The organism is Sporosarcina sp. CAU 1771, assembly GCF_054482775.1.
The window spans coordinates 1-84,492 of sequence record NZ_JBTLRN010000009.1; the positions used below are offsets into that span (position 1 = coordinate 1).

82 protein-coding genes, 1 tRNA gene, 1 other RNA gene and 1 riboswitch are annotated in these 84,492 nt (G+C 37.4%); of the genes, 78 read left to right on the top strand and 6 right to left on the bottom strand.

Translation table 11 applies throughout. The features are described from left to right. Positions 1–638: 638 nt before the first annotated feature. Together ACXYMX_RS08420 and ACXYMX_RS08425 are read right to left on the bottom strand one after the other, a co-directional pair. Positions 639–710, bottom strand: a tRNA-Arg gene (locus tag ACXYMX_RS08420). 130 nt (positions 711–840) lie between these two features. Continuing rightward, positions 841–2,049 carry a chromate transporter gene (locus ACXYMX_RS08425; RefSeq protein WP_459043808.1) on the bottom strand — a complete coding sequence of 403 codons (1,209 nt, stop codon included), beginning with the start codon at positions 2,047–2,049 and terminating at the stop codon, positions 841–843. Between the two features lie 229 nt (positions 2,050–2,278). Here ACXYMX_RS08425 and ACXYMX_RS08430 point away from each other — a divergent pair, with 229 nt between their 5' ends. The 50 genes from ACXYMX_RS08430 to ACXYMX_RS08675 all read left to right on the top strand — a co-directional run bounded on the left by ACXYMX_RS08430 (position 2,279) and on the right by ACXYMX_RS08675 (position 51,177). Further along, positions 2,279–2,542: a metal-sensitive transcriptional regulator gene (locus tag ACXYMX_RS08430; RefSeq protein ID WP_459043809.1), complete on the top strand. Its 264-nt coding sequence runs from the start codon at positions 2,279–2,281 to the stop codon at positions 2,540–2,542. 68 nt (positions 2,543–2,610) lie between these two features. Then, a complete protein-coding gene (locus ACXYMX_RS08435) occupies positions 2,611–3,090 on the top strand; it encodes a DsrE/DsrF/DrsH-like family protein (RefSeq protein WP_459043810.1) in 480 nt (159 codons plus the stop codon). Between the two features lie 15 nt (positions 3,091–3,105). Beyond that, positions 3,106–3,402 (top strand): rhodanese-like domain-containing protein, encoded by a 297-nt coding sequence (locus tag ACXYMX_RS08440; RefSeq protein WP_459043811.1) that lies wholly within the window; start codon positions 3,106–3,108, stop codon positions 3,400–3,402. Between the two features lie 55 nt (positions 3,403–3,457). Further along, entirely contained in the window at positions 3,458–4,033 is a 576-nt protein-coding gene (locus ACXYMX_RS08445) for a sulfurtransferase TusA family protein (RefSeq protein WP_459043812.1), read from the top strand. A gap of 2 nt (positions 4,034–4,035) precedes the next feature. Continuing rightward, positions 4,036–5,163 carry an MBL fold metallo-hydrolase gene (locus tag ACXYMX_RS08450; RefSeq protein WP_459043813.1) on the top strand — a complete coding sequence of 376 codons (1,128 nt, stop codon included), beginning with the start codon at positions 4,036–4,038 and terminating at the stop codon, positions 5,161–5,163. Between the two features lie 25 nt (positions 5,164–5,188). After that, complete coding sequence (locus ACXYMX_RS08455) at positions 5,189–5,416, top strand: sulfurtransferase TusA family protein (RefSeq protein ID WP_459043814.1); 228 nt, start codon at positions 5,189–5,191, stop codon at positions 5,414–5,416. Between the two features lie 47 nt (positions 5,417–5,463). After that, entirely contained in the window at positions 5,464–6,237 is a 774-nt protein-coding gene (locus ACXYMX_RS08460) for a sulfite exporter TauE/SafE family protein (RefSeq protein ID WP_459043815.1), read from the top strand. Between the two features lie 157 nt (positions 6,238–6,394). Further along, on the top strand, positions 6,395–6,973 hold the full coding sequence (locus ACXYMX_RS08465) for a LemA family protein (protein ID WP_459043816.1): 579 nt from the start codon (positions 6,395–6,397) through the stop codon (positions 6,971–6,973). Next, positions 6,970–7,782, top strand: coding sequence for a TPM domain-containing protein (locus ACXYMX_RS08470; protein WP_459043817.1), 813 nt, complete (start codon positions 6,970–6,972; stop codon positions 7,780–7,782). Before ACXYMX_RS08465 ends, ACXYMX_RS08470 begins: the two co-directional genes overlap by 4 nt. Positions 7,783–7,877: 95 nt before the next feature. Further along, positions 7,878–8,108 carry a glutaredoxin family protein gene (locus ACXYMX_RS08475; protein WP_459043818.1) on the top strand — a complete coding sequence of 77 codons (231 nt, stop codon included), beginning with the start codon at positions 7,878–7,880 and terminating at the stop codon, positions 8,106–8,108. Positions 8,109–8,244: 136 nt separating this feature from the next. After that, positions 8,245–9,276, top strand: coding sequence for a sugar-binding transcriptional regulator (locus tag ACXYMX_RS08480; protein WP_459043819.1), 1,032 nt, complete (start codon positions 8,245–8,247; stop codon positions 9,274–9,276). A 35-nt stretch (positions 9,277–9,311) separates the two neighbouring features. Continuing rightward, the gene (gene gap / locus ACXYMX_RS08485) at positions 9,312–10,319 is read left to right on the top strand and encodes a type I glyceraldehyde-3-phosphate dehydrogenase (protein ID WP_459043820.1); all 1,008 of its coding nucleotides are present in this window, start codon (positions 9,312–9,314) and stop codon (positions 10,317–10,319) included. 118 nt (positions 10,320–10,437) lie between these two features. Continuing rightward, a complete protein-coding gene (locus ACXYMX_RS08490; protein WP_459043821.1) occupies positions 10,438–11,622 on the top strand; it encodes a phosphoglycerate kinase in 1,185 nt (394 codons plus the stop codon). A 15-nt stretch (positions 11,623–11,637) separates the two neighbouring features. Beyond that, the gene (gene tpiA, locus ACXYMX_RS08495; RefSeq protein ID WP_459043822.1) at positions 11,638–12,399 is read left to right on the top strand and encodes a triose-phosphate isomerase; all 762 of its coding nucleotides are present in this window, start codon (positions 11,638–11,640) and stop codon (positions 12,397–12,399) included. After that, a complete protein-coding gene (gene gpmI, locus ACXYMX_RS08500) occupies positions 12,392–13,918 on the top strand; it encodes a 2,3-bisphosphoglycerate-independent phosphoglycerate mutase (protein WP_459043823.1) in 1,527 nt (508 codons plus the stop codon). Before tpiA ends, gpmI begins: the two co-directional genes overlap by 8 nt. 200 nt (positions 13,919–14,118) lie before the next feature. Beyond that, on the top strand, positions 14,119–15,417 hold the full coding sequence (gene eno, locus ACXYMX_RS08505; protein ID WP_459043824.1) for a phosphopyruvate hydratase: 1,299 nt from the start codon (positions 14,119–14,121) through the stop codon (positions 15,415–15,417). Positions 15,418–15,716: 299 nt separating this feature from the next. After that, complete coding sequence (locus ACXYMX_RS08510; RefSeq protein WP_459043825.1) at positions 15,717–16,496, top strand: YveK family protein; 780 nt, start codon at positions 15,717–15,719, stop codon at positions 16,494–16,496. Further along, complete coding sequence (locus ACXYMX_RS08515; RefSeq protein WP_459043826.1) at positions 16,445–17,146, top strand: CpsD/CapB family tyrosine-protein kinase; 702 nt, start codon at positions 16,445–16,447, stop codon at positions 17,144–17,146. The genes ACXYMX_RS08510 and ACXYMX_RS08515 overlap by 52 nt, the downstream gene beginning before the upstream one ends. 14 nt (positions 17,147–17,160) lie before the next feature. Next, complete coding sequence (locus ACXYMX_RS08520; protein ID WP_459043827.1) at positions 17,161–17,928, top strand: tyrosine-protein phosphatase; 768 nt, start codon at positions 17,161–17,163, stop codon at positions 17,926–17,928. 111 nt (positions 17,929–18,039) lie between these two features. After that, positions 18,040–19,869 (top strand): polysaccharide biosynthesis protein, encoded by a 1,830-nt coding sequence (locus tag ACXYMX_RS08525; RefSeq protein ID WP_459043828.1) that lies wholly within the window; start codon positions 18,040–18,042, stop codon positions 19,867–19,869. A 67-nt stretch (positions 19,870–19,936) separates the two neighbouring features. After that, complete coding sequence (locus ACXYMX_RS08530; protein ID WP_459043829.1) at positions 19,937–20,962, top strand: polysaccharide biosynthesis protein; 1,026 nt, start codon at positions 19,937–19,939, stop codon at positions 20,960–20,962. 16 nt (positions 20,963–20,978) lie between these two features. Beyond that, positions 20,979–22,091, top strand: a complete 1,113-nt coding sequence (locus tag ACXYMX_RS08535) for a polysaccharide biosynthesis C-terminal domain-containing protein (RefSeq protein WP_459043830.1) — start codon at positions 20,979–20,981, stop codon at positions 22,089–22,091. After that, complete coding sequence (gene wecB / locus ACXYMX_RS08540) at positions 22,092–23,222, top strand: non-hydrolyzing UDP-N-acetylglucosamine 2-epimerase (protein WP_459043885.1); 1,131 nt, start codon at positions 22,092–22,094, stop codon at positions 23,220–23,222. Further along, complete coding sequence (locus ACXYMX_RS08545; RefSeq protein ID WP_459043831.1) at positions 23,219–24,280, top strand: glycosyltransferase family 4 protein; 1,062 nt, start codon at positions 23,219–23,221, stop codon at positions 24,278–24,280. The genes wecB and ACXYMX_RS08545 overlap by 4 nt, the downstream gene beginning before the upstream one ends. A 157-nt stretch (positions 24,281–24,437) precedes the next feature. Then, positions 24,438–25,598: a glycosyltransferase gene (locus ACXYMX_RS08550; RefSeq protein WP_459043832.1), complete on the top strand. Its 1,161-nt coding sequence runs from the start codon at positions 24,438–24,440 to the stop codon at positions 25,596–25,598. Positions 25,599–25,738: 140 nt separating this feature from the next. Next, complete coding sequence (locus ACXYMX_RS08555; RefSeq protein WP_459043833.1) at positions 25,739–27,049, top strand: hypothetical protein; 1,311 nt, start codon at positions 25,739–25,741, stop codon at positions 27,047–27,049. A 48-nt stretch (positions 27,050–27,097) separates the two neighbouring features. Beyond that, positions 27,098–28,360 (top strand): glycosyltransferase family 4 protein, encoded by a 1,263-nt coding sequence (locus ACXYMX_RS08560; RefSeq protein ID WP_459043834.1) that lies wholly within the window; start codon positions 27,098–27,100, stop codon positions 28,358–28,360. 228 nt (positions 28,361–28,588) lie between these two features. Beyond that, the gene (locus tag ACXYMX_RS08565) at positions 28,589–29,545 is read left to right on the top strand and encodes a glycosyltransferase (protein ID WP_459043835.1); all 957 of its coding nucleotides are present in this window, start codon (positions 28,589–28,591) and stop codon (positions 29,543–29,545) included. Continuing rightward, positions 29,546–30,850 carry a lipopolysaccharide biosynthesis protein gene (locus ACXYMX_RS08570; RefSeq protein WP_459043836.1) on the top strand — a complete coding sequence of 435 codons (1,305 nt, stop codon included), beginning with the start codon at positions 29,546–29,548 and terminating at the stop codon, positions 30,848–30,850. It abuts the gene before it with no gap. 117 nt (positions 30,851–30,967) lie between these two features. Continuing rightward, on the top strand, positions 30,968–32,173 hold the full coding sequence (locus ACXYMX_RS08575) for a glycosyltransferase family 4 protein (protein ID WP_459043837.1): 1,206 nt from the start codon (positions 30,968–30,970) through the stop codon (positions 32,171–32,173). Positions 32,174–32,205: 32 nt separating this feature from the next. After that, positions 32,206–32,814 (top strand): sugar transferase, encoded by a 609-nt coding sequence (locus ACXYMX_RS08580; RefSeq protein WP_459043838.1) that lies wholly within the window; start codon positions 32,206–32,208, stop codon positions 32,812–32,814. A 29-nt stretch (positions 32,815–32,843) separates the two neighbouring features. Then, positions 32,844–33,806 carry an ATP-grasp domain-containing protein gene (locus ACXYMX_RS08585; protein ID WP_459043839.1) on the top strand — a complete coding sequence of 321 codons (963 nt, stop codon included), beginning with the start codon at positions 32,844–32,846 and terminating at the stop codon, positions 33,804–33,806. A 60-nt stretch (positions 33,807–33,866) separates the two neighbouring features. Next, positions 33,867–34,994, top strand: coding sequence for a DegT/DnrJ/EryC1/StrS family aminotransferase (locus ACXYMX_RS08590; RefSeq protein ID WP_459043886.1), 1,128 nt, complete (start codon positions 33,867–33,869; stop codon positions 34,992–34,994). 150 nt (positions 34,995–35,144) lie between these two features. Next, positions 35,145–35,372 carry a preprotein translocase subunit SecG gene (secG, locus tag ACXYMX_RS08595; RefSeq protein ID WP_459043840.1) on the top strand — a complete coding sequence of 76 codons (228 nt, stop codon included), beginning with the start codon at positions 35,145–35,147 and terminating at the stop codon, positions 35,370–35,372. A gap of 141 nt (positions 35,373–35,513) precedes the next feature. Then, complete coding sequence (locus ACXYMX_RS08600; RefSeq protein WP_459043841.1) at positions 35,514–36,260, top strand: alpha/beta hydrolase; 747 nt, start codon at positions 35,514–35,516, stop codon at positions 36,258–36,260. 41 nt (positions 36,261–36,301) lie between these two features. Next, entirely contained in the window at positions 36,302–38,632 is a 2,331-nt protein-coding gene (gene rnr / locus ACXYMX_RS08605; protein WP_459043842.1) for a ribonuclease R, read from the top strand. 47 nt (positions 38,633–38,679) lie between these two features. Further along, positions 38,680–39,147: an SsrA-binding protein SmpB gene (gene smpB, locus ACXYMX_RS08610; RefSeq protein WP_459043843.1), complete on the top strand. Its 468-nt coding sequence runs from the start codon at positions 38,680–38,682 to the stop codon at positions 39,145–39,147. A gap of 81 nt (positions 39,148–39,228) precedes the next feature. Then, positions 39,229–39,590: a transfer-messenger RNA gene (gene ssrA, locus ACXYMX_RS08615) on the top strand. Positions 39,591–39,781: 191 nt separating this feature from the next. Next, positions 39,782–39,931 (top strand): hypothetical protein, encoded by a 150-nt coding sequence (locus ACXYMX_RS08620; protein ID WP_459043844.1) that lies wholly within the window; start codon positions 39,782–39,784, stop codon positions 39,929–39,931. A gap of 324 nt (positions 39,932–40,255) precedes the next feature. Next, positions 40,256–40,825, top strand: coding sequence for a hypothetical protein (locus ACXYMX_RS08625; protein WP_459043845.1), 570 nt, complete (start codon positions 40,256–40,258; stop codon positions 40,823–40,825). Between the two features lie 500 nt (positions 40,826–41,325). Beyond that, positions 41,326–41,910 carry an RNA polymerase sigma factor gene (locus tag ACXYMX_RS08630; RefSeq protein WP_459043846.1) on the top strand — a complete coding sequence of 195 codons (585 nt, stop codon included), beginning with the start codon at positions 41,326–41,328 and terminating at the stop codon, positions 41,908–41,910. Beyond that, complete coding sequence (locus ACXYMX_RS08635; protein WP_459043847.1) at positions 41,897–42,058, top strand: hypothetical protein; 162 nt, start codon at positions 41,897–41,899, stop codon at positions 42,056–42,058. The genes ACXYMX_RS08630 and ACXYMX_RS08635 overlap by 14 nt, the downstream gene beginning before the upstream one ends. Positions 42,059–42,367: 309 nt before the next feature. After that, positions 42,368–43,303 carry an NAD-dependent epimerase/dehydratase family protein gene (locus tag ACXYMX_RS08640; protein ID WP_459043848.1) on the top strand — a complete coding sequence of 312 codons (936 nt, stop codon included), beginning with the start codon at positions 42,368–42,370 and terminating at the stop codon, positions 43,301–43,303. Positions 43,304–43,329: 26 nt separating this feature from the next. Further along, positions 43,330–44,682, top strand: coding sequence for a glucose-6-phosphate isomerase (locus tag ACXYMX_RS08645; protein WP_459043849.1), 1,353 nt, complete (start codon positions 43,330–43,332; stop codon positions 44,680–44,682). 93 nt (positions 44,683–44,775) lie between these two features. Continuing rightward, on the top strand, positions 44,776–45,978 hold the full coding sequence (locus ACXYMX_RS08650; protein ID WP_459043850.1) for a DegT/DnrJ/EryC1/StrS family aminotransferase: 1,203 nt from the start codon (positions 44,776–44,778) through the stop codon (positions 45,976–45,978). Positions 45,979–45,986: 8 nt separating this feature from the next. Continuing rightward, positions 45,987–46,883 carry a glucose-1-phosphate thymidylyltransferase RfbA gene (rfbA, locus tag ACXYMX_RS08655; RefSeq protein WP_459043851.1) on the top strand — a complete coding sequence of 299 codons (897 nt, stop codon included), beginning with the start codon at positions 45,987–45,989 and terminating at the stop codon, positions 46,881–46,883. A gap of 38 nt (positions 46,884–46,921) precedes the next feature. Next, entirely contained in the window at positions 46,922–47,944 is a 1,023-nt protein-coding gene (rfbB, locus tag ACXYMX_RS08660; protein WP_459043852.1) for a dTDP-glucose 4,6-dehydratase, read from the top strand. A 28-nt stretch (positions 47,945–47,972) separates the two neighbouring features. Then, the gene (locus ACXYMX_RS08665; protein ID WP_459043853.1) at positions 47,973–49,223 is read left to right on the top strand and encodes a type III PLP-dependent enzyme domain-containing protein; all 1,251 of its coding nucleotides are present in this window, start codon (positions 47,973–47,975) and stop codon (positions 49,221–49,223) included. Between the two features lie 141 nt (positions 49,224–49,364). Next, on the top strand, positions 49,365–50,078 hold the full coding sequence (locus ACXYMX_RS08670) for an acetyltransferase (protein WP_459043854.1): 714 nt from the start codon (positions 49,365–49,367) through the stop codon (positions 50,076–50,078). A 55-nt stretch (positions 50,079–50,133) separates the two neighbouring features. Further along, a complete protein-coding gene (locus tag ACXYMX_RS08675; RefSeq protein ID WP_459043887.1) occupies positions 50,134–51,177 on the top strand; it encodes a lipid II:glycine glycyltransferase FemX in 1,044 nt (347 codons plus the stop codon). A 77-nt stretch (positions 51,178–51,254) separates the two neighbouring features. On the opposite strand, the gene ACXYMX_RS08680 is transcribed toward ACXYMX_RS08675, so the two are convergent. Next, positions 51,255–52,988: a phospho-sugar mutase gene (locus tag ACXYMX_RS08680; RefSeq protein ID WP_459043888.1), complete on the bottom strand. Its 1,734-nt coding sequence runs from the start codon at positions 52,986–52,988 to the stop codon at positions 51,255–51,257. Between the two features lie 145 nt (positions 52,989–53,133). After that, the gene (locus ACXYMX_RS08685; RefSeq protein WP_459043855.1) at positions 53,134–53,808 is read right to left on the bottom strand and encodes a hypothetical protein; all 675 of its coding nucleotides are present in this window, start codon (positions 53,806–53,808) and stop codon (positions 53,134–53,136) included. A gap of 246 nt (positions 53,809–54,054) precedes the next feature. On the opposite strand from ACXYMX_RS08685, the gene hutH reads away from it, so the two are divergent. The 4 genes from hutH to ACXYMX_RS08705 all read left to right on the top strand — a co-directional run bounded on the left by hutH (position 54,055) and on the right by ACXYMX_RS08705 (position 57,930). Further along, on the top strand, positions 54,055–55,545 hold the full coding sequence (gene hutH / locus ACXYMX_RS08690) for a histidine ammonia-lyase (protein ID WP_459043856.1): 1,491 nt from the start codon (positions 54,055–54,057) through the stop codon (positions 55,543–55,545). A gap of 91 nt (positions 55,546–55,636) precedes the next feature. Beyond that, positions 55,637–56,149 carry a hypothetical protein gene (locus tag ACXYMX_RS08695; protein ID WP_459043857.1) on the top strand — a complete coding sequence of 171 codons (513 nt, stop codon included), beginning with the start codon at positions 55,637–55,639 and terminating at the stop codon, positions 56,147–56,149. A gap of 18 nt (positions 56,150–56,167) precedes the next feature. Then, positions 56,168–57,067 carry a 5'-3' exonuclease gene (locus ACXYMX_RS08700; RefSeq protein ID WP_459043858.1) on the top strand — a complete coding sequence of 300 codons (900 nt, stop codon included), beginning with the start codon at positions 56,168–56,170 and terminating at the stop codon, positions 57,065–57,067. Between the two features lie 47 nt (positions 57,068–57,114). After that, positions 57,115–57,930, top strand: a complete 816-nt coding sequence (locus ACXYMX_RS08705) for an STAS domain-containing protein (protein ID WP_459043859.1) — start codon at positions 57,115–57,117, stop codon at positions 57,928–57,930. Positions 57,931–57,953: 23 nt separating this feature from the next. Here the strand turns inward: ACXYMX_RS08705 and ACXYMX_RS08710 are convergent, their stop codons facing one another. After that, a complete protein-coding gene (locus tag ACXYMX_RS08710) occupies positions 57,954–58,481 on the bottom strand; it encodes a C39 family peptidase (RefSeq protein ID WP_459043860.1) in 528 nt (175 codons plus the stop codon). Between the two features lie 204 nt (positions 58,482–58,685). Here ACXYMX_RS08710 and ACXYMX_RS08715 point away from each other — a divergent pair, with 204 nt between their 5' ends. From ACXYMX_RS08715 to ACXYMX_RS08825, 23 genes are all read left to right on the top strand, one after another. Further along, positions 58,686–59,603, top strand: coding sequence for a proline dehydrogenase family protein (locus tag ACXYMX_RS08715; RefSeq protein WP_459043889.1), 918 nt, complete (start codon positions 58,686–58,688; stop codon positions 59,601–59,603). Between the two features lie 213 nt (positions 59,604–59,816). Then, a complete protein-coding gene (locus ACXYMX_RS08720) occupies positions 59,817–62,201 on the top strand; it encodes a 3-hydroxyacyl-CoA dehydrogenase/enoyl-CoA hydratase family protein (protein WP_459043861.1) in 2,385 nt (794 codons plus the stop codon). A 37-nt stretch (positions 62,202–62,238) separates the two neighbouring features. After that, positions 62,239–63,411, top strand: coding sequence for an acetyl-CoA C-acetyltransferase (locus ACXYMX_RS08725; protein WP_459043862.1), 1,173 nt, complete (start codon positions 62,239–62,241; stop codon positions 63,409–63,411). Positions 63,412–63,465: 54 nt separating this feature from the next. Next, the gene (locus ACXYMX_RS08730; protein WP_459043863.1) at positions 63,466–65,250 is read left to right on the top strand and encodes an acyl-CoA dehydrogenase family protein; all 1,785 of its coding nucleotides are present in this window, start codon (positions 63,466–63,468) and stop codon (positions 65,248–65,250) included. An 81-nt stretch (positions 65,251–65,331) separates the two neighbouring features. After that, positions 65,332–65,691, top strand: coding sequence for an arsenate reductase family protein (locus ACXYMX_RS08735; RefSeq protein WP_459043864.1), 360 nt, complete (start codon positions 65,332–65,334; stop codon positions 65,689–65,691). Between the two features lie 75 nt (positions 65,692–65,766). Next, the gene (gene gcvH / locus ACXYMX_RS08740; protein WP_459043865.1) at positions 65,767–66,147 is read left to right on the top strand and encodes a glycine cleavage system protein GcvH; all 381 of its coding nucleotides are present in this window, start codon (positions 65,767–65,769) and stop codon (positions 66,145–66,147) included. Between the two features lie 693 nt (positions 66,148–66,840). Next, the gene (locus ACXYMX_RS08745; RefSeq protein ID WP_459043866.1) at positions 66,841–67,182 is read left to right on the top strand and encodes a toprim domain-containing protein; all 342 of its coding nucleotides are present in this window, start codon (positions 66,841–66,843) and stop codon (positions 67,180–67,182) included. 11 nt (positions 67,183–67,193) lie between these two features. After that, positions 67,194–67,493, top strand: coding sequence for a thioredoxin family protein (locus ACXYMX_RS08750; RefSeq protein ID WP_459043867.1), 300 nt, complete (start codon positions 67,194–67,196; stop codon positions 67,491–67,493). A 286-nt stretch (positions 67,494–67,779) separates the two neighbouring features. Next, the gene (gene sufC / locus ACXYMX_RS08755) at positions 67,780–68,559 is read left to right on the top strand and encodes a Fe-S cluster assembly ATPase SufC (RefSeq protein WP_459043868.1); all 780 of its coding nucleotides are present in this window, start codon (positions 67,780–67,782) and stop codon (positions 68,557–68,559) included. Positions 68,560–68,577: 18 nt separating this feature from the next. Further along, a complete protein-coding gene (gene sufD / locus ACXYMX_RS08760) occupies positions 68,578–69,885 on the top strand; it encodes a Fe-S cluster assembly protein SufD (RefSeq protein WP_459043869.1) in 1,308 nt (435 codons plus the stop codon). Continuing rightward, complete coding sequence (locus ACXYMX_RS08765) at positions 69,885–71,114, top strand: cysteine desulfurase (RefSeq protein WP_459043870.1); 1,230 nt, start codon at positions 69,885–69,887, stop codon at positions 71,112–71,114. The genes sufD and ACXYMX_RS08765 overlap by 1 nt, the downstream gene beginning before the upstream one ends. Next, complete coding sequence (gene sufU, locus ACXYMX_RS08770; RefSeq protein ID WP_459043871.1) at positions 71,104–71,541, top strand: Fe-S cluster assembly sulfur transfer protein SufU; 438 nt, start codon at positions 71,104–71,106, stop codon at positions 71,539–71,541. The genes ACXYMX_RS08765 and sufU overlap by 11 nt, the downstream gene beginning before the upstream one ends. 20 nt (positions 71,542–71,561) lie before the next feature. Continuing rightward, a complete protein-coding gene (gene sufB, locus ACXYMX_RS08775; protein WP_459043872.1) occupies positions 71,562–72,959 on the top strand; it encodes a Fe-S cluster assembly protein SufB in 1,398 nt (465 codons plus the stop codon). Positions 72,960–73,086: 127 nt separating this feature from the next. Further along, entirely contained in the window at positions 73,087–73,950 is an 864-nt protein-coding gene (locus ACXYMX_RS08780) for a DUF72 domain-containing protein (RefSeq protein ID WP_459043873.1), read from the top strand. Then, a complete protein-coding gene (locus ACXYMX_RS08785; RefSeq protein WP_459043874.1) occupies positions 73,950–74,774 on the top strand; it encodes a sulfite exporter TauE/SafE family protein in 825 nt (274 codons plus the stop codon). Before ACXYMX_RS08780 ends, ACXYMX_RS08785 begins: the two co-directional genes overlap by 1 nt. 4 nt (positions 74,775–74,778) lie before the next feature. Continuing rightward, positions 74,779–76,170, top strand: a complete 1,392-nt coding sequence (locus ACXYMX_RS08790; RefSeq protein WP_459043875.1) for a bifunctional metallophosphatase/5'-nucleotidase — start codon at positions 74,779–74,781, stop codon at positions 76,168–76,170. Positions 76,171–76,196: 26 nt separating this feature from the next. Beyond that, positions 76,197–76,979 (top strand): sporulation protein YunB, encoded by a 783-nt coding sequence (gene yunB / locus ACXYMX_RS08795; protein WP_459043876.1) that lies wholly within the window; start codon positions 76,197–76,199, stop codon positions 76,977–76,979. 54 nt (positions 76,980–77,033) lie between these two features. Then, positions 77,034–77,214: riboswitch (Lysine riboswitch) on the top strand. A 146-nt stretch (positions 77,215–77,360) separates the two neighbouring features. Then, positions 77,361–78,944, top strand: coding sequence for a Na+/H+ antiporter NhaC family protein (locus tag ACXYMX_RS08800; RefSeq protein ID WP_459043877.1), 1,584 nt, complete (start codon positions 77,361–77,363; stop codon positions 78,942–78,944). Between the two features lie 181 nt (positions 78,945–79,125). Next, positions 79,126–80,667 (top strand): sodium-dependent transporter, encoded by a 1,542-nt coding sequence (locus tag ACXYMX_RS08805; RefSeq protein ID WP_459043878.1) that lies wholly within the window; start codon positions 79,126–79,128, stop codon positions 80,665–80,667. A gap of 12 nt (positions 80,668–80,679) precedes the next feature. Then, entirely contained in the window at positions 80,680–80,784 is a 105-nt protein-coding gene (locus ACXYMX_RS08810) for a methionine/alanine import family NSS transporter small subunit (RefSeq protein ID WP_459043879.1), read from the top strand. 285 nt (positions 80,785–81,069) lie between these two features. Next, the gene (locus ACXYMX_RS08815) at positions 81,070–81,405 is read left to right on the top strand and encodes a YutD family protein (protein ID WP_459043880.1); all 336 of its coding nucleotides are present in this window, start codon (positions 81,070–81,072) and stop codon (positions 81,403–81,405) included. 76 nt (positions 81,406–81,481) lie between these two features. Continuing rightward, the gene (locus ACXYMX_RS08820) at positions 81,482–81,931 is read left to right on the top strand and encodes a DUF86 domain-containing protein (RefSeq protein WP_459043881.1); all 450 of its coding nucleotides are present in this window, start codon (positions 81,482–81,484) and stop codon (positions 81,929–81,931) included. Between the two features lies 1 nt (position 81,932). Beyond that, positions 81,933–82,688, top strand: a complete 756-nt coding sequence (locus ACXYMX_RS08825) for a TIGR01457 family HAD-type hydrolase (RefSeq protein WP_459043882.1) — start codon at positions 81,933–81,935, stop codon at positions 82,686–82,688. Between the two features lie 65 nt (positions 82,689–82,753). Here the strand turns inward: ACXYMX_RS08825 and ACXYMX_RS08830 are convergent, their stop codons facing one another. Next, positions 82,754–82,990, bottom strand: coding sequence for a YuzB family protein (locus ACXYMX_RS08830; RefSeq protein ID WP_459043883.1), 237 nt, complete (start codon positions 82,988–82,990; stop codon positions 82,754–82,756). Positions 82,991–83,239: 249 nt separating this feature from the next. Here ACXYMX_RS08830 and ACXYMX_RS08835 point away from each other — a divergent pair, with 249 nt between their 5' ends. Beyond that, positions 83,240–84,307, top strand: a complete 1,068-nt coding sequence (locus ACXYMX_RS08835; RefSeq protein ID WP_459043884.1) for an NAD(P)/FAD-dependent oxidoreductase — start codon at positions 83,240–83,242, stop codon at positions 84,305–84,307. Positions 84,308–84,492 lie beyond the last annotated feature (185 nt).

Below are 84,492 nucleotides of genomic sequence, written 5' to 3' on the forward strand. Positions count from 1 at the left end.
TTTGAACAGGAGTTAGCGAAATTAGCTTAGCATTTCAGGAATAAGTTCAAGGTCAAAACAGCTTTCTAAGGGTGGGGGAAAACAGTCCCCATTCATAAATACACTGGATTTTATCTAGGTGGCTAACTTATTGTTGCAATTTACCTTTAGTTCATTTACTCGTTTCTGAAGAAGGTTATTTTCCATGCGGTGAATTCACCATCCTGTCCTAATATTTGTATAAAAGTTAAATCATCAAACTATAAAATTGAAATAGTTTGATATACGCACTCTGTTTATACAAATAAACACGACCCCGACCAGCCGTGCTGTTTCAATATATATTTAACATAATTATTTAGCGTCAGCTTCTTCTTGGCGATTACGAATGACTAATACAACTTCTTAAATACTCGTAGAACGTCCTCTTCACGATTAGGTGATTTCTTGAATCAGCTTATCCACTCAATATTATTGTAAAAATTGGTTTATTATTCCTTCTATTATAATAACACAGATCATGTTGATTAATGTGAATACTGAAGACAATATCAGCCACCAACTATTAAAAAAAGACTCCTACTGTATATGGGAGCCAATGATGTTACTTATATAAGAGATTATGATGTACTTATAAACACATTAGGTTGTAATAAATATGCCCTCGGCGGGAGTCGAACCCACATTTTAAGCTTCGGAGGCTTACGTGCTATCCATTGCACCACGAGGACGATTGATCTTGCAAAACTTTGTATTGTCAACGTTTGGTTGAAATTATTAGGCGCTAGCCAATATTTTCACGCAAGACCAAGTATAGACCAATGATTACACGCCGTCAATACCTTTCGACTCCACTTCAAATTAGAGAAAGGCAATGAGTGTACCACCAATAGCACCAACAAAAACAACTGACCAGGGAGGTAGCTTCCAATAAGCTAACATGCTATATAATACTGTGGCCAAAGCAAAGTCAAATGCAGACAAAATGGATGTTGTCCAAATAGGCATATAAAATGCGGAGATAAGAATGCCGATTACAGCAGCGTTTACGCCAATGATTGCTCCTCTAATTTTCAGGTTGTTTCGCAATTGATCCCAAAAAGGTAATGCACCTAAGATGAGAAGAAACGCAGGTAGAAAAATTGCGAACGTTGTAAACAATCCGCCTTGCCACCCATTCATGACCGTACCTAAGTAAGCGGCAAATGTAAAAAGTGGTCCAGGAACTGCTTGTGTAGCGCCGTACCCCGCTAAGAAAGCTTCTTTACTAATCCATCCGGTAGTCACAAATTCTTGTTCTAATAAAGGAAGAACTACATGGCCGCCGCCGAATACCAATGACCCTGAACGATAGAAACTATCAAATAATGCAACCCAATAAGAACCGGTCATTTCTCGAAGGATAGGTAATAGAACTAATAAGCTCGTAAATAGGATGAGACAGAATGCTGAAACCTTTTTAGAAATCGGAAATGTAGAACTAGTCTCTTTTACAGAGTCACTTAGTTTACTCGTATCTTGTTTAAATAGTAGAAACCCAAAAAAGGCTGCAAGTAAAATGACGCTCACTTGAGTGAAAGGTGTTTGCCAAAGTAAAGTTCCTAGTAGTGCAAACAGTGCGAAGGTTTTCGTTTTAATATCTGGTGTTAGATTTTTGGACATTCCTAGAATCGCATGGGCCACTACTGCGACAGCCACAATTTTTAATCCATGAATCCACCCGGCATTACTTAAGTCAAACTCAGTAAAGAGAAGAGCGAAAAGAATGAGAAGTAGAACGGATGGAAGTGTAAAACCAATGAACGAGATGATTCCACCAATTACTCCCGCTCGCATAACGCCAATCCCGATCCCTACTTGGCTACTAGCCGGGCCAGGTAAAAACTGTGCAAGAGCAATTAAATCTGCATAACTCTTTTCATCTAGCCACTTTCTTCTGCGAACGTACTCTTCATGAAAATAGCCTAGATGAGCAGTTGGGCCACCAAATGATGTTACACCTAAACGCATTGAGATAAAAAATAACGATAGTAATAGCTTGAATTTTTTTCCAAAATTGTTTTTTTGCATAAGAACCTCCAGAAATCATAAAGTAATCTATGTCCAGAGTAGCATGTATTCGCTAAGAACTGCGCTCTATCTAAAAAGTTTTACATAAACTTAACAAAATAGGTTGCTATGTATAGGTTAATGAACGCTTGATATACTAAAAGAAATTCACATTAAAACATTCTGGTTGACATTATACCTGCAGGGGTATATTGTTGGGGTATAAGAAAAATGGAAAGGAGCCAAATTCATGGAATACGATGACAAAGTTAAAAATAGATTGAAACGAATCGAAGGTCAAATCAAAGGAATATTAAGAATGATGGACGAAGGGAAAGATTGCAAAGAAGTAATCACCCAGTTATCGGCATCAAGATCTGCGATCGATCGAACAATTGGTGTAATTGTGAGTGCCAATTTAATCGAATGTATTCAAGAGATGGAGACTAGTGATTCGAGAACACAAGAGGATATTGTAAAAGAAGCGGTAGATTTATTAGTTAGGAGTCGCTAAGAAATTGACTCCTCTATTTTTTTGAAGGCATACATACCCATAGGGGTAATTTAGAGAGGCGGATTTAATTGACTGAAACGAAAAAAACTACCATTGTATTGTTCAGTGGAGAATACGATAAAGCAATGGCTGCATATATTATTGCAAATGGCGCGGCTGCATATGATCACGAAGTAACAATATTCCATACATTTTGGGGATTAAACGCGTTGCGTAAAGAAGAGCAAGTTTCTTTGAAAAAAGGTTTATTAGAAAAGATGTTTGGCAAAATGATGCCACGCGGAGCCGATAAGATGGGTATTTCTAAAATGAACTTCGCTGGAATGGGGCCGAAAATGATTAAGCATGTCATTAAAAAGCATAATGCAATGACTCTTCCACAACTAATTGAGTTGGCAGAGGAACAGGATATTAAGTTAGTTGCTTGTACAATGACGATGGATCTTCTGGGCTTACAACAAGAGGAACTGTTGGATGACATAGAGTATGCTGGAGTTGCTGCATATTTAGGTGATGCTCAAGATGGTAACGTGAATCTATTCATATAAACAGGAGGAATTAAAATGAATGAAATTACACCAAAAGAAGTCGAAATGAAGTTAACGGAAAATCAGACGATTCAACTTATAGATGTGCGCGAAGTAGATGAAGTACAAACAGGGAAAATTAAAGAAGCGATTCACATCCCCTTAGGTCTATTGGAATTCAAGGTACAAGATTTGGACAAAGATGTTGAATATACAATGGTTTGTCAGTCAGGCGGAAGAAGTGGTAGAGCAACTCAATACTTGGAAAGCCAAGGATACAAAGTTGTTAACATGGTGGGCGGAATGAATGATTGGGAAGGTTCAGTAGTGTAATATTTTTTTAATATTAAATATACCCATACGGGCATGGGTAAAAGGGGAGAGCGTTTTGATAGAAACGAATCGAGTGTTAGATGCGAAAGGTTTGGCTTGTCCAATGCCAATCGTTAAAACTAAAAAAGTCATGAAAGAAATAGAGATGGGCGAAGTATTGGAAGTGCAAGCGACCGATAAGGGATCTACTGCTGATCTAAAAGCTTGGTCTGAAAGTGCAAAGCATCAATACCTAGGTACGATTGAAGAAGATGGTGTACTAAAACATTATTTACGTAAATCAGGGGATGATGATAAGCAAGAAAAAAAGCATCCTCATGTCGTTTCAAATGAAGAGTTACTCGAAATTTTAGATTCAAGCTCTAATGTACTTCTTTTAGATGTACGAGAATCCGCAGAATTTGCATTTGGACATATTCCTGGAGCGAAGTCTGTTCCTTTAGGAAATATTGAAAACGAATTAAATAAATTAGATAAAAAGGCAGACGTGTATGTTGTTTGTAGAACTGGAAATCGCAGTGATTTAGTTGCTCAAAAGCTATCGGTAGCAGGATTTGAAAAAGTTACGAATGTTGTACCGGGTATGAGCGAATGGAAAAGTCCAATTGAAAAATTACTGTCGGGGGTATAATTATGACGCTACAATCTATGACAGCAAGTGAGATTGCAAAAAAAGTAATAAATAAAGTACCGTTCTTTATATTAGATGTTCGAAACGAAGATGCTTTTGAAGATTGGAAGATTGAAGGAGAAAACATTCGATACTTAAACATTCCTTACTTTGATTTACTAGACGGAGTAGAGGAAATCATGGACCAAATTCCAGCAGACTTAGATGTTGTTGTTGTTTGTGCGAAAGAAGGATCTTCTATTATGATCGCGGAAATGCTTGTTGAAGAAGGGCGTTCAGCATTTTATTTATCTGGTGGAATGAAATCTTGGAGTGAACATTTGGAGCCTGTTAAAGTTGGCGAATTAAAAGACGGCGGAGAAATCTATCAGTTTGTACGTATTGGTAAAGGCTGTCTTTCCTACATGGTTGTCTCAAATGGAGAAGCAGCTATTATTGATGCGACTCGAATGACAGACGTGTTCACTGATTTTGCTAAAGAATTAAATGTATCGATTAAGCATGTTTTAGATACCCATCTTCATGCAGATCATATTTCAGGTGGAAGAAAGATAGCAGAAACGGTTGGTGGATCCTATTGGTTACCTCCAAAAGATGCTGAGGAAGTTGTATTTGCATACGAGCCTCTGGAAGAAGGTCGTACAATTACAATCGGCAATACAAAAATTGAAATACAACCGTTATATTCACCAGGGCATACGATCGGTTCTACATCATTTATTATAGATGAGACGTATTTACTAACGGGTGATATCTTGTTTATCGATTCAATTGGACGCCCGGACCTTGCAGGTTTAGCTGAAGATTGGGTTGGAGATTTAAGAGAAACATTGTATTCAAAATATAAAAGTTTAGCTGAGGATCTAATTGTACTACCTGCACACTTTATGATTATTAAGGAACTAAATGAAAATGGAAGCGTATCTGAGAAACTTGGTACTTTATTCGCTACGAATCATGGCTTGAATATAGAAAATGAAGCAGAATTTAGAGAAATGGTAACTGGAAATTTACCTCCACAACCAAATGCTTACGAAGAAATTCGTCAGGTGAACATGGGAAAGATTAATCCTGAAGAAGAAATGCAAAGAGAAATGGAAATCGGACCAAATCGTTGTTCAGTCAGATAACTTATAAAAAGGGAGAGATTTTTGAATGAAGGCAAATATGGTGTTAGATGCAAAAGGATTGGCTTGTCCAATGCCTGTAGTACGTGCAAGAAAAGTAATGAAAGAAATGGAAACTGGAGAAGTTTTAGAAATCCAAGCGACAGATAAAGGATCTGTCGCAGATTTGGCGGCATGGTCCAAATCAGGTGGCCATAACTTAGAAAAGCAAACAGAAGAAACGGGCGTATTTACCTTTTGGATTAGAAAAGGCTAATTATTAAAGCGGAATAACTCTTTTCTACCGGAAAGAAGGATGATGTTATGGAATTCACTTTTATATTAACAATATTTTTAATTGGATTTATCGGCTCATTTGTTTCTGGAATGGTCGGGATCGGCGGATCTATTATTAAATATCCGATGTTACTATATATCCCACCACTTCTGGGAATGGTTACGTTCACTGCCCACGAAGTATCAGGAATAAGTGCAATTCAAGTATTCTTTGCAACAATTGCAGGTGTTTGGGCTTATAGGAAGAGCGGCTACTTAAACAAAACACTAATTATTTATATGGGATCGAGTATTTTAGTCGGAAGTTTTATAGGTGGATATGGGTCAAATGTGATGACTGAAGGAAGCATTAATCTGGTATATGGAATATTAGCAACAATCGCTGCAATCATGATGTTCATTCCTAAAAAGGGACTGGATGATTTACCAATTGACCAAGTGAAATTCAATAAGTGGTTAGCGGCAGGCTTAGCATTTATTGTTGGCATTGGAGCCGGTATTGTTGGTGCGGCAGGTGCATTTATTTTAGTACCAATTATGCTCGTAGTTTTAAAAGTACCTACTCGAATGACAATAGCCACCTCACTCGCTATTACTTTTATATCATCAATCGGTTCTACGATTGGTAAAGTTATAACCGATCAAGTATTGTATGGTCCGGCGCTAGTTATGGTTATCGCAAGTGTTATCGCGGCACCTATTGGAGCGAAACTTGGTCAGAAGACAAATACAAAAGTGTTGCAATGGCTATTGGCATTATTAATTTTAGGAACTGCAATTAAAATATGGACTGATTTATAAATCGTTCAATAAGTCGGCTAGATCCTATACGGATTTAGCCGGCTTATTTTTTAGTCATTATGAAACCTTTCGTGGATATACTAAGTATATAAAGGGGAGAACGTTTTATAAGTCTGTGCAAAGGGTATTTATTTATAGAAAACAAAGGAGTGAAAAAATGAATAAAATACTAGGACCACTTGCAATTGTCGTTGTCCTTATTGTCGTTGCAGGATTACTATTTATTCCGAGTTATAATAAATTCATTACATTGGAAGAGAATGTTGACCAGTCCTATGCACAAGTTGAAACGCAATTACAGAGAAGGTTAGATTTAATTCCCAACCTTGTGAATACGGTTAAAGGATTTGCTAGCCATGAGCAGGAAATTATAGCCGATATATCTGATGCTCGAACAAAGCTGGCAGGTGCTAGAGGACCCGAAGATCAGTCGGTTGCAAACGGTGAGTTAGAAAGTGCAATTGGCAGGCTTTTAGTCGTTGTTGAAAACTATCCAGATCTCAAAGCAAACGAAAACTTTATTCAATTGATGGATTCACTAGAAGGAACAGAAAATAGGATTGGCGTTGCTCGTAAAGATTACAATGACGAAGTCGCAAACTACAATAGGCAAGTGAAGCGTTTCCCAGGGAAGATTGTCGCAAGTATGTTTAACTTTAATGAAAAAGAATATTTTAAAGCCGATGAAGCTGCGAATGAAGTTCCTAATGTAGATTTTGGGGATGACAAAGATTGATTCGCAAAAGTATATACACATTGGCAGTGGTGTATTTTGCGCTAACGCTACCTTTTGGTGGGAAAACTTTTGCAGCTGAAGTTCCTGCACCGCAAGGAAGTAGTATTTACGTTCAAGATTTTGCAAATGTATTGTCTTCAGAACAAGAAAGTGAACTAACGAATTATGGAATTCAACTAGATGACGCAACTACTGCTCAACTGGCTGTGTTAATTATGCCAAGTATTGGTGATGAGCCAGTCGAAGAATTTGCAGTGAAAGCCTATCGGGAGTATGGACTTGGAACGAAAGAAAACGATAACGGTGCGCTTTTAGTTGTGACAACCGAAGAAAACTCGGATGGAGATCGACATTACTTTCTGGTAACAGGATATGGACTTGAAGGTGCACTTCCAGATGGAAAAGTAGGAAGAATTATTGACGAAGTCTCTTTTCCTTATTTGAAAAAAGAAGAACCTGATAGGGCAATTATGGAAGGATATAAGTCGTTTTATAATGAAATCGCAGCAGAATACAATTGGGATGGCGTGTTTGCTCCTGTAGAGTTTGCAGACAACTCAAATAGCGAACAAGGAATGGGCTTTCCCTCACCAATTGTTATTTTCATTATCATCTACATTATCTTCCGCGTATTTCGTGGCGGTGGGGGTGGCAGTGGCGGTTCAGGTGGGACCCGAAGAAGAGGACCTATTTTCTTTCCAGGTTCATTTGGAGGAGGAAGTAGTGGAGGAGGATTCGGAGGCGGCGGTGGATTCCGCGGTGGGGGTGGCGGTTCAACCGGTGGAGGAGGAGCAGGAAGAAGCTGGTGATTATCTAAGGACAGCATGACCAAGAGTGATTTTGTGCATGTTGTCCACATTTACCATATACTAAAAGAGTAGAGATAAAATCGAGGTGTTTATTTATGGATGTAATTTTTTATACGAAGCCAAATTGTCCTCTCTGTGATGAGGCGAAACTAATGTTGGAACTCACCAAGGAAGATTACCCGTTAACCTATACAGAAATAAATATCGAGTCGGACGACACAATCCATGAAAAGTATATGCTAATGATCCCCGTCATTGAAAAAAATGGAAAACCTATCTTATTTGGAACTATTGGTTATGTAGAACTTATCTCATTATTTGATTAAGCAAAATTATTTTATTTGAAAAAAAAGCAAAGAAAGCTTATAATGAAATTGAAGTTAAATTTTTTTGCTCTACGTGGGACGCTTTCGAAATGAGTGGGGCGTTATTCATCCCGCCAAATAGAAAGGATGGTGCCCTTTGAATAGCAAGTTAGAAGCGCAAGGTAAACTAGTTCCTGAAATGATTGTTTTGCTACAAGAAAGATATCGCTTGTTGAAATTGGTCAAAGTAGCTGGACCTATTGGTAGACGTCCGCTTGGTGAGATGGCTAATCTTACGGAACGAGAAATTCGAACCATGTTAGACCACTTACGAGCGCAAGGGCTTATTAACATCGCGAAAAACGGTGCCTCTATTACCTTTGAAGGCTTGCAAGTTCTAGAAGCGCTCGAACCCGATATGGAAGATTGGTTAGGCCGTATAACAATTGCCAAAAGGTTAACAAATCTTCTTCAGATTCGTTCTGTATTGATTGTACCGGGGGACAGCGATTCAGATGAATCGACGAAAAGCCTATTGGCTCAGGAAGCTGCAAACCAATTTACGAATGAGATTGGAAGAGGGACAACCGTTGCAGTCACTGGCGGGAGTTCAATTGCTTTAATACCAAACCACATTGAAAAGTTTACTGATCCTTCTGAGCTCCTGTTTATTGCAGCACGGGGCGGCGTAGGTGAAGATATCGGATTGCAAGCGAACGTAATTGCTGCATCCTTCGCACAGGCTTCAGGTGGTTCGTATCGTTCATTTTACTATCCTGACTCACTTGGCAAAGAGGCACATGAGGCGTTTCTAAAAGACCCTTCAATCGTAAAGATGATTGGACTTTATGACACTGTAGACTGTGTCTTACATGGTATTGGGAATGCACAAACTATGGCGAAATTACGTGAATCGTCTGAAGAGGAACGCCTTTTTCTTAAGAATAAAGGTGCGCAAGGCGAAGCGTTTGGGTATTATTTCGATGAACAAGGAAATGCTGTTCATCGTATACGAACTGTAGGAATACAAATTGAACAACTTGCACGGATTCCGTTAATTATCTCGGTGGCTGGTGGAAAAAACAAAGCTAAAGCAATCTTGGCTTATATGGCAACTGCACCCGAACAGTCGATACTAGTAACTGATGAAGGCGCAGCGAATGAAATGATTAAAAGATTAACAAAATAATAATAAAAACAAAAATATAATGGAGGTTTTTTATAATGACAATAAAAATAGCGATTAATGGTTTTGGACGTATTGGACGAGTAGTATTTCGTGAGGCTTTAAAAACAGACAAGGTTGAGGTTGTAGCAGTTAACGATTTAACGGATGCAGCAATGCTTGCACATTTACTGAAATATGATTCAGTTCATGGTGTTCTAGACGCTGAAGTAAGTTCTGATGGTGAAAAACTAATCGTAAACGGCAAAGAAATTCGTGTTTATGAAGAAAGAGACCCAGCGCAATTACCTTGGGGAGAACTTGGAGTTGACGTTGTAATCGATTCAACTGGAATTTTCCGCGATCATAACGCATTGAACAAACACATTGAAGCAGGAGCTAAAAAAGTTATCCTTTCAGCACCAGCTAAAGGTGATTTAACAACACTTGTTATGGGTGTAAACCATGAAACGTATAACCCTGAGACGGATCATATCGTATCGAATGCATCATGTACGACAAACTGTCTTGCACCAATTGTAAAAGTGTTAAATGATAAATTTGGTGTTAAACGTGGTCTAATGACAACGATTCACTCGTATACGAATGACCAACACCTACTTGATTTGCCACACTCTGATTATAGAAGAGCGCGTGCAGCAGCAGAGTCAATGATCCCGACAACGACAGGTGCAGCATCAGCAGTTACAAAAGTAATCCCGGCATTAGTAGGTAAGTTAGATGGTATGGCAGTTCGTGTACCAACACCGAACGTTTCTTTAGTAGACTTCGTTGGAGAACTTGAAGCTGACGTTACAGTTGAAGAAGTAAACAAAGCATTCAAAGATGCGTCTGAAAATGAGTTGAAGGACATTCTTGTTTACAATGAATTACCACTAGTTTCTAGAGACTATAACGGTAATACATCCTCTTCAACAGTAGATGGTTTGTCTACAATGGTATTAGAAGACAATATGGTCAAAGTTATTTCTTGGTACGATAATGAAACAGCATATTCTGCAAGATGTATTGACTTAGCAATCTACATGGCTAATAAAGGTCTGTAAATTATAATCTATAGCAAAACGAAAGTTTTCACTTTATAATATAGTAGGACATGAGGAACGGGGCACCCCGTTCCTCTTTTAAAAATAAAACTGTAATCTGTGGAGGTGGGCATTTTTCATGAAGTCAAAAAAGACGATGAAGGATATACAACTTGAAGGAAAACGTGTATTTTGCCGAGTAGATTTTAACGTGCCAATGGAAGAAGGACATGTTACGGATGATACAAGAATTCGCGCGGCGATGCCGACAATTCAATACCTATCGAAACACGGTGCAAAAGTAATCCTCGCAAGCCACCTCGGTCGACCAAAAGGTGAAGTGAATGAAGAATTACGTTTAACTGAAGTAGGAAAAAGCCTGTCTAATTTAATTGGCAAGCCTGTTAAAAAGTTAGATGCTTCAGTCGGCAAGGACGTAGAAGAAACAGTAAAAGAAATGAAGAATGGGGACATCGTTTTACTTGAAAACGTTCGTTTTCACGCAGGCGAAGAGAAGAATGATACCGAGCTTGCGAAACAATTTGCTAACTTAGCGGATCTATTTGTCAATGACGCATTTGGGGCAGCACACCGTGCACACGCTTCGACAGCGGGTATTGCACAGTACATACCTGCCGTTTCAGGCCTACTCTTAGAGAAAGAACTCGAAGTATTAGGAAAAGCACTCACAACTCCTGAGCGTCCTTTCACAGCAATTATCGGAGGGGCGAAAGTGAAGGATAAGATTGGTGTTATTAACCATTTACTGGATAAAGTAGATAACCTCATTATCGGAGGGGGCTTGTCTTATACATTCTCAAAAGCAATGGGCTATGAAGTCGGAAATTCACTACTTGAAGAAGATAAAATAGAATTAGCCAAATCATTTATCGATAAAGCGAAGGAAAAAGGTGTGAACCTTTATCTTCCAATCGATGTAGTTGTAGCGAAAGAATTTTCAAAAGATGCTCAAACAAAAACAGTTGAAATCGATTCAATTCCTAGTGATTGGATGGGACTGGATATTGGACCGAAAACAGCTGAACTTTACGCTGAAGTAATACAAAATTCAAAGCTAGTTATTTGGAACGGTCCTATGGGTGTTTTCGAGTTGGAGCCATTTGCAAATGGAACACGACGAGTTGCAGAGGCAATGGCTGAAACGAGTGCTTACACAGTAATTGGTGGAGGCGATTCGGCGGCTGCAGTTGAAAAATTCAACGTTGCAGATAAGATGGACCATATTTCAACAGGTGGCGGTGCTTCTTTGGAGTTTATGGAAGGTAAAGACTTGCCAGGAGTTACAGCACTAAACGACAACTAATCGGAGGGGAACAATTTGCGTAAACGTATTATAGCAGGCAACTGGAAGATGTATAAGACGATTGAAGAAGCGAAAAGTTTTGCGGAAGAAGTGAAAGTGAAGGCAATTCCGTCTGAAAATGTAGAAGCGGTTATTTGTCCACCTTCATTATACCTTTCTGAACTTGTTACAATTACAGAAGGCTCACCGGTACATATCGGTGCACAAACAATGCATGAAGAAAAAGAAGGTGCGTTCACAGGAGAAATCAGTCCAGCAATGCTTGCGAGTATCGGAGTAGGCTATGTGGTAATTGGTCATTCTGAACGCCGTGAATATTACAACGAGACAGATAGCTCGGTGAATAAAAAAGTGCATGCTGCTTTTGAAAATCAACTAACACCTATCGTTTGTGTAGGAGAATCTCTAGAAGAGCGTGAAAGCGGAAGTACTGTCAAAATTGTATCGGATCAAGTGGAAAAAGCATTCAAAGCAATTGAAACAGCAAACGCTTCTCAAGCAGTTATCGCTTATGAACCGATCTGGGCGATAGGAACGGGTAAAACAGCTACTGCAGATGATGCAAATGAAGTGTGTGGTGCAATTCGTTCGAAAGTTAGTGAACTTTACGGCGAAGAAGTTGCGAATGCTGTCCGTATTCAGTACGGCGGAAGTGTTAAACCAGAAAACATTGTCGAACTTCTTTCAATGGAGCATATTGATGGTGCTTTGGTTGGTGGCGCAAGTTTAGATCCAAGTTCGTTCTTGAAATTAGTAGAGGCTGGGGCCAATGCGTAAAGGACCTGTTGCATTAATTATCCTTGATGGATTTGGTCTTCGGGAAGAAACGCTGGGAAATGCTGTTGCTCAAGCAAAGAAGCCAAACTATGATTTGCTTTGGAACAACTTTCCACACACAACGTTAACTGCATGTGGTGAGGCGGTTGGACTTCCAGAAGGACAAATGGGGAACTCCGAAGTGGGGCATTTAAATATCGGTGCAGGCCGTATTGTCTATCAAAACTTAACACGGATTAATAAATCAATTCGAGAAGCTGACTTTTTTGACAATGAAACACTTATAAAAGCAATTGAACACGCGAAGCAAAATAACACAGCTTTACATCTCATGGGACTGCTTTCAGACGGCGGGGTACATAGCCATTATGAACATCTTTTTGCTTTATTGAAGTTGGCAAAATTAAATGGGATTGAAAAAGTGTTCGTCCATGGATTTTTAGATGGTCGCGATGTAGCACCCCAATCTGCGCTTGATTATATAGAACAGACCGAAGAGGCGATGAAAGTAATCGGAGTAGGTAAGTTTGCTACTATTTCTGGTCGATACTATGCAATGGACCGTGACAAACGCTGGGACCGCGTAGAAATGGCATACCGAGCAATTGTCGACGGTGTTGGACCAACTGCTGTCGCACCTACAGCTGGACTTTTGGCCTCTTATGAAAAGGGGATTCACGATGAGTTTGTCGTTCCATTTATTATCGAAGAGGATGGAAATCCGGTTGGAAAAGTAGAAGATGAAGATGCAATTATCTTCTTTAATTTCCGTCCAGACCGTGCGATACAATTGTCTAAAGCATTTACCAGCGATACATTTGATGGATTTAACTTAGGTGAGAAGAAGTTGTCGAATGTAAAGTTTGTAACGTTTACTCATTATAGTGATGAAGTTGTCGCAGATGTTGTATTCAAAAGTGAAGACTTAAAAGATACACTAGGTGAAGTTATTGCGAAAAGTGGATTAACACAGCTTCGCATTGCAGAAACTGAAAAGTATCCACATGTTACCTTCTTTATGAGTGGTGGGAGGGAAGATACTTTCGAGGGAGAAGAACGTATTTTAATCCCATCACCGAAAGTAGCGACGTATGATTTAAAACCGGAAATGAGTGCGTATGAAGTTACTGAGGCATTAGTGAATGCAATAGAAGAAGAAAAGTTCGATGCAATTCTATTGAACTTTGCAAATCCAGACATGGTTGGACATAGCGGAATGCTTGAACCGACGATGAAAGCTATTGAAACAGTTGATGATTGTCTCGGGAAAATTATTGATGCACTTCATTCCAAAGGTGGAACAGCAATCGTCACTGCAGATCACGGCAATGCTGATGAAGTAATTACTTTAGAAGGTACACCAATGACTGCGCATACAACAAACCCTGTACCGGTTATTGTAACAAGACCGGATATTCTGTTGCGTGAAGGCGGTATACTTGCTGATCTTGCACCAACAATGCTTAAATTACTTGAACTTGAACAGCCAGAAAAAATGACAGGAAGACCATTATACTAACATTTATTAGCACATTATTTCTATGTAAGTAGCAAGACGAACGTAAAATAAGTTATTATTAGAGTAGAGCTAAGCCCTAGCTGAATAAAGGTAGTGCCTCCGGCGGATGTCACAAATTTTGTAGGGAGTTCACCTGGAATACCAGGTGCAAAGTCTGGACGCAAATAAGCCAAGGTAAATTTGATAAGGGGGAAATTAATATGCCAATTATTTCAAATATCCAAGCTAGAGAAGTTCTTGATTCACGAGGAAATCCAACAGTTGAAGTTGAAGTCTTTACACTAAGTGGCGCATTTGGTCGCGCAATTGTTCCATCTGGAGCTTCAACAGGGGAATACGAAGCGGTTGAATTACGTGATGGAGATGCGAGTCGTTACGGTGGTAAAGGTGTTCTAAAAGCTGTGGATAATGTCAATGAAATTATCGCAGACGAATTGCTTGAAGATGGCTATTCGGTTCTAGACCAAGTTGTAATTGATAAACTATTGATTGATCTTGACGGAACACCAAATAAAGCGAAACTAGGTGCGAATGCAATCCTAGGCGTATCGTTAGCAGTAGCTCATGCAGCTGCAGATTACTTGGATGTTCCTTTGTACCAATATATCGGCGGTGTAAACGCGAAACAGTTGCCTGTACCAATGCTTAATATTTTAAATGGCGGCGAACATGCAGACAACAACGTTGATATTCAAGAATTTATGATTATGCCAGTAGGTGCAGAATCATTCCGTCACGGTTTACGTATGGGAACTGAAATTTTTCACAGCTTGCGTTCAGTCTTGCAAGAAAAGGGATTGAATACCTCTGTTGGCGATGAAGGTGGATTTGCACCAAACTTAGCTTCAAGTGAAGAAGCAATTGAAACGATTTTACAAGCAATTGAGAAAGCAGGCTACAAGGCAGGAGAAGAAGTTCTTCTTGCGATGGATGTCGCATCATCTGAGTTTTACAACAAAGAAGATGGAACATACAACCTTGTAGGAGAAGGCGTTGTAAGAACTTCTGCTGAAATGGTTGATTGGTACGAGCAACTTTGTGACAAATATCCTATCATCTCAATCGAAGATGGACTTGACGAAAACGATTGGGCAGGTCATAAGTTATTGACAGAACGTCTTGGTAAAAGAGTACAGCTCGTTGGAGATGACCTATTCGTAACGAATACAGAAAAACTTGCACGTGGAATTGAAGAAGGGGTTAGTAACTCAATCCTTATTAAAGTGAACCAGATCGGTACATTGACTGAAACACTTGATGCGATTGAAATGGCGAAACGCGCTGGATTTACAGCAGTTATTTCTCATCGTTCAGGCGAATCAGAAGATACAACAATTGCAGATATTGCAGTTGCAACAAATGCTGGTCAAATCAAAACAGGTGCACCATCCCGTTCAGACCGTGTTGCAAAGTACAATCAATTGCTTCGCATTGAAGATCAATTAGATAATACTGCGGAATATTATGGATTGAAGACTTTTTATAACTTGAAGAAATAAAATAGGTAACACAAAAAAACTCACTTCGGTGGGTTTTTTATTTTGGGGAAAATTAAGTTGGTAATAATTGAAGTATTTTGAATGTGGGAACAATTATTGGAAATAGACCGTCTGTCAGGTATAAAAGGGAATGTTGTGGATTGATAGTAAATTATGTTTTGCCATTCTAATTCGAAGACAAGACTAAAAGGAGAGAGAAGTTCATATGCTTAGTATGAAAGATTAACAATCAATGTATATATAAAGAGAATTAGATAATGCTATCTATATACGGTACCTATAAAAAGGGAGGAACACATATGGAAGATGAAATTAGTGTACAGAAAGTATTTAAAGTTATACGTGCAAATCTCTTACTAATAATAGGACTAGTTCTATTTTCGGTATCGCTCGTGGGTGGGTTAAGTTACTACGTTTTGCAACCCATCTACCAATCATCAACGCAAATCCTCATCAACCAGCAGAAAAGTGACGAAAGTCAGTTTAATACACAAGATATTCAAACCAATCTTCAACTCATCAATACGTACAATGTCATTATAAAAAGTTCAGTAATATTATCGAAAGTCATTGACGAACTAAATTTGGACATGTTACCGAGTCAGTTGGCTTCAAAGATTTCAGTGAGCAGTGAACAAAATTCACAAGTTATTAATGTAACTGTCCAAGACTCTAATCCACGCAAGACAGTAGAAATTGCAAATACAACAGCAGAAGTCTTTCAGAAAGAAATCAAAACACTAATGAATACAGATAATGTTCATATTCTGGCAGCGGCTGTTGACTTGAAAAATCCTGCTCCGGTAAAGCCGAATCCATTATTAAATATGGCAATAGCGGCTGTAATTGGATTAATGCTTGGTGTAGCGCTAGCATATTTAAGAATTTTATTAAATACGACTGTAAAAAATGAACAGGATATTGAGGAGTTTTTTGAGTTAGCAATACTGGGTGTGATAAGTCCAATAACAGATAAAGAGATAAATAAAACAAAAGAATTTGAACGAAGTAGGAAGGGGGAACGATTATGGGGAAAAAGAAAAAAAGGCGGATACAAACAGCGGCGCGTAAGCTTATAACACATGCTAATCCAAGATCCGTTATTTCGGAGCAATATCGTACAATTCGTACAAATATAAACTTTTCAATTCCTGATAAACACATACAGACGCTTTTAGTTACGTCTTCCTCAATAGGAGAGGGCAAATCCACATCTGCCGCCAATATCGCAATAGTATTTGCTCAAGCCGGGAAAAAAATCCTTCTTATCGATGCAGATATGAGGAAGCCAACAGTGCACCATACTTTTCAGATGACTAATATAAAGGGCTTATCAAATGTACTAACAAGGCAATGGGGTCTGGAAGATGTAGTGAAAAGTACAGAGGAAGGTATCGACATTATAACTTGTGGACAAATACCGCCGAATCCAGCGGAGCTTCTTGAGTTAAAATCGATGGACATTCTGATGAGTGAATTAAAAGTGAAATATGATTTTATTATTTTTGATGCCCCTCCAATTTTATCCGTAGCAGATGCACAAATATTAGCAAATAAATGTGATGGGACGATTCTTGTAATTAGCGCTGGAAAAACAGAGAAAGAACATCTTCGTAAGGCTATTGAAGTATTACAAAGTTCGAAAGCAAATATTTTAGGATCCATTTTGAATAATTACAAATTAGAAAAGAGTACCTATTACTACCAATACAGCGAAGCCGCTGAGTAAAGGGTGGAATCCAGATGATTGATATGCATAGTCATCTATTATTCGGTGTAGATGACGGTTCGAAAACAATTGATGAAACATCGCGCTTATTAGAGAAGGCAGTTGAAGAAGGAATTACAAATATTATTGCTACACCACACGCATTTAGCCCGCAATTTCACGTTCCGGTTGACGTGATTGAAAAGCAAATGAATCTAATTACTGAATGTATACGAACTGAGGACTATCCGATAACAGTTCACACGGGTCAGGAAATTAGGCTTCATGAACATATCCTAGAAAGTATTATTAGCGGAGAAGCGATACCCCTTGCGAATTCTCGTTATGTTCTATTAGAACTTCCTTCTTACTCAGTCCCAGCTTACACCAGCCATGTGATTCAATCTATTCTCTCTCTAGGAAAAATTCCAATTGTAGCACATCCAGAAAGAAATTATGCAATAGCGAACAATCCAGAACTTTTAGAGCGGCTTGTTCAACAAGGAGCACTTGCACAAATAACTGCAGGAAGTATAGTGGGACACTTTGGAAAAGGCATTCAAAAATTATCACTTCGTTTAATCGAATCGAATTTGATTCATGCCTATGGATCAGATGTTCATAACTTAAATACAAGGCCATTTATGTTTAACAAAGGGCTTGATTATCTAGAGAAAAAGAAACACTACGAAATTGTAAATATACTGCTTGAAAACAATGAAAGAATTATTAAAGATAAGCTCATTATCATGCTAGAACCGGAGACGCCTATTACAAAGAAATGGTGGAGGCTAATAGGATGATGTGCGACCCACAATACATCGACCTTGTTACTCTGCAATGGTCGTCATAGAACGCGAAATTACATTAGAAGATGTAACAGTAAACTTGTTCGAGAGGGTGTGATATCTGCAATGTCAGTCAAAAAAAGAATGAGCTTTCTCGTTATTATTGATTCTATAATTGTCTTGTTATCTATCTATTTAGGGTATTTTATTTTGCATCCGGACATCAATATATTAACAAATATAACGTTATTAGTAAGCGTGTTGACAATACAAATTGCACATCACTTTTTCGCTTGGCAATTTGGACTCTATAGAAAGGCCTGGTCCTACGCATCCATTGGAGAACTAAAGTCTATTTTTCAAGCTGTCACTTCAACAATAGTTGTAGTTATGGTAGTTCAATTAGCTTTTTTACAAAGTATATCTTTACGTGCTCTTATCCTTACATGGATGATGCATATCCTTTTAATAGGCGGATCAAGATTATCATGGAGACTTATGCGAGATACAATCAACCAACATAATGGGAAAGCAATCACTCGAACAATGATTGTCGGGGCGGGTCAGGCAGGAACTATGATTGCACGCCAAATCCTTCAAAATCCAGATTCGGGAATGAAACCTATTCTTTTTATTGATGATGATCATACAAAAGCTGGTTTAGAAATTTACGGTCTTAAAGTCGTAAAAGGTACAAATCAAATTTCCGAGTTATCAATTGACAATCAGATAGAAAAAATCATAATTGCAATTCCTTCTTTATCAAAACAAGAAATGGAAAAGTTATCCGAAATATGTATCAATACAGGTATAAAAACACAAACAATCCCACGTATAGAAGATCTGATAACCGGTAAAGTTTCAGTGAATGACATGCACGATGTAAAGATAGGGGACCTTCTTGGTAGGGAGGAAATTGAGCTTAATATGGAAGCGATTTCGGACAAGTTAACTGGTAAAACGATTCTTGTCACAGGGGCTGGTGGTTCTATTGGTTCTGAGATTTGCCGCCAAGTATGTAAATTCAGTCCAAAACGTATTATTCTCTTAGGTCATGGAGAAAACTCGATTTACAACATTGACATTGAATTAAGAAAAAGTATATCAACATATATAGAAATCGTTCCAGTTATAGCCGATGTAAAAGATCGGATGAGGATATCAGATATCGTGAGCGAATATATGCCGGACGTTATCTACCATGCCGCGGGACATAAGCACGTCCCTTTGATGGAAGAAAACCCCATGGAAGCAGTCAAAAATAATATATTCGGCACGAAAAATATTGCAGAAGCCGCTGATACATTTGGCATACCACACTTTGTTATGGTCTCGACCGACAAGGCAGTCAACCCACCAAACGTGATGGGTGCCACAAAACGTATTGCAGAGATGATTGTACAAAATCTTGCGAAGGATAGTAAAACAAACTTCGCAGCAGTTCGGTTCGGAAATGTATTAGGTTCACGTGGAAGTGTAATTCCATTATTTACGCGGCAAATTCAACAGGGAGGACCAGTCACTGTGACAGATCCAGAAATGACAAGATATTTTATGACCATACCAGAGGCTTCACGGCTCGTAATTCAAGCGGGTATGCTAGCCACCGGAGGTGAGGTATTCGTGTTAGATATGGGGGAACCCGTTAAGATTATGGATCTGGCAAAAAACCTTATAAAATTATCAGGCTATGACGAAGATGAAATCAATATTGAATTTACTGGGATTCGACCAGGTGAAAAGTTATTTGAAGAGTTATTGAATGAGAACGAAATTCAAAGTGAACATATATTCCCGAAAGTATTTGTAGGTAAAGCAGTTCCAATTAGTAAGAATGAGATGAATATCCTACTTGAAAGTCTTCTAGATATGGATGAAAGAGATGTTAAAAAAGTAATTGTAGAATTAGTAAACCGAAAGACTGTAGTAAAAGATGCAATTGTTTCAGTTGGATAAATGATGAATTAAAAACAGAACCTAAATTTGTATTTAGTAATATAGTCTACCGAAAAGGACTGAGCATATGTTTACTAATAAAACTCTACTAATAACTGGCGGAACAGGTTCATTTGGAAACGCAGTCATGGAGCGATTTCTTTATACTGAAATCAAAGAAATAAGAATTTTTTCCAGAGATGAAAAAAAACAAGACGATATGCGAAAGTACTACAATAATGAAAAGTTGAAATTTTATATTGGTGATGTTAGGGACAAACCTAGTCTTAAATATGCAATGAACGATGTAGATTATGTATTTCATGCCGCTGCACTTAAACAGGTACCCTCATGTGAGTTTTATCCAATGGAAGCGGTGAAAACAAATGTATTGGGAACTGAAAATGTGCTCAACGTATCAATAGAATTCGGAGTTAAAAAAGTCATTTGCCTATCAACGGATAAAGCAGCATATCCAATCAATGCAATGGGGATTTCAAAAGCAATGATGGAGAAAGTTTTAGTAGCAAAATCTAAAACAGTTTGTCCTGAAAAAACACTTATTTGCGGAACTCGATATGGCAATGTAATGGCATCAAGAGGTTCGGTCATTCCGTTATTTGTTGAACAAATAAAAAGCGGAAAGCCACTAACAATCACCGATCCCATGATGACACGTTTTCTAATGAATTTGGAAGATGCAGTGGAATTGGTAGTATTTGCTTTTCATAATGCAAATGCAGGAGATATTATGGTTCAAAAATCACCTGCCTCAACAATTGAAGATCTTGCTCAAGCGTTAAAGGAAATATTCGAAGTTACCAATGAAATTCAAGTAATTGGAACACGACATGGAGAAAAGCTTTATGAAACGTTATTAACGAGAGAAGAATATGTTGTTGCAGATGATTTAAATGGATTTTACCGGGTTCCAGCTGATAATCGTGACTTGAATTATGAAAAGTATTTTGATCAGGGTTATAAAGAGTTATCTACCGACGAAGAATATAACTCGCACAATACCAAACGGTTAAGCATTCCAGAGATTAAGGATAAGTTATTGGAACTTCCTTATATTCAAAATGAATTAAGAAGTATATTCAGTATGAATTGAGAGGATGAATGTCAAAGTGAAGATTCTTGTAACAGGTGCCAATGGTTTTCTTGGAAAGAACCTTATTGCCGAACTGAACAACAAAGGCTATACCAATATACTATCCTTTAGTAGAGATAATACGTTAGATGAACTTGATAAATACACAAAAGAATGTGAATTTGTTTTCCACTTGGCTGGTGTCAACAGACCGAAAAGTAGCGTCGATTTTATGACTGGGAATGCCGGATTGACTGAAAGATTACTATCTTTACTACAGAAGAATGAAAATGATTCGCCGGTGTTAATTAGTTCATCGAGCCAGGCAGATTTAGAAAATCCTTATGGTAAAAGCAAAAAGATAGCTGAGGAACATGTGTTTTCACACTCTAAAGAAAGTAAATCAAAAGTGATGGTTTATCGCCTACCGAATGTTTTTGGAAAATGGAGTAGGCCAAATTATAACAGCGTCGTTTCTACGTTTTGTTATAACATCGCCAGGGATGAGGAAATTCAGATTAATGATGTTAAATCTTCAATTACGCTATGTTATATCGATGATGTAATTAATGAATTTATTAATGCCCTTAATGGGAATGAGACACAAACAGGATCATTTTGTGAAGTTCCAATTTCTTATCAAATTACTCTGGGAGATTTGGCAGAAAAAATTTATACATTCAAACGCAATCGAGAGACGTTAATAATGCCATCGCTTGAACATGAATTTGATAAAGCGCTGTACGGTACTTATTTGTCCTACCTGGAACAAGATGACTTTTCATATGTATTAAAGAAAAATACAGATGAACGCGGATGGCTAGCCGAATTTATGAAGTCAAAAAGTATGGGACAAATATTCATATCAAAAACGAAACCTGGCATCACAAGAGGGAATCACTGGCACCACACGAAAGTAGAAAAATTTCTCGTTATCCAAGGAGAAGCTGCAGTTCGATTTAGAAAAATTGATGAGAATGAAGTAGTTGAATACAAGGTTGATGGCGAGAAACCAGAAGTAATAGATATTCCAGTGGGCTATACACACTCAATTGAAAACATAGGCGAAGGCGAACTTATTACATTGTTTTGGGCGTCCGAGATATTTAATTCCAATAAACCAGACACCAGTCTTTTGGAGGTGAAATAACTGTCTAAATTAAAGGTAATGACAATTGTAGGCACTCGGCCCGAAATTATTCGCCTATCTGAAACGATAAAAGCATGTGATCGCTATTTTGAACATGTGCTTGTTCATACAGGGCAAAACTGGGATTATACGTTAAATCAAGTTTTTTTCGAGGAGTTCGGTTTAAGGGAACCGAATCATTATTTAAACGCGGCGGCTGAGAATTTGGGCGAAACAATGGGCAATATCATTGCGAAATCGTATGAAGTATTGGTAAAAGAATTACCTGACGCCCTTCTGATTTTGGGGGATACAAACAGTTGTTTATCCGCTATTTCAGCCAAAAGACTGAAAATACCTATCTTTCATATGGAGGCTGGAAACCGCTGTTTTGATCAAAACGTTCCGGAGGAGATAAACCGTAAGATTGTGGATCATATAGCAGACATTAACCTTTCTTACACCGAACATAGCAGAAGGTATTTACTTTCAGAGGGAATTCGTAAGGAGCACGTCTTTGTGACCGGATCCCCATTGGCAGAAGTATTGCAGAAAAACATGGAAAGCATTATGAGTAGCAATGTGTTGTCTGAACTAGAGTTGGAAAAAGAAAAGTACATTTTAATTTCTGCGCATAGAGAAGAGAATATTGATGATGAAGAAAATTTCTATTCGCTTATGAATGCAATCAATCAAATTGCAGAAAAATATGAAATACCTATAATCTATTCAACACATCCAAGAAGTTGGAAAAGAATCGAAGAGCATGGATTCGAATTCCACCCACTTGTTAGGCAATTAAAGCCTTTTGGTTTTTTTGATTACAATCATTTGCAAATGAATGCCTTTGTTGTTCTATCTGATAGTGGAACACTTTCGGAAGAGTCGGCAATTCTAAACTTTCCAGGTGTCTTAATTCGAACATCTACGGAGCGTCCTGAAGTGTTGGATAAGGGAACGGTTGTAATTGGGGGAATTAGGGGGACGGAAATTATTCAAGCCGTCGATTTAAGTTGTGCTATGAGGGAAAGCAACGAGGAAACATATATTGCTCATGATTATAAGGATGAGAATGTATCTGTGAAAGTAGTTAAAATTATTCAGAGTTACACAAAAGTAGTTAATAAAGTTGTTTGGGGAAAATTTAGATGAAAATACTATTGTTATCTCCATTACCGCCTCCAGCAGGAGGTATAGCAACCTGGACAAAACTGTACATGGATTCTTACCCGGCAAAGAAAAATAGAGTAGATATAGTTAATACTTCTGTAAGAGGAAATAGGGTCGAAAACTTTTCAGAGATGAGATTGGTAGACGAGTTTGGAAGGATAAAAAAGATATTCAGTGAATTAGACTCTTTTATATCAGATAAAAGATATGAAATTGTTCATATAAATACTTCGTGTTCTAAACTTGGATTAATTAGAGATTATTTATGCGCATTAAAAGTAAAAAGGAAAAATATTAAAATTGTCATTCACTTTCATTGTGATACTAGTTTTATGGTTAAAGGCAAATTTCAAGAGTTTTTTTTAAGAAAGATTTGTAAAGCTGCAGACGAACTCTTTTGTTTGAATATATCATCTCAAAACCATATCAGAAAAGTTACAGGAAAACATAGTAGCATTGTACCCAATTTCTTTGATCAAAATTTAATAAACAACTTAAATGAAATGAAAATATCGGATCAAATTAGAAATGTAATTTATGTGGGACATATTGTTAAAATGAAAGGTTGCGTAGAAATTATCGAAGTCGCAAACAAAATGTCTGCTATAAATTTTAAAATGATAGGACATTTAAGTGAAGAAATTAAAAATATTCCGGTTTCTAGTAATGTTGAGTTCTTAGGAGAATTATCTAAGGACGATGTACTTTTCCAAATGAACAATGCTGATTTATTACTTTTTCCAAGTCATACGGAAGGTTTTCCAAATGTCATTCTTGAAGCGATGGCTTGCGGATTACCTATTTTATCCACATCCGTTGGAGCTATACCAGAAATGCTCGAGGATAAAGGTGGTCTATTTGTTGAAGTAGGGGACATAGAGGGAATGGTGAATGCAATTAATAAGATGAATAGCAAAGAATTAAGGCTTCTAATGTCTAAATGGAACAAGCAGAAGGTCAAGAATAGTTATTCTATTGATATCGTTATGAATAAAATAATGAAAAAGTATATAGGGATGAAAGAGGTAATAGTGAAGTGAAATTCAAAGTCTATGTGGTTATTACTAAACATTGTTTCTGATTTATGAAGATGAGATCAAGTTTTTTCTCAGTAGAAATCCTGACATATGTACTGAGATGTAAAAAAATCACACTAAACGGATGCTTATATGCAGGAAGAGTAAAGGGAAGGGTCAAATGGACATATTAATAATAACGTATTCACGATTACCAGAAGGTGATGCAGAAGCTGTTCGATTGAATACCTATGGAAAATTATTCAGAGAAAATGAACACAATGTTTCATTTGTTGGTATGGGGTATCATGAGTTCCAAAAAGAGTATTACTTTGATGGATTTAAATATGTTTCTTTAAGAAAAGAATCTAACAATATAATTGAAAAAATGTATTATTACCTAAGTTATAAAAACAGGTTAAAACAATTCTTATTAACATATATCAAATCAAATAAAGTAGACGTGATTTTATTTGCAGACTTACCACTAAGTGCAATCAACTTTTTGAAAACCTTTTGCAATAAAAGACGAATCCAACTGATATCTGATTGCGTTGAATGGTATTCCCCGGCGCAATTTAAGTTGGGAGTATTTTCTCCAGCTATGATACTAAAAAATGTTGAAAATAGATTTATTATTAATCGCGATATTAAAGTTATTGGTATAAGCAAATTCCTATCTACTCATTTTAGAAAAAGGGGTTGTTTTTGTATAAGGATACCGGTCATATTGGATGTCGAAAATCAATCACATTCAAAAAATCTCAACCCTACTAAGTTAACAATTCTATATGCAGGCTCTCCTGGAAAGAAAGACTATGTTTATGAAATGTTAAAAGGGGTTTTATTACTTGAAGAAAAAAAAAGAAATAGGCTGAAGATTGTTCTAGCCGGAGTAAGTGTTGAAGATTCAAGAGGCATGTTTGGAATAGATGACTTAGAAAAATTAAGTAATTGCGTGGAGTTTCTTGGAAGGATCGAAAGAAAAAAAGTTTTGAATGAGCTCACCAAAGCAGATTTCACAGTTTTACTACGCTCTCCATTAAAAAGATACGCAAAAGCGGGATTTCCAACAAAAGTTGTAGAAAGTTTATCTACTGCGACACCGGTTATTCTGAATCTAACTTCTGACTTGAAGGATTATATTAAAGACAAGCAAGAGGGATTAATAGTTAAAGACTGTTCAGCAAAGTCCTTTGCTGACACATTAGAGATTGCATTGGATTTATCTTTAGAAGAGAGAAAAACAATGGGAAACAACGCAAGACAATGCGCCGAAAGAAGCTTTGATTACAGAAAATATCAACTTGAATTAAATAACTTTCTTGGTGAGGTAAGATAAAGAAATTTATAGCGTGGGGATATTATCATCGCATAACAATCAGTTGTCTAGCACACCTATCATCATCGATTTAAAGGGAACTAATTACGATATGAGGAGAACACTAAGACTTATGAAAATAGATTAGTGAGGGTAATTATATGATGATAAATGCAGAAGAAATTCGGTCAGAATTGGTTTTTAACAATCACAAAGATTCTCCGAACTATATAAATCAAGCTGTTATCATTCTGTTTTGTGTTTGGATGACTTGGCCGTATTTAAATTTTAAAATGGGAGCATTTGCTGCCGCTGCAATTTTATTAGTGTGGGTTATTACAACAGATTATCGCTGGTTTATTAAGGCCTGGCCAAAGGATCAACTTTTAATTGTAGTTTGGTTTATATTCTTTATACCTTATTTAATTACAGGGGATTTTATGTATGGTGCTCTAGAGCCTAGAGGGGCATTTGTAAGCTTTGTTTTATTTACTGTAGGCATTTTTATCAATCACTACTACATGTTCTACAAAAAAGATTTTGTTACATTGGGAAGAATAGCGCTTATATCCATAATTATGTACATTGTGGGGGCATTTCAAACTTTTAAAGGTTTATTAGCGCATCCATTGGCTTCACGATCGTTAGCGACCGGCATCGATGCCATGCAAGATATTTATTTATCTTTGGGGATAGGTGGATTTGGATATATATATAGCTCGGTATTTATTTGTATTCTAAGTCTATTCCTAGTAACAAAAAGAATACCGAAAAATAATAAAACTTATAAAGTACTATCACTAATGTTATTTGTTTTATTAGGTTTAATGATAACTCAGGCATCCTATACAATTGCTTTGTTACTACTATTTATAGGTATTATCTTGGTGTTAAACATCAAAGGAAAAAAGAGTTTAATTGTCGGAGTTTACTTTGCGATAATACTTCTTATCATACCCAAAAGAATATTTGGAAACTTTTTCATTAATGTTTCAAATATTTTTAAGGATAATGAAACACTAAGTATAAAGTTTATGGACCTTGCTCAAGGATTTCTTATAGGTGATGCAGGCGTACAGACAAGTTATAGGCTTGAGCTTTATATGATATCCTTTAAAACATTTTTAAGTAATCCATTGTTTGGTATATACGGTCCGTTGGGAAAACAAATGAATGCAAATATTGGGGGGCATTCTGGATGGCTAGATTTAATGGCTTTTTACGGCATCTTTGGATCAATTCCCTTGTTTTTAGGAATACTCTTTAATTTTAGGAAACAACTCTCATTTTATTCAGGTACACCCTATTATTATTTCTTATTGACAGTACAAGGTTTATTTTTATTTTTCGGTTTTATTAATCCAATAATTTATATTTATCAAATTGGTTTTGTGTTATTTGTTATTGCGCCATCCTTACCAATGTTGCCCTATGCATTTGGCATGCGGAACAAACCTAGTAGCTATGGTTAACGAATAACATTATTTACTTTAAGAAAATAGTACGGGAGGGGGAATTAGATGAATATATTATGGCTTACTAATATCCCATTACCTGAAGCTAGTCTGTTAATGAATGAAAAACCTACTCCATTTGGAGGTTGGCTAATTAATACATCTGAAGTGTTATCTAGTAAAAGTGATTTTGAATTGTCGATTGCTTTTCCGCTAAATGGCCGAAATAGTGTAGGGATAATGCGAGGGGAAAAAAGAAGTTACTATTCATTTCCAGCTATAAATAATAGGAACCGTGCATTAATTAATAATAATAAATACCTTGAAGAAATAATAGACATATCTAAACCGGATATTGTACACATTTTCGGTACCGAGTATGCTCATAGTCTTGCCATGGTTAATATATGTAAAAAGAAAAATGTAAAAGCGGTTATATCTATCCAAGGACTAGTATCTGTAATTGCTAAGCATTACATGGCTAGTTTGCCATTTAATGTTCAGAAAAGTGTTACCTTCAGGGATTTCGTAAAACAAGATAATTTAAAACAGCAACAAAGAAAGTTTGTCCAAAATGGAGAGTATGAGGTTAAGGCGATAAATAAAATAGACCATGTAATAGGACGTACAACTTGGGATATGGCATGTACCGAACAAATAAACCCAAACGTACACTATCATTATTGCAATGAAACTCTTAGAGAAGCGTTTTATAAACATACTTGGAATATCAATAAATGTGAAAAACACTCTATTTTTATTAGTCAAGGTAGCTATCCGTTAAAAGGTCTTCACTTTATGCTCGAGGCGATGCCGATAATACTAGAACGGTTTCCAGAAACTAAATTAATTATAGGCGGGAATAACATAACAAAAGTTAATACTTTAAAAGATAAGCTTAAAATATGTTCATATGGGAAGTATATTCGAAAATTAATTATAGAAAAGGATCTCCAATCAAAAGTTTTTTTTACAGGTGTATTAAATGAAGAGAAAATGTGTGAACAATATTTAAAAAGTAATGTTTTTGTTTGTCCTTCATCCATTGAAAATAGTCCTAACTCCTTAGGTGAAGCAATGATACTTGGAGTACCTTGTGTTGCCGCAGATGTTGGAGGGGTATCGGATTTAATTAAACATCAAGAAGAAGGATTTGTGTATCAATCTGATGCACCGTATATGTTAGCGCATTATGTAAATAGAATATTTACTGATGAAAATTTGGCGATTAAATTATCAGAGGAATCAAAAAAAAGAGCGGAAAAAACTCATGATAAAACAGAAGTAATCAATAAGATAATACGTATCTATAAGCGTGTTGTTTACTGAACAAACAAGTAATTTTATTTGTCGGTCGACAGAATCTAATAAATTGAGGTGAGATATATGCGAAGAAAACTAGTTTTTATCAGTAATATGGCAGCACCTTATCAAGTGAAGTTTTGTTATTCTTTACAAAGTTATTTCGACACAGAGTTTTGGTTCTATGTAAAAAGAGAAGAGGATCGACCTAAGTGGTGGGAAATTCAACTCGGGGAAAAATGTAGAGTGTTAAAAATGTCAGGAACAATACCCAAAATAGGCTATTATTCAGTAGGCGTTTTTTATGATTTAATTCGATTTAATCCGGATATTATCATTCTTGGCGGATTTATGAATTGGCATTGGCTTATATTAAATTATGCGAAACTATTTAAAAAGAAGGTGATTTTTATGAGTGAATCACTTAGGTATGTAAAAAACGACTATGAGGACTCCGATACCTTGATGACACAAGAAAATTCAAAGGCAGTCTTAAGGAAAATTAGAAGAACGTTCGATGGTGCAGATTTATATCTAGGAATGGGTGCAAAAGCAGAAAGTCAGTTTATTAAGGAGATAGGCTTTGAAAGAGAAAAAGTATCGTGGACTAGTTATCCACAGGATATCGAAGCGTATTATAAGCATCCTTTAAGATCAGAAAAGAAGCAAAAAAATTATAAAATCCTTTTTGCAAATCGATTAATTGATAGATATCAACCTCTTTTTGCATTAGAGGTTTTCCTTGAAATAAATTCAAAGTACCCCAATACAGAACTAATCATGAACAGTGAGGGACCACTTAAATCGAAATGCATTCAGTATATTAAAGATAAAAAAATGAAGAATGTCTCATTTTTGGAGGGAATTGATGCTTGGGACAATATGCATTTAATCTATAAGAATGCAGATATCCTAATACTTCCCGCTACGTATTCAAATGGAAATGGAACAATAATTGAAGCAAGTGCCTCTGGTATGGGAGTTGTAATAAGTAATAAAATCAATAACATGGAAAAGCACTCCATTGATAAAGAAAACTGTTTCATTTGTGATTTAAATGTAGGTAGCTTTGTAACTGCAATTTCTACTTATATAAATAATCCTAAATTATTCATTGATCATGGAGTATTGAGTAGAAAATTAGTAGAAGGAAGCAGAAATCAATCTTTAGCAAAAAAGTATTTCGAACTAATCGAAAGTTATTGTTCTTAAATGATTCATGCAAATGCAAAATTACTAGTGAAAAATAACATTGTAAATATAAAAAACTCATTATTTTTTTTAGCACCATCAGTTATTGCTCTGTTTATTAACCTTTTTACTTTTCCAATATTTTCGAGAAATATGACATCCCACGATTTTGCCGTTATGGGATACTTTGAATCTATAAGCCAAATATTTCTACCGGTTATGAATTTGTCATTTTATTCATACTACATGAAAGATTTTTTTAAGCGAACACCAGAAGAAAATAAAACGGTACAAGTAACTTTAATGATTTTCCTTACTGGGTCAAATTTAATACTTGTTAGTGTAGGTTTATTGTTACTATTTACTTATTTCGAGCTTGCCAATGTTAGTTTCCCATTGTTTCCCTACGCATTAATATCACTATCTACTATTTATTTTATGACATATGCAGCATTTTTGGGGATTGAATACAAAATGAGAAAAGAAGGATTTAAATTTTTTGCACTTCAATGTATTAGCATCCTAATTCCTATTTCAATTAGTTTATATTTGGTTGTAAATCTAGGGTTAGGTGCAATTGGGAAAATGACAGGACTCTTAATAGCGCAGTTGTTAATTGGTATTCTTGCTTTTAAATTATTATATAAAAAGATTAAGTTTGATTTTAAAATAATAAAAAAAGCCTTAGTTTTTGGCTACCCACTTATTATCGTAGCTTTATTGGATTTTCCGACACTCTATCTCGATAGTATAATTTTGGAAAGACAAAACAATGTAAATAAATTTGCATTGTATAGTATAGGACTAAAGATGGCTGGAATTATCTTTATGTTAGGATCGGCGGTTTATCAAGCGTTTGAGCCGGACTTTTATAAGTTTGTTTCTCAAAAGAGAATAAAGAAGTTTGCACAAAGTACGATCTTAGTGTTTGGTTTTTTATTTATTATAAACATAGGGTTTACTGTGTTTTCAAAAACTATAATTTCATTGCTAACAAGCGATCAATATACGGATGCATATCAATATGCAAATTTAATAATTTGGAGTAATTACTTTCTATTACTATCCTATTTATTAGGAGTTATTATGATTGTGCAAAATAAAACTAAATTATTAATGTACAGGAAATTCATTTTAGTCCCAATAGGAATCATCGTGTTTTTCGTATTCATTGATCAATGGCAGTTTATTGGTGCAGGTTATGCAAAGATAATAATTAACCTTTTTAACTGTGTATTATTAATATGCTTTATTATTTCGTCATCCGGGGGAATTAAGAAATTTAACAAAGTTATTGTATCCACACTTCTGAATAAAAGTAGTTAAAGTAGCTTCTCAAAAAAAAATCGGATGAATGGATTACTAAAAGAAAGGGGTGGATTACTACGAAAATTGCAATTGGATGCGGATAGGTAGTAGAAAATATATGGAGGGCTGAAATGCATGAAAGTATTATTACTTACACTGAGCTATCCAGAAGACGAAGATGAAACAAATATATATACAGATTTAATGCAGGAGTTTAAAAGAAATGGGCATGACGTTACTGTAGTTTGTCAAAGAGAAAGAAGAAGTGGAAAAGCAACGGATATTTGTAATCATAATGGAATACCTGTTCTAAGAGTTCGTACAGGAAATTTAACACAAACGAAAATTCTAGAAAAAGGTATTAGTATTTTGACGCTGGAAATCCAATTTATAAATGCACTTAAAAAGCATTTGAAAGACGAAGAATTTAATCTGGTTTTGTACTCAACTCCACCGATTACATTTGAAAAAGTAATAAAATATATCAAAAAAAGTACGGGGGCAGCAACCTATTTATTGTTAAAGGATATTTTTCCACAAAATGCCGTCGACATCGGTTTAATAAAGGAAAATAGTTTGATTCATAAATACTTTAAAATAAAAGAGAAAGAACTTTATGAAATAAGTGATCGCATCGGTTGTATGTCGGAAGGGAATAAGAGATTTTTATTGAGGAGCAATTCAGAAATACAAGAACAGAAAGTAGAAGTTAACCCAAATACCATATTGCCAAGCAAGTTAGTAGAAATGGATAAAGAGTATGAGATTAGACAATCTTATGGTATTCCTGTTGACTCGATTTTATTTATATATGGAGGAAACCTAGGGAAACCACAAGGAATTGAATTCATGATAAAAACAATGCATCAATATAGAAATAATAAAAAAGTTTATTTCTTGATAGTAGGGTCTGGTACAGAATACGGAAGAGTTGAAAAGTATTTAGAGGATGTAAAACCTAGCAATATTCGACTTGAAAGATTTATACCTAAAATTGAATTCGATGTTCTTGTGAAAAATTCGGATATAGGGTTGATTTATCTAGATAGTCGTTTTACTATCCCTAATATTCCGTCAAGGTTAACAGCCTATATGGATAATGCAATACCTGTCCTAGCAATTACAGATGAAAATACTGATCTCAAGGAAATAATATTTACTGCCAAATGCGGGTACTTCTCCCCGTCAGGTAATATAGATCAATTTGTTGTCGTAATGGAAAAAATCTTACTTGAAAAAGAATCACTACCCCTACTAGGGAGAAATGGCAGGAAGTACTTGAAAGAAAACTTCCACGTGTCAAATTCATACCGTATTATTATGCAAAAGTTTATCAGTTAACTAATAAAAGATAGGAAGTGTTAATAACCTTAATGGTAAGAATATTTGATGTTTTTGTCAGCTTAATTGCTCTTTTAATTACTTCACCACTCATTCTATTGATTGCACTACTCATCCGCTTCCAAAAGGGTTCCCCAGTATTATTCAAACAACAAAGGCCAGGACTGCATGCTAAACCATTTACCATTTACAAGTTTCGGACAATGACAAACGAGTGTGATGAAAACGGAGAATATTATCCAGATGAAATGAGAATCACACCACTTGGAAATATTTTAAGAAAGTTAAGTTTGGACGAGTTGCCACAACTTTGGAATGTATTATGTGGGGAAATGAGTTTAGTGGGACCCAGACCATTACTGATGGATTATTTGTCTTTATATAGTGATAGACAAGCGATTCGTCATGAAGTTCGTCCTGGTGTTACCGGGTGGGCTCAGATTAATGGTAGAAACTCAAAAAGTTGGGAAGAAAAATTTGAAGATGATATATGGTATGTCGAAAATTATTCGCTTAGGTTGAATATTAAAATTCTGTTCCTTACTATTTATAAAGTTATTAAATCTGAAGGAGTTAATCAGTCAAGCTCGTTGACCATGGAGACATTTAACGGAAACATTAAGGCTCCGTTCGAAGAATAATTCAAAGTAGATAGGACTAGGGGGATGACATGAATATACTAATAACGAGTATAGGTAGAAGGGTCAAATTGGCACAGTATTTTAAAATGGAACTAGCGAAAATAGAGGGATCCCTAATTACATCTGATTTAGATTGTAACGCGCCAGCTCTTTATTTTTCTGAATTTAATTATACAATATCCCAAATTTTTTCCGATAGTTATGTGGAGGAATTAATAGAAATTTGTAAAAAGCATAATATCTCTGCCGTATTGACTTTAATCGATCCGGAATTGGAAATCTTGGCAGCAAATGAAGAAAGATTTGCGAAGGAAAAAATTAAGATAATAGTATCAGAACTAGAAACGATTAAAATGAGCTTTGATAAATTTGAAGCTCATAACTTTTTATCTAACAAAGGTTTATATGTAGTTCCAACGTTTATTGATAAGCAGATACTTTTAACTAAAGTTCATACGGGAGAGTTTGAATTTCCTTTAATTTTAAAACCTCGATCGGGCAGTGCTAGTAAGGGTTTTGCATTAGTAAATAATGCATCGGTACTCGAGGCAATTGATAACTCTAAAAAAGAGTTAGTGTTCCAACCATATTTTAAAGATAAGGAATTTGGAATAGACGTTTATATAGATCTAATAACTGGTAAATTGGTGAATTTATTTATTAAAGAAAAGATGTTAATGCGGTCTGGTGAAACAGATAAGTCTATATCGGTGCATAATGAACGGATAGAATCTCTTATCATAAAACTTATTCAAAAAACAAACTTTAGAGGACCAATTGATGTTGATGTTTTTGAGTATAAGGGAGAATTCTATATTTCAGAAATAAATCCTCGTTTTGGAGGAGGTTATCCACATGCTTTTGAGTGTGGAGTGAATTTCCCACAGTATATTATAAATAATATTCAAGGGCATGCCAATGAAGAGTATTCCGGTTTCACATACGCAGAAGGCAAAGTGATGATGAAGTACGATGATCTATTAGTTCGTTAAAAAAATCGAAAGAAAGTAGGCTGAAAATTGAATGAACGTATTTTACTATCTCCCCCTCATATGAGTGGAAATGAGCAAAAGTATATTTACGAAGCATTTGAATCGAATTGGATTGCACCTCTTGGGCCGAACGTAGATGAATTTGAGAAAGAATTTGCGGCATATATAGGAACTAAAGGGGCTTCATCATTGTCATCGGGAACAGCTGCCATACATTTGGCTCTTGAACTCATCGGTATAGGAGAAGGAGATATAGTATTCTGTTCGACACTTACGTTTGTTGCAAGTGCAAACCCGATACTTTATTTAGGGGCAGAACCGGTATTCATCGATTCTGAAGAGGAAACTTGGAATATGTCTCCGGTGGCTTTGACAAGAGCACTGGAAGAAGCGCATACAATTGGAAGACTTCCGAAAGCAGTTATAGTAGTAAACTTATATGGTCAAAGTGCTAAGTTAGATGAAATATTAGAGGTATGTAATAAGTATGGCGTTCCGACTATTGAAGATGCTGCGGAGTCACTTGGTTCACTTTATAAAGGAAAGAAAAGTGGGACGCTTTGTCACTTTGGCATTTATTCATTTAATGGCAATAAAATCATTACAACTTCTGCTGGTGGAATGCTTGTATCTAATGACCTTAATGCAATAGAGAGATCACGATTCTTGTCTGCACAGGCAAAGGACATAGCGCCGTATTATCAGCATAGTACAATGGGCTACAATTATCGGATGAGTAATATCCTCGCGGGAATTGGCCGAGCACAGCTTGAAGTACTGAATGAGCGAGTGAAGGCAAGGCGTCAGATATTTGACCGTTACGTTGAAGCATTGGGTGGTATTGAGGGGGTATGTTTTATGCCGGAATTGCCGGGAACGTATTCGAACCGTTGGCTGACGGCACTAACATTGGATCCTAAAGTTATTCAAATAACACCTTATGAGGTGATGAAAAGATTAGAACAGGAAAATATTGAAGCTCGACCTGTATGGAAACCACTCCATTTACAACCGTTGTTTGAAGGGTGTAAATTTTATCCGCATGAAGAAGGCGTTAATATTAGTGAGAAGTTGTTTGCAGAAGGGTTTTGTCTTCCTTCTGGTTCAAATCTGACGATGCAACAGCAAGATAGAATAATAACACTAATTGACCGTTTGCTAACGAAGTCTGAGGTGTTGGTAAACTAAATCATTCCAAATACGAGGACGCAGTTAAGAATCGAAAATATAGTCGAAACGCTTATTGATGATTTCTATATTTTCACAAAAGGTTGTATCTCCCCATAGAATTTGGTAAACTGAAGACTGTTGTAATGTTCTTTTCAGGGGGGAAACAAAATGTACACTTTGCTTATGACACTGCTAGTAATCGTATGCTTATCTCTTATTGGGGTTGTGCTTTTACAATCAGGATCTAGCGCAGGTCTTTCAGGAGCAATCTCTGGTGGAGCTGAACAGCTTTTTGGAAAACAGAAAGCTCGTGGACTAGATTTAGTTCTTCAAAGAGTAACCATTATACTATCAGTTTTGTTTTTCATATTAGCGATAGCCATTATGAAATACTAAATGAATAATGCCATTTTGCCTGACCTTTGAAAGGTCGGGTATTTTTTTACTTAATTAGCAGATGTGTATTCATTTCAAATTTGTAAAATAGGGTTTAAAATAAGGTTATAGGTAATCTTATTTGTGGAAAGGGTGTAACATATGAGAATATCACAACCCAAACCATTCTTTATTGAAAAAGGAAAGCGGGCGGTCTTACTGCTGCATGGATTTACAGGAACTTCAGCAGATGTTCGTATGCTTGGTCGTTTTCTTGAAAAGAAAGGGTATACTTCGCTTGCGCCTCATTATAAAGGACACGGAGTTCCTCCGGAAGAACTAATCGTCACAGGTCCGGACGATTGGTGGAAGGACGTTATTTCGGGGTACAATAAACTAATAGAAGCTGGTTACGATGAAATTGCGGTAGCTGGATTATCACTTGGTGGTGTATATTCACTAAAGTTAGGGTATAACAAGCCTTTAAAGGGAATTGTAACCATGTGTGCACCGATGTCGATGAGGACGACGGACATTATGTATAAAGGTGTTATTGATTATGCAACGGAATACAAAAGGTCTGAACGAAAAGACGATGAAACGATTGAACGTGAGATTGAAGCATTGCGCCAACAATCGATGCCTTCTCTTGAAGAATTTCACGATTTCATTAGCGGCGTTAGAAAAAACATTGAAAATATTTACGCTCCGGTTTTTGTAACGCAAGGATCAAAGGACGATGTGATTGATGTAAATTCTGCGAATGTTATTTATGAAAGTGTGGAATCCCCAATCAAACAAATGAAGTGGTATGAAGAATCGGGACACGTAATCACACTTGGTCCAGAGAAAGAACAACTTTATGAAGATGTTTTCAATTTCCTTGAATCACTAGACTGGAATGAGTGAATGATAAGAAAGACGGATAAGTTTTTAGAATAAAAGGAGGGATGAATTTGGATAACTTTGAATTAGATTTACAAGAGAAAATACTTTCAATAATGAAAGAAGAAGCATATAAGCCCCTTACTGTACAAGAAATTCAAGAAATAATGGGTTTCGAAGGCGCAGCAGAGTTTAAAGAATTAGTTAAGATGCTCGTCCAACTTGAGCAAAATGGAAGAATTATACGATCAAGGTCAAACCGTTATGGCTTGCCTGAACGTATGAATATGGTCCGTGGAAAGTTTATTGGTCATGCAAAAGGATTTGGATTTGTAGCCCCGGAAACTGAAGGAATGGATGATGTATTCATACCTCCGCATGAAGTAAACGGTGCTATGAACGGAGATATTGTACTTGTCCGAGTCACAAAAGGTTCATCAGGTGAGAGAAGAGAAGGTGAAATTACACGAGTTGTCGAACGTAAAACAACAAAAGTTGTAGGAATGTATCAGGATAATAAAGGATTTGGTTTTGTTATTCCTGATGATAAAAAACTTCCTATGGATATTTTTATTGGGAAAGGCGATTCACTTGATGCTGTAGATGGGCATAAAGTGGTCGTTGAAATAACGAATTGGCCGGATGATTTAAAATCAGCTACGGGCATGGTTGTTCAGATACTTGGTCATCGGAATGATCCAGGTGTTGATATTCTTTCAATTATCCATAAACATGGTATTGAAGTTGAATTTCCTACAGACGTTATGAACCAAGCAAATAAAATTCCTGCTGAAGTGCAGGAAAAAGATTTATTCAAACGCCGTGATTTACGCGAAGAACTGTCGATTACAATTGATGGTGCGGATGCGAAGGATTTGGATGATGCCATATCGGTATCTAAAAACGATAACGGAACGTACACTTTATCGGTCCATATATCGGATGTAAGTTATTATGTTACAGAAAATTCGCCAATGGATGAAGAAGCTTATAATCGGGGAACGAGTGTTTATTTAACGGACCGAGTCATTCCGATGCTACCTTATAAATTATCAAACGGTATTTGTTCGTTAAATCCAGGAGTGGATCGTTTAACATTGTCATGTAAAATGACGATAGATCGTGCAGGGAAAGTTATTGAACATGAAATATTTGAAAGTGTGATTCGCTCTAAAGAACGAATGACTTATACAGAAGTCTATAAAATCATTGATGAAAAAGATGAAGAACTAATAGAAAAGTATGAAGCGGTTGTTCCTATGATTAATCATATGGCTGAGCTTGCTGCAATACTGAAAAACAAAAGGATTGACCGTGGGGCTATCGATTTTGATTTTAAGGAATCTAAAATCATAGTTGATGATAAAGGATGGCCTTCGGATATTATCGTAGTGGAACGAACTGTGTCTGAACGATTAATTGAGGAGTTCATGCTCGCGGCAAACGAGACAATCGCAGAACATTTCCATTGGCTTCAAGTTCCATTTATTTATCGAATTCATGAAGATCCAAAAGCTGAAAAGCTACAACGATTCTTTGAGTTTTTGACGAATTTCGGAATAGTTGTTAAAGGGACTGGAAACTCGATTCATCCTCGCGCCTTGCAGGAGATTGTCGACTCGATTGAAGGTTTACCAGAAGCACCAGTAATTTCAACGATGCTTTTACGTTCAATGCAACAGGCGAAGTACTTTGATGAAAGTCTTGGACACTTTGGATTATCAACAGAGTTCTACACACATTTCACAGCACCAATCCGTAGATATCCTGACTTGATTGTTCATCGCCTGATTCGAACTTATTTACTTGAGAAAGATGTTTCTGCTAAAACAATTGCACATTGGGAGGCAAGGCTTTCTGAAATCGCTGCCCACACCTCTGAACGTGAGCGTCGCGCAGTTGAAGCAGAACGTGATACAGAATCATTGAAAAAAGCGCAATTCATGTTGGATAAAATTGGCGAAGAGTTCGATGGCATTGTTTCTTCAGTTACGAACTTTGGTTTGTTTATAGAATTGGAAAATACGATCGAGGGACTCGTACATGTTAGCAATATGACGGATGATTATTATCGATTTGATGATCGCCAGCTGATAATGATTGGCGAACATACAGGTAAACAATTCCGTCTAGGTGACGAAGTAACAGTTAAAGTTGTAGCAGTGAAACCAGAAGAGTCAGCAATTGATTTTGAACTCGTCGGAATGACGAAATCATTCCACCGCCCACGCAGAGAATCACCTAAAGTTATTCATGCAGGAAAGAAAAAAGAGGACAACAAAGGCGGAAGTTCTTCGACAAATGATAAAAAGAAAAGCGGCACGTACAATAAAAAGAAGAAGTTTTATGAAGATGTAGCTAAAAAACCGAAAAAGAGAATTAGAAAAAGAAAGTAACAGGGGTCGGCACATGCTGTCCCCTAGTGTCAAAGGGAGGGAAGCAGATGGCTAAGGGAAAAGGGAATGTTGTTGCAAAAAATAAAAAAGCATATCATGACTTTGCGATTGAAGAAAAGATTGAGGCGGGGATTGTACTACAAGGTACAGAAATCAAATCAATTCGAAGCGGAAAAGTCCAGTTACGGGAATCGTTTATTCAAATACGTAACGATGAAGCGTGGATAATAAATATGCACATTAGTCCTTATGAGCAAGGGAATCGATTCAATCATGATCCTACACGGACTAGAAAACTTCTGCTTCATAAGAGGCAAATTCGACAATTAATCGGTAAAACAAAACAGCAGGGTTATTCGATTGTTCCCATTATGATGTATTTAAAAGATGGGTTTGCAAAAGTTTTAATCGGAATCGGTAAAGGGAAGAAAGATTACGACAAGCGTGAGGATTTAAAGAGGAAAGAAGCGAAACGCGAAATGGGTCGAGTGTTTAAAGAAAATCAGCAACATTGATTTTTTGCTTAAAATAAGGTAAGATAGTCAATGTAGTCATGTTCAGTAACCTTAAAAAGGTCTTCCTGACAATCCCATAACGGGGGCGTTACGGATTCGACAGGGGTGGTCTGAGCTTGAGTTGCGCGTCGGAGGGCTCGGCTCCGTCAGAAACGGCACTTATAATAACAGGCAAAACAAACAACAACCTAGCATTCGCAGCGTAAGCTGTTGAATCTGCCTTGTAGTTACATCGCCCATGTGCTAATTGCAAGGCTCAACTTATAGTGGGATACGACGTCTGTTGCCATCTGAGGCAGACGGAAGAGATTCTCAGAAGTAGCGTACATGCCGCCCTGATTGTCGGCAAACTGATACGTGAAATCTAATAGACAATCTATACGCGTAGACGCTTAAGTAATTAGAGCCTCTGGACGCGGGTTCGACTCCCGCCGTCTCCATAGAAATATGGCTGATAATGTAGTCGTATTAATGGTTTTAGTAGAGTAGGGATATTGAACTCTTGTTCAATATCCCTATTTTTATTTCTGTTTTTAATGGATGCCTGTGTACGGCGCAATTCAGAAACGATTTGGAATCTTTTCAGAGTTGTTTGGTGCACAGGTGCGATAGACTAGAGAAGTAGGTGAACAAAGTGGGGAAGTATCAATTAGATAGCAAAGGTAAGGCATCTGTGACAAAGTATCATGAAAAAAACAAGCCTGCCCAATTTGATAAAAAGCAGCATCTTGAAAAATTGCGTGCGGAGTATTTGGAAAAAAAGAAAAAACAAACAGATAAATAGAAAGAAGATGAATCTTTCTATTACCAAACACGGATCAATGGCAAACTGATACGTGAAACGAATAGACAATCTATCCGCTTGGACAATTAGATCCTAGGCGCGGGTTCACTCCATAGAAATGTGTATGAAAATATAGTTGTATTAAGAAGGATATTGCCAAGGAGATTAAATTCCTTGGCAATATCCTTTTTTGATTTATGAACTAAACATAGAAATTAGCGTAGTTATGCCTTGGTCACAAAGAGGACTTGCTATCAAATTTTTCTGTTTTCTACCGATATACTTATTAAGTAGTTAGAAAAATACAGAAAAGGAGGAAGCAAAATGAAGATAATACCGAACCAACCTGCTAGTAGAATCCCTAAAAGTAGTGAGCCTGCATCGGTTAGACAAGATACTGTGAAAGAAAACGAGCGGTCGAACAACAAACAAATCGATAAGTACATCCCTTCTAACAAAGAACAAAGCGTAGTGTATGAGAAGCCAACGTACAAGGTAGATACGAATACGATTAATCGCTTAAAAGCGGAGAGCGAGAAAGCATATGAGCACTTGCGTAACTTAGTTCATGAGCTTTTAGAAAGGCAAGGTTTAAAATTTAATGATGTGGCAAGCGAAGATAAGGAATTCTTTGTAGACGATCAATCTCGTTTGGAGGCACAACAAGCTATCGGTGAGGGCGGGGCATATAGTCCTGAAATGGTTAGTGATCGTATAGTGGAGTTTGCCAATGCAATTTCCGGTGGCGATAAAAGTAAATTTGATCAGTTAAAAAATGCAATTGAGGATGGCTTTAAAGAAGCAAAGGAAATGTTAGGTGGAGTGCTTCCGGATATTTCACAGAAAACGTATGATTTAGTGATGGAGAAGTTGAACGAATGGAAAGAATCGTGAACGACTAAATACCATGGTAAATAAGGATGTTTATTTATGGCATAAAACCACTATACTTTAGTCACAGATTTATTAAAAATTGGAGAACTGGTTTGATAACAAAATAGTACATTGAAAAACGACTTTATCTTCGGATAAGGTCGTTTTTTGTGTGTAAATATATATTGAGTGGTTGTATTCAAGGCCAAGAATTCTGGAGATTCCAAGAGTATTAACCTTTCGACTTTATCTACTAAAAAGGGTTATTTTCCACAAACTTACTTAAACGGGAAAAAAGTAGTGCGCTAGTTTTAAGTCAATTCTGATCGAAAGTCATTAATTCAGAATATGGGAACAATTAATAAAAATTAGCGGTCTGTGAGGTATAAGGCTTGGTCGATAAGCAAATTAAGTCAATTGAAAGTAGGTAAAACTTTATAAGGGGGAGTGTTTTTAGTGTCTCAGGTACTTTTAAATGGTTGGGGAATAGGTGGAAATATAAGGCTGCGGGGGTGTTCATATTGATCAAGGAACTACTATATAAGTTTTCCAAAAAGGATAGTGATTCGGAGCGAGTTATATTTGAAATGTTTTATCAACGAGTTTACTACACAGCCTATTACATTATAAAAGACCGAGATTTGGCACAAGATGTGCTGCAAGAAACCTTTATTAAAGCATTTGATAATATGCACACGGTTAGAGATGGCGAAAAGTTAGGTGCATGGTTAGCCGCAATCGCTACACGCACAGCAATCGACTATCTTCGGAAACTTAAGCGTTGGAACGATATTGCAACAGAAGACGAAATTATCGGAGATATCATTTCCAAAAATGATGATGCTCTTACAACATTAGAAACCATAGTTGAAGAGAAGTTCATTGGTAGAATATTACTGCAAGAAATCGATGGGCTTTCAGCTGAGCATAAAGAGGTTCTTCTTCTTTATTATTACGCGGATATGAAATACGAAGAAATATCAAATGCATTAGAAATTAAAATTGATACAATTAAAACTCGAATTTATCGTGCTAAATTAAAATTGAAAGAATCGTTTGAAAAAAAACCGGAGATAATGGGGCTGATCATTGATGTCAAAGTATAAAAAATATGATTTGGATCAATTAATCTCCGAAACACTGGCCGAGAAATTAAAGAGAACACCACCTCCAAGTTTAACACCAACCGAATCTTGGAATGCCGTGGAATATAAAAGAAAGAAAAATAGAAAGTATTCATTAAAAGGAAAGTAAGCGTTCAGTTACACATAGAAGAGTATTTATGAGCATAGAATAGGTAGTTACCAACATTACTTTAAAATAATCTCAAAATCCCAAAATATACATGGAGGAATCGTAATTAAGTATATTCTTATCACTGAATGAATAACTTGTAAGTATCATGTGAATTCCATGCTGTGATAAATCTGCTTGAAGTGGAATTTGTGGACAAGCATTTATTAATAAGTTAGCTGATTGACTTTGTTTACCTGTGAATAATTACTTGTACATCATTAAATCTAGAGATAAGAAAACTATTTTTTAGGGTAGGAGGAAGGCTATTTGAAAGTTTTAGTAACTGGTGGTGCAGGATTTATAGGTTCTCATGTTATTGAAGAATTACTGCGGAATAATATGCAAGTGGTTGCTATAGATAGTTGTGTAACCGGATTTCAGAAAAATGTACCTTTTGGGGTTAGATTATACAAATTAGATCTGAATGATGAGAAATTAGAATCAATATTTATAGAGGAAAGACCTGATTATGTAATTCATTTAGCCGCACAAGCCTCGGTAATGGTCTCTATGAGTGACCCCTATTTCGATTTTCATACGAACACGGTTGGAACTGTAAAAGTAATGCTGCTATCGAAAAAATATAATGTAAAGAAGTTTCTGTTTGCCTCATCTGCAGCTGTTTACGGTGAACCTAAATACTTACCAGTAGATGAAACTCATCCAATAAACTCACAATCTTTTTATGCTTTATCTAAACTATCAGCGGAGAATTACATTACGCAATACAGTAATTCAAATGAATTGAATAGTTGTATATTGCGTTTTTCAAATGTTTATGGACCAAGGCAAAATGAACTTGGTGAAGCAGGTGTAATTTCTATTTTTATTAATCGTCTGTTAGCAAATAAGAGGGTTAGTATTTACGGTGGTAGCCAAACTAGAGATTTTATTTATGTGAAAGACGTTGCGGTTGCTTGTAGGTTAGCGTTGATGGGTAATGCAAAAGGGATTTTTAATATTAGTTCTTGCACAGAAACTGAAATAGAAGATTTGTATTATAAAATATCTGAACTGGTAGGTGTGAAAACAATACCATCTTATGAACCAAGAAGAGTAGGAGAAATTGAAAAAAGCATCTTGGATAACTATCGGGCTAGGAGAGAACTAAAATGGTTGGCAGAAAGATCATTGTCAGTGGGGTTAGAAGAAACTGTGGAATACTATTCCAATAAGCATGTTGCTGAAAACATTCGAATATAGTACTCAATTGAAGTAGGTGTAGACAAATGGAACATGTAACGTTTGATTATTCTAAAAGTCTTTCATATTTCCATGAGTTTGAATTAGAGAATTTACAAAGTACTGTTCATTATTTTCATAATAAAATACGAAATAAGGTAGGTTCGGCAAAAAAAACATTGGGGTGGCTAGATTACCCTAATGAATACGATGAAAAGGATTTTCAAAAAATAATACAGGCAGCTTCCAAAGTGAGAGTTACTAGTGAGATTTTACTAGTGATTGGTATCGGTGGCTCATATACAGGGATACGAGCTGGAATTGAGATGCTTTCACATAGTTTCGAGAACTTACTTTCAAAAGAACAAAGAAAATCCCCACAAATTATTTTTGCCGGAACTAGTCTGAGCTCAGTATATATGACAGACTTAATCGATTTACTACACGGAAAGGATTTTTCAATAAACGTGATTTCAAAATCAGGAACAACTCTAGAACCTGCTATTGCATTCAGGGTTTTCAGAAAGATACTTGAAGAAAAGTATGGGGTAGAAGGGGCAAGATCACGTATTTATGTAACGACAGATAAGGAAGAGGGAGCATTAAGAGAAGTTGCTACAAACGAAAAGTATGAAACATTTGTTATTCCAAGTGACATAGGAGGACGTTTTTCAGTATTGACTTCTGTTGGATTATTTCCAATGGCTGTAAGTGGTATCTGTATAGATGCTGTAATGAAAGGTGCCGCCAAAGCACAATCTGACTTAAAGCAAGAAGAAATAACTAAAAATAGTGCCTACCAATATGCCGTCATTCGCAATATTTTTTATAGCAAAGGGAAAGAGAATGAGCTTCTTGTTAGTTATGAGCCGAGGTTCCATTACTTCACTGAGTGGTGGAAACAACTTTTCGCTGAAAGTGAAGGGAAAGATGGGAAAGGGATATTTCCGTCGACAGCTATATTCTCAACTGATTTGCATTCGATTGGACAATATATACAGGAAGGCAGACGTGATTTATTTGAAACAATAATTCATATAGAGAAAGAACAAAGAAAATATGTTTTTGAAAAAGAAGATTGCGATCTGGATAATTTAAATTATTTAAGTGGAAAAACGTTGAGCCATGTTAATGAAAAAGCATTTGAAGCCACACTGCTAGCTCATACGAATGGAGGGGTACCGAATTTAATTATTCGTATTCCAGAAGCGACTCCTTTTACATTTGGTTATCTAGTCTATTTTTTCCAGTTAGCATGTGCAATGAGCGGTTATTTGACTGGTGTGAATCCATTCGATCAGCCTGGAGTAGAGGCTTATAAAAAGAATATGGTTAGACTTTTAGGGAGTCCAGAAAGTCAAAGTATAAAAGAGGAAGCAGAGCATAAGATTTTAGTGTAAATTCTATTGCTGATACCCATTGAAGATAATATAACCCGTGCTAAATAGCTTTTTATACAAAAGATTTCAATAATACAAACCTAATTAGAGAAGTTGTTAGTATGGACAAGTTTATTAAATAGGGAGGTTTTCACGATTGAAAAGTTTAGTGATCCCATATATGTAACTAGGCCACTCTTACCCGCACTTCAAGATATGAATAATAAGCTTAGTGAGATATGGGATAGCAAGTGGTTAACAAACAATGGTATCCAGCATAAAAGGTTAGAGAATAAAATAAAGGAATACTTAAATACTGATAATCTATCTCTATTTAATAATGGAACACTTGCTTTATTATTAGGTATCAAATCTTTGGATCTAACAGGTGAAGTTATAACTACCCCTTTTACCTTTCCAGCAACGGTACAAGCACTTGATTGGAATGGACTGACTCCGATATTTTGTGATATTGAACCTGGCACCTTAACAATTGATGCAACTAAAATAGAGGCACTTATTTCGGAAAAGACAAGTGCCATTCTAGGCGTACATGTTTTTGGCAATCCATGTGAAGTGGACAAGATTCAGGCAATAGCGGATAAGCATAATTTGAAAGTAATTTATGATGGCGCTCATACGTTTGGAACTCTGCTAAATGGACGTCCAATCAGTAGTTATGGTGATATGACGATGTTTAGTTTTCATGCGACAAAGCTATTCAACACAGTGGAGGGCGGGGCGTTGGCCTTTAAAGATATCGCATTAAAGGACAAGTTAGATCAATTAAAAAACTTTGGTCTTGCAAGCCCAGAGGAAGTAGTTTTGTCGGGATTAAATGCAAAAATGAACGAAATACAGGCAGCTGTTGGATTAGAAGTTTTGGGATTGGTTAGTGAGGAAAGAAAGAAACGGCACCAGATTAAAAAAACATATGAGAAGTACTTGTCCAACATACCAGGTATCCGGTTGTTAACGAACCTTGAGTATGAAAAAAGTAGTTATCAGTATTTAGTCATTGAAATTGATAAAGATAAGTATGGTCACTCAAGGGATTGGATTTTCGAGAAATTGAAAAACTATAATGTTTTCACACGAAAATATTTTTATCCACTATGTAGTGATTTTCATTGGTATAAAAATTTAGATTCTGCCAATAAGTGCGAACTTCCACAAGCTCAAAAGGCTGTTAAAGAAGTATTAGCTATGCCTTTTTATGGGGAGCTTGAAATTGATGCGGTTATTAAGATTTGTAGAATACTTACTGAATCCCATGCGGACACGATTGCACTACCAAAACGTCAGATGATAGGGTGATTAAAACTATGAAGGGTATTATTTTAGCAGGAGGATCTGGAACACGTCTTTATCCTTTAACAAAATCCATGTCTAAGCAAATGTTACCCGTATACGATAAACCAATGATCTATTATCCGTTGTCTGTGCTGATGCTTGCAGGAATTCGAGAGATTTTAATTATTTCAACGCCAAGAGATGTTGAGAGTTTTAAAGAACTACTAGGCGACGGGAGTGGGCTAGGGATTAAGTTGAATTATGAAATCCAATTCCAACCAAGTGGTCTTGCGGAAGCATTTATTGTAGGGGAAGAGTTTATAGGTGATTCTTCAGTGGCATTGGTTCTTGGGGATAACATATTTTATGGATCAGATTTTGGAAATCGGGTACAACGGGCAGCGCAAATAACAACGGGAGCAATCATTTTTGGGTGCTATGTAAACGACCCAAAAGCGTATGGTGTTGTTGAAGTTGACGAGGATATGAATGCACTATCTATTGAAGAAAAACCAATCTATCCAAAATCCTCTTATGCGGTTCCAGGCTTATACTTTTTTGACAATCGTGTTATCGAATACGCAAAAAATGTTAAACCCTCTGCTCGTGGTGAAGTAGAAATTACTTGTGTGATTAATGAGTACTTATGGCGTGATGAATTGAAAGTAGAAATAATGGGCAGAGGATTAGCATGGTTAGATACCGGAACGCACGAATCACTATTAGAAGCCTCAAACTTTGTAGAGGCAATACAAAAGCGACAGGGTTTATATGTTTCTTGTATTGAAGAAATTGCGTATCGAAGAGATTACATCTCGAAAGAACAGTTGCTTTCTTTGGCACAGCCGTTAATGAAGACAGATTACGGTAAATATTTAATTGAAGTAGCAAAGTCTAAAGAGCCTTTTGGTTCTCTTATCTATAGTTAATAAGTTTAGGAAAATAAGGTGTAAAGGGTGATGTCTTTATGAACATATTAGTAACAGGCGGTGCGGGATTTATAGGAGCAAATTTCATAAAATATATGCTGTCAAAATATGACTATACAATTATCAATCTTGATTTAGTAACCTATGCAGGAAATTTAACAAATTTAGAAAGTATATCAGACAATCCTAATTATCACTTTATTAAAGGGGATATAGGCGATCAGGTCTTAGTGAGTAATCTATTTCGGGAATTTAACATTCAAGCAGTCATTAACTTTGCTGCGGAATCCCATGTAGATCGTAGCATTGATGATCCTACCATATTCTTGAAAACAAATATCCTAGGTACAAAAGTATTGCTGGAAACTGCTAAGGAAAACTGGAAGCTCAATCCAGATGATAAAAAATGTAAAAAATTTAAAGAAGATGTTAAGTATATTCAAATTTCTACAGATGAAGTTTATGGAACCCTAGGGACATATGGATATTTTACTGAAGAGAGTCAACTAGCTCCGAATAGTCCTTATTCGGCATCAAAAGCATCTGCTGATATGTTAGTAAGAGTCTATTATGAAACGTATGGGCTCCCAGTAATAACCACTAGATGTTCGAATAACTACGGTCCTTATCAGTATCTCGAAAAATTAATTCCACTAACAATTGAACATGTATTGGAGAATAAGGCGGTACCTTTATACGGAGATGGAAAGCAGGTTAGGGATTGGATCTATGTAGATGACCACTGTTCTGCAATCGATACAGTTTTTCATAAGGGAAAACTAGGTGAGGTTTATAATATTGGTGGAAATAATGAGAAAGAAAACATTGAAATTATTAAATTAGTTCTTAATGCCTTAGACAAGGGTGAAGATTTAATTGAGTATGTGGAAGATCGCCTGGGGCATGATAGAAGGTACGCAATCGATAATTCGAAGATAACAAATGAGCTTGGGTGGTCACCATCTTTTACGTTTGAAGAGGGACTTGATACTACTATTAAGTGGTATTTGTCCAATAGGAAGTGGATGAATTCGGCTATCTATGCAGATTTGATTATATAAAATGAATTAAAGGTTACTAGGAGGTAAAATGACAAACTTAAATGTTATAGATATAGTACAAGGACATTATGGGGAATCCTTTTATATTTTCAATATGGAAAAACTCAGAAAAAATTATACGGAAATGTTTAAAGCTTTTAGTAACCGGTATAGCAATATAATTATTGGCTACTCATACAAAACTAATTATCTTCCTTCATTAATTAAGGAAATGTCTGAACTAGGCGCCCATGCGGAGGTTGTCTCCAAAATGGAATATGAATTAGCTTTAAAAATAGGACATAAGTCAAATGAAATTATTTATAATGGTCCACTTAAAGCATACGAGGATATTTCAATAGCTCTAGAGGGCAATAGCATTATCAATCTGGATTCATTTTATGAGATTGAGATGGTGGAAAAGTATGTTGCTGAAAACTTTCATCGGCAGTATAAGGTAGGTCTTAGGGTCAACTTTGATATGTCTATTGATGAAGTCAGCCCGCTTCAAAGTGGGTATAAGCAGAGTAGATTCGGTTTTTGCGTTAGGAATGGTAACTTTGAAAAAGCTCTTGATAGATTAAGTCGATTCCCAAACTTGGCTGTTGTTGGATTACATGGTCACTTTTCTACAAGTACTAGAAGTCTATCTGTTTTTAAAAAGATCACTCAAAACTTATGCAATCTTGGAAAAAAGTATTTATCTAATACATTGGAATACATTGATGTAGGCGGCGGATTTTATGGCAATGTACCAGTTGAAATGAATTTACAGGATGTCCCATCATACGAGGATTATGCAGAAACGATATGTTCGATAGTAAATGATGAGAAACTTTATTTTAAAAATGCCCCGTTATTAATAATAGAGCCCGGTTTGTCACTAGTAGTAGATACATTTAAATTTTATAGTAAAGTAATCGATGTTAAACAAAATCTTGATGAATACTTTGTCTTAGTCAACGGGAGCGTTCATAATATCAAACCGAAATTACACAAAAAAAACATGCCAATGAAACTAGTAAAAGAAAAGAATGGTAACTACAAAAACGAAACGTTCAATGTAGTTGGTATAACATGCATGGAAAATGATTACCTAGCAATTGACTATATTGGAGAATTACCCAAACCGGGAGATTTCCTGAGTTTTAGTAATGTAGGTGCATATACAATTGTTCTAGATCCACCATTTATAAAAGAGAGACCACCAATCTATGCTTGGAACGGTGAGGATTATACGGTAGTGAGGAAAGTAGAGAAACTAGATGATTTTATAAATGAGAATTTATATGTCTTTTAGTACTAATTTTAAGGGCCTATTCCAATTTATGTATGCATTCATGCTAATTAATTGATTTGACTTCGTTAATTGTGCGCATGGAAATTTGATTTCGAAGTTTTATTGTATGGAAAGAATAAAATGAAAAGGTGGTTTTACAAGATGGAAAAGCCCAACAAAAATGGACAGAAGCTTGTAATTATTGGAGCTGGAGAGTTTGCAGAAATTGCATATGAATATTTCACTTACGATTCTCCGTATGAAATAGTCGCTTTTGCTGTGGAAGAGCAATATATAAAAGAGGATACACTGTACGATTTACCAGTGGTGCCCTTCGAAACTATAAATCAAACATATCCAGAGACAGATTATAAAGCATTTGTAGCAATTCCTTATACTAATTTTAATCGATTAAGAACGAGACTATTTCAAGAAACAAAAAATAAGGGCTATGAATTCGTATCCTATGTTAGCTCCAATGCTTTTGTTTGGAGAAATGTAACAATCGGAGAGAATTGCTTTATCTTTGAGAATAATGTTCTTCAGCATCATGTAAGTGTAGGGAATAACGTTATTTTATGGAGTGGAAACCATATAGGACACCGATCAGTTATTAAAGATAATTGTTTTATTTCTTCACATGCAATCATCGCGGGTGGTTGTGAAATCGGTGAGAATTGTTTTATAGGTGTTAATAGCACATTTAATGATGAGATTAAGGTTGGAAAAGATTGTTTTATCTCGTCTGGTGCATTAGTGATAAAAAATACAATAGCAGGGAAAATCTACAAAGGGAGTCCTGCAAAGCCATCAGCAATTGATGTATATAGCCACTTTAATCTCGAGAGCGAAAAAACTGAACAAGTAGTACATTGAGTAAAACAGGTACTATTCTAGACGGTAACTTAGGAGGGTAAGTAAATTGGGATTTGTGGTTATTGAATCACAAGCAGAGTGGAATGAAATAATAAAGAGTCTCGAATTCTCTGATGTTTATTATACGTATGAGTATTGTACAGCGTTTGCAACTCATGAAAAAGGACAAGCAAAATTAATTTATTATAAAAATGATTGTGGGATTGTCGTCTATCCGATTATTGTTAGAGAAATAGATTCGAACTATAAACAAGTGATATACGACATCATCACACCCTATGGATATGGGGGGCCATTACACATAGGCGATGTAGGAGTTATGAGATCATTTAGAGATGAATTTATCTCGTATTGTAAAAGTGAAACGATTATTTCGGAAGTCATTACTTTTCATCCATTATTCAAGAATGCTTCAAGTATGATTGGATACTGTACACTTAACTATAGGGGAGAAACAACGGCTGTAGATTTAACAAATGATTTAGAGGATATTCGGTCTCAGTATACTTCTATGAATAAAAGAAATATCCGAAAAGCATATAAAAAAGGTGTTACATGTCAGGAAGTGATAAAGAATAAAGAAAATATTGAAGTGTTTCTATCCTTATACAATGAAACGATGAATCGGAATCTAGCAAGTGAATTTTACTTTTTTACTTATGAGTTTATAGAAAAACAATTAGTAAATACTGAAATATCAAATTCACACTTACTCTTTGCATACCATGAAGAACAAGTAATTTCTGCAATCTTACTTTATACAACCGAAAAATTTGCGCATTACCATCTAGGAGCCTCTAGAACAGAGAGTTTACCACTAAGGCCAAATAATCTTCTTTTCGATTATATGATTGAGTTTTCAAAATCTAAAAATTGTACGCTTATTCATCTAGGCGGGGGATATGAAAAAAATGATAATCTTTTTAAATACAAAGTATCCTTTACAAATAATAACAATTATGAATACTACTTCGGGACAACTATTCTAGATTCAACAATATATAAATATCTAGTTCAAGAAAAACAAAATCTTGATTTGCAGAAGGATTATTTTCCTCTTTATAGAGCTCGGAATAAAGATGAAGAATATGTTGTGTAGAATGAAATAGAAAACGAAGGCACTCAGGAGTATTCACTGAGTACCTTCGTTTTTATCAATCGATTTCATCTAGTCACTCAAGAAATTCTGTCAACGAGCAGCATCAATTCCTCAACAATCCCAAAAATCGTTTCCTTTGCTTCCACCTCTGTTTCCTTCCTAACTCCAAAATAAAACTTACATTTTGGTTCTGTTCCAGACGGTCGTATGCAAACCCATGATTCATCTTCTAAAAAGAATTTTAAAACATCAGCTTGCGGAAGATCTAACTTTTCAATCGACCCGTCTGATTTATGGCATAAACCCGTTTGGTAATCTTCAATTGCGGCTACTGGAATTCCGCCAATAAAATGTGGTGGATTGTTTCGGAAACTCTCCATAATACGGACAATCTTACCTTGACCTTCTTTACCCTCCAAAGTAATCGATCGCAACTCTTCTAGGAAGTAGCCAAATTCATTAAATAAATCGATTAATGCATCGTATAATGATTTTCCGAAGGATTTATAATAAGCCGCCATTTCAGCTGTCATTAAAGCAGCTTGTACCGCGTCTTTGTCTCGCGAAAAACTGCCTATTAAGTAGCCATAACTTTCTTCGTAGCCGAATAAGAAAGTATATTCCTTGCTCATTTCAAACTCCTCAATTTTTTCAGAGATGAATTTGAAACCCGTTAAAGTGTCCAGTGTCGCTATACCGAATTTGGTAGCGACTGCTCGTCCGAGTTCTGAAGTGACGATGGTCTTCATTACGATACCGTTTAAAGGGAGCGTGTCATTTTGTTCTTTCTGATGAAGAATATAGTGGATAAGAAGTGCTCCTAGTTGGTTTCCGGTCAATAATTCATATTCACCATTACTTTTCTTCACAGCAACTCCAAGTCGATCTGCATCTGGGTCGGTTGCTAACAGTAATTCTGCATTCTTCGTTCGGGCTAGTTGAATAGCAAATTCAAATGCAGCCCGATCTTCTGGGTTTGGATACAGTACAGTAGGAAATTCAGGATCAGGATTCGCTTGTTCAGGAACAACTGTTACATTTGTAAATCCAAAACACTTGAGACCTTCAGTTACTGGAATTAAACCTGACCCATGAAGTGGAGTATAGACGATTGCAATATTGTCTCGGTATTCTTCAATTGTATTTGCATCATTCTTTAGAGTTAATAGACATTCTTGATAAGCAAAGTCCAATTCTTCTAGAACATATAAAAGCAATCCGCTTTTCAATAAGTATTCTTCAGTTTGAACGTTAACGGAGAAGATGTTTTGGATACTCTTCATATGCCGAACGACTTGATCTGCTGCAGTTGGCGGAAGTTGTCCACCATCTTCACCGTAGGCTTTAAATCCGTTGTATTGTGCAGGATTATGGCTTGCGGTAATAACAACTCCTGCAAAGGCATTTAAATGTCTAATTGCAAATGATAATTGGGGTGTTGGTCTACTTTCTTTAAATAAAAGAACACGGATATTGTATTTTCCAATTGTTTTAGCGGTTTCAAGTGCAAATGCTTTTGACAAGTGCCTTGTATCATAGGCGATGACAACGCCGCGTTGCATTGCTTGTTTTCCAGCCGATTGAATTAAAAGTGCAAGTCCTTCGGCAACAAGTCGTATTGTATAGATATTGATTCGATTTGTCCCAGCCCCAATTATGCCACGCATTCCACCCGTACCAAAAGAGAGTGGTTGAAAAAAACGGTTTTCTATTTGTACTTTATCGTCAGCTATTGTCGCTAACTCTTGCTGTAAATCGGGTGATAGAGAATGTTCGTTTGTCCACGCCTGATACAAGTCTGCAACAGTAATCAAGATAACACCCCTTTATAACGAATTAACTAGCTCTTGTAGTTTATTCGATATAAAGGGGTATTATCCTTGTTCATGAGTTAACGTTATAAACAAAGCGACTCCAAATGTATATGGAATCGCTTTGTTCGGCTGAAAAATTAATTTAAAAACAGGAAAACTGATCGATTTTGTTTAAATCTATTCCGGTGTAAACCCATCTCCTGGATCTACTACGCCATCTATATCCGGCTACAGATGTACGTCCGACAAAGACTGGGAAGAACCAAAAACCTTGTCTTCTTGATAACCAGACATATGTGTAGCGATATAGACATCCACGGATTGCACCAGGATCTACAGCGTATAATTGATTGCTTGGGTATGGTGGCGCGGCATTAGGTGGTGGTGCTGATGGTCCCTGTTGTCCATGCTGTCCGTGTTGCCCACCTGGATAGCCTTGTTCTGGTGGGAATCCTGGTGGTCCGAAATCTGGCATTCCAGGTCCCTGACCAAATCCAGGCGGTCCAAATCCAGGCATTCCGGGTCCCGGGCCAAATCCAGGCGGTCCAAAGCCCGGCATTCCAGGTCCCTGGCCAAATCCAGGCGGTCCAAAGCCCGGCATTCCAGGTCCCTGGCCAAATCCAGGCGGTCCAAAGCCCGGCATTCCAGGCCCTTGACCAAATCCAGGAGGTCCAAGTCCTGGCATTCCTTGACCAAATCCGGGTCCACCTCCATAACCTTGTGCCACTTGACCGTACATATCCTGAGCATGATAGCCTTCAGGTAATTGTGGATACCATTGCTCTTCTCCAAATCCTTCGGGTTGTATGTTTACCATTCGTTCACTCCTCTCATTAGTCCCTCTCTATCCTATGCAACACGAACGAAAAAGGAGTTTATTTTGAAGAGATTTTAGAATCCGATATCTTCAGTACAATCTAGTTTACTACCGATATATTAAAAGTAGTGCTTTAGCACGCTAAAACACTACCTTGTTAGCATGGAACATACTTTCCTATTATCTATTTTCTTATCTGATTATTCATGTAAGATTAAGATAATTAACCTTGAAAGGGTGTATTTCATGATTACATTAACGGGTTCAAAACTAACTTTAAGCCAAATGAAGGATATTTTATATAACGGGTCAAAGGTAGTTTTAGACAACGAGGCTTTAGAACGTGTGAATAAAAGTAGAGAAGCGGTTGAACGAATTGTTCGAGAGGATCGAACGGTTTACGGTATAAATACTGGATTTGGTAAATTTAGCGATGTGAAAATTGAAGAGGAAGATACAAAGGCCCTTCAACTCCATCTAATTCGTTCACACTCATGTGGAATTGGCGAACCGTTTTCAGAAATGGTTTCTCGTGCAATGGTAGTCTTAAGATTGAATGCATTATTAAAAGGATTTTCAGGAATCCGATCAGAAGTGTTGGAGCGCTTTGCATATATGGTTAACAATCATATTCATCCCGTTATTCCTCAGCAGGGATCACTAGGGGCATCAGGCGATTTAGCGCCACTATCCCATCTCGCGCTCGTACTAATTGGCGAAGGTTTTGTTTGGAAAGATGGACACTCAATTCCTGCGTCAGACGTTTGGAATGAACACAAGATGCAACCTGTCGTTTTGGAGGCGAAAGAGGGACTAGCTCTTATCAATGGAACACAGGCAATGACTGCACAAGGCGTCATCAATTATATTGAGGCGGAATCACTTGCCTATGACAGTGAAAGAATTGCAGCAATGACAATGGAGGCCCTCTTTGGAATTACAGATGCGTTCCACCCAGCGATTCATGAAGCTCGAGGGTATCCTGAACAAATTGATGTTGCCATTAGAATGTTAGATATATTAGAGGGGAGTCAACTTACAACTGTTCAAGGTGAAAAACGTGTACAAGATGCCTATTCAATTCGCTGTATTCCACAAGTTCACGGTGCAAGTTGGCAGGTTCTTGAATACGTGAAAGAAAAGTTGGAAATTGAAATGAACGCAGCGACGGATAATCCTTTAATTTTCGACGAAGGAGAGACAGTCTTCTCTGGCGGGAATTTTCATGGACAACCGATTGCATTTGCGATGGATTTCTTGAAAGTTGCAATGGCAGAACTAGCTAATATATCTGAACGACGAATTGAACGACTTGTAAATCCACAACTTAATGAAGGACTACCGCCATTCTTGAGTCCAGAACCTGGATTGCAGTCTGGAGCAATGATTTTACAATACGCTGCAGCAAGTCTTGTTTCTGAAAACAAAACACTTGCACACCCAGCTTCTGTAGATTCCATTCCGTCTTCAGGCAATCAAGAAGACCACGTATCGATGGGGACAATTGGTTCAAGACATGCCTATCAAATTATTTCAAATGCAAGACGAGTAGTAGCAATCGAAGCACTTTGCGCAATGACGGGGTGTCATATTCGAGGTAGCGAGCTAATGGCACCGAAAACTAAAGTGTTATTCGATGAACTTAATAAAGTCGTACAACCGATTGAAAAGGATCGCATATTCTCGCCGGACATCGAAGACATTGCGCAATTCTTAAAGAACCGTATCACTTATTAATCAAAAAGCCAAAACCTCCAAAGGTTTTGGCTTTTAATTTTTGAAACTAAATAATTTCTATAACGTAACAGATATAAAAGGAGTTGAGGATTTGTCAAAATGGACAATCTATCAATTGGTAACTGTTTTTGTGTTTAGTATGCTTGTCTTGTTGAAGAATATATACAGTGAAAGACTATCAATCGTTTTGATATTCGTAGATAGGTGGATTGAACCGAGTGTCCTCATACTATTTTTCACGGTGCTTTTAATTATTTGGGGAACTGCATTTATACTTCTAGTACAGGAAAGGAAAGAGAAGCCACTTTTTGTACATAAGGTTTGGAAAGTTATGCCTGCAATTATGGGCGCTGTTCTACTCATATCATTCTTTGTGGCAGTCCTTCTATTCATCACTATTTTATCTGACATTAACGAATCGTTATTTTGGATGTTAGATCTGAGCATCGTTTATTTTCTGGTCGTTTATTATTTTTTCATTTTGTCGATTATTATTCGGTACGGTAAAATTAAGACGAGCAGAGGAATAATACGAACTTCTGCAAATACATCCGTATTAATCTTAATTATTGGTATACTATTCATACCGATGATTCTTGTATAGAAAAGGGGTTAATTATTTATGAATGAAGAAAAAAAGCCACATCTATTACTAGTGGACGGTATGGCACTATTATTCCGTTCGTTTTTCGCAACATCAGCAATGGGTCACTACTTTCCAAATGACAAAGGAGTTCCAACGAATGCGGTACAAGGTTTTGCCCGCCATACTATGACCGCTACTTCTATCTTTAAACCGACTCATCTAGCAGTTTGTTGGGATATGGGTGCGCATACATTTCGCAATGATTTGTATGATGGATACAAGGCGAATCGTCCGGAACCAGCACCAGAACTCCTTCCTCAGTTTGATATGACACGTGAATTATCAGAGCAAATTGGTTGGAAAAACTATGGCATCGTCGGCATGGAAGCAGACGATTTAATCGGTTCGATGGTAACGGAGTGGGACGGAAAAGCTGAAATAACAATCGTCACAGGAGATAAGGATTTACTTCAATTGCTCAGGCCAGGCGTTCGAATTGCATTCATGAAAAAAGGATTTAGTGTTTATGATATTTATACATATGAGAGATTTATCGAAGAGTACGGAATTACACCGGCACAATTCGTGGATAAGAAAGCGTTCACTGGTGATTCAAGTGATGGGTATCCTGGGGTTAAAGGGATTGGACCGAAAACCGCATTGACTCTTATCAAAAAGTACGGGTCAGTTGAAGGGGTCATTGAATCACTTGATGAATTGACACCGTCTAGAAAGAAACGAATTGAAGAAGATATGGACATGCTTTTGCTATCAAAGAAGCTCGCACAAATCCATTGTGATATCGGAATGAATACGTTACTTAAAGATTTAGAAATTCCCGTTTACGATGAAACAATGAAGGAATTGATTGAAAGAGAAGGGTATACAATGGTTGTTAAACAAGCAGATTCCCTTTTTAACTCTTCATCTGTCTAGTAATTAAACGAAAGAATACTTAATTATGACTGGGAGGTAGGATGCAAATGCTAGGACGAATTCAACATCTAAGTCTAAAAATTGTAGAAAATGCTGAACGATTTGCTACATCCATTACTGAAATTCAAATTGAAAATTATCCAATTCAACGTGACATTGAGCGAGAGTTGTTTCAAGTGCGTAAAAATTGGATTGAATTGTTAGGGCGAACATTTGTAATGAGCGAGGATGAACGCCTTATAGCATTAAAGGAATGGGGCGAAGAGGTTGGCTCACAACTAGCAAAGCATGATATTATCACGTTGGATATGACTCTTCGGGAGGTCTCCTATTACAGAGAATATATTGGAGAATTAATTAAGAGTGATATGCTAGAACTAAATCTTAGTGGGGAAGAAATGTTTGATTTCGTTGGGATTCTCGACCGTTCACTTAATAATTTAATCTATTTTTTAAGCATCCCTGTTGTTCAGTACGAAAAAGAACGACTTCGTGTATCGCAATCCTTGGCAAGAGAGCTAGTTTTACCAATCGTCTTGATAACTGATCAAACGGCAATACTACCAATTGTCGGAACTATTGATTACGAGCGAGCGGGAATCTTGCAAGAACAGGTATTAAGAGGATGTTCAGAATTACAATTAGAAACACTAATTATTGACTTGTCAGGATTAAATACTACGGACACATATATCGTACAGCAGTTATACAATTTATTTGATACGCTCACTTTACTGGGAATTGAAGCAATTGTAAGTGGTATTTCACCGACAATCGCTCAGACACTTGTAAATTTAGGACTCACATTTGGAAGGGTAAAAAGCTTTGCAACACTCAAGCAAGCTCTTGCTTATAATAGATGAAAAAAACAGCACCTTTTAATTAATTAAAGGATACTGTTCGATTTGTCATTTTCTATTTTAATGAAGGATAGTATTGATTGATTTTGTTTGTAAGATACTTTGCGAATACTACTATTTCTATTTTTTGAACCATTATCGTGAACAACGAGTATTAAATCATCTTCAACTAGTTCATAGCCAATAACAGGAACCCAGTGGTAGTCAAAAGCAAAACTACCTCGCCATTGGAAACTAAACCATTTATCGAACTTTGCTGCTACCGGTCTACCTTCGTCAATTTGTCTTTTCATCTCTTGCCAATCGCATTCTGCAATCGTCCAATTTTGTGGTAGGAGCTTTCTTAGATTACGAATGAAACGCCATTTGAACAGGCCGACACGTGTGCTTTTAAGTTTGCGATACAATTCATTTACATCAAATGGAATGGCGTCTGGGAATAAATGATTCAATAAAACAAAAGCCGTAACAGGGCCACACGCGGATGATTGGAGTCGTTCGTCAATATCAGAATCGTATTGCGACTTTCCATGTACATTCGTTAGTATAGACATTCAAGAACCGACCTTTCAAAATGAATTCAGTGCAGATTTATTGGTCTTGCCAAAATAACGTTAAGTTGTATTGTTAGTTTACAATGAACTGACTAAGCAGGATAGAAAAATGTCTTGACTGAACGTGTGAATTATTATCTAATTGAAAGTGTTAACGTATAGAGATAGAGTTTATGAACTATTGGGGAGGCTTTTGCTGATATGATTGAGAAAACAATGCGTGATTTCTTTTTATTTCTATCGAAAAATAAATCAGCTACGAAAGCTGCTAAAAAATTTGGTCTTCAGTTTGGAGCCGGACGATTTGTAGCAGGTGAAAACATTGAAAATGCTGTAGATGCAATTAAGAAACTTAATAATGAAGGTCTTGTTGTGACCATCGATTTTCTAGGCGAATTTGTAGATAACGAAGAAGAGGCTAACTTTATGGCTGATAATTCGATAGAAGCGATCCGTACAATTGGTAGAGAAGGTTTAAACTCCCAGCTGTCTCTTAAAATGACCTCTATGGGACTGGATATTTCAGATGAAGTCGTCATGGCTAATATGCGAAGAATCCTTGATGCAGCTCGAGAAGAAGAAGTATTTGTTACAATCGATATGGAAGACTATGCTCGATGTGGAAAGACGATTGAAATATTCAAAACATTAAAAAAGGAATACGATAATGTTGGGACAGTTATACAGTCTTATCTATATCGGACGGAAAAAGATATAGCGGATCTTAATGCATATTCACCTAATTTGCGTCTTGTTAAAGGTGCTTATAAAGAATCTTCTGAGGTTGCTTACTTGAACAAGCAAGATGTTGATGAAAACCTGAAGAAGATTATTAAAATGCACTTGCTAAATGGGAACTATACAGCAGTTGCAACGCATGACGAAGCAATTATTAACTACACGAAAGAGCTTGTCAAAGAACATGGTATACGCAATACTCAATTTGAATTCCAGATGTTGTTTGGTATTCGTGAAGAATTACAACGTCAACTCGTTACTGAGGGATATAAAATGCGTGTCTATGTTCCTTATGGCAACGATTGGTATGGTTATTTTATGCGTCGTTTAGCAGAGCGTCCAGCAAACGTGGCATTTGTAGCTAAAGGAATTTTTAAGAAGTAACTGAAGGTGGTCTACACGTTGGACCACCTAAATTTGCGCATGGTTAGTGATGACTTTAAGGTGAAAGAAGTTTCTGATTTTTTTAATTAATAGATATATATATTGCGAAATAGGAGTCTATGATTTACACTGAAGATATATAGAAATTGTTTCTATTTTTTTTGCCCAAAAAGTGAATGACGGTTCATTCAAGAAAAAAGGGAGGCTTTACACGTGACTTATCAAATTAAAAAAGCAGCAGTGTTAGGTTCAGGAGTTATGGGTTCAGGAATCGCAGCACATCTTGCGAACATTGGAATTCCAGTTATTCTTATGGATATTGTACCGAGTAAGTTAACAGAAGCAGAAGAAGCTAAGGGGCTATCGCTTGAAGATTCACAAATAAGAAACAAATTTGCATCTGGAGCTTTACAAAAACTATTGAAGCAAAAACCTGCACCATTAACGTCAAAGAGTAATCTATCCCTCATTGAAGTAGGGAACCTTGATGATGATCTTGATAAATTAAGTGAAGTAGATTGGATTATTGAAGTGGTTGTAGAAAACCTCGAAGTTAAAAAAGGTTTATATGAGAAAATAGATGAGGTTCGAAAAGATGGTTCAATTATTAGTTCTAATACATCTGGAATTAGTATCGAAGCAATGGCAGAGGGACGTTCAGATGATTTTCAGAAACATTTCTTGGGCACACACTTTTTCAACCCACCACGTTATTTAAAGTTGCTTGAAATCATTCCCGCTAGTACGACAACTCCAGAAGTTATTGAGTTCATGACTCATTTTGGGGAAGATGTTTTAGGAAAAGGTGTGGTAATCGCAAAGGACACGCCGAACTTTATCGCGAATCGTATAGGTACGTATGGTCTTCTAGTTACGCTTCGTGAGATGGAGCAACGTGGTTATTCAATCGGAGAAGTAGATTCCGTAACAGGAACACTCATAGGGCGCCCAAAATCTGCAACATTCCGTACGCTTGATGTAGTTGGATTAGATACATTTATGCATGTATCGAAAAATGTTTATGACCAAACAGAAGGTGAAGAACAAAAAGTATTTGACCCGCCTGCTTTTTTGCATAAGATGCTTGAAAATGGATGGCTTGGTGCGAAATCGAAACAAGGCTTCTACTTAAAAGAAGGAAAAAATATTCTTGAACTAGATCCGGAGACATTCGAATACCGTGAAGCTGGAAAATTGAAAACGCCTTCAATTGAAATGGCCAAGCAACAAAAAGGTTTAGCAAATAAAGTGAAAACACTTGTTTATGCGAAGGACCGCACGGGTGAAATCTTGTGGAATGTATTAGCTCCGACGCTTTGCTACTCAGCAGAGTTACATGGTGAAATTGCAGACGATATTGTTGCAATTGACAATGGGATGAAATGGGGCTTCGGTTGGCAACAAGGTCCATTTGAAATATGGGATGCAATCGGCGTCGCTAAATCCTGTGAGAAGATGAAAGAAGACGGTTTGAAAATACCAGCATTTGCGGAAAAGTTGTTGGATAAAGGCTTTGAAACGTTTTATAAAGAAGAGAATGGTGATTTGTATTTCTTTGACGGAGACGATTACAAGCCCGTTCCTGTAAATGAAAAGGTTATTGATTTAAAACGACATAAAAAACAGAACGGCGTTATCAAAAAGAATACCGGCGCTAGCTTAATTGATCTTGGGGATGGAATTGCATTACTTGAGTTCCACTCACAATCCAATGCAATTGGACTCGACATTTTGCAAATGATTAACTTCGCTGTGGATGAAGTAGAGAAGAACTACAAAGGACTTGTCATTGGTAACCAGGGACGCAACTTCTGTGTTGGAGCAAATCTAGGTTTGATTCTAATGGAAGCACAAGATGACAATATTTTTGAACTGGACTTTGTCATCCGCACATTCCAAAATGCAATGATGAAAATTAAGTATTCGACAAAGCCAGTTGTTGCTGCACCATTTGCAATGACTCTCGGTGGTGGAGCAGAAGTCTGCTTACCAGCAGCACATATTCAAGCCTCAGCAGAAACCTATATGGGTCTTGTAGAAGCGGGTGTCGGTCTTATTCCTGGAGGAGGCGGAAACGTCAATCTGTATGCGAAGCATTTAAAAGGCTTGCCGAATAATGTTCATACAGATTATCAGTTCATCGCAAATAAAGTTTTTGAAACGATTGCAATGGCAAAGGTTTCTACTTCAGGGGAAGAAGCGCGAGAAAATAACTTCTTAAATTTCGCAGACGGTGTAAGTGTTAACGCGGACCACTTAATTTATGATGCGAAGCAGGCGGCACTTGGACTTTTTGAAAAAGGGTATCAAGCACCTAAACGTGAAAAAATCCCAGTAACAGGTGAATCTGGATACGCAACAATGTTATTGGGTGCTGAAGGAATGTTTTTATCAGGTTTCATCAGTGAACACGACTTAAAGATTGCGAAAAAACTTGCATTTGTTCTAGCGGGTGGAAAAGTACCTTACGGAACGTTTGTAGATGAACAATATATGTTAGATCTTGAACGCGAAGCTTTCCTTAGCTTAGTAGCTGAACCGAAATCACAACAACGTATGCAACATATGCTTATTAACGGAAAACCACTTCGTAACTAAATACAATATAAAGAAGTTTTATTGAGGAGGAAGACGAATGCGTGAAGCAGTAATCGTTGCCGGTGCTCGAACGCCGGTAGGCAGATCAGGTCGAGGATCACTTGTATCCGTTCGTCCCGATGACTTAGGGGCACTTGCAGTCAAGGAAACTTTGGCACGTGCAGGTTATGATGGGCCAATTGATGATTTAATAATGGGCTGTGCAATGCCTGAAGCTGAACAAGGTATGAACGTAGCACGAAATATAGGTGCACTTGCAGGACTTCCGGATACAACACCGGCAATTACAGTGAACCGTTTTTGTTCATCAGGACTTCAATCCATTGCCTATGCAGCGGAACGTATAATGCTTGGGCATTCCCAGGCGATTATAGCGGGCGGCGTCGAATCGATGAGTATGGTTCCAATGATGGGGAATACAATTCGCCCCAATGCACATTTGGCTGAAACAGCACCCCAATACTATATGGGAATGGGACATACGGCTGAGCAAGTTGCAATAAAGTACGGTGTGAGCCGTGAAGATCAGGATGCGTTTGCAGTCCGATCTCATGAAAGAGCTGCGGCAGCAATCGCGGCTGGTAAATTTGACGAAGAAATCGTACCCGTTGAAATTACGCAACGCTATGTGAATGATGAAGGTAAATATGCTGAAAAGAATTTTACATTTTCGATGGATGAAGGCGTTCGTCATGGCACAACGCAAGAAGTTCTTGCGAAATTACGTCCAGCATTTTCAGTGACAGGATCTGTTACCGCGGGCAATTCATCACAAACTTCAGATGGATCGGGAGCATTACTCGTAATGGACCGCGAAGTTGCAGAAGCACAAGGTTTAAAACCAATTGCTAAATTCCGTTCATTTGCTGTCGGCGGAGTGCCACCAGAAATAATGGGGATTGGACCAATTGTCGCTGTTCCAAAAGCACTTAAACTAGCAGGACTTTCTATCGAAGACATTGATCTTTGGGAGTTAAATGAAGCATTTGCATCCCAATCACTCCAAGTATCCCGTCATTTAGGTCTGGATATGGAAAAAGTAAACGTCAACGGCGGAGCAATTGCACTTGGCCATCCGCTTGGAGCAACAGGTTCTATCTTAACAATCCGCATGATGAATGAATTGAAACGTCAAGGCAAGCAGTTCGGCGTCGTAACAATGTGTATCGGCGGAGGAATGGGTGCGGCGGGCGTTTTTGAAATGCTCTAAAAAAACTATCAAAACGAAGAATTGAAGTAGAGAACATCATTAGGAGGAAAAATAATGACTGAAACAACACAGGAATTTATTAAAGGCGGCGCGTTCTTAATCGAAGATATTGAAGCTGACCGTATTTTTACACCAGAGGACTTTTCTGACGAGCAAAAAATGATTGCAAAAACTACTGAAGACTATGTTAAAAATGAAGTGACGCCACTTATTGAAAAGTTGGAGAATCACGAGTTTGAACATTCGGTAAAACTAATTAAATCTGCAGGTGATTTAGGTCTACTAGGAGCAGATGTACCTGAAGAATATGGTGGTCTTGGATTAGACAAAATATCTTCGGCACTTATTTCTGAGAAATTATCTGTAGCAGGCGGTTTCTCGATTACACATGGTGCACATGTAGGAATCGGTACATTACCAATTGTTCTTTTCGGTAATGAAGAACAGAAACAAAAGTACTTACCAAATTCAGTAACGGGTGACACAATCTCTGCTTATGCACTAACTGAACCAGGTTCAGGGTCGGATGCATTAGGCGCGAAAACATCGGCGAAACTAAATGCTGAAGGAACGCACTACGTATTAAACGGTGAAAAACAGTGGATCACAAACTCAGCATTTGCAGGAATATTCATTGTTTACGCAAAAATTGACGGCGATAAATTTACAGCGTTTATTGTAGAGAAAGACTTCCCAGGCGTTTCAGTAGGTGCTGAGGAGAAAAAGATGGGTATTAAATCATCTTCAACTCGTACGCTAATTCTTCAGGATGCACAAGTTCCTGTTGAAAACTTACTCGGTGAAATCGGCCGTGGACATATAATTGCATTTAATATACTAAACATCGGACGCTATAAGTTAGGTGTAGGCACTATGGGTGGAGCTAAACGTGCACTAGAGCTTGCAATTACGTATACAAATGAGCGTCACCAGTTTAAAAAATCAATTTCATCATTTAATTTGACGAAAGAAAAACTATCTACAATGGCATCAAAACTCTATGCTGCTGAAAGTTTGATTTATCGCACAGTTGGTTATTTTGAAGAACGAAATAGTGCGATGAGCGAAGAAGAGCAAAAGGACGGAAAAGCTGTAGCGGCTTCAATCGCGGAATATGCAATTGAATGTTCAATTAACAAAGTCGTTGGATCTGAAGTTCTTGATTATATCGCTGATGAAGCCGTTCAACTTCATGGTGGATACGGTTTCATGGCGGAATACGAAGTAGAAAGAATTTACCGAGATTCACGTATTAACCGTATTTTTGAAGGAACGAATGAAATCAACCGTTTACTCGTACCTGGAACATTCATGAGAAAAGCAATGAAGGGTGAATTACCACTTCTCCAAGAAGCTCAAAAACTTCAAGAAGAGCTACTTATGATGATGCCTGAAGAAATTAGTGATGATGCACTAGCACAGGAAAAAGTCCTTGTGAAAAATGCTAAGAAAATTGGTTTGTTAGTGGCGGGACTTGCAGCACAACGTTACGGAATGGCTTTGGAGGAAGAACAAGAAGTTCTATCAAATATTGCTGATATCGCAAACAATGTATTTGCAATGGAATCAGCGCTCCTTCGTGTTGAAAAAGCCATTGCACGCAGTGGAGAAGAAAAAGCTAAACAAATGATTCTTTATACTGAAATCTTCTGTCAAGAAGCATTTGAGGATATTGAAAAAGATGCAAAAGAAACACTTTTTGCAGCAACTGACGGAGACAATCAACGCATGATGATTTCTGCGTTACGTAAATTGACTCGTTCAACACCGTATAATATTATAGCTAAAAAACGCGAAGCTTCAGTTAAACTTATCGAAGCAGAAAAATACATCGTTTAAATAAGTGAGTAAGTTCACCTGGACATCTTTATGATGTTCAGGTGATTTTTGATATACTAAAGAAAATGGAGGTATGTGAAGATGAAAATTACATATTACGGGTACCCGAAATGCAGTACTTGTAAAAAAGCAGAAAAATGGTTGGAATTAAATGGTCATGAATTTGAAAATGTAAACATTGCTGAAAACCCACCATCTGAAGAAGTGTTGCGTGAAATGGTTGTAGCTTCTGGTTTAGAATTAAAGAAGTTTTTCAATGTCAGTGGTAAGCAGTACCGTGAGCTACAATTAAAAGATAAATTGCCTACAATGGCCGATGATGAAAAAATAAAATTGCTTGCATCAAATGGAATGCTCATTAAAAGACCCATCGTTTTTGGACAAGGAAAAGCAACTGTAGGTTTCAAAGAAGAAACGTTTGAAGAAGTGTGGAAAAACTGATCGCTCATCTTGTTTTTTACTACTATTTATGTCAAACTTATAAGGTATAAATATAAATGTTGGAGGTATTATTAAATGATCACACCAAAAGAATTTAAGTACTCCGAAGAACACGAATGGGTAAAGGATGAAGACGGTAAATACCGTATCGGAATTACGCATTTCGCACAATCTGAACTGGGGGATATTGTGTTTGTAGAGTTGCCAGAAGTTGGCGATGAAATTCAAGCAAACGAACCTTTTGGAAGTGTTGAATCTGTTAAAACAGTTTCGGAATTGTATGCTCCTATTAGTGGAAAAGTAGTTGAAGTGAATGAAGAGCTAGACGATAGCCCGGAGTTCGTTAATGAATCCCCATATGAGCAAGCATGGATGATCGTTGTTGAACCTTCAGACGCATCAGAGCTAGACAAACTTATGACTGCAGAAGCATATGATAAGTTAACAGCTGAGTGATATGTAGTAGAGCGCCGGTATCATGTACGGGGCTCTTTTTTATAAATTCGATTGCGCGGACATTCTGAGAGAATGAGCGGACATCTTTCCGGCTAGCCCGGACAATCGCCTGAAAAGAGCGTACATCCTAGGATTGCCCGTACATCTTTCCGGTTAGCCCGGACAATCGTCTGAAAAGAGCGTACATCCTACGATTGCCCGTACATTCCGCGAGATTGCGCGTACATCTTTCCGAATAGCGCGGACATTCGTCTGAAAAGAGCGTACATCCTAGGATTGCCCGTACATCCCGCGAGATTGCGCGGACATCTTCCCGGTTAGCGCGGACATTCGTCCGAAAAGCGCGTACATCCTACGATTGCCCTTACATTCCGCGAGATTGCGCGTACATTTTGCCGGTTAGCCCGGACAATCGCCTGAAAAGAGCGTACATCCTACGATTGCCCGTACATTCCGCGAGATTGCGCGGACATTTTCCCGGTTAGCCCGGACATTCATCCGAAAAGCCCGTACATCCTAGGATTGCCCGTACATCCCGCGAGATTGCGCGTACATCTTTCCGGTTAGCCCGGACATTCGTCCGAAAAGAGCGGACATCCTTCAACCGAAACCGTCATTCAACGGCGAAAGCCTATTCTTGTCCCGTTAGCGGTTATTCATTGATCGATTACATCAAGCTAGGGAGGAATCCTTGTGCAGGAAGAAAAGTTGTTAATCGTTGAAGGTTCTTCAGATAGAAAACGAATCCAGCGTATACTTGCAGAACCACTAAAAATCATTTGCACAAACGGTACAATCAGCTCATACGAACTTGAAGAGCTACTTGTACCTTATGATGGTTGGGAGATTTATGTATTTATGGACGCCGATGAATCTGGGGAGAAACTACGTGCTTTATTTAAAAGGGAGTATCCTTTAGCGGTTCATTTATATACAGAAAAAGTATTCAAAGAAGTTGAAACAACACCGTACAAAGTACTGACTGAAATTCTAAGTAAAGCAAAATTTAAGGTTCGTACAGATTTTTTAATGTAAGGATGGTTAAAATGGAGAAATGGTCAAGAGAACAGTGGGACGCGGCTAAGCAAGAGTCGGACTGTGTAGTCTATTATTTATATACTCCGATATGCGGTACGTGTGCTGTTGCCTCAAAAATGATGGAAGTCATCTCGGTCATGAAACCGAATATTCCAATGGGGAAAGCAGATTTAAATTACGTCCAAGATATAGCAGTTGACTATGAAATTGAAAGTGTTCCCTGTTTACTCATTTCAAGAAACGGAAAAATTTCAGATAAGATTTATGCGTTTAAATCCGTTCCAGTTTTACTAGAAAAAGTTAACTGACATAATTATCTGGTTATTCAGGCGTTGATAAAAGTAGAATGGGTAAAGTAAAGTCGGTACATTGAGTATCGACTTTTTGCATTCGTTAAATTCTCAATGAACCTTAGATAATTGAAAAATAGCTTACGACTCTAGTAATACTAAAACTAGTCTTCGATTTAGGCTGAGCGGTTGAATGTCAGTAGCGCTCAATGATTTGCAAGGCAGTGCTTTTTGAGTTAAGATTAGAATGATACTAAATAAAGAATGGATATCCATTCGTATTTAACATATTGGAGGTAATGGAATGGCTACTTTGGAAATCAAAGGTCTTCATGTTGAAATTGAAGGCAAAGAAATATTAAAAGGCGTCGATTTGACGATTAATACAAATGAAATCCATGCAATTATGGGTCCAAACGGTACTGGGAAATCTACTCTCGCGCAAGCGATTATGGGACATCCAAGATATGAAGTAACTGCTGGTACAATTACACTTGATGGTGAAGATGTACTTGAAATGGAAGTAGATGAGCGTGCAAAAGCAGGTCTCTTCCTTGCAATGCAATACCCAAGTGAAGTTACAGGCGTTACAAATGCGGACTTCTTACGTTCAGCAATTAACGCTAAACGTGGAGAAGGCAATGAAGTTCCATTAATGGGCTTCATCCGTGACCTTGATGCAAAAATGGCAACACTTGAAATGCATGAAGACATGGCAACACGTTACCTAAACGAAGGTTTCTCAGGCGGAGAGAAGAAGCGAAACGAAATTCTTCAACTGATGATGTTGCAACCTAAATTTGCAGTACTTGATGAAATCGACTCAGGTCTAGATATAGATGCTCTAAAAGTTGTAGCTAAAGGAATTAATGAAATGCGCGGAGAAGGCTTTGGTTGCTTAATTATCACGCATTACCAACGTCTACTTGATTACATTACTCCAGACCACGTACACGTTATGATTCAAGGTAAAGTTGTACAATCAGGTGGCGCAGAATTAGCTCATAAACTTGAAGCTCAAGGTTATGATTGGATTCATGATGAACTAGGTATTGAAGCAGAAACTGCAGAGCAAGAAGCATAAGAAAGGGGACAATTCAAAATGACGGTTGAAACAAAATTGGCATTAACCGAACAGGATGTCCGTTCCTTTTCTGAGAAGATGAATGAAGCTTCGTGGATGACGGATTTCCGTTTAGACGCGTTGGCTAAAGTGGAACAACTTCCTATGCCGAAACCAGATAAAACAAGAATTGATCGTTGGAACTTTACAGAGTTTCCTATCCATGCGGTAGAAAGTTCCGTTTACGCATCATTAGACGAACTTCCAGAAGAGGCGCGTGTTTTATTTGACGCCAACAATGAAGGAAGTCTATACATTCAACACAATAATACTCCTGCATATCTTTCATTGTCGGATGACTTGAAAGCAAAAGGAGTTATTTTAACTGATATCTTCACTGCGACACGCGAACATGCGGATCTCGTGAAAAAATATTATATGACAGATGGCGTTAAAGTTAACGAACATAAATTAACTGCTTTAAACGCAGCCTATATGAACGGTGGCGTATTTGTTTATGTTCCTAAAAATGTCGTTGTAGAAGATCCGATTCAAGCACTATTCCTACATGACAATGTAGAAGCATCTATCTTTAACCATGTGATTATTGTTGCAGAAGCAAACAGTTCACTAACATATATCGAAAACTACATGTCAACTGTTTCAGAAGCAAAAGGGCAAGCAAACATTGTTTCTGAAGTATTCACAGGCGATAATGCGCAAGTAACATACGGCGCTGTAGATGTACTTCCAACTGGATTTACAACTTTCGTTAGCCGTCGTGGAGTTACAGGACGAGATAGCCAATTGAACTGGGCGCTCGGACTTATGAACGACAGCAATACAATTGCTGAAAACATTACCCATTTAGTGGGCGATGGTTCTCATTCTGATATGAAGACAGTAGTAGTTGGACGTGGAAAACAGCGTCAAAACTTTACAACTAAAATCATCAGCTTCGGAAAAAATACGAATGGGATGATTTTGAAACATGCTGTCGTTAAAGATGAAGCAACTGTAATCTTTAATGGTATCGGACAAATTGTAACAGGAGCAACAGGGTCAAATGCTGAGCAAGAGTCACGTATGCTAATTTTAAGTAGACGTGCACGTGCAGATGCAAACCCAGTTTTACTCATTAAAGAAGATGAAGTAACAGCAGGACACGCAGCTTCAGTTGGTCGCGTTGATCCACTTGAAATGTTCTATATAATGAGCCGTGGAATTTCCAAAGAAGAAGCAGAACGCCTGATCATTCACGGATTCCTTGCACCAGTCGTCTCTGAATTAAAAGTCGAAGGTGTCAAGAAGCTGTTGACGGAGGTTATTGAAAGGAAAGTGCGCTAATGCTTAACAAAGACATACGCAACCATTTTCCAATTCTAAATCAAGATATTAATGAGCATCCACTCGTATATCTTGATAGCGCAGCTACTTCCCAAAAGCCACAACAAGTTATCGATGCGATTAATAACTATTATTCAAACGATAATTCAAACGTTCACCGCGGTGTTCATACATTGGGGAACAGGGCAACGGAAGGATATGAAGGCGCACGCGATAAAGTGCGCAACTTCATCAATGCAAAATCTCGGGAAGAAATCATATTTACGCGCGGTACAACAACTGCGCTAAATATGGTTGCTGATAGTTACGGAAGAGCAAATATCAATGAAGGTGATGAAATTGTGATCACTTACATGGAGCATCACTCGAATATTATTCCGTGGCAGCAATTGGCTAAAGATAAAGGCGCTGTACTAAAGTATGTTGACCTTGAAGAAGACGGAACGTTGTCACTTGAAAAAGTGCGGGAAACCGTAACGGAACGTACCAAAATTGTTTCGATCATGCACGTATCTAACGTACTTGGAACAATGAATCCAATCAAGGAAATAACTGAAATAGCGCATGCGAACGGTGCCGTCATGGTCGTGGATGGAGCTCAAGCTGCACCGCATATGAAGGTAGATGTACAAGATTTAAACTGTGACTTTTATGCATTTTCTGGTCATAAGATGGCTGCCCCTACAGGGATTGGCGTGCTTTACGGAAAGAAAAGTCTACTTAACAAGATGGAACCAGTTGAGTTTGGTGGAGAGATGATTGACTTTGTTGGCTTGCAAGAGTCGACTTGGAAAGAGCTTCCTTGGAAATTTGAAGGTGGTACACCGATTATCGCCGGAGCAATCGGCCTTGGTGCTGCAATCGATTATCTTGAAGAAATCGGACTTGATAATATAGAGCGACATGAACATGAACTTGCTGCATACGCATTAAAGCGGATGTCGGAAGTGGAAGGCCTTACGATTTATGGGCCACTAGATCCAGAAAAACGTGCCGGGCTCGTCACGTTTAATTTAAACGACGTCCACCCGCATGACCTTGCAACAGTGCTTGATATGCATGGAATTGCAGTTCGAGCGGGACACCACTGTGCCCAACCTCTGATGAAGTGGTTGGATGTGTCGGCCACAGCTCGCGCTAGCTTCTATATTTACAATACAGAAGAAGACGTTGATCGCCTCGTGGACGGACTCCACATTGCAAAGGAGTATTTCAACGATGTCAACTAGAAATCTTGACCAACTATATCGAACGGTTATCATGGACCATTATAAATCACCGAAGAATAAAGGTGTGCTTGAAGAAAGTAGTGTCACCGTCGACATGAACAATCCGACGTGCGGCGACGTGATTCATTTAACAATGCAAGTTGTAGATGACACAGTTCAAAATGCGAAATTTGAAGGTGAAGGTTGTTCAATTTCCATGGCATCTGCATCCATGATGACGCAGTTGATTATTGGAAAAACAGTCGAAGAAGCACTTAACCTTTCTGAAACAATTTCGAATATTATGCTTAGTAAAGAATATGACGACTCCATCGAACTTGGGGATATTGAAGCGCTCTCTGGCGTAGCTAAATTTCCTGCCCGGATTAAGTGTGCAACACTTGCTTGGAAGGCGATGGAGCAAGGAGTCGGAAAAGATTCCGAATAACTCTATAAGGAGGAATTTTAATGGCTAAAAAACTGCCTGAAATGGGCGAATATGAATATGGCTTTAATGATGGAGATGTCTCTGTTTTCCGTTCAGAACGTGGGTTAACGCGTGAAATCGTTGAAGAGATTTCATCAATGAAAGATGAACCACAATGGATGTTAGATTACCGTCTAAAGTCGTTGGAGTTGTTCTACAGCATGCCTACACCACAATGGGGAGGCGACCTGAATTCGTTAAACTTCGATGAAATTACGTATTACGTAAAAGCATCTGAAGGAACAGAGCGTTCATGGGATGAAGTTCCAGAGGAAATCAAGCGTACGTTTGACAAACTTGGAATTCCTGAAGCAGAACAAAAATATCTTGCGGGTGTTTCAGCACAGTATGAGTCTGAAGTTGTTTACCACAACATGAAACAGGAACTTACTGATATTGGAATCATCTTTAAAGATACAGATTCAGCTCTTAAAGAAGACGAAGAACTATTCAAGAAGTACTGGGGTACAGTTATTCCTAACACAGACAACAAGTTTGCAGCGTTAAACTCTGCAGTTTGGTCGGGTGGATCATTTATCTATGTACCACCAGGTGTTAAAGTAGATTCTCCACTTCAAGCTTATTTCCGAATTAACTCGGAAAATATGGGACAATTTGAGCGTACACTGATCATCGTTGATGAAGGTGCAAGTGTTCACTATGTTGAAGGTTGTACTGCTCCTGTTTTCACAACAAACTCACTACACAGTGCGGTTGTAGAAATTATCGTTAAAGAAAATGCGTATTGCCGTTATACAACAATCCAAAACTGGGCAAATAACGTGTATAATCTTGTTACGAAGCGTGCAGTTGTTGATGCGCACGGAACAATGGAATGGATTGATGGGAATATTGGTTCGAAATTGACAATGAAATACCCAGCGATTTTACTTCGCGGTGAATACGCACGTGGTATGACATTATCAATTGCAATTGCTGGAAAAGGACAACACCAAGATGCAGGTGCGAAAATGATGCACTTAGCACCAAATACGTCTTCAACAATTGTTTCAAAATCAATTTCTCAAAACGGTGGTAAAGGAACGTACCGTGGAATCGTTCATTTTGGACGTAATGCAGACGGTGCAAGTTCTAGAGTTGAGTGTGATGCATTGCTAATGGATAACATTTCAACTTCAGATACAATTCCTTACAACGAAATTCTAAACGACAACATTTCACTTGAGCACGAAGCAAGTGTTTCTAAAGTTTCAGAAGAACAGCTCTTCTACTTGATGAGCCGTGGTGTTCCTGAGCTAGAAGCAATCGAAATGATTGTTCTTGGATTCATCGAGCCATTCACGAAAGAACTACCAATGGAATATGCAGTAGAAATGAACCGTCTTATCAAGTTTGAGATGGAAGGTTCTATCGGATAATTCTTACAAGCAAAAAACCGACCCAAGTGGTCGGTTTTTGTCGTTTCAAAAGAAGTAGAGGAAGTCGAATAGTTTTCGGACATATGTTAGTATAAATAACATGTTCTTCTAGAAGAGGGGGAGTAGGATGATTCAAATTGGACTTACGGGTTGGGGAGATCATCCAGATATTTATCATGCCTCTTCCAAAGTAAATGAAAAACTATTAGATTACAGTTCGCATTTTCCTGTCGTTGAGTTGGACTCTACATTTTATGCGATTCAACCAGAAAGAAATATGCGGAAATGGATCGCAGAGACACCAGATACTTTCCGGTTCATTGTAAAAGCCTATCAAGGAATTACGGGACATCATCGCGGAGAGTTACCTTTTACATCTAAGGATGAAATGTACGATCTCTATAGAGTATCACTGAAACCACTTGTAGACTCTGGCAAATTAGCTATGATTCTTGTACAATTTCCACCTTGGTTTGATTGTACAAAAGAAAATGTTGATGAAATTCGGTATGTTATTCAGAAATTAAAGGGATTTGAGATAGCAATCGAATTTAGACATCAGTCGTGGTATTCAAGAGAATATAAAAAGAAAACAATTCAATTTTTAAAAGAAGAAAATCTGATTCACTCGGTCTGTGACGAGCCGCAAGCAGGTGACGGCAGTATTCCGCTTGTGCCCATTTCTACACGCACAGACAAGGTGTTGGTGAGGTTACACGGCAGAAATGTACATGGATGGCGCAATTTAACTGGGGACAGTGAGGCGTGGCGGAAAGTCCGCTATCTTTATAAGTATAATGATCAAGAATTAGAGGAAATAAAAAGTGTAGTAAACCAATTAGCGGCCGAAACAGAAGAGGTATTTGTTGTTTTCAATAATAACTCAGGTAAAGATGCAGCCCTAAATGCGAAACGTTTTCAAAAATTATTAAATATCAACTACGATCGTTTAGCTGCGAAACAGCTCGACTTTTTTGAGGGAGAATGGTAATGGAATTTATACTACTAGGTATCATTGGTCTTTTGTCTGGAGTTATAGGAGCGCTTGTTGGTCTAGGTGGTGGAGTTATTCTTGTACCTGCAACGCTATTTATTGGGGTTACACTTGGATTAATTGAAGGAATCACACCACAAAGTGTAGTTGGCCTGTCTGTAATTATGATGATTTTTGTTGGATTAGGATCAACATTGACATATATGAGAGCGAAAACAATAGACTATAGAAGTGCTGTTATTTTTTTTATTGGTAGTATACCAGGTACATTATTAGGGGCCTTTGTAAATAAAGGACTTGATTTGCCCTCATTTAATTTATATTTTGGTATTTTACTTATCGTGTTATCCATATTACTTCTTGTTCGAAAGTATTTAAAGCCTGTTACCTGGTTTGTCAATCATGGGAAGCCGATTACATTTACAGATAAAATGGGTGAATCCTATACATTTGGTTATCCTATTTGGTTCGCATTCCTATTGACGTTTGGAATTGGTTTTGCATCCGGATTATTCGGTATAGGTGGAGGCTCGATTATTGTACCTGCGATGATTTTGCTATTTCTATTTCCACCACATGTTGCAGTTGGAACGTCTATGTTAATGGTGTTTTTATCAGCAATTGTCAATTCAATCACACATATTTCCTTAGGTAATGTGCCTTGGCTCTATACAATACCAGTTATTCCAGCTGCTTATATTGGCGCTAAGCTTGGTGCAAGACTTAACCAGAAAATAAAGTCAGAAACATTGGTTGTAGCGTTAAGAATTATTCTTTTACTACTAGGTGTACGCTCGATTGTAGATGGCTTAATGGGGTGAAAAGATGAAAGAAGAAATAGACAGAATCCACTTTTATCATACAAATGATCTTCATAGTCACTTTGAAAACTGGCCACAAATTAGCCGGTTACTTAAAACACGCCAAGCAAAGCATAAAGCCGATGAAGAAGCTTGTTATCTATTTGACATCGGAGATTTTGTAGACCGATCTCATCCCTTTACAGAAGGTACAATCGGCAAGGGGAATGTACAGCTTCTGAATGAATCCGGTTATGACGCAGTGACGATTGGAAATAATGAAGGAATTACATTATCCAAAGAAATGCTTGCTTCTTTATATGAGAATGCCGAATTTGAAGTGATACTTTGCAATTTATTTGAAAAGGATCGAAGCCGTCCGAATTGGGCAGTGTCTTCCACAATTTTTGTCACGGAAAAGGGAACAAGAATTGGAGTAATTGGAGCGACGGCATTATACACGGACTTTTATTCGAAACTAGGATGGAAAATAACTCCGCCGCGAACAGAGTTGAAGAAAATTGCAGAGATTTTGATTGATAAGACGGATCTTATCGTTTGTCTTTCACATATGGGGCAACCTGAAGACGAGCTTCTTGCAGCTGAATGTAATGAGATTGATGTTATTTTTGGGGCGCATACCCATCATTTATTCCATGAAGGGAAGCTTATTGATAAGACCTTATTAGCAGCGACAGGAAAGTTCGGTGCATTCACTGGGCATGTAACAGTAGAGTTCAATGTTGAGGATAAAGAAATAGTACACCGTAGTGCAGTGCTTTATCCTTCAGAGTCATTACCTGTTGCAGAAGAAGATATTGAGCAGGTTAATAATCTAATGGCTGTTGGTAATAAAGCGCTCGAGGAAAGGGTGTTTTTTAATCCATCAACGATGCCTCAAAGTTTGTTTTCGGAGGGGCCACTGTCATCCTTTTTTGGTCGGGCACTTTTAGAATATACTGGAGCAGACTGTGCTTTATTTAATTCAGGAATATTTCTAACGGGACTAAAAAAAGGTTGGGTGACAAAGAAAGATTTACATGGATTACTTCCACACCCAATTAATCCGTGTGTGATTGAGCTTGATGGTGCGGAGTTGATGGACATATACGAGTTATCGCTTAATAAGGAATGGCCTACGATTCATATTAAAGGGTTGGGTTTTCGAGGGGCACTAATGGGCGCGATGATCTATGAACGGTTATATCGAAATCGACACGGGGAACTATTTGTTGGAAATAAAAAAGTGGTAGTTGGAGAAAAATACAAACTCGCAACCTTGGATATGTTTACATTTGGTTTCTTCTTCCCTTCATTAAAACATGCGGAAAAAGAATACTTTATGCCTGAATTAATAAGAGATGTAGTGGCTTATTATGGATGTAAATATTACAAAGAATCAACGACTCATTCCTAGCATATACTAAGCTAGGAGGAGTCGTTTTGAAATTTCAAGGGCAAGTTAGACGTAAACCTAGGCGACGGCGAAAGCGAAGGATAGTACCTCTCTTGTTACCGGCGATATTTTTTTCGATTGTCTTCTTTTTATACTTTATTAATGCAAGACTTGCACCAATTTATATTGACTTTGCTGAAAGGCAGACGCAAAAAATTGCTTCACAGGTCATTAGTAGTGCCATTAATTCCAGAGTAGCAAATGTTCTAGATGTAAATGATATTATTGTAAATATACCGCCAAGCGAGTCTGGTGGCGTAGTCGGGACAAAGTTTAACACTGAAATAATAAATCGTGTATTAGCAGAAATTCAAATTCTTGTACAACAACATCTTGATCAGGCTGGAACAGCTGAATTTGATTCATTACCTTCTTCTAGTGAAATTGAGTATGATGCGCAGGCAATGGAAGACCAAGGGGGTATTATCTTTTTAATACCTCTAAGTCAGGCGATGGGCATACCCTTACTTGGAAACTTAGGACCTAAAATACCCATCCGCTTTCATGTGATTGGAGAAGTTCAAGCTACGCCAGAAACGACTATAAAGGAATTCGGGATAAATAATGCTTCTATTGAAGTGAATGTATTGCTTGAAGTAAATGTGCAAATTATTGTTCCTCTTGCAACTAAAAATAGCGTTGTGAAATCGAAAGTACCTATAGCAGCAGGTCTGTTCAAAGGTGATGTACCTCCAATTTATAGCGCTGGTGGAGAGTCGATGGCACCTCAAATTGAAGTACCGTTCGAGCTTCCGAAAACGAATGAATAATTGGTCTAGTTGAATCTGAAACAAAGTTTTGTTAAGATAGAAAGATAAGAATATCGATTGAGTAGAGGCTGCATTGCTTATCAGTCATACACACGAGGGTGACACCGAAGACCGTGTATAAAAGGGAGCATTGCCGAAGTATTGTGGAGTTGTCGAGGCCATTGTACTGGGGCTATTCCGAATAGGAATGGCACTGTCATACGTCTATATAGGCATATGATGAGCTACAGGTTAGACGTTTGATAAGTAGTATTTATTATTTTATCCAACTGACAAAATGTAGACGAAACTAGCTTCCCACTACACGAAACTTAGTGTAAAAGGAGCTGGTTTTTTTATTTGTATGACACCCCTCATCTTAATTTATACGGAGGGATAAAAATGATTGGAACATGGGTATCGATTTTACCGCCATTAGTAGCCATCGTTATGGTATTGCTTACTCGGCGAGTTCTTTTGTCACTTGGCTCAGGAATTATAGTGGCAGCATTAATTGTAGCATCGTTTGCAATTGGAGACTTTTTAATAATATTTTGGAATGCGATGATTGTGTCATTCTGGAGCGGTGGTCAGTTAAATACTTATAATATTTATATTATGACATTTATTTTGTTGCTAGGAGTACTTACCGCATTCGTTAGTTTATCAGGTGGAAGCCAGGCGTTTGCAGAATGGGCAGTGCATCGTGTGAAAACAAAGAGGGGTGCAAAGTTATTAACAGCATTTCTAGGCATCTCAATTTTTGTCGATGACTATTTCAATGCGCTTGCAGTTGGGCAAATAGCTCGTCCTATTACAGATCAACATAAAATTTCAAGAGCCAAACTGGCTTATTTTATTGACTCGACATCTGCACCTATTTGCGTTATCTCACCCATTTCAAGTTGGGGGGCTTTTTTGATCGGACAATTAGCGCTAATTTTTGGAGGAGCGGCGGTTTCTTATTCGCCACTTTCAGCTTTTGTTCTAATGGCGCCTATGAATTTCTACGTAGTAACGACGCTTTCTATTGTGTTTTTCCTTGCTTGGACAAATATCGATTTCTTTGAAATGAAAAAGCATGAGCAAAGGGCAAATGAAACGGGTCAATTGTTTGATCCGAAAAAAGAGATTCCAGGTCAGTTAAAAGAGGAATTTCCAATTCATTCATATGGACGGGTGCGTGATCTTATTGCGCCAATAATAACTTTGGTTTTAGCAACGCTAATGACGATGATTTGGACTGGGTATAAAGCTAGTGTGTCCGCTGACCTTTCGGTAACTATATGGTCAATTTTTGAAAACACAAATGTTCCTTTTTCACTTGTAATTGGTGGCCTTGCAGGGACTTTACTTGCTGCTGTATTTTATATGATTCAAATGAAGAAAAACGTCACTGCAAGTTATTCCCTAATGGGTCGCGCTGTTACAAGTGGGATTAAAGCAATGTTGCCAGCCGTTTTTATATTAATTTTTGCATGGGCATTAACAGAATTAATTGATCAGCTGGATACAGGTCTATTTTTATCTGAAGTAGTAATAAATGCGAACCTTCCAGTTGCTTATCTCCCTGCGATTCTATTCATCTTAGCTGGAATAATGGCATTTTCAACAGGCACTTCTTGGGGTTCATTCGGAATATTAATGCCGATTGCAGGAACAATTATGTTGGATGCCGCCCCTGAATTGTTGTTGCCTGCACTTTCAGCAGTTCTCGCAGGAGCGGTATTTGGAGATCACTGTTCTCCCATCTCAGATACAACAATACTATCTTCAACTGGAGCAGGGTGTAACCATATTGATCATGTAACAACCCAATTGCCCTATGCGCTCATAAGTGCATCTATTGCTGTTACAGGTTACATTGTTTTAGGGATTACTGGTTCTATTTGGCTGGGTTTAATTATGGTAATTGTTATCTTGATGGTACTTTTTACCGCTTGGACAATCAAGGCAAAACAAATGAATTTAAGCCTACCTAGGTGATTAGGGTATAAAAAAGCAGTGGGTATCCACTGCTTTTTTATTATATTTTAATAGCTCTTAAATTAAAAAATGTTTTGACAGTAGTCTGATAGTAACCTATAATACATATTATATAGAATAGTTAGAAAATAGAGTTTACTAACCCCTAATAATTTTTGGGGAAGAAAAGGAGGAAATAAGTATGGCGCAACGCTCTCAGTGGGGTACAAGAGCTGGATTCATTCTAGCGGCTGTTGGCTCTGCAGTAGGATTAGGTAACATCTGGCGGTTTCCGTATGTAGCATACGAAAATGGCGGAGGGGCATTCTTTATACCTTATTTATTTGCATTACTAACTGCAGGTATACCGATTTTAATTATGGAATTTACAATGGGTCATAAGTATCGTGGCTCAGCAGCACTCTCGTTTTTTAGAATGGGTGGTAAAAAAGCAGAATGGATCGGTTGGTGGGGGATATTCGTCTCCTTCGTCATTTCTGTTTACTACGCGGTTATCATTGCTTGGGCGATGAAGTACACGGTCTACTCCTTTAAATTATCTTGGGGAGAAGACACAGGAAGTTTTCTATTCGGAGATGTGTTAAACCTTGCTGAAGTTCCAGGGCAAGCAGGCGGTTTTGTTCCAGGTGTTTTATTCCCACTATTACTAGTTTGGTTAATCGCATTTATTATTTTATTAGCGGGAGTTCAAAAAGGGATTGAACTAGCAAACCGTATTTTTATCCCAACTCTAACAATTATTTTTCTGCTTATTGTTATACGAGCAGTAACTCTTGACGGAGCAGCAATAGGGCTAGATGCATTCTTTAAACCTGACTTGACGAAACTTATGGATCCGGTAGTTTGGGTTGCAGCCTATGGCCATATTTTCTTCAGTTTATCCATTGCTTTTGCAATTATGATAACTTATTCAAGTTATTTACCTAAAAAATCAGATATTACGAACAACGCATTTATTACAGGGTTTGCGAATTCAAGTTTTGAGCTTTTAGCTGGAATTGGAATTTTCGCAGCACTTGGATTTATGGCGACTCAAGCCAATGTTCCTGTTGCAGAAGTTGCTACTGCAGGAGTAGGGCTGGCCTTTGTAGTATTCCCGCAAATCATCAATCAGATGCCAGGTATGAATGGACTATTCGGAGCTGCATTCTTCCTGTCACTGACATTAGCAGGGATTACGTCTCTAATTTCAATTAGTGAAACGTATATTGCGGGTGTGAGAGATAAGTTCGATCTTTCTAGAAGAAAAGCTGTAGTTATCACAGTTGGTTCTGCAACAGTCATATCTACGTTATTTGCAACACGTGGAGGACTATTCTTCTTAGACGCAGCGGATTACTTTATCAACCAATTTGGTGTTGCAGCTATTGGACTCGTTGAAGTTGTATTAATCGCTTGGGTGTTTAGAAAGCTTGACGTATTCAAAGATCATGCAAACTCTGTTTCGGATATTAAAATCGGAGCATGGTGGAAGATTTGTTTAGGCGTTATTACACCTATCGTACTTGGTTACATGATGTTTGGACTCTTAAAAGTGAACCTTTTAAAACAGCATAAAGATGGTGAAGGTAACATTATCGGGAACTATGAAGGATATTCGGATTCATTTACTATGATGAGTGGTTGGTCCGTTGCAATCTTTGCTGTTGCTATGGCGGTCATCTTTACAATGATGAAGTGGAAGAAAAATACGCATGAGACTACAGATTATGAAAACGACTAAGGGGGTTTCACTATGAGTGGAAGTGCAATTTTAATGATGATTGTTGGAATCCTCATTATATGGGGAGGGCTCGGATTTAGTGTTATGCATGCAATTAGAAAGGCAAAGAGCCGGTAGTATTCTATTTTAGAATTAAGAAGTAAAATTAAAAAAACGAACTTGAAATGCGCCCATATTATTTGGGCGCTTTCTTTCTGATTAACAACAAAAATGTATATTCAGTTGTTAGAAATATGGATTTATGATACATTGACAGGAGTGAATGATACAAAGTGAGTCATGAAAATCAGCATCAAAAGGATCTATGAACGATCAATTTTAAAGCGTATCTTTGTTAAAGTGTGTGTTAGCTACGTAAAGAAATATCTATTGATTCGACTATATAAATGTGGCGGTGAAACAATGATAGTTTTAGACAATTGGGAATATGACCTATTAATAAACTTTCGTGAAGGTTTTAATGAGGAAATTTTAAATGAGCGATATAGCGATGTATTATTGAAATACGATTATATTCTTGGAGATTGGGGATATGGTCAACTTCGATTGAAAGGTTTCTTTGACGATCGAAATCAGAAAGCAACGTATGAAACGAAAATCAGTACTTTACAAGACTATTTATATGAATACTGTAATTTTGGCTGCGCACACTTCGTTTTGAAAAAAGGAAGTCGGGTCAAAGAAGCGGTTACTGTACCAGAAATAGAGGAAATATCGGAAACGCTTGAAGATCAATAAGATCTAGAGCGTTTTTTATTTGAGCAAATAATGTGGTAGTATTGAAGGTGCTAACGAACAATTGGGAGGAATGTTAATGTACTTTATTGATAGAAATAAAATCAGCCAAACACTTACGCATATGGAAGAATTACTTGCTTTATGCAATGAGAAAAAAAGTTGGAACGCGAATCTAGTTGAAGCGCTTGCTCTTGCACGTTTGACGCATGTACTAATTGAATCACTAATAGATGTGGGAAATACGATGATTGATGGTTTTATCATGCGTGACCCAGGTGGATACGATGATATTATTGACATTATGGAAGATGAGCGAGTAATTACTCCTGAAATGTCTAAACCATTAAAAGAAGTGATTGGCTTAAGAAAAATGATTGTACGAGATTTTATAAAAGTAGATGTTAATGAAATAGAATCTGTATTGAAAGAATCGAAAGTCGCCTTGGAAAAATTCCCGGCGAGTGTACTTCACTATTTGGAAAATGAACTCGGACCCGTGTCGGCATTTTTACCTGAGGAGAATTAATGTGAAGAAGTATAAAGCAATTTGTCTTGATTTGGATGGCACAGTTTATAAAGGGGTAAATCCAATTCCTGAGGCAGTAGAATTCATTGAAAAGATACAAAAGAATGGTTTAGAACCTTTTTTTATTACGAATAACTCTTCGGCGACGCAGATAAAAATTCAAGAAAAGTTATTATCTTTTGGAGTGGAAGTAAAAAGCAATCGAATTATGACGTCTGCAATTGCTGCGGCTACCTATTGCAAAGAAAACTATGAAGACGTTTCGGTCATGATTATTGGTGAAGAAGGATTAAAAGATGCTTTTACAAAAGAAGGTTTTTTCCTTACGGATAACAATCCCGATGTTGTTGTTATGGGAATTGATAGAGAGATAACGTATGCTAAATTAGCAAATGCAAGTATTGCAATTCGAAATGGTGCGCACTTTATCGCTACAAACAGTGATCTTGTATTTCCTACTGAGAAAGGGCTTGTCCCTGGGAATGGATCATTTGCGAAACTAGTTGAGCTGACGTCTGGAAAATCACCAGTATATATCGGAAAACCAGAATCTCAAATGCTTCGGATGATTCAAAGTGAACACGGTTTTGCCAAAAGTGATATGGTCATGATTGGTGACAATTACGATACAGATATTCTTGCGGGCATTCATTTTGGTATTGATACGATTCATGTTGAAGGGGGAGTTACTTCGAGGGAAGAAGTACTTGCAAAGGAAGTCCAACCGACTCACCTTTACCATTCGCTTATAATCTAAAAAAGGCTACCCGTATTAGTATGGGTAGCCTTCTCTGTGTATCAATATGTTACTATTAAATTTTCTTAGAAAAGTGGATTGTTTTCAATGAATTGATAAATCTGTTCTGTTAGTTCTTCAGGTGTGTCTGCTTCAACAATCTCACCGTTAACAATGGCGTAGAGCGAATCCATACATTTAGTACAGTAACTCAAACAACCATATTCAAGAACATCAATACTTGGATCACGTTCTAATGTTTCAAAAGTTTTATGTGAACCGTTCGCAAGATTACTCATGCAAAACTCAACAATTGGATTCATGGAAATCACCTCGCCTACTACCGAAGATTACTCTTTTTTCACGTAATCGTCAATTAACGTGTCTTATTGTGAAACTTGTCACAAACTGCTATAATCAAAAGTGAAGAAATTAGGAATTCAGTTCGTTTTACACAGTAGAGAATTTATCTATCCCCAAAAAACATAAAGTCTTCGGTGCATCGCGTGTACAACTTAGTAAGGATAAGAAGTAAAGCTGCCAAGACATAATTAAATAAGAAGGAGAAGATTATGAGAAAACTTGTATTGTTAGGTGCCGGATATGGAAATATGCGTATATTGTTACGACTATTAACCAAAGATCTCCCGCCAGATGTCGAAATTACTCTGATCGATCGAACACCATTTCATAGCTTGAAAACTGAATTTTATGCATTAGCTGCTGGTACTGTATCAGATTCTGTCGTTCGAGTACCGCTTCCGGTTCATGATCAGTTGAAAGTGATTGGCGGGGAAATTACAGAAATTAATCCAGATGAAAAACTAGTTTATTTGGAAGATGGCCAGAAAATATCATATGATGATTTGGTCATTGGTTTAGGTTGTGAAGATCGCTATCATGACGTTCCGGGAGCAGCCGAAAATACATATAGCATTCAATCTATAGGGAAATCTCGAATCACTTATGAAAAGCTTCTTGGTTTATCCGGGGGTGCAACAGTTGGGATTGTTGGGGCAGGACTCAGTGGTATCGAGCTTGCTAGCGAATTACGTGAAAGTAGACCAGATCTTGAAATAAAGTTATTCGATCGTAGCCCAAGGATATTAAGGGATTTTCCAGAACGTCTTAGTGGTTTCGTAAAAGGCTGGTTCGATAAGCATAATGTAGATGTTGTCTCGAACTCGAATATTACAAAGGTAGAGCCGAATGTACTTCATAATCACGAAGAAACGATATCTGTAGATGCGGTTGTTTGGACAGCGGGGATTAGACCGGTTGCACCGGTAGATAATATTGATACTGAGAAGGACGATTCTGGTCGTGTCAAATTGAATCTCCATCACCAACTTCCTGATTATCCAAATACGTATGTTGTTGGAGACTGTGCTTCACTTCCATATGCACCAAGTGCGCAAGTTGCGGAAGAGCAGGCTGAACAAATTGTACGTATTATCCGTTTGGTTTGGAACAATGAACCACTTCCAGAGACAATGCCAGAAATCAAATTAAAAGGTTTTCTTGGTTCGCTAGGGAAAAAGCAAGGATTTGCATATCTTGCCGACCGAACGGTAACGGGTAGAATCGCTCGACTATTAAAGTCCGGTGTTCTATGGATGTATAAGTGGCATAATGGTTAAAAAAACGTATTCTGGCCTTGATGCCAGAATACGTTTTTTCGGTTCTTTGTCAAATGACGTTGGTGAAGAGTTATAGTCGATTATGTTTTTTATTCTTGGACGGTCTGGGAAGTCAGTGAAACTGATTTTCTAGGACTGTCCTTTTTACATGGCTATCCAATATACCCCGTTGCTTTCCGTTCCAG

Excerpts from the sequence above, each read along its gene's own strand:
- ACXYMX_RS08425 (WP_459043808.1), bottom strand. The coding sequence starts at position 2,049 with ATGCAAAAAAACAATTTTGGAAAAAAATTCAAGCTATTACTATCGTTA.
- ACXYMX_RS08430 (WP_459043809.1), top strand. The coding sequence starts at position 2,279 with ATGGAATACGATGACAAAGTTAAAAATAGATTGAAACGAATCGAAGGT.
- ACXYMX_RS08440 (WP_459043811.1), top strand. The coding sequence starts at position 3,106 with ATGAATGAAATTACACCAAAAGAAGTCGAAATGAAGTTAACGGAAAAT.
- ACXYMX_RS08450 (WP_459043813.1), top strand. The coding sequence starts at position 4,036 with ATGACGCTACAATCTATGACAGCAAGTGAGATTGCAAAAAAAGTAATA.
- ACXYMX_RS08455 (WP_459043814.1), top strand. The coding sequence starts at position 5,189 with ATGAAGGCAAATATGGTGTTAGATGCAAAAGGATTGGCTTGTCCAATG.
- ACXYMX_RS08460 (WP_459043815.1), top strand. The coding sequence starts at position 5,464 with ATGGAATTCACTTTTATATTAACAATATTTTTAATTGGATTTATCGGC.
- ACXYMX_RS08465 (WP_459043816.1), top strand. The coding sequence starts at position 6,395 with ATGAATAAAATACTAGGACCACTTGCAATTGTCGTTGTCCTTATTGTC.
- ACXYMX_RS08475 (WP_459043818.1), top strand. The coding sequence starts at position 7,878 with ATGGATGTAATTTTTTATACGAAGCCAAATTGTCCTCTCTGTGATGAG.
- gap (WP_459043820.1), top strand. The coding sequence starts at position 9,312 with ATGACAATAAAAATAGCGATTAATGGTTTTGGACGTATTGGACGAGTA.
- ACXYMX_RS08490 (WP_459043821.1), top strand. The coding sequence starts at position 10,438 with ATGAAGTCAAAAAAGACGATGAAGGATATACAACTTGAAGGAAAACGT.
- gpmI (WP_459043823.1), top strand. The coding sequence starts at position 12,392 with ATGCGTAAAGGACCTGTTGCATTAATTATCCTTGATGGATTTGGTCTT.
- eno (WP_459043824.1), top strand. The coding sequence starts at position 14,119 with ATGCCAATTATTTCAAATATCCAAGCTAGAGAAGTTCTTGATTCACGA.
- ACXYMX_RS08510 (WP_459043825.1), top strand. The coding sequence starts at position 15,717 with ATGGAAGATGAAATTAGTGTACAGAAAGTATTTAAAGTTATACGTGCA.
- ACXYMX_RS08515 (WP_459043826.1), top strand. The coding sequence starts at position 16,445 with ATGGGGAAAAAGAAAAAAAGGCGGATACAAACAGCGGCGCGTAAGCTT.
- ACXYMX_RS08520 (WP_459043827.1), top strand. The coding sequence starts at position 17,161 with ATGATTGATATGCATAGTCATCTATTATTCGGTGTAGATGACGGTTCG.
- ACXYMX_RS08525 (WP_459043828.1), top strand. The coding sequence starts at position 18,040 with ATGTCAGTCAAAAAAAGAATGAGCTTTCTCGTTATTATTGATTCTATA.
- ACXYMX_RS08530 (WP_459043829.1), top strand. The coding sequence starts at position 19,937 with ATGTTTACTAATAAAACTCTACTAATAACTGGCGGAACAGGTTCATTT.
- ACXYMX_RS08545 (WP_459043831.1), top strand. The coding sequence starts at position 23,219 with ATGAAAATACTATTGTTATCTCCATTACCGCCTCCAGCAGGAGGTATA.
- ACXYMX_RS08550 (WP_459043832.1), top strand. The coding sequence starts at position 24,438 with ATGGACATATTAATAATAACGTATTCACGATTACCAGAAGGTGATGCA.
- ACXYMX_RS08555 (WP_459043833.1), top strand. The coding sequence starts at position 25,739 with ATGATGATAAATGCAGAAGAAATTCGGTCAGAATTGGTTTTTAACAAT.
- ACXYMX_RS08560 (WP_459043834.1), top strand. The coding sequence starts at position 27,098 with ATGAATATATTATGGCTTACTAATATCCCATTACCTGAAGCTAGTCTG.
- ACXYMX_RS08565 (WP_459043835.1), top strand. The coding sequence starts at position 28,589 with ATGTCAGGAACAATACCCAAAATAGGCTATTATTCAGTAGGCGTTTTT.
- ACXYMX_RS08570 (WP_459043836.1), top strand. The coding sequence starts at position 29,546 with ATGATTCATGCAAATGCAAAATTACTAGTGAAAAATAACATTGTAAAT.
- ACXYMX_RS08575 (WP_459043837.1), top strand. The coding sequence starts at position 30,968 with ATGAAAGTATTATTACTTACACTGAGCTATCCAGAAGACGAAGATGAA.
- ACXYMX_RS08580 (WP_459043838.1), top strand. The coding sequence starts at position 32,206 with ATGGTAAGAATATTTGATGTTTTTGTCAGCTTAATTGCTCTTTTAATT.
- ACXYMX_RS08585 (WP_459043839.1), top strand. The coding sequence starts at position 32,844 with ATGAATATACTAATAACGAGTATAGGTAGAAGGGTCAAATTGGCACAG.
- ACXYMX_RS08590 (WP_459043886.1), top strand. The coding sequence starts at position 33,867 with ATGAGTGGAAATGAGCAAAAGTATATTTACGAAGCATTTGAATCGAAT.
- secG (WP_459043840.1), top strand. The coding sequence starts at position 35,145 with ATGTACACTTTGCTTATGACACTGCTAGTAATCGTATGCTTATCTCTT.
- ACXYMX_RS08600 (WP_459043841.1), top strand. The coding sequence starts at position 35,514 with ATGAGAATATCACAACCCAAACCATTCTTTATTGAAAAAGGAAAGCGG.
- rnr (WP_459043842.1), top strand. The coding sequence starts at position 36,302 with ATGAATTTGGATAACTTTGAATTAGATTTACAAGAGAAAATACTTTCA.
- smpB (WP_459043843.1), top strand. The coding sequence starts at position 38,680 with ATGGCTAAGGGAAAAGGGAATGTTGTTGCAAAAAATAAAAAAGCATAT.
- ACXYMX_RS08625 (WP_459043845.1), top strand. The coding sequence starts at position 40,256 with ATGAAGATAATACCGAACCAACCTGCTAGTAGAATCCCTAAAAGTAGT.
- ACXYMX_RS08635 (WP_459043847.1), top strand. The coding sequence starts at position 41,897 with ATGTCAAAGTATAAAAAATATGATTTGGATCAATTAATCTCCGAAACA.
- ACXYMX_RS08645 (WP_459043849.1), top strand. The coding sequence starts at position 43,330 with ATGGAACATGTAACGTTTGATTATTCTAAAAGTCTTTCATATTTCCAT.
- rfbA (WP_459043851.1), top strand. The coding sequence starts at position 45,987 with ATGAAGGGTATTATTTTAGCAGGAGGATCTGGAACACGTCTTTATCCT.
- rfbB (WP_459043852.1), top strand. The coding sequence starts at position 46,922 with ATGAACATATTAGTAACAGGCGGTGCGGGATTTATAGGAGCAAATTTC.
- ACXYMX_RS08665 (WP_459043853.1), top strand. The coding sequence starts at position 47,973 with ATGACAAACTTAAATGTTATAGATATAGTACAAGGACATTATGGGGAA.
- ACXYMX_RS08670 (WP_459043854.1), top strand. The coding sequence starts at position 49,365 with ATGGAAAAGCCCAACAAAAATGGACAGAAGCTTGTAATTATTGGAGCT.
- ACXYMX_RS08685 (WP_459043855.1), bottom strand. The coding sequence starts at position 53,808 with ATGGTAAACATACAACCCGAAGGATTTGGAGAAGAGCAATGGTATCCA.
- hutH (WP_459043856.1), top strand. The coding sequence starts at position 54,055 with ATGATTACATTAACGGGTTCAAAACTAACTTTAAGCCAAATGAAGGAT.
- ACXYMX_RS08700 (WP_459043858.1), top strand. The coding sequence starts at position 56,168 with ATGAATGAAGAAAAAAAGCCACATCTATTACTAGTGGACGGTATGGCA.
- ACXYMX_RS08705 (WP_459043859.1), top strand. The coding sequence starts at position 57,115 with ATGCTAGGACGAATTCAACATCTAAGTCTAAAAATTGTAGAAAATGCT.
- ACXYMX_RS08710 (WP_459043860.1), bottom strand. The coding sequence starts at position 58,481 with ATGTCTATACTAACGAATGTACATGGAAAGTCGCAATACGATTCTGAT.
- ACXYMX_RS08725 (WP_459043862.1), top strand. The coding sequence starts at position 62,239 with ATGCGTGAAGCAGTAATCGTTGCCGGTGCTCGAACGCCGGTAGGCAGA.
- ACXYMX_RS08730 (WP_459043863.1), top strand. The coding sequence starts at position 63,466 with ATGACTGAAACAACACAGGAATTTATTAAAGGCGGCGCGTTCTTAATC.
- ACXYMX_RS08735 (WP_459043864.1), top strand. The coding sequence starts at position 65,332 with ATGAAAATTACATATTACGGGTACCCGAAATGCAGTACTTGTAAAAAA.
- gcvH (WP_459043865.1), top strand. The coding sequence starts at position 65,767 with ATGATCACACCAAAAGAATTTAAGTACTCCGAAGAACACGAATGGGTA.
- ACXYMX_RS08750 (WP_459043867.1), top strand. The coding sequence starts at position 67,194 with ATGGAGAAATGGTCAAGAGAACAGTGGGACGCGGCTAAGCAAGAGTCG.
- sufC (WP_459043868.1), top strand. The coding sequence starts at position 67,780 with ATGGCTACTTTGGAAATCAAAGGTCTTCATGTTGAAATTGAAGGCAAA.
- sufD (WP_459043869.1), top strand. The coding sequence starts at position 68,578 with ATGACGGTTGAAACAAAATTGGCATTAACCGAACAGGATGTCCGTTCC.
- ACXYMX_RS08765 (WP_459043870.1), top strand. The coding sequence starts at position 69,885 with ATGCTTAACAAAGACATACGCAACCATTTTCCAATTCTAAATCAAGAT.
- sufU (WP_459043871.1), top strand. The coding sequence starts at position 71,104 with ATGTCAACTAGAAATCTTGACCAACTATATCGAACGGTTATCATGGAC.
- sufB (WP_459043872.1), top strand. The coding sequence starts at position 71,562 with ATGGCTAAAAAACTGCCTGAAATGGGCGAATATGAATATGGCTTTAAT.
- ACXYMX_RS08780 (WP_459043873.1), top strand. The coding sequence starts at position 73,087 with ATGATTCAAATTGGACTTACGGGTTGGGGAGATCATCCAGATATTTAT.
- ACXYMX_RS08785 (WP_459043874.1), top strand. The coding sequence starts at position 73,950 with ATGGAATTTATACTACTAGGTATCATTGGTCTTTTGTCTGGAGTTATA.
- ACXYMX_RS08790 (WP_459043875.1), top strand. The coding sequence starts at position 74,779 with ATGAAAGAAGAAATAGACAGAATCCACTTTTATCATACAAATGATCTT.
- ACXYMX_RS08800 (WP_459043877.1), top strand. The coding sequence starts at position 77,361 with ATGATTGGAACATGGGTATCGATTTTACCGCCATTAGTAGCCATCGTT.
- ACXYMX_RS08805 (WP_459043878.1), top strand. The coding sequence starts at position 79,126 with ATGGCGCAACGCTCTCAGTGGGGTACAAGAGCTGGATTCATTCTAGCG.
- ACXYMX_RS08810 (WP_459043879.1), top strand. The coding sequence starts at position 80,680 with ATGAGTGGAAGTGCAATTTTAATGATGATTGTTGGAATCCTCATTATA.
- ACXYMX_RS08815 (WP_459043880.1), top strand. The coding sequence starts at position 81,070 with ATGATAGTTTTAGACAATTGGGAATATGACCTATTAATAAACTTTCGT.
- ACXYMX_RS08820 (WP_459043881.1), top strand. The coding sequence starts at position 81,482 with ATGTACTTTATTGATAGAAATAAAATCAGCCAAACACTTACGCATATG.
- ACXYMX_RS08830 (WP_459043883.1), bottom strand. The coding sequence starts at position 82,990 with ATGAATCCAATTGTTGAGTTTTGCATGAGTAATCTTGCGAACGGTTCA.
- ACXYMX_RS08835 (WP_459043884.1), top strand. The coding sequence starts at position 83,240 with ATGAGAAAACTTGTATTGTTAGGTGCCGGATATGGAAATATGCGTATA.